The sequence below is a fragment of the Nocardia sp. NPDC005998 genome (assembly GCF_040614395.1).
GTDB lineage: Bacteria > Actinomycetota > Actinomycetes > Mycobacteriales > Mycobacteriaceae > Nocardia.
The window spans coordinates 34,518-149,860 of record NZ_JBEXUI010000010.1; the positions used below are offsets into that span (position 1 = coordinate 34,518).

100 protein-coding genes, 1 tRNA gene and 2 pseudogenes (1 of these 103 only partly in view) are annotated in these 115,343 nt (G+C 65.8%); 54 read left to right on the forward strand and 49 right to left on the reverse strand.

The features are described 5' to 3' along the window. The 3 genes from ABZ293_RS16170 to ABZ293_RS16180 form a co-directional block, all read left to right on the forward strand. Positions 1-242, forward strand: a 242-nt coding sequence (locus tag ABZ293_RS16170; protein ID WP_355181236.1) for a hypothetical protein, incomplete at its 5' end; no start/stop codon positions are given. Between the two features lie 70 nt (positions 243-312). Further along, positions 313-1,497, forward strand: coding sequence for a sensor histidine kinase (locus tag ABZ293_RS16175; protein ID WP_355181238.1), 1,185 nt, complete (start codon positions 313-315; stop codon positions 1,495-1,497). Between the two features lie 24 nt (positions 1,498-1,521). After that, positions 1,522-2,127: a response regulator transcription factor gene (locus ABZ293_RS16180; RefSeq protein WP_355181240.1), complete on the forward strand. Its 606-nt coding sequence runs from the start codon at positions 1,522-1,524 to the stop codon at positions 2,125-2,127. Positions 2,128-2,431: 304 nt separating this feature from the next. Here ABZ293_RS16180 and ABZ293_RS16185 read toward each other — a convergent pair whose 3' ends face one another. Continuing rightward, positions 2,432-3,052, reverse strand: a complete 621-nt coding sequence (locus ABZ293_RS16185) for a TetR/AcrR family transcriptional regulator (RefSeq protein ID WP_355181242.1) — start codon at positions 3,050-3,052, stop codon at positions 2,432-2,434. A gap of 102 nt (positions 3,053-3,154) precedes the next feature. Here ABZ293_RS16185 and ABZ293_RS16190 point away from each other — a divergent pair, with 102 nt between their 5' ends. Then, positions 3,155-4,132, forward strand: coding sequence for a hypothetical protein (locus ABZ293_RS16190; protein ID WP_355181244.1), 978 nt, complete (start codon positions 3,155-3,157; stop codon positions 4,130-4,132). Between the two features lie 268 nt (positions 4,133-4,400). Here ABZ293_RS16190 and ABZ293_RS16195 read toward each other — a convergent pair whose 3' ends face one another. Continuing rightward, the gene (locus tag ABZ293_RS16195; RefSeq protein WP_355181245.1) at positions 4,401-4,835 is read right to left on the reverse strand and encodes a Fur family transcriptional regulator; all 435 of its coding nucleotides are present in this window, start codon (positions 4,833-4,835) and stop codon (positions 4,401-4,403) included. 2 nt (positions 4,836-4,837) lie between these two features. Then, the gene (locus ABZ293_RS16200) at positions 4,838-5,188 is read right to left on the reverse strand and encodes a metalloregulator ArsR/SmtB family transcription factor (RefSeq protein ID WP_354955947.1); all 351 of its coding nucleotides are present in this window, start codon (positions 5,186-5,188) and stop codon (positions 4,838-4,840) included. Positions 5,189-5,467: 279 nt separating this feature from the next. Between ABZ293_RS16200 and ABZ293_RS16205 the strand changes: the two genes are divergently transcribed. Then, positions 5,468-6,859, forward strand: coding sequence for a glycine--tRNA ligase (locus ABZ293_RS16205; protein ID WP_355181247.1), 1,392 nt, complete (start codon positions 5,468-5,470; stop codon positions 6,857-6,859). A gap of 289 nt (positions 6,860-7,148) precedes the next feature. On the opposite strand, the gene ABZ293_RS16210 is transcribed toward ABZ293_RS16205, so the two are convergent. Continuing rightward, positions 7,149-7,550, reverse strand: a complete 402-nt coding sequence (locus ABZ293_RS16210) for a DUF1707 domain-containing protein (protein WP_355181248.1) — start codon at positions 7,548-7,550, stop codon at positions 7,149-7,151. 26 nt (positions 7,551-7,576) lie between these two features. Next, the gene (locus tag ABZ293_RS16215; protein ID WP_355181251.1) at positions 7,577-8,302 is read right to left on the reverse strand and encodes a DUF899 domain-containing protein; all 726 of its coding nucleotides are present in this window, start codon (positions 8,300-8,302) and stop codon (positions 7,577-7,579) included. Positions 8,303-8,458: 156 nt separating this feature from the next. On the opposite strand from ABZ293_RS16215, the gene ABZ293_RS16220 reads away from it, so the two are divergent. Then, complete coding sequence (locus ABZ293_RS16220) at positions 8,459-9,379, forward strand: NADP-dependent oxidoreductase (RefSeq protein ID WP_355181253.1); 921 nt, start codon at positions 8,459-8,461, stop codon at positions 9,377-9,379. Positions 9,380-9,381: 2 nt separating this feature from the next. Here the strand turns inward: ABZ293_RS16220 and ABZ293_RS16225 are convergent, their stop codons facing one another. Beyond that, a complete protein-coding gene (locus ABZ293_RS16225) occupies positions 9,382-10,008 on the reverse strand; it encodes a transcriptional regulator (RefSeq protein WP_355181255.1) in 627 nt (208 codons plus the stop codon). A 72-nt stretch (positions 10,009-10,080) separates the two neighbouring features. Here ABZ293_RS16225 and ABZ293_RS16230 point away from each other — a divergent pair, with 72 nt between their 5' ends. Continuing rightward, on the forward strand, positions 10,081-11,349 hold the full coding sequence (locus ABZ293_RS16230; protein ID WP_355181256.1) for an acyltransferase: 1,269 nt from the start codon (positions 10,081-10,083) through the stop codon (positions 11,347-11,349). 22 nt (positions 11,350-11,371) lie between these two features. Here ABZ293_RS16230 and ABZ293_RS16235 read toward each other — a convergent pair whose 3' ends face one another. Continuing rightward, complete coding sequence (locus ABZ293_RS16235; RefSeq protein ID WP_354955961.1) at positions 11,372-11,767, reverse strand: PPOX class F420-dependent oxidoreductase; 396 nt, start codon at positions 11,765-11,767, stop codon at positions 11,372-11,374. Between the two features lie 48 nt (positions 11,768-11,815). Here ABZ293_RS16235 and ABZ293_RS16240 point away from each other — a divergent pair, with 48 nt between their 5' ends. Both ABZ293_RS16240 and ABZ293_RS16245 read left to right on the forward strand, forming a co-directional pair. After that, entirely contained in the window at positions 11,816-12,238 is a 423-nt protein-coding gene (locus ABZ293_RS16240; RefSeq protein WP_355181258.1) for a MarR family transcriptional regulator, read from the forward strand. Between the two features lie 95 nt (positions 12,239-12,333). After that, positions 12,334-13,785 carry a molybdopterin-dependent oxidoreductase gene (locus tag ABZ293_RS16245; RefSeq protein WP_355181260.1) on the forward strand — a complete coding sequence of 484 codons (1,452 nt, stop codon included), beginning with the start codon at positions 12,334-12,336 and terminating at the stop codon, positions 13,783-13,785. Between the two features lie 468 nt (positions 13,786-14,253). Here the strand turns inward: ABZ293_RS16245 and ABZ293_RS16250 are convergent, their stop codons facing one another. Together ABZ293_RS16250 and ABZ293_RS16255 are read right to left on the reverse strand one after the other, a co-directional pair. After that, positions 14,254-15,072: a MerR family transcriptional regulator gene (locus ABZ293_RS16250; RefSeq protein WP_355181262.1), complete on the reverse strand. Its 819-nt coding sequence runs from the start codon at positions 15,070-15,072 to the stop codon at positions 14,254-14,256. A gap of 44 nt (positions 15,073-15,116) precedes the next feature. Then, a complete protein-coding gene (locus tag ABZ293_RS16255; RefSeq protein ID WP_355181264.1) occupies positions 15,117-17,099 on the reverse strand; it encodes a TPM domain-containing protein in 1,983 nt (660 codons plus the stop codon). A gap of 30 nt (positions 17,100-17,129) precedes the next feature. Here ABZ293_RS16255 and ABZ293_RS16260 point away from each other — a divergent pair, with 30 nt between their 5' ends. Then, positions 17,130-17,804 (forward strand): MBL fold metallo-hydrolase, encoded by a 675-nt coding sequence (locus ABZ293_RS16260; RefSeq protein WP_354955971.1) that lies wholly within the window; start codon positions 17,130-17,132, stop codon positions 17,802-17,804. Positions 17,805-17,816: 12 nt separating this feature from the next. On the opposite strand, the gene ABZ293_RS16265 is transcribed toward ABZ293_RS16260, so the two are convergent. Further along, complete coding sequence (locus ABZ293_RS16265) at positions 17,817-18,764, reverse strand: NAD(P)-binding domain-containing protein (protein WP_355181266.1); 948 nt, start codon at positions 18,762-18,764, stop codon at positions 17,817-17,819. A gap of 219 nt (positions 18,765-18,983) precedes the next feature. Here ABZ293_RS16265 and ABZ293_RS16270 point away from each other — a divergent pair, with 219 nt between their 5' ends. The 3 genes from ABZ293_RS16270 to dnaG all read left to right on the forward strand — a co-directional run bounded on the left by ABZ293_RS16270 (position 18,984) and on the right by dnaG (position 22,874). After that, complete coding sequence (locus ABZ293_RS16270) at positions 18,984-19,562, forward strand: YdcF family protein (protein WP_355181561.1); 579 nt, start codon at positions 18,984-18,986, stop codon at positions 19,560-19,562. A gap of 50 nt (positions 19,563-19,612) precedes the next feature. Then, the gene (locus ABZ293_RS16275; RefSeq protein WP_355181268.1) at positions 19,613-20,881 is read left to right on the forward strand and encodes a deoxyguanosinetriphosphate triphosphohydrolase; all 1,269 of its coding nucleotides are present in this window, start codon (positions 19,613-19,615) and stop codon (positions 20,879-20,881) included. A gap of 67 nt (positions 20,882-20,948) precedes the next feature. Continuing rightward, a complete protein-coding gene (gene dnaG, locus ABZ293_RS16280; RefSeq protein ID WP_355181270.1) occupies positions 20,949-22,874 on the forward strand; it encodes a DNA primase in 1,926 nt (641 codons plus the stop codon). A gap of 249 nt (positions 22,875-23,123) precedes the next feature. On the opposite strand, the gene ABZ293_RS16285 is transcribed toward dnaG, so the two are convergent. Next, on the reverse strand, positions 23,124-23,369 hold the full coding sequence (locus ABZ293_RS16285) for a hypothetical protein (RefSeq protein ID WP_355181272.1): 246 nt from the start codon (positions 23,367-23,369) through the stop codon (positions 23,124-23,126). Between the two features lie 214 nt (positions 23,370-23,583). Between ABZ293_RS16285 and ABZ293_RS16290 the strand changes: the two genes are divergently transcribed. Beyond that, a tRNA-Asn gene (locus ABZ293_RS16290) sits at positions 23,584-23,656 on the forward strand. Between the two features lie 429 nt (positions 23,657-24,085). On the opposite strand, the gene ABZ293_RS16295 is transcribed toward ABZ293_RS16290, so the two are convergent. Then, positions 24,086-24,301, reverse strand: a complete 216-nt coding sequence (locus ABZ293_RS16295; RefSeq protein ID WP_355181563.1) for a transposase — start codon at positions 24,299-24,301, stop codon at positions 24,086-24,088. A 97-nt stretch (positions 24,302-24,398) separates the two neighbouring features. Further along, entirely contained in the window at positions 24,399-25,958 is a 1,560-nt protein-coding gene (locus ABZ293_RS16300) for an AMP-binding protein (protein WP_355181274.1), read from the reverse strand. Positions 25,959-26,500: 542 nt separating this feature from the next. On the opposite strand from ABZ293_RS16300, the gene ABZ293_RS16305 reads away from it, so the two are divergent. Next, the gene (locus ABZ293_RS16305) at positions 26,501-27,556 is read left to right on the forward strand and encodes a GAF domain-containing protein (protein ID WP_355181276.1); all 1,056 of its coding nucleotides are present in this window, start codon (positions 26,501-26,503) and stop codon (positions 27,554-27,556) included. Positions 27,557-28,139: 583 nt separating this feature from the next. Here the strand turns inward: ABZ293_RS16305 and ABZ293_RS16310 are convergent. The 3 genes from ABZ293_RS16310 to ABZ293_RS16320 all read right to left on the reverse strand — a co-directional run bounded on the left by ABZ293_RS16310 (position 28,140) and on the right by ABZ293_RS16320 (position 31,193). Then, on the reverse strand, positions 28,140-28,379 hold the full coding sequence (locus ABZ293_RS16310; RefSeq protein ID WP_355181278.1) for a hypothetical protein: 240 nt from the start codon (positions 28,377-28,379) through the stop codon (positions 28,140-28,142). A 184-nt stretch (positions 28,380-28,563) separates the two neighbouring features. Further along, positions 28,564-29,802, reverse strand: a complete 1,239-nt coding sequence (locus tag ABZ293_RS16315; protein WP_355181280.1) for an FAD-dependent monooxygenase — start codon at positions 29,800-29,802, stop codon at positions 28,564-28,566. Next, entirely contained in the window at positions 29,799-31,193 is a 1,395-nt protein-coding gene (locus ABZ293_RS16320) for an MFS transporter (RefSeq protein ID WP_355181282.1), read from the reverse strand. Before ABZ293_RS16320 ends, ABZ293_RS16315 begins: the two co-directional genes overlap by 4 nt. A gap of 157 nt (positions 31,194-31,350) precedes the next feature. On the opposite strand from ABZ293_RS16320, the gene ABZ293_RS16325 reads away from it, so the two are divergent. Both ABZ293_RS16325 and ABZ293_RS16330 read left to right on the forward strand, forming a co-directional pair. Next, a complete protein-coding gene (locus ABZ293_RS16325; protein WP_354956009.1) occupies positions 31,351-31,974 on the forward strand; it encodes a TetR/AcrR family transcriptional regulator in 624 nt (207 codons plus the stop codon). Between the two features lie 335 nt (positions 31,975-32,309). After that, complete coding sequence (locus ABZ293_RS16330; RefSeq protein WP_355181284.1) at positions 32,310-33,695, forward strand: FAD-dependent oxidoreductase; 1,386 nt, start codon at positions 32,310-32,312, stop codon at positions 33,693-33,695. A 121-nt stretch (positions 33,696-33,816) separates the two neighbouring features. Here ABZ293_RS16330 and ABZ293_RS16335 read toward each other — a convergent pair whose 3' ends face one another. Both ABZ293_RS16335 and ABZ293_RS16340 read right to left on the reverse strand, forming a co-directional pair. Continuing rightward, positions 33,817-34,263 carry a hypothetical protein gene (locus ABZ293_RS16335; protein ID WP_355181286.1) on the reverse strand — a complete coding sequence of 149 codons (447 nt, stop codon included), beginning with the start codon at positions 34,261-34,263 and terminating at the stop codon, positions 33,817-33,819. A 285-nt stretch (positions 34,264-34,548) separates the two neighbouring features. Next, the gene (locus tag ABZ293_RS16340; RefSeq protein ID WP_355181288.1) at positions 34,549-35,520 is read right to left on the reverse strand and encodes a zinc-binding dehydrogenase; all 972 of its coding nucleotides are present in this window, start codon (positions 35,518-35,520) and stop codon (positions 34,549-34,551) included. A 10-nt stretch (positions 35,521-35,530) separates the two neighbouring features. On the opposite strand from ABZ293_RS16340, the gene ABZ293_RS16345 reads away from it, so the two are divergent. After that, positions 35,531-36,262 carry a helix-turn-helix domain-containing protein gene (locus ABZ293_RS16345; protein ID WP_355181290.1) on the forward strand — a complete coding sequence of 244 codons (732 nt, stop codon included), beginning with the start codon at positions 35,531-35,533 and terminating at the stop codon, positions 36,260-36,262. Between the two features lie 78 nt (positions 36,263-36,340). Here ABZ293_RS16345 and ABZ293_RS16350 read toward each other — a convergent pair whose 3' ends face one another. Continuing rightward, positions 36,341-37,768 (reverse strand): serine hydrolase domain-containing protein, encoded by a 1,428-nt coding sequence (locus tag ABZ293_RS16350; RefSeq protein WP_355181292.1) that lies wholly within the window; start codon positions 37,766-37,768, stop codon positions 36,341-36,343. Between the two features lie 193 nt (positions 37,769-37,961). Here ABZ293_RS16350 and ABZ293_RS16355 point away from each other — a divergent pair, with 193 nt between their 5' ends. Next, positions 37,962-38,660 carry an AIM24 family protein gene (locus ABZ293_RS16355; protein WP_354956023.1) on the forward strand — a complete coding sequence of 233 codons (699 nt, stop codon included), beginning with the start codon at positions 37,962-37,964 and terminating at the stop codon, positions 38,658-38,660. A gap of 40 nt (positions 38,661-38,700) precedes the next feature. Here ABZ293_RS16355 and ABZ293_RS16360 read toward each other — a convergent pair whose 3' ends face one another. Beyond that, a complete protein-coding gene (locus ABZ293_RS16360; protein ID WP_355181294.1) occupies positions 38,701-40,047 on the reverse strand; it encodes a family 1 glycosylhydrolase in 1,347 nt (448 codons plus the stop codon). Positions 40,048-40,394: 347 nt separating this feature from the next. After that, positions 40,395-42,752, reverse strand: coding sequence for an arylsulfatase (locus ABZ293_RS16365; protein ID WP_355181295.1), 2,358 nt, complete (start codon positions 42,750-42,752; stop codon positions 40,395-40,397). A gap of 164 nt (positions 42,753-42,916) precedes the next feature. On the opposite strand from ABZ293_RS16365, the gene ABZ293_RS16370 reads away from it, so the two are divergent. After that, positions 42,917-43,549: a glyoxalase gene (locus ABZ293_RS16370; RefSeq protein ID WP_355181297.1), complete on the forward strand. Its 633-nt coding sequence runs from the start codon at positions 42,917-42,919 to the stop codon at positions 43,547-43,549. Positions 43,550-43,579: 30 nt separating this feature from the next. Here the strand turns inward: ABZ293_RS16370 and ABZ293_RS16375 are convergent, their stop codons facing one another. Together ABZ293_RS16375 and ABZ293_RS16380 are read right to left on the reverse strand one after the other, a co-directional pair. Then, entirely contained in the window at positions 43,580-45,319 is a 1,740-nt protein-coding gene (locus tag ABZ293_RS16375; RefSeq protein WP_355181299.1) for a bifunctional 3'-5' exonuclease/DNA polymerase, read from the reverse strand. Continuing rightward, entirely contained in the window at positions 45,316-45,642 is a 327-nt protein-coding gene (locus ABZ293_RS16380) for an SDR family oxidoreductase (RefSeq protein WP_355181301.1), read from the reverse strand. The genes ABZ293_RS16375 and ABZ293_RS16380 overlap by 4 nt, the downstream gene beginning before the upstream one ends. 248 nt (positions 45,643-45,890) lie before the next feature. Here ABZ293_RS16380 and ABZ293_RS16385 point away from each other — a divergent pair, with 248 nt between their 5' ends. Further along, positions 45,891-47,138 (forward strand): cytochrome P450, encoded by a 1,248-nt coding sequence (locus ABZ293_RS16385; RefSeq protein ID WP_355181303.1) that lies wholly within the window; start codon positions 45,891-45,893, stop codon positions 47,136-47,138. On the opposite strand, the gene ABZ293_RS16390 is transcribed toward ABZ293_RS16385, so the two are convergent. Beyond that, positions 47,135-47,596: a hypothetical protein gene (locus ABZ293_RS16390; RefSeq protein WP_355181305.1), complete on the reverse strand. Its 462-nt coding sequence runs from the start codon at positions 47,594-47,596 to the stop codon at positions 47,135-47,137. The genes ABZ293_RS16385 and ABZ293_RS16390 overlap by 4 nt on opposite strands. Positions 47,597-48,003: 407 nt before the next feature. Between ABZ293_RS16390 and ABZ293_RS16395 the strand changes: the two genes are divergently transcribed. The 3 genes from ABZ293_RS16395 (at position 48,004) to ABZ293_RS16405 (ending at position 50,501) form a co-directional block, all read left to right on the forward strand. After that, positions 48,004-48,582 carry a TetR family transcriptional regulator gene (locus tag ABZ293_RS16395; protein ID WP_355181307.1) on the forward strand — a complete coding sequence of 193 codons (579 nt, stop codon included), beginning with the start codon at positions 48,004-48,006 and terminating at the stop codon, positions 48,580-48,582. Between the two features lie 71 nt (positions 48,583-48,653). Next, complete coding sequence (locus ABZ293_RS16400; RefSeq protein ID WP_355181309.1) at positions 48,654-49,586, forward strand: alpha/beta hydrolase; 933 nt, start codon at positions 48,654-48,656, stop codon at positions 49,584-49,586. A gap of 48 nt (positions 49,587-49,634) precedes the next feature. Beyond that, on the forward strand, positions 49,635-50,501 hold the full coding sequence (locus ABZ293_RS16405; RefSeq protein ID WP_355181311.1) for an LLM class F420-dependent oxidoreductase: 867 nt from the start codon (positions 49,635-49,637) through the stop codon (positions 50,499-50,501). A gap of 249 nt (positions 50,502-50,750) precedes the next feature. Here ABZ293_RS16405 and ABZ293_RS16410 read toward each other — a convergent pair whose 3' ends face one another. The 13 genes from ABZ293_RS16410 to ABZ293_RS16470 form a co-directional block, all read right to left on the reverse strand. Continuing rightward, positions 50,751-52,325, reverse strand: a complete 1,575-nt coding sequence (locus ABZ293_RS16410; protein ID WP_355181313.1) for an alpha/beta hydrolase — start codon at positions 52,323-52,325, stop codon at positions 50,751-50,753. 206 nt (positions 52,326-52,531) lie between these two features. Beyond that, a complete protein-coding gene (locus tag ABZ293_RS16415) occupies positions 52,532-52,681 on the reverse strand; it encodes a hypothetical protein (RefSeq protein ID WP_355181315.1) in 150 nt (49 codons plus the stop codon). A gap of 56 nt (positions 52,682-52,737) precedes the next feature. Further along, positions 52,738-53,241, reverse strand: a complete 504-nt coding sequence (locus ABZ293_RS16420) for a DUF4442 domain-containing protein (RefSeq protein ID WP_355181316.1) — start codon at positions 53,239-53,241, stop codon at positions 52,738-52,740. A 31-nt stretch (positions 53,242-53,272) separates the two neighbouring features. After that, positions 53,273-54,757, reverse strand: a complete 1,485-nt coding sequence (locus tag ABZ293_RS16425; protein WP_355181317.1) for a polyketide synthase — start codon at positions 54,755-54,757, stop codon at positions 53,273-53,275. A 16-nt stretch (positions 54,758-54,773) separates the two neighbouring features. Then, a complete protein-coding gene (locus ABZ293_RS16430) occupies positions 54,774-60,977 on the reverse strand; it encodes a type I polyketide synthase (protein ID WP_355181318.1) in 6,204 nt (2,067 codons plus the stop codon). Continuing rightward, positions 60,974-61,867, reverse strand: a complete 894-nt coding sequence (locus tag ABZ293_RS16435) for an alpha/beta fold hydrolase (protein WP_355181320.1) — start codon at positions 61,865-61,867, stop codon at positions 60,974-60,976. Before ABZ293_RS16435 ends, ABZ293_RS16430 begins: the two co-directional genes overlap by 4 nt. 128 nt (positions 61,868-61,995) lie before the next feature. Further along, positions 61,996-63,402 carry an FAD-dependent oxidoreductase gene (locus ABZ293_RS16440; RefSeq protein ID WP_355181322.1) on the reverse strand — a complete coding sequence of 469 codons (1,407 nt, stop codon included), beginning with the start codon at positions 63,400-63,402 and terminating at the stop codon, positions 61,996-61,998. Further along, the gene (locus tag ABZ293_RS16445) at positions 63,399-64,259 is read right to left on the reverse strand and encodes an SAM-dependent methyltransferase (RefSeq protein WP_355181324.1); all 861 of its coding nucleotides are present in this window, start codon (positions 64,257-64,259) and stop codon (positions 63,399-63,401) included. The genes ABZ293_RS16440 and ABZ293_RS16445 overlap by 4 nt, the downstream gene beginning before the upstream one ends. Beyond that, a complete protein-coding gene (locus tag ABZ293_RS16450) occupies positions 64,256-65,776 on the reverse strand; it encodes an NAD(P)/FAD-dependent oxidoreductase (RefSeq protein WP_355181326.1) in 1,521 nt (506 codons plus the stop codon). The genes ABZ293_RS16445 and ABZ293_RS16450 overlap by 4 nt, the downstream gene beginning before the upstream one ends. Next, positions 65,773-66,339 carry a hypothetical protein gene (locus tag ABZ293_RS16455; RefSeq protein ID WP_355181328.1) on the reverse strand — a complete coding sequence of 189 codons (567 nt, stop codon included), beginning with the start codon at positions 66,337-66,339 and terminating at the stop codon, positions 65,773-65,775. The genes ABZ293_RS16450 and ABZ293_RS16455 overlap by 4 nt, the downstream gene beginning before the upstream one ends. Beyond that, on the reverse strand, positions 66,336-66,569 hold the full coding sequence (locus tag ABZ293_RS16460; RefSeq protein ID WP_354959426.1) for a hypothetical protein: 234 nt from the start codon (positions 66,567-66,569) through the stop codon (positions 66,336-66,338). Before ABZ293_RS16460 ends, ABZ293_RS16455 begins: the two co-directional genes overlap by 4 nt. Then, a complete protein-coding gene (locus tag ABZ293_RS16465; protein WP_355181330.1) occupies positions 66,566-67,480 on the reverse strand; it encodes a metallophosphoesterase in 915 nt (304 codons plus the stop codon). The genes ABZ293_RS16460 and ABZ293_RS16465 overlap by 4 nt, the downstream gene beginning before the upstream one ends. Further along, on the reverse strand, positions 67,477-73,995 hold the full coding sequence (locus tag ABZ293_RS16470; RefSeq protein WP_355181565.1) for a type I polyketide synthase: 6,519 nt from the start codon (positions 73,993-73,995) through the stop codon (positions 67,477-67,479). Before ABZ293_RS16470 ends, ABZ293_RS16465 begins: the two co-directional genes overlap by 4 nt. A gap of 226 nt (positions 73,996-74,221) precedes the next feature. Between ABZ293_RS16470 and ABZ293_RS16475 the strand changes: the two genes are divergently transcribed. Genes ABZ293_RS16475 through ABZ293_RS16495 form a run of 5 tightly spaced genes read left to right on the forward strand, consistent with a single transcriptional unit; the run spans position 74,222 to position 79,097 of the window. Continuing rightward, the gene (locus tag ABZ293_RS16475) at positions 74,222-74,662 is read left to right on the forward strand and encodes an SRPBCC family protein (protein WP_355181332.1); all 441 of its coding nucleotides are present in this window, start codon (positions 74,222-74,224) and stop codon (positions 74,660-74,662) included. Then, the gene (locus ABZ293_RS16480) at positions 74,662-75,390 is read left to right on the forward strand and encodes an ABC transporter ATP-binding protein (RefSeq protein ID WP_355181334.1); all 729 of its coding nucleotides are present in this window, start codon (positions 74,662-74,664) and stop codon (positions 75,388-75,390) included. Before ABZ293_RS16475 ends, ABZ293_RS16480 begins: the two co-directional genes overlap by 1 nt. Then, entirely contained in the window at positions 75,387-77,879 is a 2,493-nt protein-coding gene (locus ABZ293_RS16485; RefSeq protein ID WP_355181336.1) for an FtsX-like permease family protein, read from the forward strand. The genes ABZ293_RS16480 and ABZ293_RS16485 overlap by 4 nt, the downstream gene beginning before the upstream one ends. Before the next feature lie 37 nt (positions 77,880-77,916). Beyond that, positions 77,917-78,426 (forward strand): hypothetical protein, encoded by a 510-nt coding sequence (locus tag ABZ293_RS16490; protein WP_355181338.1) that lies wholly within the window; start codon positions 77,917-77,919, stop codon positions 78,424-78,426. A gap of 17 nt (positions 78,427-78,443) precedes the next feature. Beyond that, the gene (locus ABZ293_RS16495) at positions 78,444-79,097 is read left to right on the forward strand and encodes a nuclear transport factor 2 family protein (RefSeq protein ID WP_355181340.1); all 654 of its coding nucleotides are present in this window, start codon (positions 78,444-78,446) and stop codon (positions 79,095-79,097) included. A gap of 268 nt (positions 79,098-79,365) precedes the next feature. Here the strand turns inward: ABZ293_RS16495 and ABZ293_RS16500 are convergent, their stop codons facing one another. Beyond that, the gene (locus tag ABZ293_RS16500; RefSeq protein WP_355181342.1) at positions 79,366-79,638 is read right to left on the reverse strand and encodes a hypothetical protein; all 273 of its coding nucleotides are present in this window, start codon (positions 79,636-79,638) and stop codon (positions 79,366-79,368) included. Here ABZ293_RS16500 and ABZ293_RS16505 point away from each other — a divergent pair. Continuing rightward, on the forward strand, positions 79,613-80,008 hold the full coding sequence (locus ABZ293_RS16505; protein ID WP_355181343.1) for a hypothetical protein: 396 nt from the start codon (positions 79,613-79,615) through the stop codon (positions 80,006-80,008). The genes ABZ293_RS16500 and ABZ293_RS16505 overlap by 26 nt on opposite strands. 325 nt (positions 80,009-80,333) lie before the next feature. Here ABZ293_RS16505 and ABZ293_RS16510 read toward each other — a convergent pair whose 3' ends face one another. Next, a complete protein-coding gene (locus tag ABZ293_RS16510) occupies positions 80,334-81,560 on the reverse strand; it encodes an ROK family protein (protein WP_355181345.1) in 1,227 nt (408 codons plus the stop codon). 147 nt (positions 81,561-81,707) lie between these two features. Between ABZ293_RS16510 and ABZ293_RS16515 the strand changes: the two genes are divergently transcribed. From ABZ293_RS16515 to ABZ293_RS16555, 9 genes are all read left to right on the forward strand, one after another. Next, positions 81,708-82,757, forward strand: a complete 1,050-nt coding sequence (locus tag ABZ293_RS16515) for a substrate-binding domain-containing protein (protein ID WP_355181347.1) — start codon at positions 81,708-81,710, stop codon at positions 82,755-82,757. Then, positions 82,748-84,268, forward strand: coding sequence for a sugar ABC transporter ATP-binding protein (locus tag ABZ293_RS16520; RefSeq protein WP_355181349.1), 1,521 nt, complete (start codon positions 82,748-82,750; stop codon positions 84,266-84,268). The genes ABZ293_RS16515 and ABZ293_RS16520 overlap by 10 nt, the downstream gene beginning before the upstream one ends. After that, positions 84,265-85,323 carry an ABC transporter permease gene (locus ABZ293_RS16525; RefSeq protein ID WP_355181351.1) on the forward strand — a complete coding sequence of 353 codons (1,059 nt, stop codon included), beginning with the start codon at positions 84,265-84,267 and terminating at the stop codon, positions 85,321-85,323. Before ABZ293_RS16520 ends, ABZ293_RS16525 begins: the two co-directional genes overlap by 4 nt. A gap of 36 nt (positions 85,324-85,359) precedes the next feature. Continuing rightward, positions 85,360-86,247, forward strand: a complete 888-nt coding sequence (locus tag ABZ293_RS16530) for an SMP-30/gluconolactonase/LRE family protein (protein WP_355181353.1) — start codon at positions 85,360-85,362, stop codon at positions 86,245-86,247. Continuing rightward, positions 86,244-86,858 (forward strand): bifunctional 4-hydroxy-2-oxoglutarate aldolase/2-dehydro-3-deoxy-phosphogluconate aldolase, encoded by a 615-nt coding sequence (locus ABZ293_RS16535; RefSeq protein WP_355181355.1) that lies wholly within the window; start codon positions 86,244-86,246, stop codon positions 86,856-86,858. The genes ABZ293_RS16530 and ABZ293_RS16535 overlap by 4 nt, the downstream gene beginning before the upstream one ends. A 349-nt stretch (positions 86,859-87,207) precedes the next feature. Then, positions 87,208-88,152: a sugar kinase gene (locus tag ABZ293_RS16540; RefSeq protein ID WP_355181357.1), complete on the forward strand. Its 945-nt coding sequence runs from the start codon at positions 87,208-87,210 to the stop codon at positions 88,150-88,152. Positions 88,153-88,162: 10 nt separating this feature from the next. Then, positions 88,163-88,918 carry an SDR family oxidoreductase gene (locus ABZ293_RS16545; RefSeq protein WP_355181359.1) on the forward strand — a complete coding sequence of 252 codons (756 nt, stop codon included), beginning with the start codon at positions 88,163-88,165 and terminating at the stop codon, positions 88,916-88,918. After that, positions 88,915-90,060 (forward strand): galactonate dehydratase, encoded by a 1,146-nt coding sequence (gene dgoD / locus ABZ293_RS16550; protein WP_355181361.1) that lies wholly within the window; start codon positions 88,915-88,917, stop codon positions 90,058-90,060. The genes ABZ293_RS16545 and dgoD overlap by 4 nt, the downstream gene beginning before the upstream one ends. A gap of 120 nt (positions 90,061-90,180) precedes the next feature. Next, positions 90,181-92,136, forward strand: a complete 1,956-nt coding sequence (locus tag ABZ293_RS16555) for an amino acid transporter (RefSeq protein WP_355181363.1) — start codon at positions 90,181-90,183, stop codon at positions 92,134-92,136. 74 nt (positions 92,137-92,210) lie between these two features. On the opposite strand, the gene ABZ293_RS16560 is transcribed toward ABZ293_RS16555, so the two are convergent. Next, positions 92,211-92,423, reverse strand: coding sequence for a DUF2510 domain-containing protein (locus tag ABZ293_RS16560; protein WP_355181365.1), 213 nt, complete (start codon positions 92,421-92,423; stop codon positions 92,211-92,213). A gap of 317 nt (positions 92,424-92,740) precedes the next feature. On the opposite strand from ABZ293_RS16560, the gene ABZ293_RS16565 reads away from it, so the two are divergent. Further along, on the forward strand, positions 92,741-93,292 hold the full coding sequence (locus ABZ293_RS16565) for a hypothetical protein (RefSeq protein WP_355181367.1): 552 nt from the start codon (positions 92,741-92,743) through the stop codon (positions 93,290-93,292). A 152-nt stretch (positions 93,293-93,444) separates the two neighbouring features. Here ABZ293_RS16565 and ABZ293_RS16570 read toward each other — a convergent pair whose 3' ends face one another. Continuing rightward, complete coding sequence (locus ABZ293_RS16570) at positions 93,445-94,434, reverse strand: alpha/beta hydrolase family protein (protein WP_355181369.1); 990 nt, start codon at positions 94,432-94,434, stop codon at positions 93,445-93,447. 793 nt (positions 94,435-95,227) lie between these two features. Between ABZ293_RS16570 and ABZ293_RS16575 the strand changes: the two genes are divergently transcribed. Next, positions 95,228-96,022, forward strand: coding sequence for an alpha/beta hydrolase (locus ABZ293_RS16575; RefSeq protein ID WP_355181371.1), 795 nt, complete (start codon positions 95,228-95,230; stop codon positions 96,020-96,022). An 85-nt stretch (positions 96,023-96,107) separates the two neighbouring features. Here ABZ293_RS16575 and ABZ293_RS16580 read toward each other — a convergent pair whose 3' ends face one another. Further along, positions 96,108-96,731 carry a TetR/AcrR family transcriptional regulator gene (locus ABZ293_RS16580; RefSeq protein WP_355181373.1) on the reverse strand — a complete coding sequence of 208 codons (624 nt, stop codon included), beginning with the start codon at positions 96,729-96,731 and terminating at the stop codon, positions 96,108-96,110. 121 nt (positions 96,732-96,852) lie between these two features. On the opposite strand from ABZ293_RS16580, the gene ABZ293_RS16585 reads away from it, so the two are divergent. Both ABZ293_RS16585 and ABZ293_RS16590 read left to right on the forward strand, forming a co-directional pair. Further along, the gene (locus ABZ293_RS16585; protein ID WP_355181375.1) at positions 96,853-97,905 is read left to right on the forward strand and encodes an aldo/keto reductase; all 1,053 of its coding nucleotides are present in this window, start codon (positions 96,853-96,855) and stop codon (positions 97,903-97,905) included. Positions 97,906-98,069: 164 nt separating this feature from the next. After that, positions 98,070-99,005 (forward strand): acyl-ACP desaturase, encoded by a 936-nt coding sequence (locus ABZ293_RS16590; protein WP_355181377.1) that lies wholly within the window; start codon positions 98,070-98,072, stop codon positions 99,003-99,005. Between the two features lie 157 nt (positions 99,006-99,162). Here the strand turns inward: ABZ293_RS16590 and ABZ293_RS16595 are convergent, their stop codons facing one another. Further along, on the reverse strand, positions 99,163-99,738 hold the full coding sequence (locus ABZ293_RS16595) for a TetR/AcrR family transcriptional regulator (RefSeq protein ID WP_355181379.1): 576 nt from the start codon (positions 99,736-99,738) through the stop codon (positions 99,163-99,165). 107 nt (positions 99,739-99,845) lie between these two features. Beyond that, positions 99,846-100,973, reverse strand: coding sequence for an agmatine deiminase family protein (locus tag ABZ293_RS16600; RefSeq protein ID WP_355181381.1), 1,128 nt, complete (start codon positions 100,971-100,973; stop codon positions 99,846-99,848). A gap of 222 nt (positions 100,974-101,195) precedes the next feature. Between ABZ293_RS16600 and ABZ293_RS16605 the strand changes: the two are divergent. Then, positions 101,196-101,294, forward strand: a pseudogene (locus ABZ293_RS16605) (alpha/beta hydrolase fold domain-containing protein); the annotation flags it as partial. 146 nt (positions 101,295-101,440) lie between these two features. On the opposite strand, the gene ABZ293_RS16610 reads toward ABZ293_RS16605, so the two are convergent. Beyond that, positions 101,441-102,385: an SDR family oxidoreductase gene (locus ABZ293_RS16610; RefSeq protein ID WP_355181382.1), complete on the reverse strand. Its 945-nt coding sequence runs from the start codon at positions 102,383-102,385 to the stop codon at positions 101,441-101,443. Between the two features lie 137 nt (positions 102,386-102,522). On the opposite strand from ABZ293_RS16610, the pseudogene ABZ293_RS16615 reads away from it, so the two are divergent. Then, positions 102,523-102,675, forward strand: a pseudogene (locus ABZ293_RS16615) (helix-turn-helix domain-containing protein); the annotation flags it as partial. 265 nt (positions 102,676-102,940) lie between these two features. On the opposite strand, the gene ABZ293_RS16620 reads toward ABZ293_RS16615, so the two are convergent. Together ABZ293_RS16620 and ABZ293_RS16625 are read right to left on the reverse strand one after the other, a co-directional pair. After that, entirely contained in the window at positions 102,941-103,285 is a 345-nt protein-coding gene (locus tag ABZ293_RS16620; protein ID WP_355181384.1) for a metalloregulator ArsR/SmtB family transcription factor, read from the reverse strand. Then, positions 103,282-103,734 (reverse strand): SRPBCC domain-containing protein, encoded by a 453-nt coding sequence (locus ABZ293_RS16625; protein ID WP_355181386.1) that lies wholly within the window; start codon positions 103,732-103,734, stop codon positions 103,282-103,284. Before ABZ293_RS16625 ends, ABZ293_RS16620 begins: the two co-directional genes overlap by 4 nt. 243 nt (positions 103,735-103,977) lie before the next feature. Here ABZ293_RS16625 and ABZ293_RS16630 point away from each other — a divergent pair, with 243 nt between their 5' ends. The 4 genes from ABZ293_RS16630 (at position 103,978) to ABZ293_RS16645 (ending at position 107,614) form a co-directional block, all read left to right on the forward strand. Then, positions 103,978-104,439, forward strand: coding sequence for a hypothetical protein (locus tag ABZ293_RS16630; protein ID WP_355181388.1), 462 nt, complete (start codon positions 103,978-103,980; stop codon positions 104,437-104,439). 217 nt (positions 104,440-104,656) lie between these two features. After that, positions 104,657-106,078, forward strand: a complete 1,422-nt coding sequence (locus ABZ293_RS16635; protein WP_355181390.1) for an amidase — start codon at positions 104,657-104,659, stop codon at positions 106,076-106,078. An 18-nt stretch (positions 106,079-106,096) separates the two neighbouring features. Then, complete coding sequence (locus tag ABZ293_RS16640) at positions 106,097-106,264, forward strand: hypothetical protein (protein WP_355181392.1); 168 nt, start codon at positions 106,097-106,099, stop codon at positions 106,262-106,264. A gap of 111 nt (positions 106,265-106,375) precedes the next feature. Then, the gene (locus ABZ293_RS16645; RefSeq protein ID WP_355181394.1) at positions 106,376-107,614 is read left to right on the forward strand and encodes a cytochrome P450; all 1,239 of its coding nucleotides are present in this window, start codon (positions 106,376-106,378) and stop codon (positions 107,612-107,614) included. Between the two features lie 9 nt (positions 107,615-107,623). Here the strand turns inward: ABZ293_RS16645 and ABZ293_RS16650 are convergent, their stop codons facing one another. Beyond that, positions 107,624-108,511 (reverse strand): LysR family transcriptional regulator ArgP, encoded by an 888-nt coding sequence (locus ABZ293_RS16650; protein WP_355181396.1) that lies wholly within the window; start codon positions 108,509-108,511, stop codon positions 107,624-107,626. Positions 108,512-108,576: 65 nt separating this feature from the next. On the opposite strand from ABZ293_RS16650, the gene ABZ293_RS16655 reads away from it, so the two are divergent. From ABZ293_RS16655 to ABZ293_RS16675, 5 genes are all read left to right on the forward strand, one after another. Further along, a complete protein-coding gene (locus ABZ293_RS16655) occupies positions 108,577-109,206 on the forward strand; it encodes a LysE family transporter (protein WP_355181398.1) in 630 nt (209 codons plus the stop codon). 126 nt (positions 109,207-109,332) lie between these two features. Then, a complete protein-coding gene (locus ABZ293_RS16660; RefSeq protein WP_355181400.1) occupies positions 109,333-110,148 on the forward strand; it encodes a hypothetical protein in 816 nt (271 codons plus the stop codon). A 50-nt stretch (positions 110,149-110,198) separates the two neighbouring features. Next, the gene (locus tag ABZ293_RS16665) at positions 110,199-111,014 is read left to right on the forward strand and encodes an N-acetylmuramoyl-L-alanine amidase (protein ID WP_355181402.1); all 816 of its coding nucleotides are present in this window, start codon (positions 110,199-110,201) and stop codon (positions 111,012-111,014) included. A 113-nt stretch (positions 111,015-111,127) separates the two neighbouring features. Continuing rightward, on the forward strand, positions 111,128-113,392 hold the full coding sequence (locus tag ABZ293_RS16670; protein WP_355181404.1) for an MMPL family transporter: 2,265 nt from the start codon (positions 111,128-111,130) through the stop codon (positions 113,390-113,392). Beyond that, positions 113,389-114,069, forward strand: a complete 681-nt coding sequence (locus tag ABZ293_RS16675) for a TetR/AcrR family transcriptional regulator (protein ID WP_355181406.1) — start codon at positions 113,389-113,391, stop codon at positions 114,067-114,069. The genes ABZ293_RS16670 and ABZ293_RS16675 overlap by 4 nt, the downstream gene beginning before the upstream one ends. Before the next feature lie 33 nt (positions 114,070-114,102). On the opposite strand, the gene ABZ293_RS16680 is transcribed toward ABZ293_RS16675, so the two are convergent. Further along, positions 114,103-115,343 carry the 3' portion of a DUF2252 domain-containing protein gene (locus ABZ293_RS16680; protein WP_355181408.1) on the reverse strand. The gene runs 118 nt beyond the window's last position, so 1,241 of the gene's 1,359 nt are visible here — the last part of the coding sequence; its start codon lies off the right edge, out of view; the stop codon is at positions 114,103-114,105.

The window sequence follows — 115,343 nt, forward strand, 5'->3', positions numbered from 1 at the left end:
CTGCATCGTCGGGCGTGGTGGTGGTCGGGGTTGCTGCATCGTCGGGTGTGGTGGTGGTCGGGGTTGCTGCATCGTCGGGCGTGGTGGTGGTCGGGGTTGCTGCATCGTCGGGCGTGGTGGTGGTCGGGGATGGCGCATCGCCGGGTGTGGTGGTGGTCGGGGACGCCGCATCATCGGGCGTGGTGGCGGGCAGGGGCGCTCCGCCAGGCGCGCGATACCGGCGGCATCGGCGAGTTCGGTAGCGTCGGTGCTCATGATCAGCCAATCCGCGTGCGACCGGTATCGGAGTTACGCGTGCGTGGGGGCGTGGCGATGGGGGTGAAGTCCGCGCTCGATGCGCTGCGGGGCGGAGCGGCGTCCGAACTGCTGGACCGGGTGGTCCGGGACGGGGGAGATGCGGTGGAGGGGAAGCCGCGCGGGTGGCTCGGCGGATTCATATCGGTGTCGTGGCTGTTTTATATGGTCGGGCCGATCATCCAGAGTTGGGTGAGCGGGGACCGGTTGACCGCGGTTCTGGCGACCGCGGCACTGCTGGCCTATGCGGCATTGATCGTCGGATCCTTCATCGTTTTCCGGCGGCCCAGTCACAGCGACGCGCTGGTGGACCGTCCGCTCGACCGGCGCATGTGGCCGACGCTCGCGGCCATGACATCGTGCACCGCGGCGCTGATCGCGCTGCTCGGCCCGGTCGCCTTGCCGACCTCGATCTTTGTCGGCGTGATCGCCGTCTTCCATATGCCGCCGCGCGAATCGGGATATGTGTCCTTCGCGGTCATGCTCGCGATGCTGCTTGTGCCGGTAGCGCTGCCGAGCCTGTCCGGTGTGCCGTTCTATGTATCGTTCGTGCCCGTCGTGGTCTGGGTGGCCAGGCAGCTCGGGGTGCGCGGTGAGCGATTGGCCGAGCTGACCCGACGCCAGCGGGCCGAGCTCGCGATCGTCGAGGAACGCAACCGCGTGGCGCGCGACGTGCACGACATCCTCGGCCATTCGCTGACCGTAATCACGGTGAAAACCGAACTCGCGCAACGCCTCATCGATGTGGATCTGACGCGGGCCAAGGCCGAGATGGCCGATGTGGAGCGGTTGGCGCGGGAGGCGCTGGCCGGGGTGCGCGACACCGTCGGTGGTCTGCGCGAGGTATCGCTGCGCGGTGAATTGGCCAATGCGCGAACGGCATTGACGGCCGCCGGTATCGATGCGGCACTTCCGGATGTCGCGCAACTGCCCGATATCCGCGATAGTGAATTGTTCGGCTGGGTACTGCGCGAGGCGGTGACAAATGTGATCCGGCACAGCGCTGCCCGGCACTGCACGGTCATCGTGACCGGTACCAGCATCGACGTGGTCGACGACGGTCGCGGGATCGGCAAACCCGAGTCCGGATCGGGACTGTCCGGCCTGCGCGAACGGGTGCGGGCCGCCGGGGGAACATTGATGCTGTCCTCGCCTGAAGGAGGTGGAGTTCGTGTGCGTGCCACGGTGCCCGCTGTCGAGTGATCCGGAAATCGGCCGGGGTCGCGCATGATCCGACTGCTGCTCGCCGACGACCAGGCGCTGGTCCGCGGCGCCCTCGCCGCGCTGCTCGGCCTCGAAACCGATCTGGAGGTGGTCGCCGAGGTCGGTCGCGGTGACGAGGTCCTCGCCGCCGTGGCCCGCACGACACCCGATGTGGCGCTGCTGGATGTGGAAATGCCGGGCCTGGACGGTATCGCGGTCGCGGCGCAACTGCATGCCGCCCATCCGGAGCTGCGCATTCTGATGGTCACGACCTTCGGCCGTCCCGGCTATCTGCGGCGTGCAATCGACGCTGGCGCAAGCGGATTCGTCGTCAAGGACACTCCGGCCCGCGAACTCGCGGATGCGGTGCGCCGAGTCCAGATGGGCTTGCGTGTGGTCGATCCTGCACTCGCCACCGAAACCTTGACCGTCGGCACCTCGCCACTGACCGCCCGCGAACGCGAAGTCCTCGCCGCCGCGGTCGATGGTGCGACCGCGGGCGCGATCGCCAAACAGCTGCACCTCTCGGAAGGCACTGTCCGCAACCACCTGTCGTCCGCCATCGGCAAAACCGGAACCACCACCCGCGCCGAAGCCGTACGTACCGCCGAACGCCTCGGCTGGCTCTGAGCCGTCGCCCGCGCAGTCCGGGCAGCAGCCGATTGCGCTACCGCATAACCAGCGCCTACCTCGCCAAGTCACTAATTGTGCGAGGTAGCGACTGCGACTGGATATGCGGCGCCTCATCCGAGTAGGTCGCCTCGAGCTCGGGCACGTCATTCGGCACGAAACGCTCGAAAAGGCCCGGTACCGGTTGCCGCGCACAAAATCGGGCGGGTCAGCGGCGGCTGGATGCGACTCCTGCCGCGTCCGGTCTCGTTAGGGCTGATGCGCCATCCGAGGCCTGTGTCGAACGGCCAGAGCGCACGTCGGACTACGTGTCGACCGAGTGGGCAGTGGGCTGGCCGAACGGCAGCAGGGTCTGCACGCCACGAGCCAGGGTTTCCGGATCCACGTCGCCGATGATCAAGTGTTGCAACATGAATCCCGGTACTAGGCCCACGGTCGCCGTCGCTACTGCGCGGATGTCGGTGTCCGGGGGTAACCAGCCGACCTCCACCATGCGCTCGACGTACTCGTGCCACCGGTCCCGCATGGCACGCACGCCATCCTTGACGTATTCGGCCGCCTTCGGGTCGATAAGGGCCAGCGCCCACGCCTGCGGCGCGAGCCGGACCGGACCGTCCGGACCACTCCGCTCGACCACATGTTCGGCGATGACCTGTATGAGTTGAGCCGGGGTCGGTAGCGGATCGGACCGGAGTGCGTTGGTCATCGCGGTCCGCACCTCGACGGTGGCCTCGGTGGCCAGCGCCGCGATGATGTCGTCCTTGCTCTTGAAATAGCGGTAGACCGCCCCGGCCGAGAGCCCTGATTCGCTGAAGATGTCCTGCATCGAGGTCTCGTGGAAGCCTTTGCGGGCGAAGCAGAGCTGGGCGGCGTCGAGGATCTGCTGTCTGCGGCGTTCCAGGTGTTCTTCGCTGACTCGGGGCATATCCTAAAAATAAAACGAATGCTCGTTCTTGACAAGTCCAACGGGGCGTGCGACGGTATCCACATCGAAAGAGAACGATCATTCGATTTTCGGGAGAACGTCATGAATACCACCCAGCGGGCGCTCGCCGTGGGCGTCGGCGCGGCCCTGCTCCAGGCCTTGATGCTGATCGCCTTCGGCTGGCCGGCGGCCCATATCGCGCCGCGCGATCTGCCCATCGCCGTCAGCGGCCCGCAGTCCGCGATGGTCGCCGACAAACTGGCCCAGCACGATCCCGACGCCTTCGATATCACCAATCCGGCCGATGAAGCGGCGGCTCGCGACGCCATCGAGAACCGCGACGTCTACGGTGCCATCATCACCGGCGGCGGCGCGCCGCGCGTCCTGGTTGCCTCCGGTGCGAGTCCCGTTGTGGCGCAACAACTCACCGCGATCGCCCAGCAGCTGTCCGGTGCCCCGGCCGCGGCGGTGGAGGATGTGGTCGCCGCCGATCCCGATGATCCGCGCGGTGCCGCCTTCGGGGCGATGGTATTGCCGCTGGTCATGTCCGGTATCGCGGCCGGTGTGCTGCTCAGCCTGTTGATCCCGACGGTCGGTGGTAAGGCGATCGGCCTGTTCACCTTCGGTATCGCGGGTGGACTGCTGAGCATCGTGATCATCCAGACCTGGATGTCGGTGGTGCCGGGTCCCTACCCGACACTGGCCGCGGTCGCCGGTCTGGTGTCGTTCGCGGTCTCCGGCGCGGTCGTCGGGCTCGCCACCGCGGTCGGCCGCGCGGGCATCGGCATCGCCGCGCTGACCATGCTCCTGGTCGGCAACCCGTTATCGGCCGCGACCTCGGCCCCGGAACTGCTCCCGCAGCCGTGGGGCGCCGTCGGTCAGCTGCTGCCTCCCGGCGCCGCTGCCTCGCTGCTGCGCTCGGTCGCCTTCTTCGACGGTGCCGCCGCCACCAAACCCCTTGTGGTTCTGATCATCTGGGCCGTCGCCGCGATCGCCCTGCTCGGCGTCGGCGCACTGCGTGGCCGCCGTCAATCGGCCGATCCAGCGCCGGTGCCGTCCGGCGAAACGGTCGCCGTCTGACCGAACCTCGCCTCGAAATCGACCGCAGGCCACCGCTACCGGGTGATCCGGTAGCGGTGGCCTGCGGTGTGCTCAGCTGATGGTGAAGGCGAGTGAAGTAGTCGTAGAAGGCGTTCAGTCCGCCATGGTCGATCGGCCGTTCTCGGCCCCCGGTTGTCCTTGGCCGACAGTGCTTTCCGTGGCGGCCGTCGTGGTTGGTACCACTTTGATGTCCCCGTCACGAGCGCGGCGGAGCTGCCGATGAGAACGGCGGCCCATATGAGCGGCATTACATCTCGGCGTGGTTCGCCTTCGCGCATTCGCAGCAGGTGCCGAAGATCTCCATGGTGTGGCTGACCTCGGTGAACCCATATTCGTCCGCAATGGTTTCGGCCCAGGCCTCCACGGTCGGGCCCTCCACCTCCACGGTGCGTCCGCAGTGTCGGCACACCAGATGGTGATGGTGTCCGGTGGAGCACTGTCGATAGACGGACTCTCCGGTATCGGTGCGCAGCACATCGACGAGTCCGGCATCGGCCAGCGACTGCAGGGTGCGATAGACCGTGGTCAATCCGATGCCCTCGCCGCGGCGGCGCAATTCGTCGTGCAACTCCTGCGCGGAGCGGAACTCCTCGATATCGCGCAATAGTGCGGCGATCGCGCTGCGCTGTCGGGTACTGCGGACGCCGACCGGCTTATCCGGCAAGACCGTTTTATCTGGCACGTTCACCCTTCCTCGGCATGCGCCACGGCGTCGACAACTATATGCGCCAAGTGGTCGTCGACGAGTTCGTACAGCACCTCGCGGCCGGAGCGTTCTCCGTGCACGACGCCCGCGGACTTCAGAATCCGCAAATGCTGGCTGACCAGCGGTTGGGTGACGCCGAGGACATCGACCAGCTCGTGCACGCAGCGCGGCGATTCGCGCAGCTGCAGCACAATGGCGATGCGCACCGGGGCGGCAAGGGCGCGTAACAGCTCGCCCGCATCCTCCAGGACGGTCCGCGAGGGCACCGGCGCCGGTGCGGGTGACCGGTACGGGTTGTGCGGATGGGCGGTAGCGGTCTCGGCGGTCATCGAACCAACTCCTTATTGGAAAGCGATCCCATTTTGATATGCATAGTTGCGCATGTCAAACGCGCGCGCTCTGGTCCGCGTGACCAATTCGAGGGGGTGCGTCGAGTGTCGACGACTCCTAATGCCTGTGGCGGTGCAAGATCGCTTGGTTCCGGCCGATACGCTGTAGGCAATCAAGTCCTACAACACATCAAATTCGATACGGCATACAAAAGAGGCATCGGGCACGCCCGGTCCAGCCGATCCGAATCCGACTCGTAGTGGATGGAGAATTCTCGAGTGGCACCCAAGTCGAAGGTGGACACCGTTGCCAACCTCGCCAAGCGCCGGGGTCTGGTGTACCCGTGTGGTGAGATCTACGGAGGCACCAAATCGGCGTGGGACTACGGTCCGCTGGGTGTCGAATTCAAGGAGAACATCAAGAAGCAGTGGTGGCGTTCGATGGTCACCAGCCGCGAGGATGTCGTCGGCCTCGACTCGTCGGTGATCCTGCCGCGTCAGGTGTGGGTCGCCTCGGGCCACGTCGGCGTATTCAACGATCCGCTGGTCGAATGCCTGAACTGTCACCATCGGCACCGGCAGGACCACCTGCAGGAGGCCTACGCGCTCAAGCACAAGATCGACGATCCGGACTCCGTCTCGATGGAGCTGGTGGCGTGCCCCGACTGCGGCACCGTCGGCCGCTGGACCGAGCCCCGCGATTTCAACATGATGCTCAAGACCTACCTCGGCCCGATCGAATCCGAAGAAGGTCTGCACTACCTGCGCCCGGAGACCGCGCAGGGCATCTTCATCAACTTCGCCAATGTGATGACCACCGCGCGCAAGAAGCCGCCGTTCGGTATCGCGCAGATCGGCAAGAGCTTCCGCAACGAGATCACCCCGGGCAACTTCATCTTCCGCACCCGCGAATTCGAGCAGATGGAGATGGAGTACTTCGTCAAGCCGGGCGAGGACGCGGAATGGCACAAGTACTGGATCGACACCCGCTTCTCCTGGTACACCGACCTCGGCATCGATCCGGAGAACCTGCGGCTGTTCGAGCACCCGAAGGACAAGCTGTCGCACTACTCGGCGGGCACCACCGATATCGAGTACCGCTTCGGCTTCCAGGGCAATGAGTGGGGTGAGCTGGAGGGTATCGCCAACCGCACCGACTTCGACCTGAAGACGCATTCGGAGCACTCCGGCACCGATCTGAGCTACTTCGACCAGACCACCAATGAGCGCTACACCCCGTATGTCATCGAACCCGCGGCCGGTCTGACCCGCTCGCTGATGGCATTCCTGGTCGACGCCTACACCGTCGATGAGGCGCCCAATGCCAAGGGTGTGATGGAGGAGCGGATCAGCCTGCGTCTGGATCGTAGGCTCGCGCCGGTGAAGGCGGCCGTGTTGCCGCTGTCGCGCAATGCGGATCTGACGCCGAAGGCGAAGGACCTCGCCGCGCAGCTGCGCAAGAACTGGAATGTCGAATTCGACGATGCGGGCGCCATCGGCCGCCGCTACCGGCGCCAGGACGAGATCGGCACGCCGTTCTGCATCACCGTCGACTTCGACACCCTCGAGGATCAGGCGGTCACCGTCCGCGAGCGCGATTCCATGGCGCAGGAGCGGATCGCGCTGGACAAGGTGGAGGGCTACCTGGCGCAACATCTGATCGGCGCCTGAGTGGGGTAACGACCAACGCCCGGTCGCGCTGCGCACGGCTGACCATCCGAGGGCACCGCGCGCACCCCGTGGAGCGCCCGCTCCGCCATGGCGGACAGCGCGGCCGGGTCGAACACCGTTGGGTGACAGGGTAAGCGCGGATCAGTGCCGCCAGGTCCGCGCCGAGAACGCCGCGATGCTGCGGCGTTCCGGCGCGATGGTTGCTATCTCGAGGAAATCCGCCGGGTGCGGCCGGGCGTCTGCGGTGATCGGCCCGCTGATCGCGGATTACCTTGCGCTGCAGCCGAATTCAGCGACTATCCGGTTTCCGTTGACTCGACTGGACGATCATCCCGATCGCGGTCGGGATCAGCAGTGCGCACCCCCACGGCACCGCCACCCAGAACGGCCAGAAGTATCCCGCGCCGGTCGCCACCCAGATCGTGAGGCACAGCGCGTTCACCGCGGCCCACGGAATCCACATGATGATGACCCACTGTGGCACCCGCTGGGCCACCGTCGCCGGTTTTCGTGACACGGGCAGATCTGACAGCAGCGGACGCAGCTCGCCGTAGGTCTTCGCGGCGTAGACCTGTTTCAGTCGATCGTCGTATTCGTGCAGCGACAACCGGCCGTCGTTCATCGCCACCCGCAATTGTTCGGCGATCTTGTCGCGGTCTGCGTCCGATGCCCGCAGCCTTTCCTCACCCACGGGTGCCAGCTTAGGGCCTGATGTCCTCAGTGGCAGTGTGATTCGGGGCTGTCGTAGCGATCGTGGTGCAGCGCCTCGCCGACATGCTTCTGCCTGCCCAGCGGGGTGAGGTCCAGGAAATTGTGGGTGCCGATGTGGATGTCGCCGCCCCGGCCATAGGACGAATAGGTGTGGAACACCGAACCGTCGTCATCACGCCAGAACACACTGGTGCCGGGCAGCTCGCCGTGGCTGAAGTAGCCCTGGCCCGCCGCCTCGAGTTCGGCCTTGGTGCGGTAGTTGTATTCCACAGGTGCGATGGATTCGTCCTGGGTGACGTGGAAGTCGTAATTGAAGTCGCTGCCGAACGAGGAGTACATCGGGAACGTCCACCCCATGCGCTTCCGGTACCCGTTCAGCCTCTCCCAGGGTCCGCGGGAGATCACCGCGAAACTGGTGTCCTGGGCGTGTAGGTGGGCCAGATGCCCCACGTTGTCGAGGAACAAGGCGCAGCTCGGACAGCCCGTGTCCAGATCCCACAGCCACATCATGTGGTAGACGATCAACTGGCGGCGCTTTTCGAACAGGTCGGACAGCTCGACCTCGCCCGTCGGACCCTCGAATACGTACTTCTTATCGATGGCAACCATCGGCAGCCCGCGGCGCTTTTCGGCCAGCGCGTCCATGCGATGGGTGAGTTCCTTCTCTTCGGCCAGCAGGCTCTTGCGAGCGGTCAACCATTCCGCGCGGGATACAACGGCCGGACGATTCATGATCATCTCCTAGTTTCGGCAAGACCGGTCAACGTAGGTAGACCCGGCGGCCGCGCGGAAATCATCGGTCCGGTGCGAACGGCGTGGAATTATTTCGCGGTGTTGCTCCGTTGACGCTCGATGTGCCGTATGTCACCTACTAGGCGGGAGTCGGATATGGCAAGAGGTGTGAAGTTCGATCGCTATGGCGGAATCGAAGAACTCCAGGTAGTCGAGGTGCCGACGCCGACGGCGGGCCCGGGACGGGTGGCTGTCGAGGTCGTCGCGGCGGGGATCAATCCGGGGGAGGCTTTGATCCGGACGGGTGCGCTGCACGACCGCTGGCCCGCGACCTTTCCGTCCGGCGAGGGCACCGATTTCGCGGGTCGCGTCGTCGATATCGGATCCGGTGTCGGCGGGGTCGCGATCGGCGACGAGGTGCTCGGTTTCACCGACGATCGGGCCAGTCATGCCACCCATGTGGTGGTGCCCGCGGTACAGGTCACACCCAAGCCGGCGGGGCTGGACTGGGATGTCGCGGGCTCGCTCTATGTCGCTGGCACAACGGCTTTCGCCGCGGTGCGGGCGGTGGCCGCGGGACCGGGCGATACGGTCGTGGTCTCCGGGGCCGCGGGCGGTGTCGGCTCGATCGCGGTGCAGCTGCTGCGGGCAAGGGGCGCAACGGTTCTCGGCATCGCGAGCGAGGCCAATCACGGCTGGTTGCGCAAGGTCGGGGTGGTCCCCGTGGCCTATGGCGCCGGGCTGATCGATCGGATCCGAGCGGCCGCCCCCGATGGCGTCGACGCGTTCATCGATACCTTCGGAGCCGATTATGTGGAGCTCGCAATCGAACTCGGCGTGCCGGTCGAACGCATCGACACCATCATCAACTTTGCGGCCGCCGAGAAGTACGGGGTGAAAACCGAGGGCAATGCCGCGGCGGGCACCATCGATGTGCTGGCCGAACTCGCCGGGTTGGCCGCCGCGGGCGCGATCGAGGTGCCCATTGCCGCGGTCTACCCGCTCGACAAGGTCCAAGAGGCCTATCGCGAGCTGGAGCAACGTCACACCCACGGCAAGATCGTGTTGCATCCCTGACGTCAGAGCGGTACGTCCCAGAAGTCGTACTCGTGGTGCATCCCCTGTAGGAAGAGCCGCTCCGCGCGGTCCGGATCACCGCCCGCGTCGTCGAGCATTTGCCCGCAGCGGCGGGTCAGGGCGGTGAATCCGGGATCGGCGTAGGTGTCGACCCAGCGCCGGTACCGGGGCTCCGACGGCGGGTTCTCGGCGAGAATGGCGCCGAGTGTCGAGTACCCCCACATACAGGGGTACAGCGCGGCGAGTCCGTCGGCGTAGGACGCGGCCGACTCCAGCAGGAACGCGGTGTACGCTGCGCACGGCGCACCCTTCGTTGCGCCGTCGAGGTCAGCGCCGAACTCGGCGGCCAGCTCGCGGTGCAGCGACAGTTCCTCGTGGTAGGTGGCGTGTGCGAGGTCCACCAGATCACCGAGGTGTGCCGCGGGCGCCTGCCAGGCCAGCCGGGCGAACACCCGGACATAGTCCAGCAGGAACAGATAGTCCTGTTCGAGCCAGGATCGGAACACCGGCTCCGGCAGCTCGCCGGTGGCGATGCCGACTACCGTCGGGTGCTTCAGCTGGCTTTCCACCAGCGGAAATCCGAGCTCGTGCAGATGTGCCGTAAGACTGATGTGTGCCGCGGGACTCATGTGGGCAGTCTCTCTCAGTCGGAGCGAGTTCTGGTTTGCGCCCCGGTCTGCTGTTGCCGCACGCTGTGCGATGTGTCGTGGGATGAGGAGGATTTGGTGCGGGTGTTGGGTGCCTCGGAACAACGTTTCGTGCGCGCGGGGACCTACACGGGACGGTCCGTCACGGTCGTCGGTGATCTCGATACGACCGTGTTGGGAGCCGCCTTCACCGCGCTACAGCGTGCCTACCCGGTGGTGACCTGCCGGATCGCGGAGGACAGCACGGGCCGGGGGTATCTGCTGCGGCCGGGTGAACAGCCGGTGGTCGGCATGACGGCAAGTCAGGGGGATCCGGATGTGGTCCGGATTCCGGATTCGATCGATCCGGCCGGACAGCTCGCATACCTGGATGTCGTGCTCTCTGCGCGGGGCCGGTCGCGCGTCACGCTGTTCGTCCACCACAGCATCGCCGACGCTGGCCACTGCGTCGAATTGCTCTCCCGACTATGGGACCTCTACACCGATCACCTCGAATTCGGTACGACAACGGTGGTACCGCACGACTACCCGCAATCACTGGAATGGCATGTGGCCGCGCGCGGCATCGCCCGCGGTTCGGTCTCCGGATTCGAGGATGTGACCCGTCCGCTGGAGGTTGCGGTCGTCCCGCCCGCACCCGCGATCGCCGCGCCACCATCGATGGTCCGGCCCCGGCGCATCATGCTGGACGAGCAGGCGACCGCGCGCATCATCGGCCTCGGGCGGGTGCCGGGTGTGACGGTCAACGGCTTGGTCACCGCCGCCCTGTTGCGTGCCTTCGCCTCGGAAAAGTCCGGGGTCACCGGGGATCCGGTTCCGCTCGGCTGCCTGTATCCGGTCGACCTGCGCACCCGCCTCGAGCCGCCCGTCCCGCGCGCCGAGGGCACCAATATGGCGGGCCTGGCGTCCTTCGCCGCCCAGGTCGACCGCTCCGCGGACATCCTCGAACTGGCCGAGCGCATTTCGCATCGGCTACAACGCGACCTGGCCGAGGGCGTCGTCCAGCAGTCGGTCCTGCACTTCCCGAATTACTACGGCCCCACCAGGATCCACTCCCTGGCCGGGCACGTCGCGGTCACCAATACCGGTGCCGTCCCCGCCTTCCGGATCCCGGCGACCATCACACTGACCGATTACGAAATCGTCTACGTCTCGGCGCATCCGCGTCCGTCCGCGGGTGCTGCCGCAGCGGTCACCTTCCTCGTATACACCTTCGAAGGCCGACTCACCGTCGGCGTACTCGGCGGCGGTGATGGCGACCGGCTCGTGACCGCGGTACGCGACGAGTTGACCGCTCTCGCGGAGGAAGCCGTCAACTCCTGAGGGCGCGGCGGCTTTCGCCGCGCTATTGGAAGGTGGCGTGCGTCGGTCGCATCACCATCACGACTCGGCGCTGGTGGTCGGCGACGGGGCGCTCATAGGGCAGGTCGTAGCGGCGGGCGAGCACATCGAAGAATTCGCCGTTCGGATCGGGCTCGATGGCCTCGATGACGCCGCGGACCTCGAGGTAGCGATAGGGCTTGTCCGGGTCGTTGATGCTCACCGCGACGTCGGGATTCTGCTTGGTATTGACGGCCTTACGCCGATCGATTGTGGTGGTGAAGCGCAGCCGCCCGCCGTCCCAGACCTGCCACACCGGAGTCACCTGCGGGGTGCCGTCGGGGTTGAGCGTGGCGAGGTGGGCGAACAGCGGTCGCGATAGTAGATCGGCGTGGCTCTCGGGGATCACGGGATTGTCCATGCCTTTAATAGTATCAAAGCTTTGATAGATGTCCTATCATTGACACTCATGGAAATGCCAGCGCACGAGCGGCTCGGTCTGGACGTCAAGCGTGCCGAGCAGGAGCTGATGGCCGTCAAACATGAGGCGGTCAAACCGCTTACGGTCCCGCAGTACGCAGCACTCTACGCATTGTCGGACAATCCGGGCATCTCTGCGGCCGCGTTGGCGCGCGCGTGTCTGGTTACGCCGCAGGCGATGACGGTCGTGCTCAAGAATCTGCAAGAGCGCGGACTGGTTGAGCGGACGCCGCACCCCTGGCACCGCGGTGTGCTGGAGACCAGGCTGACCCCGGCGGGTCGCAAGGCCTTCGCCAAGGCGGATGCGAAGGCCGCGGCCATCGAACGCCGGGTGGCGGATGCGTTCACCGCCAAGGAGCGCGAACAGTTGCGGAAGTTGTTGACCCGCTTCACCGAGGCACTGCAGCAGTGATGCCGGTCGGCGTGGGAATGCGGGCGCCGAATCGGTAGGTTCGTAGGAAATGCTGCTGGCGCGGCTGGTGATCGATGAAAGCGGGTGTTCGGACGGTGCGGACCAACGGAGACCGGGAACACGGGGGTGGGCTGGCAGCCGCCTCGATCGGGGCAGCTGCGCTGGGAGTCGGCGAGTTGATCGCCGCGACCCGCGGCGATTCGCTGATCGATGCCATCGGCCGGGTGATGACCGATATCGCGCCGGTGCCGGTGGTCGAGACGACGGTCGCGCTGTCCGGCAAGCACGATAAGGTCGCGACGCGGATCGGCGTCGGGGTCGGTGCTATTGCCGCGACGGTCGGGCTCGGGGCGCTGTCCGATCGCGCGCGCACGCCCGCGGTCGCCGCCTTCGGTGCCACCGCGGCCGCACTGGGTTTGCGCCGACCGACCCGATCGCCCGCCACGGTCGCGGGTGCGGCGGCCGCTGCCGGTGTGCTCGGTATCGGGCTGCGCAGGCGGCCCCGTGGGCTGTTCGGCACGCTGGTGTGGGCAGGGGCCGGTGCCGGACTATTGGTGGCGGCGCGGGTGCTGAATCGCGACTACGACCGCAGGCAGCACGAAGCGATCGATCGCGTCGGCCCGATGGGCGGCATCTCGGTGGTGCCGCAGGACGGGTTGGAGGATGAGCCCGGACTGTCATCGCTGATCACCGCCAACCGGAGTTTCTATGTCGCCGACGTCAATCTGAGTCCGCCGCGCATCGATCCGGCCCGCTGGCGGCTGTCGGTCACCGGAAGGGTCGCCCATCCGCTACGGCTGTCCCTGACCGAATTGGCCACGGATGCGGTGGAATTCGACGCCGTCATGGTGTGCGTGCACAACCGTCCCGGCGAACGTCGCGCGGGCAATGGTCGCTGGTACGGGGTGCCACTGGCCAAGGTGCTCGAACACGCGGTCCCGGAAACCGGGGCGACCCGACTGGTCACCAGAGCCGTCGACGGTTACACCATCTCGCTACCGGTCGAACCGCTGCGCTCCGGCGAGTGGCCCGGATATGTGGTGATCGGCGTGAACGGTGCGCCGCTCGCCCCCGAGCACGGGTTCCCGGCTCGCATCTTCGTGCCCGGTCTCTACGGTCAGTACACCGGCGCGAAATGGCTTGCGGAACTCGAACTCACCGATGACAGTCACATCGACTACTGGTGGAAGCGCGGCTGGCCATCGGAGCCGATGTGGGTGACGCCACAGGCGCGCATCGACGTGACCGCACCCGGCCGCGCGGGGGCGGGCACCACCAGCATCGCCGGTGTCGCCTGGGCGCCACCGCACGGCGTCGACGGTGTGGAACTGCGCATCGATGAGGGCGATTGGCGCCGGGTCGATCTCGGCACCGAAACCGCCCCCGCTGCCTGGCGCCGCTGGCGGACCACGCTCGACCTGTCCGCAGGCGAACACACCCTGCAGGCCCGCGCCATCAGCCGCTCGGGCGAGGTGCAAGACGGCACTGCACGCTCACCCTTCCCCTCCGGCCCCTCCGGCTTCCACACCGTCACCATCAAGATCTGACCGGGCGAGGCCGCTCCGCTCGCGTTGCCGCGGCGCCGTGCCACATCGCGCGCCGTGTTGACCGGCGTCTTGTCGAATCGCGCGCGACGTTGGGCCGCCGCACCGTATTGAGCCGAGACCTCGTTGGGCCGCTGTATGCGTTTGCCGCGGGGTGTTGGGCTGCCGGGCCGTCTTGTGCTGCGGAGTCGAATTGGGCTGCCGGGCCATGTTGGGCTGCCGCCACGCGTTGCGCCGCTCCGCGTTGGGGCGCGCCCACTCGTTGGACCGCCGCGGGGTGTTGGGCTGCCGGGTCGTGTCGGGCTGTGCCCTGATGTTGGCTTGCCGCGTCTTGTGGGCTGCCGCGCACAGTGTTGGATCGCCGCACTTCGTTGGATCGCGGACCCGCGCCGTATCGGACGCGGGGTGAACACTCCCGCACCCGTGTCGAGATCTGTGTGGGCGTCCGAAAGGTGCGGGAGTGCGGGGTGGTTATGCGGTGTGGATGGGTTCCTGGAGTTCGGTGACCCAGCCGCTCGGGTCCTCGGTGAACTCGAGGGTTACCTCGCGGCCGGGTCCGGCGGAGCGGTATCCGTTGGCGTCGATCCATTTGCCGAGGGACTGCCATGGTTCCAGGACCTCGTCCATGCTGCCCCGGTGCACCACTGTCGCCGCCTGCGGCACCGCGGGCAGGTCGACGATCGTGAATTCGTAGGCGGCGGCGGGGTCGGCATTGACCGGCATGGCGGCGTGCACGTGTACCGAACCGTCCGGCTGCTCCTCGTAGTAGGCGATCCCCGGACCGACGATATCGATGCTCGCCTGCGTCAACCGGGCGCACAGTTGCTCGAACAATGGCCCGACCACCGGCCCGATCGTCTGCGGCTCGAAATCGCTGGCGACACCGGTCAATTCGGCGACCCGGACGGCCGGAATGGACTTGATGACCACATCATTGGCGGGCATGGCGCCCTCCTTCTCGATAATGCGGAGCCGCGTCTCGACCTGGACGAGCCGGGCGCGGTCGCCGGTGATCCGCTGCTCCAGCTCCGCGCGGCGCAGCGCGAGCATGCCGCGCAGTTCCGCGGTGTCGACCTTGTCGTCGAGGATCCGGCCCACCTGTTCCAGGGTGAAGCCCAGATCCTTCAGCGCGACAATGCGATTGAGCCGAGCGAGCTGGCCGCCCGCGTAATAGCGATAGCCGGTAGCGGCGTCCACCCGATCGGGCCGCAGTAGCCCGATCGCGTCGTAGTGACGCAGCATCCGCACCGATACCCGTCCGTGTCTGGCGAAGTCTCCGATACTGAACATGACGGCTCCTGGTCTATGGCCTCACACGATGTCAGGGTCAAGCCTCAGAACCGACCACCCCGGCTGATCCGGCGGGATCCGCTGGAGCCGCCGTACGACCCCGGGGTATAGCCGCCGCCGGGCCGTTGCCGGGCGGCAGTGCCCGCGCCCCGCAGCAGTCCCTCGATCAGAATTCCGCCGAGTACCGCGCCTGCCTGCGCGGTCCCCGATGGCGGCTGGCGGCTCTCCCAGGCCCGCACGCTGGACTGCGCTTCCCGCAGTGCGCGACCGCCCAGATCCGCAGCGGCCTGCGCGCTGGCCAGGGCCCGGGTCGGATCAGTTGCGGAAAGCTGCTGTGCCGCATCGAGATTGCGCTGCGCCTCGGACAATCGGGTGCGTGCCTGCGCATCGATGCCGCCGCGTCGGGTGGTGATGTAGTCCGATGCCGCGCCGATCCGGGCGCTGGCATCGGCGAGCGCCCGGTCGAGTCTGCGCCGCAGCTCCTCGGCGGCGAGTTTGCGGTCGGTGGCCGCCGCATTGGCGAGGTCGAGTGCGGTGTCGGCGGTGACCGCGGTGTGGAAGGCGTCGAGCGGATCACTGGTGGCGGTGGCCGTGGCGCTGGTCAGGGCCTTCTCCGCCGCAGTGATGGCGGCTTGCAGCTCGGCTCCGCCGTAGCCCGTGAGCGCTTTCGCGCTGACGATATCCGCGCGCAGTTCCGCCAGTGCGGCGGGCAGCCCGTCGGTCGCCTGCTGGATATTCGTCGCCGCATTGTCGACGGCGTCCAACAACGTACGCGCCTGCCCGATCGCGCCTTCCGCGGACCGGATCGCCGCGACCGCACCGCCCTGCTTGCCGACCGGTTGACCAACGGCATCGCGGCCCGCATCGATGTTCTGTTCGGCGAAGGTGATTCGCTCCCGCGCCATGGTCACGTTATCCCGCACGGGTGCGAGCACACTGGCCGGATACGCGGTGGTGAGCCGGGCGAGTTCGGTCTCGGAATTCGGCACGCGACCGGTCAGCTCGACCAGATCTTGTGTCAGCCCATCCAATCGAGTGGCGGCATTGATGAGCAGATTCCGCATTGCATCGAATTCGGCCACCTGGCCGTCGAGTTCTCGATCGGCCCGCCCGACCGTACCGATCAGCTCGACCAGCATGGTGCGCTGCTGATCCGGCGTCTCGGGAATATCGTCATCCAGCTGCTGCCGGATCGAGAATGCCCTGGCGGCAGCGGCTTTCGCATTCGCCAAGGCGGTGCCGAACGGGGTGACCGCGGTCGTGCCGAACTCGCCGGTCGCCAGATCCAACTCCTCGGCACTGATCCGCACCGCATTGTCGATCTCCACCAGCACCTCCTTCGACCTGGCCTGCAGCGCCTCCAGCGATAAGGCCGCCAGGGCGGTGGAATTGTCCGGGTCCAGCTGCCGTGCCGCCGCCAATTCGGCACGTCTGCGGTCGCCGCGCCGCTTGCGCGAATACAGCACCAGCCCACCGACGACGAGCGCGATCACCCCGGCGACGATCAGCAGCGTCCATCGGCTGATGCCGCCGCCGCGCATCGCCGAATCCAACCCATCCGCCATCGCGACCCCGGCGTCCGCCCATCGGCCGTCGCGCAGTGCGGGCTCCACATCGCGCGTCAGCACCGCGTCCAGCTCGGAATCGCTGACACCGCTCGGCAATTCGCCATGGAACGAATACGCCCGATCCTGCGTCGCGACTGCCAGCAACACATCGCGTCCGCCGAATCCGGACAGCGTCGCCGTGCGATCGGCCCACTCCGGCGGCTGCATCCCATTGAAATCGCGCACATAGACAACCCAGAGCCGCAGCTGATGATCGGCGTAGAGGTTATCGACCGCCGCCGACACCCGATCGAGCTGTCCCTGATCGAGTACCTGGGCCGAGTCGACCACATACGGTCCCATCCGCAGCGGCGGATCCGCGCTGACCGGGCCCGCGACCAGCGCGACACACAGGAACCACACGCTTATTACCACCGAGGCGGCCCGGCGGATCGGACGAATCGGCGCTAACAGCGGCATGGGATGAATCTAGCTGGCTAGCATCGATCCGTGATCACGATCGACCTGCCGTACACCGGTCACGTGTCCCCTGGATCGAATCCGCAACAGCGGGACGTCCCCGGTGCCCGCATCATCAAAATGTCCGTCGGCGGGATGGACAACAACTGTTATCTAGTGCAGTGCGGCGCCACCGGGGCCGCACTGCTCATCGACGCCGCCAATGAACCCGACCGCATTATCGAACTCATCAACCAGGAAACGCCGGACCGCGTCGCCCTGGTCGTCACCACCCACCAGCATCCGGACCACTGGTGGGCCCTGGAAAAGGTCACGGCGGCCATCGGTGCACCGACCGCCGCGCATCCGCTCGACGCCGATCCCCTCCCGGTGCGCCCCGACCGACTGCTCGCCGACGGCGATCTGATCGAGATCGGCGAGCTGGCCTTCGAGGTCATCCACTTACGCGGACACACTCCCGGCTCGGTCGCCCTCGCGCTTGTCGACGGCCCGGGCGTGCATCTGTTCACCGGTGACTCCCTGTTCCCCGGCGGAGTCGGCCGCACTACGAATCCGGAGGATTTCACCTCGCTCTACACCGATGTCACGACGAAGATCTTCGACCGCTATCCCGACGGCGCCATCGTGTATCCCGGTCACGGTGACGACACCACGCTCGGCACCGAACGTCCGCACCTCGACGAGTGGCGGGAGCGCGGCTGGTAGGCCGAGGACGGCTCACACCGCCAGGTCGCCGCGCGGATGCAGGCTCTCGAACATCCGCTCGCTGCCCTGTGCGCCGTACCCGTCGGCGACCTGGCGATCGACGAGATTTCTGATTGCGCCGATGACGTCCAGGTCGACGCCCGCATCGCGGCTGGCCGAGACGATGGCGTCCAGGGCGGCCTTGGTGAAATCCAAGGGCTGGAACGGTTTCGAGTAGTCGCCGGAGTCGATGGTGGCTCCGGCCCTCGGCAACGATCCAGTCATCGCGGCCAGCCAACCCGATGCCCGGTGACCGAAGTCCTCGGCCGAAATGCCGATCGAACGAACCATGGCGGCGCCGTGGTAGAAGCCCGCGAACATGGTGTACATCGCGGCGAGCAGGGCGAAGTCGACGAGTGCGGCCTGTCCCGCGTCCGCACCGAAATACTCGGCGCTGCCCAGTGATTCGAGGGTGGCGCGGTGGGTGTCGAAGACCGATTGTGCGCCGCTGTAGAGCAGCGACGAGCCGGGCAGCCCGATCATCGGCGGGGTGGCCATAATGCCGCCATCGAGGAAGTCGATGCCGTGACTCGCGGCCCATTCGGCCAGTTCGCGCGAGCCGCGTGGCTCGGTGCTGGTCAGATTCAGCAGCGCGCGGTCGGCCAGGATGTCGGCAACCGGGTCCAGCACCTCGTGTACGGATCGGTGGTCGAACAGGCAGACCACCACGAGATCGCTCGCGGCCACCGCTTCGGCAACGGTCTGCGCCGACTTCGCCCCTGCTGCAACCAGTTCCGCGTCCCGGCCCGCGCTGCGATTCCAGACCGTTGTCGGATGTCCGGCGCGCACGAAGGCACTCGCAAGCGCCTGTCCCATCGCACCGAGCCCGAGCACGGTCACCGATGTCGTCATATCTCCACTCCTGAACGTTTTCGAAGGTTTTCGAAGGATCTGGCGCCGGAATTCATTCTCGAATTCCACTGTGGGAACGGCAAGTACTTACAAATAAGTCCAGTACTTACCAAAAGGTAAGTATGGACAGTCGGTATCCGTCGGTGACGCACTTATCGCTGATGACCTGGCAAACTTGGTGAGGTGAATTCGGCGTCCCTGGCCTCGGCTCCCGGATCCGCCCCATCGCGCGCTGCCGGGGGCGGACCACTGCGCTGGGCTCGACGGCTGGTCACGGGCGCGATCTTGATGGGTGCGGTGCTGGTCGGCGGCACCGCATTCCGGGTGTGGCAGGTGGCGCGCATCGACGACTACACCAAGGCCGATGCGATCGTGGTACTCGGTGCCGCGCAATACTCCGGCACGCCGTCAACGGTTTTCGAGGCGCGACTCGACCAGGCCTACAAGCTGTTCAAAGCCGGTGTCGCGCCAAAGGTGATCACGGTGGGCGGTAAGCAGCAGGGTGATCTGTACACCGAGGCCGCCTCCGGCAAGAACTATTTGGAGGAGCGAGGGATACCCGCTGACCGAATTCTCGCGGTCGAAACGGGTTCGGACACATTGCGCAGTATCGAGGCGGTCGCGACGGCCATGAGCGCCCGGGAGATGTCATCGGCAGTGCTGGTCAGCGATCCATGGCATTCGCTGCGCACCAGAACCATGGCCCGTGACGCCGGACTGGACGCATGGACTGCGCCCACTCGTACCGGGCCCGCCGTATACACCAGGGAGTCGCAGGCGCACGGAATCGCCAGAGAGACCGGCGCTTTGCTCTGGTATCAACTCACCCACTTCTCGTCGGACTTCAAATACTCAGCGGGGCAGTGAGATTCGATGAGTGCAGCATTGCGTAGCGATTCGATAGGGGCGGTGGTCGGGTGACGGGTAGGCATCGCTATACCGAGCACGATCGCGAGCGCATGGTGGTCGAGGGCGCCAAGACCGCCGGACTCGGCCCGCCGCGCAGTGAATTCGAAACCGGTCACCGCACCGAATTCGCCCGCGACCGCGCCCGGGTGCTGCATTCCGCGGCGCTGCGCAGGCTCGCCGACAAAACCCAGGTCATGGGGCCACGTGAGGGTGACACCCCACGCACCCGCCTGACCCATTCGATCGAAGTGGCGCAGATCGGGCGCAGTATCGCCGACGGTCTCGGCTGTGATCCAGATCTGGTCGATCTGGCCGGACTGGCGCACGATATCGGCCACCCGCCCTACGGCCACAATGGTGAGACTGCTCTCGACAGTTTCGCCGACGCGTTCGGCGGATTCGAGGGCAATGCGCAGAATCTGCGCATCCTCACCCGGCTGGAACCGAAGGTTCTCGATGCGGACGGGACCAGCGCGGGTTTGAATCTGACCCGCGCCGCTCTCGACGCGGCCATCAAATACCCTTGGGGCAGAACAGGTTCGGGCACCAAATTCGGTGCGTACGATATCGACATGGACCGCCTGGAATGGGTGCGCAAGGATGCGCCGGACGGTCGTAAGAGCCTCGAATGTCAGATCATGGACTGGTCCGATGATGTCGCGTACTCGGTGCACGATGTCGAGGACGGCGTGATCGCGGGGCGCATCGAATTGCGGGCCCTCGCCGATCCCGCGGAACAGGCCGCCCTCGCCGAACTCGGGCACGGTCAGCACCGGTCGCTTTCGGTGGACGACCTCGTCGGCGCCGCCCAGCGGCTCTCCGAACTGCCGGTGGTATCCCGAGCTGCGTCCTATGACGGAACCCTCGCCAGTTCGGTTGCCTTGAAGCACCTCACGAGTGAACTGGTCGGCCGCTTCGCCACTGCCGCGATCATGGCCACCCGGGCGGTGGCCGGGGCACGTGCGCTATCCCGATATGCCGCCGACCTGGAGATTCCGCCGATCGTCGCCGCCGAGGTGGCAATGCTCAAGACTGTCGCACTCCGCTATGTCATGTCCGATCTGGATCACAAACAGCGCCAAGCCGTGCAGCGCGAGCGGATTCTGATGGTCGCGAACCGACTGCTGGCGACGGCACCGCACGGTTTGGATCCGCTGCTGCTGCCGTGGTGGCATGCCGCGACCGACGACACCGCGCGGGTCCGGGTAATCGTCGACCAGATCGCGTCGTATACCGAGAGTCGGCTCGAGCGCGTATCGCGGTCGCTGGCCGAATAGCCCGCTGGTTCAGACGCGTGACCAGCCGCTGGGCGTGTCGAGGCCGGACTAGCCTAGACTGACCGCCGTGGCCGGACGACTCCCTGATCGCGATATTGCGGCAATACGCGAACGCGTCCGGATCGAAGATGTGGTGGGGGAGTACGTCGCTCTGAAGCGAGCGGGTGCGGACTCCATGAGGGGCCTGTGCCCCTTCCACGACGAGAAGTCGCCGTCGTTCCACGTGCGGCCCAACCACGGCCTGTACCACTGCTTCGGCTGCGGTGAGGGCGGCGATGTCTTCGCCTTCCTGCAGAAGGTCGAGCACATCGGCTTCGTCGAGGCCGTCGAGCAGCTGGCCGACCGGATCGGCTATCAGATCAACTACGAGGGCGGCGGCACCTCGGTGCAGCGCGATCGCGGCACCCGGGCCAGGCTGGTCGCCGCCAACGCCGCCGCGCACGAGTTCTACATGGCCAAACTGCGCGAGCCCGAGGCCGAGATGGCCCGCAAGTATCTGACCGACCGCAACTTCGACGGCAATGCCGCCCAGCAGTTCGGCTGCGGCTACGCCCCCGCGGGCTGGGACACGCTCACCAAACATCTGCTGCGCAAGGGTTTCGACGTCAAGGAGTTGGAGGCGGCCGGGCTGTCGAGGCAGGGCCAGCGCGGCCCGATCGACCGGTTTCACCGGCGGCTGCTGTGGCCGATCCGCAATCTCGGCGGCGACGTCATCGGCTTCGGCGCACGTAAACTCTTCGACGACGACACCATGCCCGGCAAGTACATCAATACGCCGGAAACGTTGCTGTACAAGAAGTCTCAGGTGCTCTTCGGCCTGGACCACGCCAAGCGTGAGATCGCCAAGGGCCACCAGGCGGTGGTGGTCGAGGGCTACACCGACGTGATGGCCATGCACCTGGCCGGGGTGAAGACCGCCGTCGCCTCCTGCGGCACCGCCTTCGGCGACGAACACCTCGCGCTGCTGCGTCGCCTGCTCATGGACGACAACTTCTGGCGCGGCGAAATCATCTACACCTTCGACGGTGACGCGGCCGGACAGGCGGCGGCGCTGAAAGCCTTTGCGGGCGACCAGAAGCTGGCCGGACAGACCTACATTGCCATCGCCCCCGACGGTCAGGATCCGTGCGAGCTGCGCCAGCGCTCCGGCGACGGCGCGGTGCGCGATCTGGTGGCCCGGCGAACTCCGTTGTACGAGTTCGTGATCCGCGGCCTGCTCGCCGACCACAACCTGGATACCGCCGAGGGGCAGGTGGAGGCGCTGCGCCGGGCGGTACCGGTGGTCGCCCAGATCAAGGACAACGCGCTGCGCAAGGCGTACGCGACGAAACTGGCCGGATGGGTCGGTTGGGACGACATCCAAACCGTGGTGCGCCGGGTCGGCGAGGAAGCCAAACGCCACCGCAACGGTGGCCGTCCGGGCGGTCGTGGCTCGGTTGCCAGCGCGGCGCAACCCAGTGCGGTCGTCGCCGAACACCCCGCTGCCCGTCCCAACCCGAACGACCCGACGCTGCTGCCGCAACGGCAGGCGCTGGGCGCGGCACTGCAGTACCCGGCAATGGCGGGTGCGGTCTTCGACTCGATCGAAACCGAGGCTTTCACCCATCCGGCCTATGCGGCCGTTCGGGCATTGATCGCCGAGGCGGGCGGCACGGTGTCCGGGCTCGGGGGCGCCGAGTGGGTCAATGCCGTTTCCGACGGCACCGATGACCTGACCATGCGCGCGCTGGTCTCCGAACTGTCCGGTGAACAGATGCCGGTGAAATCCGCCAACGACATTCCCCGCTTCGTCACCGGCGTCCTTGCGCGTGTCCAGGAGGCCTGGGTCGGCCGCCAGATTGCCGAACTGAAATCGAAGCTGCAGCGCGTGTCCTCAACTGAACAAGCCGAGGCCTATATGGCGCTGTTCGGCGATCTCGTCGCGCTGGAGCAGTACCGCAAGAGTCTGCTCACCCAGGCGATGGGCAATCACGACGACTTCGCCGCGGGCTGAGTACTACTGCTGTTTCGGTGACTTCATCGTTGACCGGTGGTGATTCCGGCGGGCTCGGTTAGTGGCGAGTACCCAGTGGCGTGGCTGCGACTTAGTAGCGCGGCAGGGACCGGGCGGTGTGGCGAGGATGCAGTGGCGTGGCACGGACCGGCTACGTGGCAGGACTTAGAGGCATACCAGCGACCTCCATGCCGAACGTCCACGGCAACCGACTGCTGATCGCAGGTGTTCCGGTCCGACTTCGCGAACTCAGCGACGCAACTGATCCTGCGGCACCAGCAGCGTGGTGCGCTCATCCAACGGCACCATCGGCTCCAGCTTCGCCCGGGTGCTGAGCTTGTCCGACAGCTTCTGCCGGCCCACGAGCACCATCTTGCGAGTCACCGGACTTTCGGTCACGGCACGGGTCGCAGCACTGATCTGCTCATAACGACCCCGCCCTGCCTTCGTCCCGAGCACATAACCGGCCGCAATGCCGATGATCAACCGCAGCATCTCGTAGAGCTCCTCCCAAAGTACCTGTGCGCGCGGCTACCATCCTGCCCGACGCCCGGTACGCCTGTCGATCCGGATCCATCCCACCGCGCGCCACCCCCGGACACGCCGACACCCCCACATGTCTCCAGGTAGAGACGCGATTTGGGAACCCGCCAACCGATACGCTAAAGTTTCACCTCGGCCCGCCCAGTACGGACGAGCCGCAGGATAGTCCCCTATAGCTCAATTGGCAGAGCAGCCGACTGTTAATCGGCAGGTTTCTGGTTCGAGTCCAGATGGGGGAGCTTTGACCAGGGCGAACGTATCAGTTCGACCCTGGTTTTGTCCGTTTCAGGGGTCGGACGACACGCTTTCAGCCCGCGAGGCGTCCCAAGGCTGCGGTGAAGTCGGGCGCTTCGCTGGGATGGTCGATGTAATGGCGTTTGGGAACCGAGTCGTTCGATGGCCGAGGTGCTGGGCTGTGTACTGATCGGCGACCAGGGAGGCCACAGCTTGCGGAAGGTCTTCGGAGTGACCCACGCGAACTTCTGGCCCCGAGCTTGGCGCCACAGCCGGTTGAAGTTGTGTGGATCCCAGATGTCGCCGTCGCGATTGAGCCACCGGCAGCCGCCGATATGTGGCACGGTGCAGCCCAACCACCTTGCAGGCGAACCGCTCCGACAAGCCCTTCACCTGTTTGAGCATGTCCACGGCCCGCCGCTTCGTGGCTGGGCTCAGAATTTCCCTTCGCGATCTCCCGCAGCGCGTCTTCTCAGCTCGGCATCGGCCAGCAACCACTTCAACCGAGCATTCTGGTCCCGCAGCTCCCTGAGCTCCTTGGCCGCATCAGTGTCCATGCCGCCGTACTGGCGGCGCCAGTTGTATAGCGTGGCCGCCGTGACTTCGAGCTCGGCGGCGATCTCCTCTCCTTCGACGAAATCGTGACCCAGAAGTCAACCGAACCGACTCTGGGAAACCCGGGCAACATCAGGTCGCGACGGGCGGTGATGGCGCTGAGTTGCCCAGAGTGCCTGTCGTCGGGCTTGGTCATCTCTGGTATTGGGCTTGCAGTTGCCGTTTGTAGATCTTGCCCGAGTCGTCACGCGGCAGCATGCTGACGATGCGGATATCGGCCGGAATTTTGTAGTTGGCGATCTGTCCTGCCAGGCTCGCCCGGATGTGTTCTTCGGTGAGCTGGGTGCCGGGTTGTGGGACGATATGGGCGGCAACGGATTCGCCGAGGTCTCCGTGGTGGGGGATGGCGAAGACAGCGACGTCCTCGACACCGTTGATCGCGGCGATGGCTGCTTCGATTTCGGCGGGGTAGATGTTGATGCCACCGGAGATAATGATCTCGCTCGAGCGGCCGGTGAGATACAGGTAGCCGTCGTGGTCGAGGTATCCAGTGTCGCCGACGGTGATGAATCCGGGGACCGAGCCCGCGGGTGCGGTGTCCTGGTTGAGGTAGGTGAAACTCGGCCAGTAGTCGGCTCCTCGGACGAATACTTGCCCGATTTCTCCTGGGGGACAGGGGGTTCGGTCGTCATTGACGACCACGGCGGTTGAGCCGTCGGCGCCGCGGCCGACACTGCCGGGGTGTGCGAGCCATTCGGAGGCGGTGATCCAGGTGATGGTGCCCGCTTCGGTGCAGCCGTAGAACTCGATGAGTGCATCGCCGAACCATTCGATCGCGGCGCGTTTGACCGTCGGCGGGCAGGGGGCGGCGGAGTGGATCACATGCGTGAGGCTGGAAACGTCATAGCGGCTACGGATTTCGGGAGGAAGCGACAGGAGCCTGGAGAGCATCGTTGGGACGACTTTGGCCTGGGTGATGCGGCGTTCGTCGACGAGTTGGAGAAATCGCTCGCTGTCCCAACGCGGCATGATTGTGATGTTGGTGCCCATCCGCAGCGCGAGTACCGCGACCGCGTTCGGGCTGGTGTGATACAGGGGACCGGCCACGAGCATCTGCCCGCCGGGTGTGAGTCCCATGCGGTTGGCGGTGCCGCCCGCGATGGATAGCAGTTGATGCGGTGTCATGCGTTCGCGGAGAACGCCTTTGGGTGTGCCGGTGGTTCCGGAGGTGTAGATCAGTCCCATTGAATCCGCGATGGCTCCCTCGAGGTAGCCCAGAGGTTCGAGGTGATCGCTGATCCGCTCCTCGAGGGTGCAGTGGCGGTGCGTCGGCTGCGCGAGCGCCCGGTCGAGGCCGGCCTCGTCAAGGAGTTCGACCGGCATGGCGACTTCGATGATGTGTGCGTCGACGCCGGATCGGGCGATTGCTCGTTCGATTGTGTCGATGAATTCGGTGTGGGCGATGATGACTCGCGCGCGGCTGTCGGTAAGGACGTGGGCGACCTCTGGTCCCTGCCACCGGGTGTTGATCGGGACGGGATTTGCTCCGCATGCGGCGATCGCGAGAGAAGTCTCCAGGAACTCGATGTCGTTGCGCAGCATGACCGCGACGCGGTCGCCGCGGTTGGTACCTTCGGCGACGAGGGCGGCGGCGAGTCGGCCCGCTCGATTGTGGGCGTCGTGCTGATTGTGGGTCCGCGTTCCGCAGGCGATGGTGGGGTTCGTCGGGTCCTTGGGCGAGACGTCATCCATGAGCCGCAGTGTGCCACTACCGGCGGCAAGTTGCGGCTTGCACTGCTGCCGATTCAGCCGGGAGTGAGGTCGAAGAAGTCAGCGATCGCGCTTTGCGCGCCCCGTTCCATTCCCGCTGAACAGCGTCGGGGTAGGCCACGATTGCGCCACCCGACTCCACGAGAGAGTTGAAGGCTCCGGCAGCAAACTCGCGGATGGAATCACCGGTTTGGAGGGTGCCGTGCAGAACCATCACCAGTGCGGCGTCGGCACGTAGGTGCCGGGATCGAACGAGGGTATAGGTACGCCGTCGTTGCGAATGGGTCAGCGTGTGGTGGCTAACGATAACGCCTGGCATGTTCTGCGTTCGAGTCCCCACAACTGATGAGTGTGACCCACAGCGCGACCCATGACCAGCCAACACCGTAGCGCTGAGCGGACCAACGCGATTCAACCGGAAACAAATTTGCTGGTAGTAGACTCCGAATTCGACTTCCGCGGACAACCAGCCGGATAGTTGCGAGGTGTGACCACAGCAGGCGACGAAGGACCGCCACAGTCGAATGAACGGGGAAGAGCGAAGCGTGTGGTATCTGATCGATGCCGCGACACCGGGGATGGTCATTCGTTACGTGCCGGAGGAAGGCATGCCCCGCGAGCGGACCCTGCATCGCGCGATCCGTCCCAACTCCTTGGCTGGTATTGCCTCTTCGGCCATCACGGACGCCATCGCATCGAACCAGATGTGCGCCCGCGAAATCCGGATCCGCGGCGAGGGATACAAGGTCTTCGCGCTACCGGTGCCGGGACCCGACGGAGGGCCTCTGGCGGTTCAGATGTGGGTCGGTCAACAGGCCGATACCCCTGTGGACCCGCCCGCGATCGATGTCCTGGTGTGGGACGGCAAACAATGGACCGTGCGCAACAATGGGCGGGGTGGGGCGGTGCTGCCCGAGGGGTTTCCACTGCTGCACGGGGCGTGGTTTCTGTCGCGGATCATCGAGTGCGAAGAACGCGACCGGCTGATCACCGCAGCACTAGACGCGCAACCAGGAACGCACTGGCAGGGACCGATGCGGGTCCTGACCGCCAATGACGAGAAGACAACTCGTGTCTACGGACTCTTCCGCTACCACTCACCGCATTCACTGCGCGGGCTGCTGCTCCAAGTGGAGCAGGATCGCCAACCCGGCATCGTGCTACCGACCTATCACGGCGACGCGGCCGTCGGGCTGCTCGGCGGAACCATCGCATTGATCGACACCGAAACCCTCCAGATTGTCGAGTGGCTGACGCCGCCGCTGCCCAGCATCGCCTGGCGGCATCACCCGGCATCCCGTGGCACCGACCCGTCGGCGGATCGCAAAGAATTCAACTTGACCACAACGCATCTCATCCACCCCGACGATCTTGGGTACTACCTCACACCGCTCTTGGACCTAGTGAAAGACCGCATCAAATCGGCCCGATCGGTCGTTCGGCTGCTCACCCTTGAACATGATTGGCAACTCGTTGAGCTTTACTGCATACGACTACCCCACGGGCTACCCAGGTTCCTGACATGCCTGATCCGACCAGTGGGAGACGACATGCGGCCAGGGCTCGTTTCCGAAAACTGACCCCACCGAGACGCCGCCGAGATCGACCTCCTGGTCGCGACGCAGGCCACCAATGAATGCGCGGGTAGTACGGTGACGTTAGCGAAGTGAATTCGCTTGATAGCTCGGCTGGCACGCGATCGGTCCGTCCTGACAGGCACCAGCTGGTTTCGCGCTGTCGGGCGACTGATTCGATGTGCATGGTTCCACCTTCGGCTGGACGGTATCCATGACACACAAACGGCCAGGATTTCGCCGGACACAGGGTGATGTTGCCAACCGTGGCGTCCCGGCTAGATCCCCGCGGCGACGCGCGCCGTACCTCGGTTGAAGATTCAGCGCGGGCGGTTGGCGCGCGGTGGGCGATCGGCGCCGCACAGCGACGCCAGGCCGAGAGTCTGCTCGGGTTCGCGCACTGGGTCGGCGCCAGCCTGTAGCGTCCCGGCCGACGGATCGACTCCCGTACTTTCGCCGGATAAACGCGCCCGGATTCTCCCGGTTTCTCTCGGATGGTTTCTGCGCTGGTTGTCTCGAAAGTTGTTGCAAAACTGGACAATTGCGGACGAATCGGGATTGCCGAGGCACTCGGTAGGTGCCCTAAAATTCACCGGTAGGAGGCGCACGCTGATCGGTCTGGCTCCCACACGAGGTAGTTGATCCGTCCGGCGCCTACGGCGGTGAGGTATTTATCTCGCGTCAGGGCCGCGCCGATCGGGGTGATGAGCTGAAAGTCGGCAGCGTGGTGAGTGATCGCGGTGTCGATGTCGACGTCGATGAGGGCGGCGAGTCTGGAGCGTTCGGTCGCGCGGATGAGTTCTTCGGTCGCGGACATGTTGTCGGGCACTGAGCTTCCCTGCTTTGGCGTGAACGTGGGGGGATTGACAGCGCAGACCTGATCAGGGTTGCGATGCCGCGGTCGATCAGTGATCGGGTCGGATTCTCTGAGCCACGGGTCGTGGGTACCAACCCAGCACCTCACGTCACCCCACCGCCAGATCATATGAGTGCTCGCCACATCTTCTTTGGTCTCAGGGGCAACGTCCAGGTGTCGGTCTGGGCATGAATTCGGGCAGGGTGAGGGCCGAGTGGGCCGGTCGTCCCTCTGTGGCGGGCATGGTGCTGAGATTGCGCAGCATGTTGTTGCGCTGTTCCAGGGCCTGAGGGGTGGTGGGGAAGAGTGTGGCGCCGCCCTCGCCGATCTGGTCCTGGTTCACGGTCACAAACTCACGGGTGTTGTGTTCGTAGGCGGCGAAGCCCGCGGCGGCATCCCGGTCGGCCAGGGAACCGGCGAGCATGTACGCACCGACGAGCGCGAGGCTGGAGCCTTGTCCGGTAAGGAATGAGGGTGCGTACGCGGAGTCGCCCACCAGCGCGACTCTGCCGCTGGACCAGCGAGGCATGCGGATCTGGCTGACCATGTCGATGAACAGATCATCCGCGTCGCGCATGGCGGCGATCATGCCCGGGACTTCCCATCCCGCGTCGGCGAAGATCGCGGCGACCAGGTCCCGTTGGGCTTCTGGGGTACCGAACGCGTCGAATGGTGGTTCCGGGTGGGCGAAGTTCAGGAAGGCGTGAACTTCGTCGCTGTCTCCTACGGCGTAGAGAGCCGCGGCTCTGCCCGGGGTGTTCCACATCATGATCTCGTGGGAGAGGCCGAAGGTATTGCGCATGGTGAACCCGGCGAAGCAGTACCCGAGGTATCGGTGGAACTGCTCCTCGGGGCCGAACAGGAGCTCCCGGGTATGTGAGTGCAGACCGTCCGCACCGAACACCATGTCGAACGTATGTCTGCTGCCCCCGCGGAAGGTGACGTCGACCCCGTGGTCGGACTGGTCGAGGGTGTGGATGGAGTCGTTGAACAAGAACTCCACGTCGTCACGGACCGCCGTGTAAAGAGCGTCGGTCAGGTCCCCGCGCCGGACCTCGAGGTCCCGTCCCGCGACACTGCCGTCGACGGTATGCGGGTTGACCGAGGCCACCACGCTGGCGTCCCCGTCGAGGAAGGTGAACCGACGTGAGTCGATTTGTGCATCCTGCAGTTGTGGCAAGATCCCCATCCTCCGGACGACCTCCAGTGCGGTGCCGCGTACGTCGATGGGGTAACCACCGCTACGAAGTGTGCCCGCCTTCTCCACCACCGTGACTGCGTATCCGTAGCGGTTCAGCCAGAACGCGAGGGCGGGACCCGCGATGCTGGCCCCGGATATCAGGACCTTGCGCCTCGGCGTGGTGCGGATATCCGTCAACAGATCGGTGCGGGTCATTGCTCGATTCCTTTGCGCATGGTGCGGACGACAAGCAGGGACAGCGCTGTGACGGCGCCTGCGATGATGAAGCCGGTGATGAAGGCCGACTCGGCCGGGTCTTCCATCCCGGGGTGGGTCCCGGCGGTGAGGATGGCACCGCTGACCTGTGCGCCTACGGCGAAGCCGATCACGCGGGTCACCAGGACCAGGCTGGTGGCGATGCCGGTGTTGCCGTGATCGACAGAGGTGGCGGTCTTGACGACCATCGCCGTGATGCAGACACCACTGGCCAGGGCGATCAGCGCCTTGCCGATGATGAGGTGCCAGACCTCGGTGTGCAGGAACGCCAGGGCGACCAACGTGGCCGCCATGACGCCGATTCCGGCAGCGACCACGGCACTCGAGCCGAAACGTCGCGCCGCGACCCCGCCGAGCGGCCCGCTGATCGCCGCCGCGACGGCGCCGGGCAAAAGGTACCGCCCGATGTCGGTGGAGCTGGCCCCGAAGCCGTACCCGCCGGCGGACACCGCGAACAGTTGCGGAACGAGATACATCGACACCGAGGTACCTACACAGACGGCGAATGTGATCGCATAGGAGCTCCACATCGCAGGCTGCGCCAGCAGGTGCAGATCGACCATCGGCGAGGGTGACCGGCGTTCGACAAAGATCCATCCGGTCACGAGCAGGGCCAAGAGTACGACGAGGGCGCCGAGCGCGAGTGGCTGGCTGCCGGCGCTGGGCGCCATCGAGAGCCCGAACATGAGCGTCAGCAGAACGCCGCTCAGGAGAACCAGGCCGGGCCAGTCCATCCTGGCATCCGATCGGGCTGGCGGATCGTTCGGCATCAGCTGGTGGACGAATAGGGTCGCCACGACGATCGCGATCGTCGGTATCGCGAACATCCAGTGCCGGGACAGCCCTTCCGCGATGGGCCCGGCCATCAGGGTCCCCAGCATGCCGCCGCCCACGAACAGCCCGCTGACCACCCCGATGGCCACCTGGGACTCTCCCGTTGGGAGGTGCTTGCGTACCAGGATGAACGAGAGCGGCATTGCGCCGACCATCGCGCCCTCCAGTACCTGACCGAGCAGCAGCACCGGCAGGTTCGGTGCCAGCGCGGACACCAGACCACCGGCCGAGACCACCGCCATCAGCCGGAGCATGACCCATTTCGCGCCGTAGCGGTCACCGAGGTTGCCCGCGACGGGCGTGACGAGAGCGCCGGTGATGAGCATTGTGATGCTGAGTAGGGCCCCGCGAGCAGGACTTATCGATAATTCGCGTTGCAACAGCGGGAGCGTCGGTGTCACTACCGACTCCAGGGCCCCGGTGGCTGTTGCCAGCATGCCGAGGGCCCCGACAGCGGCTTTCCCGATGCGGACCGGGGGAGCCAGGGTTGTGGTCATGAACGTCCTTTTCCTCGCGGACATAGCGGCCATTGGTGAACCCGGGGAAGCGGTACCCGAGGTGGCTCCGCCGGGACGGAGCAGGTGTGCATGTGCGAACGGGTCTGTCCCGGAGACTACACTACACCGTGCAGTGTAGTCGAGCTAAGATATGGCCATGCCGACCACGAAGACACTGCGCGAGGGGTCCACGCAGAAGCGGGCCGCCATCCTCTCCGCGGCCCGAGAACTGTTTCTGGCCGACGGATTCGACCGGTCCAGCCTCGACGCGGTCGCCGCTCGGGCCGAGGTGTCCAAGCGGACGGTCTACGACTACTTCGGCGACAAGCAGACGCTGCTGCAAGCAGTCGTCGATGCCGTCGGCCAGTCACTGATCACCACGGTCCGGCGCATCCTCGACGACACCCTCACCGACCACACCGACGCCGCCGACCTCGAGGACGTTCTGGTCACATTCTCGATGCGCATTGCGGACGACATGCTCGGCTCGGCGGAGTACGCAACGTTGCAACGACTGGTCCGGGCGGAACCCGGCCGCCAAGGCGAAAACCCCATGGCCGACACCCCTGACGAGGCGCTTGCCGAGCGGTTTGCCGCCTTCGCTACGGCCGGGCTGCTCGACGTCACCGACGCCAGACTTGCGGCTGACCAGTTCATCGCGCTGACCTTCGGAGTCGCGATCAACAGGTTCGGTTCCGCGAATGCCGTGGAGGACTCCCGCGTTCGGCCACTCATCGTCGAGGGAGTGCGGACCTTTCTCCGGGCGTACCGGGCCAAGTAGGGCGCGCGTGGATGTTCCACGCCCCAGGGCGTGATGAGCGCGTGACCGGCGGCGCGGTATGCAGATCGTTCGGATATTGCCTCGAATGCTCGCTACCTGTGCATCACCGACCACCAACCCGGAGCGCCTAGAGCCCGGTATGCGGCAATGACAGGGGTGTTCGCGCATCGCCGATGTTCTAGTAGAGCTGGGGCGCCGCCGTGATTGCTATAGAATTGCTGGATAATTCGAGCCTGATCGAAGGCGATTTTGCACCCGTTGTATCGGGGGTGCGGTAAGCAGTGCGCGGCTGCGCGGCGGCCTTGCGCGGAACTTCAACACGAGGGCGGGGTTCCATGACAGACGTCGACTATTGCGTAGTTGGTGGGGGATTTGCCGGATTGACGGCCGCGCTGCGGCTGAAACAGGCGGGGCGATCGGTGGCGCTGCTGGAGGCCCGCGACCGGCTCGGTGGGCGCACGTTCACCGAAGTGCGCGCGGACGGGTCCTGGATCGATCGGGGTGGCGCCTGGATCGGGCCGGGGCAGGACCGGATCTATGCATTGATGAACGAGTTCGGGGTATCGAGTTACCAGCAGTACACCGACGGCGAGGCCATGATGATGGTCGACGGTAAGCAACATCGCTATACGGGCACGATCCCGTGGACGATGAGCCCTTGGGCGGCAACGAACCTCGGTGCGGTGCTGCTCGAGCTGGGACATATGTGCAAGTCGATTCCCCTGGAAGCTCCGTGGTCGGCGAAGAATGCCGACAAGTGGGATCGGGTCAGTTTGGCGCAGTGGCTGGATAGCAACACGCTGTCCGGGCCCGCCCATGAGCTCCTCGATACCGCGATCGCTGGCTGTTATACCTCCGACGCGTCGGAGGTGTCGTTGCTGTTCGTGCTGTACCAGATGGCGTCGGGCGGCGGGCCCGGCTTCGTCTTGGGGGTCAAGGACAGCGGCCAGGATGCTCGACCGGTTGGGGGGATGGGTGCCATCTCCGGGCCGATGGCGGCTGAGATCGGCGATTCGATCCACGTGTTGCAGCCGGTCCGGCACATCCAGCAGGATGCCGACGGAGTGACGGTGCGCTCCGACGAGTTGACCGTGCGGGCACGCCGGGTGATCGTGGCGGTTCCCCTGGCGATTGCCAGCCAGATTATTTACGAGCCGATGCTGCCGGTCGATCGATCGTTCTTGCATCAGCGGATGCCGAGCGGCTCGATCGTCAAGATTGCTGCCGTGTATGACGAACCGTTCTGGCGTAGTGACGGGTTGTCGGGACAGTCGGCTGCCCCGGGGTCGCCGGCAACGATCACCATCGATGCCTGCACAGACACCGGGCGACCCGGGATCATGTGTGTGATCACCGAGGGGCCCATCGCGCGGCAGATCGGACAACTCGATGAGGCCGAGCGGAAGACGGCAATACTCGGTGCACTCGTCGAGCGGTTCGGCGACAAGGCCGGTTCACCCGTCGACTACATCGAGCAGAACTGGAGTGTGGAGCGCTACTCCGGTGGCGGGATGCTCAGTCACGCACCGACCGGTGTGCTGACGCAGTTCGGTCATGCCCTGCGCAAACCTTGTGGCCGCGTCCATTGGGCCGGAACGGAGAGTTCTGCGGTCATGTGTGGTTGGGTCGATGGGGCCATTCGCTCGGGTGAGCGGGCAGCGAGCGAAGTAATGGAACACGAAACCGTGACCGTGGCCGGAGGAAGGTCAACTGATCGTTGAAAGCCCTTGTGCTACAGGACCGTTCGGTCCGTTCTGTCGGCACGCGCTCGCGGTCCGATTCAAGACCTGCACGCACTCGGGGACGCTTCCATGAGCCTTCCCAGACTGAGCCTCCTGCGCTCTAGGTGATTTTCGTGTAGGTCAGGTCGAAGTCCGTCTTCCAGTTCCTTCGGTCCTCGGCTAGCTCCCAGCGCCCCTGGATCGTGGTCCCGTCGTCGGAAAATCTGCCGGTGAATCGCTGTGCGAACGGCTCGCCGTCGCGCTGCAGCATCCAGATGTCGTCGGTCAGGGTCATCGCGTAGATTCGCTGAACGTCCCGGTCGTCGGTGTAGAGCTGGTAGTAGGTGTCGCTCATTCCATCGCAACCGATGACGGCGACGCCGTCGGGAGCCTCGGGCAGGTCGATATGCCAGCGTTGGACCAACAGCGGTGTGCCCGTGAGCCATTCAAAGGTGACGCGGCCCGCACCCGGCCACGGCGGCCCGCCGGCAGGTCCGGCCTGCATTCTCCATTCCCCGACGAGGACCTGCAGGCGTTTGCGTGCCGATTCGTTGGTGGACTGATTCATCGTGCTCTCCTCTCCGGTGGATTACTGATATCGACGCCGCGAGATGATCGGACTCATCGGTACCCGAGCCCGAGACCAGACGGAGGTCAGTGGCCAGGAGGTAGGGATTCGGGTTCGGGGAGCCGGTCGGGTTCGCCGCCTGCGAGCCATCTTGGACGGTCTGCCCGGGAGCGCAGTCGAGCAGGTACGCCGATGCCGTCGACGACGACGGCATCTTCCGTCGCTTTTAGGAGTGGAAGGCGGTGGGGTCTGGCGGATCTGTGCGGCGGCGAGATGCGGTGTCGGCTATCGCGCCGATGGTATGAGCACGATTCTGCCGAACACCTCGCCAGCTTCCATTTTCTGGTGGGCCACAACAGCCTGATCCAGGGAAAGCACCTCGTGCACAACTGCTTCCAGCTCGCCACGACCGGCGGCAGCGAACAGTTCGGCGGTCGCGGCCGATCGCTCGGGTGTGGGCACGGTGTCGGCACTGAAGGTCGCGAACGACATCGACTTCCGGAACGCCGCGACCATCTCCATACCGAAGTCCGCTGGTGGCATGCCTGCCATCGCGCCGACGGCCACCATGCGACCGTTCGGCTCGAGCTTGGCGAAGAACGAAGGCAGATCCGACCCGCCAACGATGTCGATGATGAGGTCGTAGCCCGCGGGAGCGTCCTGTGCACCCCGGCCGGCGCGGTCGAGCACGTGGGTCGCGCCCAGCTTGCGCAGGCGAGCGCCACGCTCGGCCGACGAGGTCGTGACCGCCACGGCGCCGGCGCCGCCACGAGCCGCGAGCTGGACCGCCATGACCCCGATACCACCGGCCGCACCGCGCACCAGCACCGACTCACCGCGAGCGAAGTGGGCATGGCGCAGGGCGAAGTGGGCCACCATTGCCGAGCTGCCGAGCGTCACTGCGTCGACGGCCGACAGGTCCGCCGGGAGAGGGACGAGCGTCTCGGCCGATGCGACGGCCTGTTCGGCATAGCCGCCGCTTTCATCCGTGAGCGCCCATACGCGCCGGCCGACCCACGCGGTGTCGACGCCCTCGCCGACCTCGGTCACGGTCCCCGCGACCTCGCTGCCGAGGACGCGACCGGGTATGGCGCCGTACGCGGCCAGCGCGCCGCTTCGGATCAGGGCGTCGAGACCACCCACGCCGATCGCCTCGGTCGTGATCGACACCTGCCCGGCGGCCGGATGCGGGTCGGGGAGGTCGACCACTGCGAGCACTTCGGGACCTCCGAACGCTGGGACCATCACTGCTTTCACCGGTTTCTCCATGTTCTTCTCGATCGGAACCAACCAGCGGACCGTAACGGACGGCCCCGTCCGTTTAGCTAAAGTGAGAGCGGTGACTGCTCATTTGCCTCACACACAGCGTTCGGACGCGCGTGACAATCGCGAACGCATCCTCGAGGCAGCTCGCACGGTATTTGTCAGCGCCGGCCTGGATGTGCCGATGCGGGAGATCGCCCGGCGGGCCGGGGTCGGACCCGCGACCCTCTACCGCCATTTCCCGACCAAGGAGATGCTGGTCGCCGAGGCGCTCACCGATCAGATGCTGGCCTGCCGGTCCATCGTGGACGAGGGGCTCGCCGACCCGGATCCCTGGCACGGCTTCTGCCTCGCGATCGAGAAGCTCTGCGAGCTGCTGGCACGCGACCACGGCTTCACCGCGGCCTTCATGTCCGCCTACCCGCACGCGCTGGATTTCGCTGCGATCCGCACGTCCTCGCTGACCGGTGCCGCCGCATTGATCCGCCGCGCCAAGGACACCGGGCGCCTGCGCCCCGACATAGTGCTGGACGACCTCATCCTCATGATCATGGCCAACAACGGCATCCACGCGAGCACGCCGGCAGCACGCATCGCGGCCTCCCGACGCTTCGCCGCCCTCATGATCCAAGCGTTCCGGGCTTCCCCCGCATCCTCACCACTGCCGCCGATACCACGATTGATGCCCGCGGACTCGATACCCCGACACCAGACCAACAGACCAGACGCAGGGTGACCAGGCAGCGCCTCAACGCCATGTCATCGGCATTATCGAGCGGTCGCAGGAGTTGTAGGCGGCGTCGCCGCGGTCGGCTCATTCCGAATGGTTCCGCCGGGTCAGGCGACCGCCGCCATTGCGGAAGCGCGCTCGGCCGTCGCGGATGTCGTGGTAGGAGACGAGCAACAGGCGCAGGTATCCGTCGAACGTCTCCAGTGGGTATCCGGCGGGTGCGAAGAGGCCGGGGCGGATCGGCACGTAGCGCCGTGCGGCGGCGGTCGTACCGCCAGCGAATTCGGTGAAGATGTGCGCCTGCGATTCGTCCGCGGGTTCGTAGGTCATCCGTTCCTCGAGCTGGCCGTCGACAATGCTCACGTCGATGCGGAGCTGGTTGGAGCGGTAGGTGCCCACATAGGGGGTGAGGTCGATGTCGGGCTCCGATTCGGTTATCAGAGTGGGGATCTGGATGCCGAGGTGTTCGCGCAGCAGCCACTGCAGGATCTGGTCGTGCAGCATGATCGCCCCGGAGGTATTGCCGAAGGCGGTGAAGACCAGGTCGTGTTCGGGTACGACACACAGGATGGACACACCGCCCGGCGATGCGCCCGACATGGCGAGGACAGTGGTGTCGCCGAACGGATACCGCACCCAGCCCAGGCCCATCGGGGGGACGTTCGGGGTGGCCATATCGTGGGAGACCTGTTGCATCAGTGTGGTCGACTCGCTCGACAGGACCCGCGTGCCGGATGGCGAAACGCCGCCCGCGAGGTGGGTGCGCCCGAAGGCGAGCAGGTCGGCGACGGTGCCGATCGGTGTGCCACCCGCTGGCCCCCAGGTGTCGGGCAGCATGAACATGCGAGTTGGCCTGGCCGCCATGGTTTCCGGGTCCGGGAAGTGGCCGATTGCGGTGCTGCGCAGGATGGCCTGCTCGGCCGAGGTGCTGGAGTTCTGCATGCCGACGGGTGTGTAGATATCGCGCTCCAGCAGGTCGGGGAAGGACAGGCCGGTCACCACTTCGAGCAGCCGGCCCGCAACGATCATGCCGCCATTGGAGTAGCTGAGCTGCTCTCCGGGTTCGAACAGGGTGCCGCAGCTGCTCGCGAGTCCGTTGACGTAAGTACGCAGTGCGTCGCGGCCCTTGGCATCGGGGAAGAACAGATCCGCATCGATGCCATTGGTGTGCGAGATCAGGTGCCGCACCAGGATCTTGTCCGTCGCGCCCGGCACGGTCAGGGCGAATTCGGGCAGGTACGTCACTACTGGAGTGTCGAGGTCCAACAGTCCACGCTCGACTTGCCGGAGGACCAATGTGGTGGTCAGGACCTTGGTCACCGAGCCGAACAGGAATCCGGTGTCCATGTGCATCGGTGCGCCGGTGGCAAGGTTCGCGGTGCCGTGCGCGACGATGATCTGCCGGTCGGCGTGGTAGACGCCAGCGACGAATCCGGGGACGTTATTGGACTCGCAGTAGGCGGCGGCCTGCTCGCGGATCCGGGTTTCGACGAGATGCAGTGCGTCGTTCATGCGAACCATCGTCGAAGCTTGCCCCAGGGGCAAGGTCAAGCCCATTCCGTCTATTCATCTGATACGGCGCCTCGCCGCGATCGGTAGCCGGGTGTCCGGGCACGGGCCGGCACGGTGGACGTCGAGCGCCTACCCTGGTGGATGTCGTTGTAGTCCAAGGCATCACGATGCCTCGCCGGAACCGGAGTACCGGATGGACGCAAGAATTATCGGCACCGTGATGCCGGTCCTCGAGGTTTTGCTCACCCCGGGTGAGGGCCTGGTCGCCGAGGCCGGGCAGTTGTCCTGGATGACCGACTCGATCCGGCTGCACACCTCATCTCGGCTGTCGAGTTCGGGCGGACTGCTGGGGGCGGTCAAACGCGCCGCCGCCGGGGCGGGCTGGTACATGACCGAATACACCGCGTCCAAATATCCGGGCCGGGTCGCATTCGCGGCCAAGCTGCCCGGCCAGATCCTGCCCATCGGACTGGAGCCCGGCCGCGAGTACTTGGTGCATCGACACGGATTCCTGTGCGGCACCAGCGATGTGCGCGTCACGCTGAGCTTTCAACGCCGCCTCGGCGCTGGCATCTTCGGCGGTGCCGGATTCACCCTGCAGCGCTTGAGCGGCGCCGGGCAGGCCTGGGTCGAGTTGTCCGGCGAAGTTGTGCAATACACCCTCGCACCCGGTGAAACGCTGCGCGTGCATCCCGGCCACGTCGGAATGTTCGACGCCACTGTCGGATTCGACATCACGCTGCTGCGCGGCATCCGCAATATTCTCTTCGGCGGCGACGGCCTGTTCCTGGCCGCGCTGACCGGCCCTGGACGCGTCTGGCTGCAATCACTGACCATCAGCAACCTCGCGCACGCACTGACCCCATATCTCCCACAGCCCAACGCGAACTGACCCGCTACTGGACTCTGACCTGCCCTCGGCGGCGTGCGCGTTACGGGTTTGCGGCCGGGGTCAGGCAGCTGGCCGGGGGGTCGACGAACACGCAGATCGCTGGGCTGCGGGTGGGGCGAAAGTCCGCGGGGAGACCGCCTGCGGCGATGATCTGGGTGTAGGTGCCGACCGCATCGGTCGGGCGGCGGGTGAGGGTCGGGTCGGTGCGCACGTCGACGGTATAGAGGCCGAATCGTGGTGTGTAGCTGCCCCATTCGTAGTTGTCGGTGAGGCTCCAATAGTTGTAGCCGATGACGTTCATGCCGTCGGCCTTCGCGCGCTGGATCCAGTAGATGGTGTCGCGAAGGTGATCGCCGCGGGTGTAGCCGTCGGCTCGGGGCATACCGTTTTCGGTGGCTATACCGTTCTCGACGATGTAGAGCGGTTTGTTCGGAAAACGGCGCGAATAGTATTGCAGCGCATAGTAGATGCCCTCGGTGCGCACCGGCAGCTCCCAGATGCGCTGTCCGGGCAGTTCCGGCATCGCCGATCCGATGGCCCGGGTGATGGAGCTCAGCAGCGGCTGCACCGGGTCGTAGGCGGAGTAGTAATCGACGCCCACGTAGTCGAGCCGGTCCGCAATGCGATCGATGAACTCGCCGTTGACCTGGGCCTCCGAGCCTGCCACATAGCCGACATTGCTGGTCACCTGGGCATCGGGCTGGATCCGGTGGATGTAGTCGTAGATGGCGTTGTGGGCCTGCGCGACCCGGTCGAGCATCTCGTCCGCATTCGCGGCGCCCCGGCGGGTCTCTTGCACGATGTAGGCGACCGGCTCGTTCACGGTGACCCACAGTGGATTTCGGGATGCATAGCGGTCGACGACCGTGCGCATATTGGCCAGCCAATCCCCGACCATGCCCGGGTTGCGCCAGCCGCCGCGGTCGGCGGCCCAGCCGGGATAGACCCAGTGGTCCAGCGTGATCATCGGTCGCATCCCGGCCTGCACGATCTTTGCGATCACCGCGTCGTAGAAACCGAACGCGGCGCCATCCCACGCGCCCGGCGCGGGCTGCACACGAGCCCATTCGATCCCGAGGCGGAACACCTTCACACCCAGCGCGGCCGCCATGTCGATGTCGGCGGCGTATCGGTCGTAGAAGTCGACCGAATCGTGCAGTTCGTCGTCGCCGGAGTTCGCGATGTACCGCGTCCAGTTGCTATCTGGCGCATGGCCTTCGGACTGGAATCCGGAGGCCGCGACACCCCAGAGGAAATCCGGGTCCAGCACCGGTAGGGCGGTGTTCGACCGGATCGGCGGGACGGCCGAGGATTGCGTGCACAGTAGCAATGTCGACGCGGCGGCGGCGAGCGCGGCCAGAACGTATCGATGGAGCCGGGATCGCATCGACTCAGGGTAACGCGATCGCGGTCGGCGATGGATGAATCAGGAATGTTGGGCGGCAAACTGTTTCGCGTTCCGTCCGGGTCGGTTCCGCGGTACCATCACGCCGATCTCGACCCGGTGCCAGCGATAGCCGCGTGGGCCGAACCGCTACTGGTTTCGGCTGATCGAAAGGTGTTGGGCGGCACCTGAGAATCCGGTGCGGCCATACGTTCGCCGTTCGGGCAGTTCGGTTTTCGTCTTGACGCCTTCGACTGGGCCGTTGTCCTGGTTTCGGACGGCGTTGGATCTGGCCGAGCGCTCCGTGACCGTCACCCGGTATGGCGGACCGGGTGACGGGGGCGATGGTGTTATTCGCGGGAGAGCATGGCGGCGGCTTCGCGTTCGAGGTCGACGTACGGTTCGCCGCTGACGTCGACGGCCACCCGGCGCAGGGTGCCGCCGGTGAATGCCCAGGGCGCGGTGCCGGGGTAGTCGTCGGTGACAGGTTCCCCGCTGTCGCGGCCAGCGGTGAGACCCTCGCCCGCGAGGGTGAACTTGCCGGGCTGGGTTCGGATCCGGCCCTCGCCGACCTTCAGATCCCCGTAGAACAGGCTCGAGGTGCCGCGGGCGGTGCCGGGCGGGTCCTCACCGTCCTTGTCGAAAGAGGCTGCCAGGATTACATTTTCGCCGGTCGGCAGGTCCTCGGTGGCGACGATTCGCTGTTCCTCGCTGCCGAGGAAGTTGTACACGTAGTGCAGCCGGTTGTCCTTGACGTACAGCGAATGGCCACCGAACCGGCCGCCGTGCGCGAACAGCACCCCGACCGCACCCGGTCCGGGAATGTCGACGAGTGCACCGATCGAATAGGAGCGGTTGCGGATATTGACCGCCACCGACTCGGGCACCTCGGCCCCACCCGGCCGGTAGACGTACCGGTTGCGCGGCGCCGCGAGCTGCGGACGCGGGGTGGCCAGCACCTCGACGGCGGACCGGTCATCGAGCGGGAACGCCTGATTGGCACCGGCCTCGTGGAACCACAGCCCGACCAGTTCGGTGAGCCTCCCGGGCTGCTCGGCGGCGAGGTCGTGCAACTCCGACCGGTCGACCTGGGCGTGGTAGAGCTCCCAGGTGTCCTCCGGGAAGTGGCCCCAGCCGCTGACGGCGGGGTGGGTGGTGACGGCCTTCCAGCCGTCGTGCCAGATGCCGCGGGTGCCGAGCATCGAATAGAACTGGGTGTGCTTGGCCGTCGGGATGGTGGCCGCGTCGAAGCTGTACCGCATGCTCACGCCCTGCAGCGGGCGCTGGGTGTACCCCTTGACCGTGGCCGGGAGTTCGATCCCGAGGCAGTCCAGCACGGTCGGGACCAGGTCCACGGCATGGTGGTACTGGTCGCGGGTCTCGCCGCGGGCGGCGATCCCGGTAGGCCACGAGATGATGCACGGGTCGCAGGTGCCGCCGTTGAACGAATACCGCTTCCACATCTTGAACGGGGTGTTGAACGCCATCGCCCACCCGTTCGGGTAGTGGTTGTAGGTCCTGATGCCGCCGAGTTCGTCGAGCATCCGCAGATTCTCGGCCATATCGTCGGCGATGCCGTTGAAGAACTTGTTCTCGTTGACCGAGCCGTTGGGGCCGCCTTCGCCGCTGGCACCGTTATCGGAAACCAGCATGATGATCGTGTTGTCGAGTTGTTCGATGTCCTCGAGGTAGTTCAGTAGCCGGCCGATCTGATCGTCACAGTGCGACAGGAACCCCGCGTACACCTCCGCCATGCGGGCGAAGAGTCGCTTCTCGTCGCCGGAGAGGGTGTTCCAGGGGCGCGTGTAGTCCAGCGGTGGGAAGGGCTGGCCGTCGGGTCCGGTACGCGTGTCGGGGGTGCCGATCGGATTCAGCGGGGGCAGTTCGGTGTCGTGGGGGACAAGGCCGAGGTCTTTCTGCCGTGCCAGGGTCTGCTGACGCATGGCCTCGTAGCCGTCGTCGAACCGGCCTCGGTAGCGGTCGGCCCATTCGCGGGGCACCTGGTGTGGTGCGTGTGCGCAGCCCGGCGCGTAGTAGAGGAAGACCGGTCGCTCGGGGAGGATTGCTTTGACGTCGTCGATGTACTGGATGGCTTTGTCGGTGATGTCGACACTGAAGTGGTAACCCTGCTCCGGAGTGGCTGTTTGCTGGGTGGGGTGGTTGTCGTGGACGAGGTCGGGATACCACTGATTGGTCTCGGCACCCAGGAAGCCGTAGAAGCGTTCGAAGCCGCGGCCGACGGGCCAATTGTGTTTGGTGGAGGCCAGATTCATCTCGTCCTCGGGGCACAGGTGCCACTTGCCGACCATCGCTGTGCGGAAACCGTGCTCGACCAGAACCTCGGCGAGGGTGGCGCATTCGGGCGGGATGTGCCCGTTCGCACCCGGGAATCCGACCGCCGCTTCGCTGATGCAGGCCATCCCGTTGGTGGTGTGGTTACGCCCGGTCAGCAGGCAGGAGCGGGTCGGTGAGCAGAGGGCAGTGGTGTGCCACTGGCTGTAGCGCAGACCGTTCGCGGCGATCTTGTCGATGTTCGGAGTATCGATCGGCCCGCCGTAACAGCTGAGAGCGCCGAATCCGACGTCGTCGAGGACGATGTACACCACATTCGGAGAGCCGGGCGGCGCTTTTGGTTGCTCGTACGGACCCCAGTCCGGGACGGAGTCGCGAATGTCGAGGTTGACTACACCCCTGAACGGTTTGGTCATGGTATGTCTCCTCTGTGATTCTCCCCTTTCTCAGCCAAGCACTGGCCGTCGGTGGTTGCCAAGGGGTCGCTACGGGGGATCCGAACAGTGCCGTCGAGGGACATGGAAAAAGCGATCAGGAATCGAGAAGCGTTGGTTACCGGGCGGAAAATAGCGTTACTGCCATGAACATCACCATTGATCAGGCAGCTATCGAATCCGTTATCCTCGAGGTGCCCGACGCCGCGGCCGCCGCGGCTTTCTACACCGCCGCGTTCGGTCTCGGCGACCAGGTGCATGTGCGCGCTTCCGAGACGCCGACCAGCGGCTTTCGCGGCTTCATCCTGTCGCTCGTGGTGTCGCAGCCGAGTACCGTCGACAGCCTCATCGGTACCGCTGTCGAGGCGGGTGCGACGACACTGAAGCAGGCCAAGAAGAGCTTCTGGGGCTATGGCGGCGTCGTGCAGGCTCCGGATGGGGCGATTTGGAAGATCGCGACGTCGGCGAAGAAGGACACCGGTCCGGCCACCCGCGAGATCGACGATTTCGTGGTCCTGCTCGGGGTCGACAATGTCAAGGCGACCAAGCAGTTCTACGTCGATCGCGGATTGACCGTTGCGAAGAGTTTCGGCAGCAAGTACGTCGAGTTCGATGCGGCGCCGTCTTCGGTGAAGTTGGCGCTGTACGGGCGGCGTGCCGCTGCCAAGGATGCGGGCGTTCCTGCGGAGGGCACCGGGTCGCATCGGATCGTCATCGGCGGCGGTATCGGGCCCTGCACCGACCCGGACGGGTTCGCCTGGGAGGTCGCACCGGCCTGAGCCGGTCGGGGAAGGATCTCGCGCGCTTCCTCACTTGGCATCCCAATAGCACTCCACCACCGCTGTTGTGAACGGGAACCGCACCGGTGTCGGCCCGAAGGCGATGCGGCCTGCGTTCTGCGCCGCGGTTGCGATCATTTCGGCGACCGCCGTGGCTTCCTCGGCTGGGCAGTGCACGATTACCTCGTCGTGTTGGAAGAAGACCAGTTCGGCGCGGAGCCCGGCGCGAGCCATCGCATGACGCACACCCGCCAGTAGCAGCAGGGCCCAGTCGGCGGCGCTGCCCTGCACCACGAAATTACGGGTGAAGCGGCCGCGAGCGCGCGTTGCGGAGGTGTTGCCGTACTCGCCGAACTGCTCCTGCTCGTGGGATGGGTCGGGCGATGCGACGGAGACCGGCGGGCAGGTGCGCCCCAGCCAGGTGCGCACCAGGCGGCCTTCCGCACCGGCGCGAGCCGCATCGTCGACGTACGCCACTGCGGCCGGAAAACGTCGTCGGAGTTCGGCCATATGGGTGCGGGCATCGCCGGAGGTCTGGCCGTAAATGGCGCCGAGTAGGGCGATTTTGGCCTGGGCACGGTCGCCGCCGAAGACACTTTCCGCCAGCGCCGCGTACAGGTCTTCGTCGCGACCGGCCACCGCCATCAATCCCGGGTCGCGGGAGATTGCGGCAAGTACTCGCGGTTCCATTTGGTCGGCGTCGGCGACTACCAGACGCCATCCCGGGTCCGCGCGAATCGCCTGGCGGATCACTTTGGGAATCTGCAGGGCGCCGCCACCGTTGGTGGTCCAGCGGCCGGAAACCGTTCCGCCGGGCAGGTATTCGGGACGAAAGCGACCACCGTGTACCCACTGCTCGAGCCAGGACCAGCCGTGGGCGGTGTACAAGCGGTACAGCGATTTGTAGGCGAGCAATGGCGCTACCGCGGGGTGATCGATCTGCTGGAGCTCCCATTTTCGGGTGGAGGACAACGAGATTCCGGTGCGGGCGAAGGCACGGATGATGTCGTTGGGCAGGTCCGGCCGGACCCGCACACCCGCCCCGAAGGCGCGCGACACTTCGTCGGCCAACTCCGCCATCCGGCGCGGCTCCAGCCCACCGGGAAAGCGTTCACCCAGTAGCTTGTCCAGCAGTTCGCGATGGACGTCGGCGCGCCAGGGTATTCCGGCGCGGGACATCTCCGTGGCAACCAGCATGCCCGCCGATTCGGCGGCGAGCAGCAGCCGCATGCGTTCCGGATTTTCGGTCTTCGCCGTACGGGCCAGCTGGTCGGCGTAGACCTCGAGGAGGGCGTCGAATTCGTCCGTGCCGGGTGGCAGTGGTACCGGGCCGGAATCGAAGAGCGACGGCTGGGTCTCTGCGGCACGTGCGGGCGCGTCCGGCGGGACGGGCAGGTTGTGCAGTCGCGCCCACGCGGCCGCCAGCGAGTGGGCCTGGCCAGACTGGCCCTGCTCATGGCCGATCAGCAGGGCCTCCGCGGCCTGCACGTCGTAGCAGCGCTCGACCCGCACGCCGACCGCCAGCAGCGGTCGGTAGATCTCGGCTGTGGATCGCCAGACCCATCGCTCGACCTCGGGGCGTGCGCGCACCGCCTCGGCGAGCGAGGGCTCGTGTAGCACCGGTCCGGCGGGCCGACCGTACTGATCGAGTGGGCACAGCCGGGCACCTCCGTCGCCCGTTTCCGCCACCGCCCACCGCACGTTGTCGAGTCTTGCACCAGGGCGACGGCCTTCGACACCCACCTCGGTAGCGGCCTCGAAGGGACTCACCAAACTTTGGCCACCGTGAACAGCGGTACCCGATGCGAGCCGATCCGAAGGCTGGACGGACTGCGTGATGAGTCGGCCGCTCCCGCATCGTCGGAGGGGAGCTGGGTCCAGCCGGTGATTCCGCCGTCGAGCGCGATGATGGTGCCGGTGCGGAAGCAGCCAGCGCGCGAGGCCAGGAAGGTAACCAGTCCGGCGATATCGTCGGGCCTGCCGATGCGGCCGAGCGGGACCGTCTGCGCGATGTGCGTGCGGGCGGCGTCGGGTCTTGCTCTCGAAAGGCCGGGGCGATGGCGTTGACGGTAATCGCTTTGGCGACAAGGCATTTGGCGAGGCGGAGGGTGAGCATGTGGACGGCGGCCTTGCTGCAATTGTCCAGCTCGGACGGGCGGATGCCGTCCACCGAGCCGATATTGACAACGCGGGCGGGATCGTCCGGTTCGGCGGCAGCACGCAGCAGGAGGCCTTGCGGATGAGCCACGCGGGCCGAGGTTTCGATGTTCCGGGTGCGCGCGCAGTGCCGGGTGCTTAGGCTCACGGGGCCAATTCTTCGAAACGCCTGGAGTTTTTCTCGATGACGATGCCATCGCCAGCACACAGTCGCGCTCCGCTCACCTCGCCGATCGACACCGATGGCCCCCGGGTGTCGTTGTACACCCCGGAGTTCGCGGCGGATCCGCACGCGGTGTATCGGGAGATGCGGCGGCGATACGGGGCGCTGGTGCCGGTGGATCTGGCGCCGGGGGTGCCCGCGACATTGGTGGTCGGCTACTACACGGCGTTGCGGATTTTCAATGATCCGGACCACTTTCCGGCGGATCCGCGCGCATGGCAGAAGAATGTGCCCGCGGACTGCCCGGTATTGCCGATGATGCAGTGGCGGCCGAATGCTTTGCGCAATGCCGGTGACGCGCATGCCAGATACCGGCAGGCCAATCTCGCTGGTCTGGAGAAGGTCGATCAGTACGGCCTGCACGATACGGTGGCCAAGCTCGCGGTGCCGCTGATCAATGAGTTCTGTGCCAATGGGTCCGCGGATATGGTGCGCCAGTACGCATTTCCGCTCGCCTTCGCGGTGCTGAATGCCATGCTCGGATGTCCGGCCGAGATCGCGCAGCAGGCGGCGACCGGGATGGCGGCGATCTTCGAGGGTGTCGACGCCGAGCGTGGCAACCAGTTGCTCGCCGGTGCGATGTTGGAGTTGGCCCAGCTCAAGCGGGTCGAGCCGGGCGACGATATCACCACGCGGATGCTGCGGCATCCGGCCGGGCTGAGCGATAACGAGATGGTGCACCAGTTGGGCACGCTGTACGGCGCGGGCATCGAGCCGCAGCAGAACCTGATCGTCAATACGCTGCTGTTGATCCTGACCGATGAGCGCTTCGGCGGCAGTGTGCTGGGCGGGACCCTATCCACCCGGGACGCACTCGACGAGGTGTTGTTCAACGATCCGCCGATGGCGAATTTCTGTTTCACATTCCCGCGCCAGCCGATCCTGATCGATGATGTCTGGCTGCCCGCGAATCAGCCGGTCGTCATCAGTATTGCCGCCTGCAATACCGATCCGACGATTGCCGCGAACCAATACGCGGGCAATCGATCCCATTTGGCCTTTGGCGCTGGACCGCATGTGTGTCCCGCGAATTCCCTGGCATATCTGATCGCTCAGGAAGCCATCGACCAACTGCTCGACGCATTGCCCGAGATCCGCCTCGCGGTGTCGCCCGGCGAACTGACCTGGCGGCCGGGTCCGTTCCACCGGGCGCTGACCGCGCTGCCGGTCGCTTTCCCGCAATCGCCGCCATTACCGCAGCAGTCCTAGCGCACTACATACTCCGCACTGCACTCACCGTTGGTGTAGTTCTGGCCGGTTCCGTGGTTGAAAGTCTTGAGCACCAAAGCAATCCGCCCCGGTTCGGTCTTCACATCTGGTATGGACAACACGTTGTCGTGGCCTTGCACTCGGGCAGTGACGTCTGACTGCCCACTGCGACCAGTGTCCAGGTTCGCCCAGGTAACCGAGAACTTCTGTTCATATCCGGTCTGCGACTGAGAGTCGGTACGCAGTGTCAGATCGAACGACCCGTGGTCGGATACCGCGGACGCCTCGCTGGATGCTCGGACGGAGAAGTCGTCCGGCGTCGGGTAGGTCATCGTGCACAGCGCGTCCGACGGCGTGCTCGGATCGGCAAAAGCAGCGGGCGCACCGCCAACTATCGCCGCGGAGACGCAAGAGATGGCAGTGATTCCCACCGAACCCGACCAGGCACGTGATTTCACCAAAATTCTCCTATCAACCTCGAAGTACCAGATAGACCTGGGCGACCCCCTACTGGCTGGGTTCGGAAGCGGTTTCCGTTCAACGAATGTCGCCTCCTCCCGGGGATAACCGGCCCTCAGTTCAACCACGGCACCGTCGGCTTCTGTTGTGGCAGTGGTTGATTCGACGATCTACCCCGGTCGACCCTGCAGCCATCAGCAGCGCCCACACAGCGGCGCCAGCTGACGCAGGAGACGGTCACCGAACCGATATCGGCGAAGTCGTCGAGCGCGGGATCACCAGGGGCCACGGTACATCTCGGGACCACTGCAGATACCGAGCACGAGCTTCGCGATGGTGAAGTAGAAGATCAGGCCGAATGGCGTCGAATCTTGAACGTTCAGTCAAGATAATGTACTTTCGGAGTATGGGCAGGGTGCGAGAATTCGATCCGGATGCGGCGTTGCGGACGGCGATGGAGTTGTTCTGGCGCAGGGGATATGAGGCCACCTCGATGCAGGATCTGGTCGACGGACTCGGCCTGGGGCGCGGCAGCATCTACGGCACGTTCGGCAGTAAGCGCGAGCTGTACCTGAAGGCGCTCGAGCGCTATGTCGACGATGCGCGAGATGGACTGCTCGACCAGACGACGGGTCCGGGTTCCCCGCTGGAGGCGGTGCGCGGACTGATTCGCCACTACGCGGAAATCTCACTCGCGGATCATGATCGCAAGGGATGTCTGGTCACCAATACCGCGGTAGAGCTACCGGGAGACGACGGCGCGAGCCGCCTGGTGACCTCCGGGCTGGAAGTCATGGAGACCGTACTCGCCAGCACGCTGCTGCGCGCCCGTGCGCAGGGTGAGCTCGCGCCCGATCGCGACCCCGTGGCTCTCGCGCGATTCCTGGTGACGCTGCTGCAAGGGATCCGGGTAATAGGGAAAACCCCTGTCCGGCAACGCTTTCTGGACGACACCGTCGAACAGGCCGTCGCCATGCTCGGCTGAATCGGGTAGCTACTTCCGTGACATTCTTCTGCCCATTTTATTGAACGGCCATTCAAGAAAAGGATTGTATCTTGAACTCTACGCACACCGTCCCGACCGATACCGAGCTGGCTGCGTCGCTGGACGGAGATTTCATCAGCGCGCACGCCGAGGTCAACGGTATACGGCTGCACCATGTCACGGGCGGCACCGGTGAGCCGTTGATCCTGCTCGGCGGCTGGCCGCAAACCTGGTGGCAGTTCCGCAAAGTCATGCCGGAACTCGCCCGGCACTACCTGGTGACCGCGGTCGACATGCGCGGTATGGGCAGTTCGTCCAAACCCGAATCCGGATACGACAAGAAGACCATGGCGCGTGACATCCACGAGCTCATCCGGCATCTCGGATATGAATCCGCGTATGTGGTCGGCCACGATATCGGCGCGTCGGTCGCCTACCATCTGGCGGCCACCTTCTCCGATTCAGTGCGGCGGGTGGTCACGGTGGATCTTGGTGTGCCCGACGCGTCGTGGCTCGAAATCCCGATGCTGCCTGCCTCGGACGAGCAGGCCACTGCTCTGGAGAAGGGGCGCGGGGGATATCCGTGGTGGTTCGCGCTCAACCAACTCCGCGAACTCCCGGAACAATTGCTCACCGGCCGCTTCCGGTTGGTCATCGATTGGCTCTATGGCCATATGCTCGCCGACCAGTCCTCGGTGGAGGAGGAGGCCCGCCGCATATACGCGGCCGCCTACGACACCCCAGAGGCCATCCGCGCGGGCAACCGCTGGTACCAGACCATGCGTCAGGATATCGCCGATCTCGCCACCTACCCGGTCGTCACGCTGCCCATCCTCACCCTCGCCGCAGAGCAATCGTATTCCGCACTGCGCGAACAGATGTCGCCGGAGAAGGGTACGGATATCCGGGTGGTCCGCATCGACGGCAGCGGCCATTATGTCCCTGAAGAACAACCGGCACAGATGATCCGCGAATTACTGGCTTTCTTCGGCGACCAGTCCTAGGACCGACGGAGCCTCCCCGGCGCGCGCTGTTCCTGCCACGCTCGGCCTATGCGACTGAGTATTTCCCTCGCCGACTTCACCTGGCCGGATTCGCCGGATGCGATCGGCCCGCGGGTCGATCGGATCGTGCGCGCCGCCGATCAGGTCGGTCTCGACTCGGTATTCGTCATGGATCACCTGTTCCAGATCGGTCCGAACGGCCCGGCCGAACACGACATGCTCGAGGCCTATGCCGCACTCGGCTATATCGCGGCTCGGACCGAACGAATTCGGTTCGGCGCCTTGGTCACCGCCGTCAGCTACCGGGATCCGGGGCTGCTGGTCAAGAGCGTCACGACCCTTGATGTGCTCTCCGGCGGCCGCGCCTGGCTCGGCATCGGCGCGGCGTGGAATGCCGAGGAAGCCGCGGGGCTCGGCCTGTTCTTTCCGCCGCGATCCGAGCGGTACGAACGACTGGAGGAGACGCTGCGGATCGCGAAGCAGATGTGGGAGGGTTCGGAAAAGCCGTTCCATGGCAGGCATTACACGCTCGAACGACCGCTGAACGTGCCCAATGTGCTGACCCGCCCGCATCCGCCCATCATGATCGGCGGCCAGGGCGAGCGTAAAACGCTGCGCTTGGTCGCGCAGTACGCCGACGCGTGCAATCTCTTCGGTGGATCCGTCGACGCCGTCACGGCCAAACTCGCCGTTCTGCGCGGACATTGCGAGGCGGTCGGCCGACCATACGAGGACATCGAGAAGACCATGGTCGCGTACTACTACCCGGATAAACCGATTGCGGAGCAGGCGGATTCGTTCGCCCAGTTCGCCGAGGTCGGCATCCAGCACGCGGTACTCGGCCGCCAGGGCCCGTTCATGGACGAGGACTTCGAGAAGATCTTCGAATTGACCCTCGCGGTCAGTGATCTCTGACGGCACCGCATAGCGCATCCGCGATTGCCGCCGCGGGCGGTTCACCCGGCGGTTCATGATCCGGCGCAGCACCTTTCGCGACGGGCGGATAGCCGTAGTCGCTCTCAACGTACTCACTGTGCGGGATGCCCAGCTCCCCTACACCGTCCACCTGCAGAGACGCCCCGCCACACTGGCGGCCGAAGACCAGCTTTGCGGTCGGCTCCAGCGCGGTCTTCGGCGCGGCGGGGCGGATTCGTCGGAATCGGTCTAGGTGAACGGTGGGGTGTCCTGTAGACATACTGTGCCGCGCGGGGGCAGCACGCCGCGCACGACGTAGTTGCTTTCGTGGGCATTCGCGCAACTGCTCGGGTTGGATAGTGTGGTGTGTCCGTATCCGGCGACGGTGAGCAGTCGAGCGTTGCCGAGATGGGCGGTCATGGACTGGGCAGCCTGATACGGGGTGGCGGGATCGAAGACGGTGTTGACTGTGAGGATCGGTGTCCTGGACCGGTTCCACGGGCCGGTGTAGCGATGGGCCGCCTTGCCCGGCCAGGTGGAACACGCCTCGGTCACCCACGCCCAGAAGGGCCCGACCGTCCCGGCCCGCAGGGTGGCGAATTTGGCCAGGGGGCCGTAGAGGTGCGGATCGCGCGGGTTGGGACTCTCGCTGCATATCAGCGCATAGACCTGCTCGATGCCTGAGTAGCTCTGGTCTTGGTCGGAGGCAGCCAGCGACAAGTCACCCGTAGAGGATGCAAGGACCTCGGTCGGCATCGTCGGGACCGAGACCATCGATGCGATGCTCTGGGGCGTCTGGCCCAGCCAGAGGTCCTGCAGCAGGTCGGCCAGCGTCGACCAGTTCGGGGCAGCGTCCACGGGATGGACCAGTTGCAGGGCCGTGCGAACGGTGGAGGCGGTGACGGCGAAGGTGAACATGCCCTCCGGGTGGATGCGCAGGCGGTCCATCAGTCGCTCGTACTTGACTCGGGTCGCCCAGGGAGTGTCGGCCGCGAAGGGGCAGCCGCTGGGGCCTGCTCGGCTGCACAGGTCGAGGAACTGCGTTAGTGTCTGGGCCGTCCCCAGGTCGGAGTGTTCGCGCAGGAACGTCGGCAGCGCTGGGTCGTCGTCGTACCAGGCCGTGGGATCGACATTGCCGTCCAGCACCATCGCCCGCACTCGGTCGGGGAACAGGTTGGCGTAAGTGGCGCCCAGCAGCGTCCCGTAGGAGGCCCCCAGGTAGGTCAACCGCTGGTCGCCCAGGACTGCGCGCAGCAGATCCAAGTCCTGTGCCGAGTCTGTGGTCGAGACGAACCGCAGCAAGACCGGGTCACGCTGTTCACAACGCCGACCCAGTTCGATGTTGCCTTCGATCCACTGCCGCTCTTCCTCATGGCCGACGGGAAACCCTTTGGGCATCTGCGCGAACCAGGCTGCGTACTCCGCGGCAGTGGCGAAACATTGGACGGCGGTTGAGCGACCGAACCCGCGCGGGTCCCAGCTGACGATGTCGAACCGTTCCCGCATCTCCTGGGGAAAGAACGGATACTCGATGATGAACAGGTCGATAGCCGGTGCGGGCCCACCGGGGTTGAACAGCAGGCTGCCGATCCGATGGGCCGGGTCGGTTGCTGGGTGCCGGATGACCGCCAGCTCGATCGTGCGCGCTTGCGGATGCTGATAATCCAACGGTGCGGTCACGGTGGCGCATTCGAAACCGGCGGCGTTGGGGCACGGGGTCCAGACCGGCGTGGGCGTCGCCATGGGTGTCGGGTCCGGTGGCTCGGCAGCGGCGGGCGCAGCACCGCAGGCCAGGACTGCGGCCATCATTATGGAAGTCACCACACGTCGAGGGAAATGCGGGCGGTTCGACACGGATCCTCGCTATCGTCACGGGAAAGTGCGTGGCTGTGCTGCAAGGAAATTTCGCTAACCGTAGCCAACCATCGAGCAAATGTCGGGTTACGTCGACCATCGGCGTGGCTGCTCGACACCCGGCGGGAAACGCCGCCACTTATCGCAGCGGGTCACATGCCTTTGACGACGAATAGCTATCCGGCCTCGGCGGCCAGTGCGGCCAGCTGCTCGAGGACATCCGCTTCGGGTCTGACGGTCTCGGTGGGCGTCGTCTCGATCGCGGTGGCCACCAAGGTTGTACCGAGCAGATCGATTCGGCTGGAGAACGATCGATTCGACCGCATCCATCATGCCGTCACGGAGCTGCATATAGTTGGTGCCCGGCATGGTGGATGCGGGACTAGCTCCGAACCGGGCGCACCGAGAGGTCTTGGGATGCTCGCGCCACCAAATTGCCATCCGCTGTGCGAATCTCGGTGGTGTGCGTGGTCACTGAATGACCAGCTGTACAGATCTGATCGCGGATCTTGTCGACCTGGTCGGCGCGTAGTTCCATTGTCGCGCTGACAGTTCCGCGTCCGGGCGCGAGGAATTCGATGCCGCCGACGATGTTCCAGATGCGGTAGCCGCTGCCCAGCTGACCAGCCGCCATGACCGCATAGAAAGGGTCGGTCATGGCGAACAGGGTGCCGCCGAAGGCCGAGCGGTTGACATTGCAATTCCACGGACGAACCCGGTGGCTGACCCGGATTCTGGTCCAGTCTTCGGCGACGCTTTCCACTCGCACGCCCGAGAAGAACAACGGCGGATACAGGCTCATCAGCAGCCGGAACCGCGAGGGGTCCGCCGGCAGTGAGCGGGGTGCGCGCGGATGACCAGCAGCCGTGGAGTCCAGTGGTTTCATGAACGAACCTTCCTCACCTGATGATGTGGGGTCATCGCACTGTGGCGTATGCAGGTGGAGCCGCACCGAGGAACCCCGGCACGTAGGGCACCCGGGTCCACTGGGGTTGCCCGGTTTCGACCGACGGTCGGTCACCCCGTATGGTTTCCGCCGAGTCGGCCGGGCCGACGATTACGTGAGCATTTGTTCCGATGATGCCGAATGAGCTCACACCGGCCAGCGGGCCGCTTTGCGTCGCTGTCCACGGTTCAGCCTGGTTGCATACCCGAATGTCGGTGCCGTTCAGATCAATTCGCGGATTGAGGGTATCGAAGTGCAGGAGCGGCGGGATCACACGTTCTCGAACGCACATGAGGGCCTTGATGAGGCCCGCGGCCCCCGACGCTGCCTCGAGATGCCCGAAGTTCGTCTTCAGAGATCCGACATGCAATGGCCTACCGCCGTTTCGAGCGGCCAGCGCCGCAACGATAGCGCTCATCTCTATCGGATCACCCAAAGCGGTTCCAGTGCCGTGCGCTTCGATGAAGCCGAGATCCGCTGGGCTGCATCTGGCATCGGCCAGCGCGGCCTCGATCAACCGACGCTGGGCGTCGGCATTGGGCGCGGTGAATCCGGAGGATCGGCCATCCTGGTTGAGCGCGACTCCGTGAATGACACCGAGGATTGGGTCATTGTCGCGCCGGGCATCGGTGAGGCGCTTCAGCACGATCAGCGCGCAGCCCTCACCGCGTACGAAGCCGTTGGCCCGCGCATCGAAGGCCTTGCACAGGCCATCGGGCGCCAGTGAGCCTGTTCGGCTGATCGCCCGGGTGGAGCCCGGCGCGAGGATCAGATTGACGCCGCCGGCCACCGCGATCTCCGTTTCGCCGCGCCGCAATGACTGCACCGCGTGGGTGATCGCGACCAGTGCGGAGGAGCACGCGGTATCGAAGGCAACGGCGGGCCCGGTGAACCCGAACGTGTAAGCGATTCGGCCGGCCGCGAAGCTGTGCCCGTTGCCGAGCGCCCAGTGCGCGTCGCCGTGCTGCCCGGCCCAGTCGGCGTAGTCCTGACGACCGCTGATCCCGATGAACGTGCCTACCGCTTGCCCGCGCAGCCGATCCGGGTCAGTGCCGCTGTGCTGCAAAGCTTCCCAGGCGACCTCCAGCAGCATCCGATGTTGCGGATCGATGGCCTGCGCGGCGCGCGGGCTGATCCCGAAGAAGTCCGGATCGAAATCGAGTGCGTCGTAGATGAAGCTGCCCCGGGTCGGCAGTTGCGCCCATTCATCTTCGAATGGCCAGCGCCGGTGCATCGGCATATCGCCGATCAGATCCCGGCCTTCCAGCAGTGCCGCCCAGTATCCGTCGAGGTCGCTGATCCCGCCGGCGAGGCGCAACCCGACGCCGATGATCGCGATAGGGCCGACCTCGGATCGTTGATCCAGCTGTGCGCGTAGCTTTTTGATGGTCTCGGTGGCGCGGCGCAGGGCGATGTTGTCCGGTGCGCCCGCACTCGCGGTAGCTATTTCATCCATCCTGTATCTCCTGATGTCACGTTGTTCGCGCGGGTTCGCTGGGCGCGGTGACCAGTTCGCCGTGGAGTGCGATGGCCAGTGCCTCGGCGGTGCCGTGGGTCCATAGCAGCGTCGGCGAGATCCGCAGGGCGAATACGGATTCGAGCCTGTTGCGCATCTCCAGACTCATGAGCGAATCGAGCCCCATGGCGCGCAATGGTGTTCGCACGTCGACGCCATCCGCGGCCATCCGGAGCACGCCTGCGGCCACTTCGACGATCTTGTCCAGCACGAGCCGGGGCCCTTCGGCGTCCGTCGCATCGGACAAGACGGAGCGGAACTCGCTCATAGCGAGCCCCGACGCAGCAGCGGTATCGGTGCTGTGCCGCAATGCTTTCCAGCTCGGCTGTGCGGCACAGTCGGGATACGCGTCGAACCACCGGCGCGAATCGAAGGACAGATACCCGATGATCTGGCGGTCCTCGGCAAGGAATTCGCCGAGCGCCGTCCACGCGTCGGTCTCGGTGATGCCGGCCATGCCATGCGCGGCCAGCCGCTCACCTCGATTCTGTTGCGCCGCAGCCAAACCGATGTCCGCGAAAGGTCCCCACTGGATGCTCAGTCCGGGTCGTCCGTCGAAGCGGCGCGCCACCGCAAGCGCATCGAGATAGGAGTTCGCCGCGGCGTATGCGGACTGGCCCGGGTTGCCGACGAGTGCGGCGGCGGAGGAGAACAGCACGAACAAATCCAGTGGATCCTGCGCGGTCAGTGCATCCAGATGGCGCGCGCCGTCGACCTTCGGTCGTAATACGCGTTCGACCTGTTCGGCGGAGAGTCCGAGCACGGTGGCGTCGTCGAGCACTCCGGCGGCATGGAACACCCCGCGCAGCGGCGGAAGCTCCGTCCGGATCGAATCCAGTGCGGCAGCGAGAGCTTCGTGATCAGAGACGTCGGCACGATAGCTGTGCACCGTTGCGCCGGAGCTCGTTCCATTCTCGAATTCGCCGATCGGCAGCGTTCCCCCGGGTGCGTTGCGCCCGAGCAACGCGACCGCTCCGGCTCCGTGCGCGAGCAGCCAGCTGGCGAGGCTGCGACCGAGCGCACCGTGGCCGCCGGTGATCAGATATGTGCCGTCCGCCCGGAATCGGCCGTCCGGCATGGGCTCCGGGGCGATCTCGCGCACCGTTTCGGGGCGATTGAGCACGAATTTGCCGATGTGTTCGCCGCGGGCCATGTCCCGCAGCACATCCGCGACATCGGCGAGCATGTGGGTGGTGGTCGGTACCGGTGCGAGGTGACCGTCGAGAACCAACTGCCACGACTCATGCAATGCGGCCGCGAAGCGCTCGGGTCGACGGGTCATCATTCCGGCCAGGTCGACGGCGAGGAACCCGATGCCTTTGGCGAACGCCCGCAAGCCGAGTCGGCGATCGGCGTAGATGTCCTTCTTCCCGACCTCGATTAAACGGCCGTCCTCGGCGAGCACGTCGAGACCGTGATCAATGGCCGCGCCGGATAGCGAATTGAGCACGACATCCACTCCGCGCCCACCGGTCCCGGCCTTCACCTCGTCTGCCCAGGTCAGCGCGCGCGAGTCGAAGACATGCTCGATACCGTGCGCATTTTGCAGGAACGCGCGGCGCGCTGCGGACCCGGCAGTAGCGAACACCTGCGCGCCGAGATAGCGGGCCACGCTGATGGCCGCCAGGCCCAATCCACCCGCACCGGAATGAATCAGCACAGTATCGCCTGGTCCCACGCGCCCGAGTACGGCCAGCGCATACCAGGCGGTAGTCGTCACGATGGGCAGCGCCGCAGCGGTCTCGGCGGTCATGCCGGAGGGGATCGGCGCGGTGTGATCGGCCCGAACAGTGATGTGCGAGGCGAATGTCCCCAGTCCGCAGGCCACCACCCGATCGCCGACGGCTCGACCGGTCACGCCCGGCCCGATCCGGCGGATCACACCGGCACATTCAACACCGAAATCCCCGGCTCCCGGTGAGGCGTCCGGATAGGTTCCAGCCGCCTTCATCACATCGATGAAATTCACTGCGGCCGACTCGATTTCGACCAGCACCTCACCGTCGCCCGGTGCGCGGGGGGCGAGCGGAACGTAGCGCAGCCCGTCCCAGAATCGGTCCGGAGCCGACCGCAGCCGGAAGGGCTGCGGGAGTAGGTGCCACGGGCGCACTACGGTCTCGCTCGGACGCTCACCGCCTTCGAGTCGGCCGATGTAGCGCCGCCCGGCACGAAGCACCACCTGGTCTTCTCCGGTCGCCGCCAGGAGTTCGTCTGCGCAGTCGTCGATCCCGTCGGGCAGGGCGATATCGATGATCTCGGCGGACAGTTCGGGATGCTCACGTCGCAGGACCCGGACGAATCCCCAGAACATGGCGGCACCTGGATCTGGTCGATCTGCAAACTCGGCGGCGCAGGCGTTTGCGGTCACCACGACAAGCCGCCGCGGCACGGTTGCGGAACCGACGTGGGCGCGTGCCAGCTCGGCGAGCTGCACAAGTCCTCGACGCTGCGAATCGAGGTCGGCGGTGGGCGCAAGATAGACCACCGTGGTGGTCTGGTCGATGCGGTTGTGCTCAGCGGTGCGCACGGACAGGCCGCGTCGACGAAGGGCTTCCCGCAATGCCTCTTGATGCGTTGCCGCACCGTTCAGGACGAACTGGGTATCCGCCGAGCCGTGCGCAACGACATCCGCCGAGTCCTGCTCAGCGGTGTCGTCGCGCCGCAACACGAAGTGGAATTCTCGATCGAATCGCCGGGCAGCGGTCCGTTCGCCGTCGATGGCGATCAGCTCGAGTCCGCGGATGGCGGCCAACGGCGTCCGCTGCGCATCGAAGAGATGGATGTCCGCTGAATTCGCCGACCGCCGAACGGCGTACACACAGGCCGTGTCGATGTAATCGGCTGGTTCGGCGTACAGCCTGAGCTCTTCGATCGCCGCTGGAACGACAGTTCGCTCCTCGTCGAACAGCACCAGGGCGACCTGCATTGCGCTGTCGAGCAATGCCGCGTGCAACTCACCTCGGTGCAGCTGTGCCCGTCCCTGTGCACCGAGTGCGATCCGGGCGAGCGCGGTGTCGCGCGAAATCCGGATCTCGCGCACACCTTGGAATTCGGGGCCGTAGTTCAGTCCTCGCCGTCGGCACAGCTCGTAGAAGTCCGCGGAGCCCATGGGATCGTCGCCCGGTGATTCGGCCGGGAAGTTCGGAGCATCTGTGAGCTCCACCACGTGCATCACCCGGCCTCGAGCATGCGGCGTCCACGTCTGCGCTCCGTCGTCGAGCGACCTGATCTCGACGCTCGCACCCGCCGTGACGTCTTCGCGCAGCATCACATCGAGGCGGGTCGGGGTGTCGTTGAGCGTCAAGGCACGGGTGAACCGCAAGTCCCGCAACGCCGCTGGTGCGTGCCCATATCTGGTACGGCAGACCGCGACCGCCATGGCCATCATCATGGCCGCGGGCAGCACCACGGCGTCGCCGACGCGATGGTCGGCCAGCCACGCCATGGCGTCGAGGGTGATGGGAAGGGTGGCGTGCCATGCCCCGGATTCGACGACACTGGGGTACGCGGGAACTCGCAGCGTAGCTACCGCCGATACACCCGCTGCGCGCGCCGGAAGCCAGAAGGACTGTCGCCGCATCGGATACGGAGGCAGCGGTGTGGCAGCCGGGGCGGCGATATCGGCGAATGGATGCAGGCCCGAGATGTACGCCTGGGCGCGACTGCGACACATCTCGGTGCGGGGATCGCGGTCCCGGTACAGCGACGAAAGCGCTATGGGTGGGTGCGGCCGCGTGGCGGCCAGCTGCTCGATGACCGGTGTCAGCACCGGATGCGGGCTGATCTCGATCACGTGGGTGACGCCCGAGTCGAACAGCGCTGTCATTGTTTCGGCGAATAGTACTGGGCGACAGAGGTTCTCGATCCAATAGTCACCGCCGAGATCGTCGGGCCCGACGAGGCACCCAGTGACGGTGGAATGCATCTCGACACTGCCCGCACGCCCTGACACCGCGGTGAGCGCCGCCGACAGTTCGGGCCGGAGCTGGTTCATCTGCGGGCTGTGCGAGGCATAGTCCACCTTGACCATCCGGCAGAACACGCCTTCGGCCGTGAGAATCTCGTGCAGCGCTTCGATCGAGTCGGTATCACCGGACAGCACACAGGATCTCGGACCGTTGTCGACTGCCAGCCCAACGGAATTCTCGAAACCCGCTATGACCGAGGGGATCTCATCCTTGGAAAGTTCGACCGCAAGCATTCGGCCGGAGCCCGCCAGCGCTCGGAGCGCCGCGCTGCGCCGGGCCACGACGAGCGCACCGTCCTCCAGGCTGATCCCGCCGGCTAGCGTGGCCGCCGCGATTTCACCCTGACTGTGGCCGACGACCACATCGGGAGCGATGCCCATGTGCCGCCACATGGCGGCGATACCCAGCGACAGCGCCCACAGCACCGGTTGCACCTGATCGACGCGCTCGAGCCAACCTGGTCCTGCCGCACCGGATATCACCGGTAGCGGGCGCCAGTCCACATGCGGCTCGAGCGCGGCTGCGCACGCCTCGACGGCGGTGGTGAACGCCTGGTCATTCCCGTAGAGCGCCGCGCCGACACCGTGCCACTGCGCGCCCTGACCCGGAAAGACGAAGGCCACCCGACCGACGTCGCGAGCGCGGCCGGACAGCACCTCGGGTTGCTCGGCAGCCGGGTCCGCGGCATAACGACGCAGCGCCGCCGACACGTTATCCGGCGCGAAGCCCAGCACGGCGGCGCGCCATGACATCGACGGCGCACGGTGGGCGAGCGTGGCCGCCACTGGATGCAGCTGCTCCGGATCAGCAGTCAGCAGGTCCGCGATGTCATTGCAGCGCTGACGTAGCGTTTCGTCGGAGTGCGCCGAGACCGGCACGAAACCGATTCGCGATGAGTACGAATCACTCTCGCTGTCTGCGGATTCCGCGCGCTCGAGGACGGCATGCGCATTGGTGCCACCCCACCCGAAGGAGTTGACGCCGACATAGACCGGCGCATCGGCCGGCAGCTCGACGCGATCACGCGCGACGTGCACATTCAGGTCGTCGAAGGCGATCTCGGGATTGAGCTCACCGGAGTGCAGGCTCGGCGGCACGTTCCCGCGCTCCAGGCACAGCACGCACTTGATCAGACCCGCGAGGCCGGCCGCCGCCTCCAGATGCCCGATATTGGTTTTGATCGAACCGATCAGCAGCGGACCGCGCTCGGAATTCCTGGGTATTCCGAGGACCTCGCCCAGAGCCCGGGCTTCGATGGGGTCGCCTCTACCGGTGCCGGTTCCGTGCGCTTCGACGTAGGCCAGTCGGTCGAGGTCCAGTCCGCGCTCTCGGTAGGCCAGGTGCAAAAGCTCTCGCTGGCCGTCGATGCTCGGCGTGACCAGGCTTTCGCCGCCGCCGTCATTGTTCACGACGGTGTTGACGATGATCGCTCGCACCCGGTCGCCGTCGCGTCGTGCGGCCTTCAGCGGCTTGAGATATACCGCCGCCACGCCCTCGCCGCGAACGAATCCGTCCGCACCGGCACCGAATGCCGCACACCGTCCGGCATCGGACAGCGCCCCGAAATGTGTAAGTCCGATCGAGATATCCGGCGCCAGAATAAGATTCACGCCGCCGACGAGAGCGGATTCGATATCGCCGGTGCGGATCGCGCGAACCGCCAGATCGAGCGCCACCAGTGCCGAGGAACATCCGGTCTCGACCACGAGGCTGGGTCCGGCCAGGCCGAAAACGTACGACACGCGCGAAGCGATCACATCGAGCGCGGTGCCGACCAGGCTGTGCTGGGTGGCTGCGAGACCCCGCTGTGTGCGAAGCGTCTCATAGTCGTGCCAGGAGGCGCCGACGTACACCCCGGTCCGGGTGCCGCGCAGAGTGTGTGCGGGCACACCCGCGTCTTCCAGTGCACGCCAGGCGGTTTCGAGCATGAGTCGCTGCTGCGGGTCGATATCGGCGGCCTCGCGCGGCGAGATGCCGAACAGTGCCGCGTCGAAGCCGTCGATACCATCGAGAAAGCCGCCGACCGACTGCACCCGTTTGGATCCGTCCAGTGGAGCGGCGGCGTCCCAGCGGTCGGCGGGGACCGTTCTGATCGCGTCACCGCGCGAGATCAGCAGATCCCAGAGCGCGTCGAGATCGTCGGCCCCGGGAAATCGTCCGGCCATGCCGACGATCGCGATGGGCTCGTTCATGGCGTTCCTTCCGGCTGCGGCGAGAATCCGCCGACGATCGCGTCCGCGACCTGCTGTGCATCGGTGATGGGGGCCCAGTGGCCCGAATCGATTTCGGTGAAGGTCAGGTGGTCTGCCGCGCCTTCGATCGCCCGCGTCATGACCGGAATTCCGACATACAGGTCGTGCACCGCGACGATGACGTGCACGTCACGCACGATGAGGCGGCTGTAGGTCGGATCGGCGAGGCGCTGAAACACATTGGCCCGGTACCGGTTCAGCGCCGCTATCCCGTCGGCGGGCGGGACATGTGGCGCCGGAGCGCCCTCCCATTGTATGAACGCGTCGAGCGTGGCTCCCGTGATGCCGGTGTTCCACATGGCCTCGGCGACGATAGGTATGTTCCAGAGCGGGATGTACACCGAACGCGCCGCCTGGTCGAGCACTGCCGGAAGGTCCGCTGGATTCTGCGCGGTGCGCGCCAGCCATCGCCCCCACAGATCGAGGTTCGGCCCGGACAGAGCGGTGAAGTCGAGGAGCTCGGCGGCGACCGCCGGGGTCGCGGCAGCCTCCCAGCCCTCGCCGGCACCCCAATCCCAGCCCACCAGATGCACTCGGCGGCCGCCGGCGGTAGCGTCGATGACCGCGCCGATATCGGCGGCCAGCACGGGGAGCGCGTAGTTCTCCTGCCGTGCGGGATGATCGCTCTCGCCATTGCCGCGGGTGTCGTAGGTGACCACGTGATAGTTCGGTGCCAGTCGCGCGACAACCTGATCCCAGGCGCGCGAGGTGGACAGATAACCGTGCACGAGGACAACGGTCGATGCCGAATCGGCAGGCGGTCCGTACTCGTGCACGCGCAGCCGAACGTCGCCGGAACTCAGCACCCAACTGTCCGTCGAGGCAGGCATCGGGAGTTCCGCTGCGCCCGCCGGTTGCGTTGTATCTGCCAGTGCTACAGCGGATTTCGGGAGTATGACAATAGCCATCGCGAGCAGTGCGAGCGCTGCCGGCGCCACGCCTCGCGGCATGCTCCGGATCATCCGAGACGTCTCCCGGCGATGAATCCGCGTTCCCAGCCGGTCAGCGGCGGCTCGGTCAGCGGCGGCTTCCGTGGGCCCAGGACGGCTCCGGCCAGCACCGCCGGATGCCCCATGGCCAGGGCCGGGCGGGCCAGGAACATCACATCCGACGCCACGGTGGCCACCGCGGGCCGGGACTCCGCAGCGCGGAACACCCGCGCGCCGTAGCGAAGCATCCAGCGATCCAGCACGGCCGGTCCGGGGCCTTCGGTATTGCGGAACGCGAGATCCTGGCTGGTCGCCATCTGCCACGGATCAGCAGCCGCCCGGATGATCGAGCGTTGCAGGCGAGATGCCGAACCGGCACCGACGCCGCTGCGCGCAAATTCCGCACCGAGCGCGCCGGCGCAGCGTGTCGCAACCGAAAGTCCCTGGCCGTATACCGGATTCAATGCCGTTGCGGCATCGCCAACGACCACGAATCCGGTGGGCCAGGTTCGGATGCGGTCGAACCGATAGCGCCGATTACCGGTGCTGCGCGAGCGCATCGTCCCGGTCAACGGCTCGGCTGCCGCGAGGATCTCGGCGATCAGCGGATCGGATACGCCGTGCCGGGCGAAGTCGATGAAATGGTCGTCCTCGGTGGGCAGCTTGCTGCCTCGGGTGCCTCCGACAGCCGCGATCCACCGACCACCTTCGATCGGCAATAACGTGGCATTGCCACCGGGCGCACCGGAGCGGGATTCGGCTTGGATGAGCACTGCGGGAAAATCCGATTCGGCGCCCGATACCGCGCGGAAGACCCGGGTGGCATAGGTATGCCCCGAGTCGACGATTTCCGGGGGAGGCACAACGACCCCCAACGCGTCCAGCCACCGGCCGGCCTGCGATCCGCGGCCGGTGGCATCGACCACCAGGTCGGCGTCGAACTGCTCTGTTGTGCTGACCGCTGTGTCCCGCAACCGCACACCGCGGACTGCGGTCGCAGAGCCCAGCAGCCCCATCGGCTCGCACTCCTGCCGAACGGTGACGCCATCCTGCTCGATGACCATCGCACGAACGACATGGTCGAGCAGCTGTCTGCTGCAGGTGATCCCGAATCGGCCCGTATAGTTGCGGGCCATCCAGCCGCCCACGTTGGGGCGGAAAAGCAAGTCGGTATTGACGCGGATGCGATGCGCGCCGGCCGCGAGCAGCCGGTCGGCGATCCCGGGCAGTAGCCGCTCGAGTCCGAGCACACCGCCGGGCGCGAGAAAGTGCGGATGTCGGGCCTGTGGCAGCCCACGGCGTGACTCCGGTCGCTCCGGGTATCGGTCTCGCTCGATTACGGTGACCGCAGCGGCGTGCCGGGCCGCCGCCGAGGCGGCCAGCAAGCCGGCGAAGCCGCCGCCGAGCACAACCACCTGCGGCCTTGCCGCGTTCATCCTCTTCCCTCCCGGTCACGGCTGGTCAGACGCACTGCGCCGCACCACAGTCGGGAGCGGTCGAGCTTCGCTCCCGGTTCGGTGTCCGGCAGCAGCGCCCACCCGCGCAGCACCCGAGGGGAACGCTGCCATCGGGCCGCGGCCCGGAATATCGAGTGCGCGGTCTCGACCGACCAGTCCTGATAGAAGTTGAGGCTGGACGCGAAAGTCCAACGCGCCGAGCCGAGTTCGCGCCCCATCGTGAGATTGACCATCCGCAGCATGGCGGGTGACCAGTGATCCTGCGCCCACCAGCGGATTTCCGGTCGAAGCAGGGCGTTGCTCAGCATCCGGACCTGCGCCGCCTCGAGATACGGCAGTAGCCCCTCGGTGATGACGAGGACAGCGCGTGCACCGTCGCACGCCTCGGCGAGGAACTCCGCGGTCGCGGCCTGGTCGGTGACGTCGACGGTCCGGGTGACCCGCTCGCAGCGTGCCCGCCGGCCGGCAAGTCGCGCGTCTTTGTAGGCGATCAGTTCCGGCAGATCCGCTTCGTACCAGATCGTTTCGGCTGGAATGTCGAGCCGATAGGGACGCGTGTCCAGACCTGCGGCCAGATTGATCACCCGGTCGCATCCCCGTTGCAGGGAGTCGATGACGAGATCGTCGACCAGCCTGGTGCGCACCACCGTCGGCCAGTGGTTGCGCGCGCCGCGCGGCAGCATGCCCGATGCACCGAGCGTCACGCCCTGCGCACCGGCCAGCATCGATGCAAGCTCGTCGTGGAACAGCGCATCGGGTCGGGCCGATTCCAGCGCCCGGTAGACCGCCACCCAGCGCGCGGTATCGGAAACGTGGCCGATCGACGGTGAAGTCATGACGCCTCCTGATGTTCGGCGGTCCGCTCCTCGCACGCTGTGAACGCGTAGTCCGCGAGTGGGAATCTCCGCATCCGCCACCAGGCTTCGACACTTGTCGACGGCCGGAACAGCGGTACATCGCCGAACTGGTCGAAGTAGAAACTGCGGGCCTGCTCGCAGTTCGAGTTGTAGAAGATGGACCCGGCCTGACGCGCGATCATCTCCTCGATGAAGCGTGCATAGGCTTCCGGCTTCACCTCCACCCGGGTGGCGCCGCGCCGCCGCGCCTCGGAGATGCACCGAATCGCATGCGCCACCGCATTTTCGATGGTCATGAAGAAGGATCCGGTCATCGAGTAGGGACCGTGGATGATGAAGGCGTTGGGGCAGGGCGGGAGCGTGACGCCCTCATAGGCGGCGTTGCGATTCCGATCCAGATAGTCGCCCAGATCTACGCCGCCGCTGCCGGTGATGGGGAACCGAGGCAGGCTGGTGCGTTCGAACACCTCGAAACCTGTTGCCAGGATCAGCGTGTCGATGTGGTGATGGCGACCGTCGCTGGTGGTGACACCGGTGGCCGTGATCGCCGCGATGTCCGCATAGACCAGGTCGACATTGTCGCGCGCGAAAGTTTTGTAGTACCTGTTCGACAGAGTCAGGAATTTGCAGCCGAAGCGATACTGCGGCGTAAGCCGCTCGCGGACAGAGCGATCGGGCACCTGCGCTCGCAGGGCGAGCCGGGCCATCCACTCCAGCGCGGTCACCGCACTGGGCGCTTTGAACCGGAAGATGCCGTTGTACAGCAGTTCCAGCCACACCAGCACGATCCAGCGCGGCAGTCTCAGCAGTCCGGGCATGAGGCGGAACACCCAGCGCAGGAACAGCGGAATGGGGAAATCCGGCTTGGGAATCACCCAGATGGGTGTGCGCTGGAATACCGCGAGCCGTTCCGCGCGCTCGGCGGCCTCGGGGATGATCTGGACCGCCGACGACCCGGTGCCGATCACCCCGACCCGGCCTGCGAGCGACACCGTGTGATCCCAGCGCGCACTGTGGATCACCGCTCCGGCGAAGGTGTCCAGACCCGCGATGTCGGGAAACTTCGGCCGCCCCAGCGCACCGTAGGCGTTGATCACGAATCGAGCGCGCAGCGGACCCCGGCTGGTCTGCACGTCCCAGTGGTGAAGTTCGTCGTCGAATCGGATGCCGGTCACCTCGGTGCCGAGGCGCAGATGCGGGCGCACGCCGTATTTGTCGACGCATCGGTCCGCATAGGACTTCAGCTCGTCGCCCTTGGCATAGGCGTATCGCCAGTCCGGATTCGGCTCGAAGGAGTAGCAGTATCCCCAGATCGGAATGTCCACGGCCACATCGGGATAGGTATTGTCGCGCCAGATGCCGCCGACGTCGTCGGCCTTGTCCACCATGATGAAGTCGTGGATTCCGGCCTGCCGCAATCGGATCGCGGCGCAGATGCCGGAGAAGCCGGCGCCCACCACCACGACTTCGAATTCGCGCTCGCCCGCCGGTGTCACCGCTTCCTCCGCAGTCTCCGGAGTAGGCCCCGACGTGGCCGTCGCGCCTCCGAATCGCCGGCCGGTTCCGCCGCGGCCATGAAGAACTCGGTCACGTAATCGACGAACAGGTCCGCGGTGTCGAAATCCTCGCGCGCCATCAGTTCTGCGATCACACCGCTGATCAGTTCCGGTGCGGCGATCTCCGCCAGCCGGCCCACCACCGCAGGGTTCATATAGGGCGCGGCGTCCGCGACGACCACGGGATCGATATTCGACAGTATGGCCAGAGACTTGTCGGTGCGCCCGTCGAGCAGTTCGCTGCCGATCGAGCGGCCCAGCAGCCGGGGCGGCAGCACCCGGGTGGCGAACGGCACCGCCAGCCGCAGCGGCACGCGCCGTCCCAGCGCCGAATAACGCTGGTACTCAGTGGGATAACGCGATCGCAGGTTGCTCACGACCTGCTCCTGCAGCGCCGCGAGATGTTCGCCACCGAGCACGCCCAGGTACTCGATGCGCTCGATGGGCACGTGCAGCGCGTGGGCCAGCTTTGTCAAATGCATGCTCGTCACACGATCGGTCACCGCCGCCGCCTCCCCAGCAGTGCCGCACGCACAATGGATCTGGTTCCCCATGGCAGGCGGGCTATATTGTCCGCCAACGCGGTCTCAGCAAGGGCGCGGTCACGTCCGGGCGCTTCGTTCAGCAGCGTGAGCAGGTCCGCGCACTGGTCTTCGGACAACAGGTAGAGCGCGGTCAGGCCCTCGCCGAGCTCACTCTCGAGTTTTCTTCTCGCGCCGATTCTCTCGGTCATCGTGGCAACATTCCTTTTCGAGCCATTCGCCAGGCATGACCGGCGGCGCGCCGGCTCAGCGCGCCGACCGATCGCGACGAATCGTCCGGACCTGGCAGGATTTCCCGCAGCAGCGGTTCGGGGAGCCCCCGGCGCCGCCATTCCCGCGGGTAGCCGATGGACACCTCCTCGAACCGCACTCCGTCGAAGTGGTCGGTCTTGCGAATGTGCAGGTGCCCGTACACCACGCACCGCACGTTGTAGCGGCGATGCCAATCCGCGGTCAGCTCGGTGCCGCACCACATGGCGAACTCCGACCGGAGCAGCCGCTCGGTCGGCCGCCGGAGCAGCGGAAAGTGGTTGATCAGCACCAGTGGCACCGCCGGATCCAGTTCGTCGAGCCGGGCGCGGGTGTACTCCACCCGCTGCCGGCACCACTCTTCCCGGGAGACGTACGGGTCGTAGGCGAGCAACTGCTCGTCGGTGGCGACCGATCCGGTGGCCTCCGCGCGCGCCAGACCCTCCTGCTTCGTTCGCACGCCGTGCGGCAGGAAGCTGTAGTCGTACAGTAGGAACAGCGGAGCCAACACCGCGGGACCGCCCGCACCCTCCCAGGTCGGGTACGGATCCTCCGGTGTGATCACATCGAGCTCCCGGCACGAGTCGATCAGATGCCGGTACCGCCCCTCGCCGCGGCGGCGTCGCGGATCCCTTGCAGTGGTCCACATCTCGTGGTTGCCCGGCACCCAGATCACCTTCGCGAAGCGCTCGCGCAGCAGTCCCAGCGCCCAGCGGATCGCATCGGTCTTCTCCGCCACGTCACCCGCGACGATCAGCCAGTCGTCCGGGGAATCGGGCCGAATCTGTTCGACCACTTCCCGATTCCCCGGATGGCTGATATGTAGGTCGCTCACCGCGAGCAACCGACTCACGAAACCGCCTCGGTGGCAACGGAACCACCCAGCCTGCGCACCGCCCCGGAGAGCCGGGTGACCAGTTCGTCGGGCACATCGCCGTCCGTGTGAATCGCCGTCAGCCGCTCCAGCAGCATCTCCACCTCGGCGACGATCGGATCGGCGAGCTCCGCATCCTGCGGAGTCACCTGGTCGAGCACATGCCGGGCCAGCAGGTTCACCGTCGGATACTGGAAGATGACCGAGTTCGCCAGCTTCACACCGGTGAGTGCCCGCAGGTGCGCACCGAGCTCGATAGAGCTGAGCGAATCGATACCCATCTCGGTGAACTCCCGATCCGCTTGGACCGCATCGGGAGACGAGTAGCCCAAGACCATCGAGATCGGCGTCTTGAGCAGATCTACGACCACCTCGTGCTGTTCGGACGGGCCGAGTCCGCCCAGCCGCTTGGCCAGCTGAGAGGGATCGCCCATCTGCTGCGTGGCACGCGGCCGGGTGTGCAGCAGCGCACGGAAGAACGGCGGCAATTCGGTCACCTGAGCGGCCACCCGCAGCAGCGACAGATCCATACCGACCGGCAGCACATGTGGCCGCCCGGTACGCAACGCCGCGTCGAACAGTTCCAACGCCTCCTGCGTCGGGATCGGCGTCACGCCCATGCGGGTCAGACGAGAACGATCCTTCTCGTCCATGCCACCGGTATTGGAGGTGTCCTCCGCCCACCAGCCCCACGCCATCGCGGTGGCGGGCAACCCACGGTGGTAACGGTGCACGGCCAAACTGTCGAGGAAGACATTCGCCGCGCCGTAGTTGGCCTGACCGGCGCTACCGAATGTGCCTGCCGCCGAAGAGAACAGCACGAACATCGACAGATCCAGGTGCTGGGTCAGCTCGTGCAGATGCCAGGCGCCGTGCGCCTTGGCGGGCAGCACCGCGTCCAGATGTTCGGCCGTCAGCCCGGCGAAAGTCGAGTCCGCCAATGCGGCCGCAAGATGGACCACGCCTCCGAGCGGATGCTGCGCGGGCAGCGAGTCGAGCACCGCCGCCAGCGCGTCCCGATCACCGGCATCACACGCGGCGACCGTCACGCTGGCGCCCATGGCATCCAATTCCCCGACCAGAGTGGCGATTCCGTCGGCCTGCATACCACTGCGACTGGTCAGCAGCAGGTGCTTGGCGCCGTAGCTGGAGACCAGATGCCGGGCGATGATCCCACCGATCGTGCCGGTGCCGCCGGTGATCAGCACCGTTGATTCCGGATCGAAGGCGGTCGGCCAGGTGAGCACCACCTTGCCGAGGTGCCGCGCCTCGGACATCAGACGCAGCGCCGCAGCGGCGTGCCGCACATCGAAACGGGTCAATGGCAGCGGGGCCAGGACACCATTCGCGAACAGCTCAGCCAACTCGGCGAGGAGTCCGCCCACCAGGTCCGGAGCCAGCGCACCCAACTCGAACGAGGAGTAGGTGACATCGTGGGTGCGACGTACCTCCGCCGGATCGCGCACCACGTCCCTGGCGATCTCCACGAACCGGCCGCCGGATGCGAGCAGTCCCAGTGAGTCGTTGGTGAAGGTATCCGGCAGCAGGTTCAGCACGATCTGGATGTCGTGGTTCGCGAACCGGGCGGCGAAGTCCGAGGAACGGGAATCCGCCAGATGATCTTCGGCGAAACCCAGGCCGCGCAAGTCATCCCACTTGGTGCGACCTGCGGTCGCCAAAACCTCCAGGCCGAGATGCCGGGACAGGTTCACCGCAGCCGTGCCGACGCCACCGGTGGCGGCGTGCACGAGCACTCGCTCCCCCGCTCGGGCCTCGGCGACCTCGCGGAGGCCGTATAGCGCGGTCAGATAGGCGACCGGTGCGGCGGCAGCCTGAGCGAACGACCATCCCGCCGGAACCGCGGCAAGCAGCCGGTGATCGGCCACCGAGGTCGCGGCGATCTCGTCGAACAAGCCGAACACCCGATCACCCGGCGCGAGACCCGTCACATCCGAAGCGATCGCGACGACAACACCGGCCGCCTCGTGCACCAGTCGCGACGGCGTCCCGGACGACGCGGCCAATCCGGTGAGCGCGACCGGAAAGGACAGACCGGCAGCACGCAGCGCGACCGAGACCGTGCCGGGTGGCAGCGTGTCCGCGGCGGAGTCGTCGTCGGCTTCGGACAGCGTGACGTCGTCGAGGTTGCCGGACGCGGGGATCGCCAGCCGCCACGTGCCGCCCAGCCGCCCCCCGACGGTGGCCGCGGCTTCCAGGCCCGAGCGCAGTCGGCGGCCGAAGAATTCGCCGGCGCGCATTACCAGCTCGGGTTCGTCGGTCTGCAAGACCGCGCTGAGCTGATCGAGGGTGATATCAGCCTCATCGAGATCGATCTGCTGGATCCGGTCCTGGAACTCCGACTGAGCGCTTCGCACCAGCGCCCACACCGTCGAGCCGGCCAGGTCGGAAACCTCTTCGGCGATGTCGAGCGCCTGCACCCGCCTGGTGAGCACGACCAGCTTCGTCTCGGCGAATCGTTCATCGGCGAACCAGGTTTGCAGCTGGGTCAGCGTCCGCAGCAGTTCGTCGCGCACGGTGACCGTCAGGTGCGCGCCCGGCTCGGCGCCCGCGGATCTCGCAAGCCGCGGAAGCAGCACAACCTTCGGAGCCTCTGCACCGGAGTCGGTTGCCGCGCGCAACGCGTCGATATCCGCATAGCTCGTCAGTTCGCTGTCGTCGGACACCCCGAACGGTTCGCCGCCGACGACGACCCATTCACCCCGCCGTGCCGAATACCGGGCGCGCTGAGCGGGAAGGGCCAGCCAGTCCACGCCGAACAGCGATTCCTGGCGTCCCGACAAGCCACCGGTCGCGAGTTTGCCCATGGAGATGGACCGCACCTGTAGGTCGCCGACGGCGACAACGCGGCCGGTATTGTCTGCCAGTACCCAGCGCAGTCGGTCGTTTCCGACCGGAGTCAGCTTGACACGCAGCGCTTTTGCGCCCACCGCACGCAGTTCTACCCGTTCCCAGGCAAAGGGGAGCCGAATCGCGCCCGCCTCCGAAGGCAGCAACGCCGCAGCGGCGGCAGCGGATTGCATAGCGGCGTCCAGCAGAGCCGGGTGCAGGCCGTACTTGTCGGCGTCGCCCACCGTCTCCGGTAGCGCGACCTCAGCGAAGACATCCTCGCCGCGCTTCCACACGGCCTTCATCCCCTGGAAGACTGGACCGTACTGGTAGCCCAGCGCGGCCAGGGTCCGGTACGCGGTCTCGGGATCCATGCCCTGCTCCGCGCCCACCGGTGGCCACAGTTCGAGGCTCTGCCCGTCGGTTTCATCGGTTTTGGCCGCAGGGGTCAGCAATCCGTCGGCGTGCAGGCTCCACTGGCTGGCACCGGGCAGCTCGTCCTTCACTTCCGGACGCGAATAGATCGCTACTTTGCGCCGCCCGCCCTTCTCCGGCTCGCCCACCACCAATTGCAGGTGGATGGCGCCTTCCGTAGGCAAGGTGACCGGGGTGTACATACTCAGCTTCTCCACCCGCGGGCAGCCGAGCGAGTCGCCGGCGTGCAGTGCGAGTTCCAGCAGCATGGCGCCGGGCACCAGCACATTGCCGTGCAGGGCGTGGTCTGCCAGCCACGGATGGCTGGTCACCGACAGGCGGGTGCTGAACTGGAATCGATCGGCACCGGGCAGCTCGGACACCGCACCGAGCAGGGGGTGGCCCGCGGCGACCAGGCCCAAGCCGCTCGGCTTCCCGCCACCGGTGTTGGCAACACTCGCCAGCCAGTAATTCTGACGCTGGAAAGCGTAGGTGGGCAACGTAACCGGCCGAGCGGTACCGACCGGATAGATCTTCGACCAGTCAGGTGAGACGCCCTGGACGTGCGCCTCGGCCACCGAGGTCAGGAACCGGCGAATACCGGCGTCTTCACGCTTGAGCGAGCCGACGATGAGGCAGGAATCCGCAAAAGATCCAGCGTGGTCCAGGGATTCGTGCATCGCGGAGGTGAGCACCGGGTGCACGCTCATCTCTATGAACGCGTCGAATCCAGACTGGAACGCCGCTTGGAAGCCCCGCTCGAATTCGACCGGCTCGCGCAGATTTCGGAACCAGTAGTCGGGGCCCAACTGCTCGGCCGGCAATACGTCGCCGGTCACGGTGGAGAAGAACACCACATCGGTGCCCGTCGGCACGATCGGCGCAACAGCCGCCTGCAACTGCTCCCGCAGTGGGTCCACATGCGGAGTGTGTGCGGCATAGTCCACCGGAATGCGCTTGGCACGCACTCCACTTGCTTCGGCGAGCTCGACGATTCGGGTCACCGCCGCCGCACCACCGGCGACGACGGTGGTGGTCGGGGAATTGATCGCGGCGAGGTAAAGGTCGTCGAGGCCGTCCATGAGTTCTCGAACCCGGTCGGCCGGAGCGTTGATGGAGGCCATGCCGCCGGAACCGGGGAGGCTGCGCAGCGGCTTGCTGCGCATGGTCACGATCCGGGCGGCGTCGGACAGCGACAGCGCGCCCGCCACGTAGGCTGCCGCGACCTCGCCCTGCGAATGCCCGACTACGGCGGCTGGCTCGATACCATACGAACGCCACAGCGCCGCAAGGGAAACCATGGTTGCGAACAAGGCGGGCTGCACTACATCGACGCGTTCGATCGACGGCGCGCCGTCCGCTTCGCGCAGAACATCGGTCAGCGACCAATCCACGAATTCGGCGAACGCGTCCTCACATGCGCGGATCTGCTCCGAGAAGAAGGGCGATTCCGCCATCAATTGCGCTGCCATGCCGGCGAATTGCGCGCCTTGACCAGGAAAGACGAAGACCACCCGACGATCCGGATGCGCCTGGCCCCGAATCGGCCCGACCGGCTTGCACTCCGCTACCTCGGCTAGACCGGCGAGCAGATCGACTCGGTTGGTGCCGAGCAGCACGGCACGATGCTCGAATGTCGCCCGCGTGGTCGCCAAGGCGCAACCCACATCACGCAGGGCGAATTCCGGGTGTCCCTTGACATGATCCGCCAGTCGGGCCGCCTGGTCGGCCAGCGCCTCTGGCGTCTTGCCGGAGATCGGCCACATCGCAACGGGCACAACCGATTCCGATGACGAGGCAGACGGCTGCTCAGCAACCGGCGGGGCTTCCTCGAGGACGACGTGCGCATTGGTTCCGGCGATGCCGAACGACGAGACCCCAGCTCGACGCGGATGGCCATTGTCCGGCCACGGACCGACCTGCGTCACCAATTCCACCGCGCCGTGCGACCAATCCACCGCTTGGGTGGGTTCGCTGACGTTGACAGTGGGCGGCAGCACGCCGTACCGCATCGCCTGGACCATCTTGATGACTCCGGCCGCACCCGCCGCCGCTTGAGTGTGGCCGAAGTTGCCCTTGATGGATCCCAATTTCAGCGGCTGCCCCGCGGCGCGATCCTGACCGTAGGTGTCGAACAGCGCCCGCAGTTCGATGGGATCGCCGACCGGAGTACCGGTTCCATGTCCCTCGACGACATCGACGTCGGCGGCCGCCAGTCCGGCGTTGGCCAACGCCGCACTGATCAGCTTCTGCTGCGCCGGCGTGCTCGGCACAGTCAAGCCCTTGGTGGCGCCGTCCTGGTTGACGGCCGCGCCACGCATGACGGCCAGCACCCGATGACCGTTGCGGCGGGCGTCGGAAAGCCGTTCCAATACCAGCATTGCCACGCCCTCTGACATGCAGAAGCCGTCGGCATCGGCCGAAAAGGGTCTGCTGCGACCCTCCTTGGAGATAGCGCCGTGCTGGCCCAGTGCGAAGAAGCCGGTGAGGGTGGACATGATCGAGACGCCACCGACCAGCGCCAGTGAGCATTCCTCGGCCTGCAGCGCCTGACCACCCAGGTGCATCGCCACCAGCGAGGACGAGCAGGCGGTGTCGATGCTCATCGTGGGACCTTGCAACCCCAGGACGTAGGACACGCGCCCGGACAGCACACTCTGGCTGACGCCCAATGAGACATATCCGGGGTCGAGGTCCTTCTGACCGGGGATCAAATAGGCGTAGTCACCGCCCATCGCACCGACATAGACACCGGTGTCGGTGTCGCGCAACGTGGTCGGGTCGATGCCCGCGTCCTCGAGCGCCTGCCAGGTGGCCTCGAGCACCATCCGTTGCTGCGGATCCATCGCTCTGGCCTCGCGGGGGCTGATCCCGAAGAACTCCGGGTCGAATTGCCCGGGCTCGTCGATGAATCCACCCATCGGCGCCATGGCCGCCGCCACTTCGGGCGAGGCCATATCTGCCAGCTCCGTCATGGATCGGTCCGACGGAAATTTGCTGGATATGTGCTTACCTTCAACCAAGAAGCGCCATAACGACTCCGGTGAGTCGATTCCCCCGGGGAAGCGGCACGCCATTCCGACGATAGCGACAGCATTCGACGAGATTTCTTCATTCGCCATGAGGTCCCCTTTTCCTCGGCATGCAGGCAAAGCCTGCGGATAGAACACGTTCTCATGATTGGTTGACCGTGAGTGGTCAGAGAAGTCGAGTCCGCGCCGAGCGCTCGGCATCGGTGCGGCGAAAGTCACCGTAACCCAGGCCAGTTCCGACTGCAACACATTTCAGAATGAAGTTGATGTGACAGTGGGTAACTTGCAAATTCCCGGCGAATCATGAACGCTCGCAGTCAAGTTCAAACCAGTGGGGCTCGTATGGGGTGGGGAAAATCCTCTCGTTCAGCAATCAAAGCGCTTCGCGCCCATGAGTTTGCTAGTTAATTACAGAGAAGGGTGAAGCATGGCCGAGTTCGAAGTCACCAGCGCATTGGCGGTTAGCCCGGCGCAGCTGTATGCACTCATCGCCGACACCTCGACGTGGGGGGACTGGTTCCTGCTGCACGGCGGGTTCGCCGAGCAGCCGCCGGAGCGCATCGGCGTGAACACGAAGCTGGTGCAGAACATTCGCATGCTCGGCACGACCCAGCGGCTGGAACTGACCATCGCAGCGTTCAAACCGCCCATGCAATTGACCCTTTCGGGCAGCAGTCCTGCTGGCGTCACCTGTGAGTTCAGCTTCAGCATCGAACGCAGCCCGGGTGGTTGCCGGCTCACCATCGCAGGCGACTTCGCCGGTCCGATTCTGACGGGGCAGTTGGCCAAGGTGATCGAGGGCGATGCGCAGGCGCAGCTGACCAAATCCATGGCCAGGCTGTGCAAGATCACCGGATCCGATGCCTGATGATGCTCGAACTCAGCAAGGTGGTCCGGATCTACCGAATCGGTGGACAATCCGTGCGCGCACTGGATGGCATCGATCTCCGCATCGACGCAGGGCAATTCGTTTCAGTGGTCGGCCCGTCCGGTGCCGGCAAAAGCACCCTGCTGCATCTACTCGGTGCGCTGGATCTGCCCGACAGCGGATCGATCCGATTCCGCGACCGCGAGATCGGGCATCTCGACGACGATCAGCAGTCCGAATTCCGCCGACACCATGTGGGATTCGTGTTCCAGTTCTTCAACCTGCTGCCGACGCTGTCCGCGTGGGAGAATGTCGCGGTCCCGAAGCTGTTGGACGGCACCGGGCTTCGCGCCACCAAGACTCGCGCCCACGAGCTGCTCGAGTTGGTCGGATTGGGCGAGCGTGCCGAACATCGACCATCGGAACTGTCCGGTGGGCAGATGCAGCGAGTCGCGTTGGCTCGCGCCCTGGTGATGGATCCCCCACTCATCCTCGCTGACGAACCGACAGGGAACCTCGATTCCAAGACCGGCGCCGACATCATGGCATTGCTGGCCCGGATCGCCCACGACGATCAGCGAGAACGCGCCGTCGTCATGGTCACCCACAATACCGAGGCCGCGAACACCACGGACCGGATACTCACCTTGGCCGACGGCCGCCTGGTTGGCGACGAATCCTCCTGCGATGCAGTGGTTCTCGACGACCCGGTCGCGGAGGTTCGATGACCGCGTTGATCGATCGCTGGCGGCTGTTCAGCCTGCGCGAATTCACGATCCACCGCGGACGGACCATTGCCTCGGTAACGGTGATGGCGGTGTCCGCCGCATTCCTGGTATCGGTCTTCGGCATCTTCGGCTCACTGACCGGGTCGGTGGACCGGCTGGTCGGAGGCCTCGCCGGTGACGCCGCGCTCGAGGTCACCGGAGTCACCGATTCCGGATTTCCCGCGTCGATCCGCGACGACATCGCCACCACCCCCGGGGTCGCGGCAGCGGTCCCAATGGTGCGGACCCAGATCGACTCCGATGGCGGCCCATTGCTACTGCTGGGCGCCGACGCGACCGCGACCGCGCTGGGCAGCGATCTCCAGCAGGCGGTCGAGCAACAGTTCGCGGCGCTCGTGTCCACGGTGAACGGGGTCCTGGTCGGTCCGGGTGTCGACGCGACAGCCGGCGACACCATTCGGCTGGGATCGCATCAGGTCACGGTCGCCGCCGTGATCCAGGGCGGCACAGCGGCACGGCTCAACGAAGGCCACTACGTCCTGACGTCCCTCGCTATCGCGCAACAGGTGACCGGGCACGCGGGACGGCTGGATTCGGTGATGATCGTCGCCGCACCGCATACGGATTCGAAGGCACTTCGTGTGGCTGTCGACCGTGCGGTGAACGGCCGGGCCCTGGTGGCCGAACCCAGCGTTCGGGCCGTGCAGACCGGCAACGGCGTGCGAATACTGCAGTACATGACGCTGATGGGTGCCGCGCTGGCGTTCATCGTCGCGGCATTCTTGATCTACACCACCATGACGATGGCAATAGCCCAACGGCGGCCGACGATTTCGATGCTGCGCGCCGTCGGTGGGCGTCGTCGCACCATCGTCGCCGATCTGCTCACCGAGGCCGCGGTGATCGGGCTGATCGGTGGTGCGATCGGCTCCGTGATCGGAATCGCCTTCGGCCGCACCGCCATCGGGACCCTGCCCGTTGCCCTGATGCAGTCGGTCGAGGCGCGAACGGTGTATTCCCTTCCCCTCTATGCGATTCCGCTCGCCATCGGTGCCGCGGTGTGCACCAGTGTCGCCGCATCGGCGGTAGCCGCACACCAGGTGTACAAGGTGTCGCCGATCGAAGCGCTCGCCCCGGTCGGAGCGTCGGTTGCCGATCAGGTGCGCCCCTGGCTGCGCCTGGCCGCGATCTGCGTGACGGTCGGCGGGTTGACGGTTTCCATTGTCCTGGTGGTCCTTCGGCTGGGTAACTTCCTCTGGTCCGGGGTCGCATTGTCGATGTTCTTCGGCGCGGGTATCGCCCTGTGCTTCGCGAGCATCGGGGGTCTGGTCCGCGCGGCCGCATGGGTGTCCCGGCGTTTCGGCCGGTCGGGCGAGCTCGCCGCAGCGACGCTCGAGCGCGCCCCGCGGCGAGTCTGGGCGACCATGATGACGGTCTTCATGGCCGTGACGGTGACCATCACCATCACGGGCGCGAACAATGACCTGCTGAATTCGGTGCGCAGCTCACTGGGAGCGGTCGGAGATGTCGACGTCTGGGTGGCATCGCATCCACCGGAACAGTTTCCGACCAGTGCATTGCCAGCCAACCTACCCGCCGAAGTCGCAGCGCTGCCCGGCGTCGCGCACGTCACCGAGGGACAGCTTGCCTATGCCACCCTCGGCGATGAGAAGGTCATTCTCTACGGACTGGATCAAGGCAGCGTCAGCCCGATGTACCAGGACTTGGACCCGCAGGTCCGCGCCGATGTGGTCGCCGGGCACGGCATGGTGCTTTCCCGAGACCTCAGTCGCACCCTGGGCGTCGGAGTCGGCGACGAACTGCCGATTCGAACTCCGCGCGGACTCCAACGGATCCGGGTGCTGGGAGTGGTCTCATACTTCTCGGCGCTGACGGGTACCGCCGGGATCGGCCTGAATCAGATGCGTGACTGGTTCGACCGCCCGGGGGCCACACTGCTGCAGGTCGACGGCGCACCGGGTCTCGACAAGGCGCAGCTGCTGACATCGATCCGACAGGTGAGCCCTGCCGAGGTGCACGTCTACTCCGGGGCGGAGTCGCTGGCAGGTGTCGAGAGCGCAATCCGGCAAGGCATGGCCGTGGCGAACGCCGTCTGGGTGATCGTCGTGCTGATCGCGGCAATAGCACTGCTGAATACCCTCACGCTCTCGGTATTGGAGCGGCGACGAGAGATCGGGGTCCTGCGGGCCATGGGCGCGAGCCGTCGCGTCATGCTGCGCATGGTGCTCGCCGAAGCCGCCGGCATCGGCGTCGTCGGCGGCGGACTCGGGCTGCTGTTCGGCATGGCCAGCCAGTACTTCTTCGACAGTGTCACCCCGGACATCATGAACATCGATGTCGCATATGCACCGAGCTCGATGGTTCTCGTCTTCGCCGCGGCGGCAATAGGACTCAGTCTGCTCGGCTCGATTCCACCTGCTGTCCGAGCATCGCGACTGAACATCATCGAGGCAGTGAGCATCGAATGATCGAGCAGCAGAGACTACAGATCAGGAGAGACCACAGATGAAGGGGCACAAGGCCACTCGCGGCCGGCTGGCCGCGATCATGCTCGCCGTAGTTGTGGCCGCCACCACGGCCGCATGCGGTGGTTCCGACGACCACAGCGCGAAACCTGTTGCACAACACAGCACGACAAAGCCTGTCGGTGACCAACCACCGCTGCCGCTGCCCGGCCCGGGTGACCTCAATGCCGGCCTGTTGTTGGCGCTGGACCCCAATACGCCGCGGGAGCAGAAGATCGGCGCCGTGCAGGGCGCGGATGCCGATCCGGATCTGATCGACAAGATGACCCAGGCCGGAGCGGCCAACAACGTGACCATGACCGTCACGAAGGTGGACTACGTCGGTGACGGCGTAATGCAAGCGAGCGCGACGCTCACGCTCAACGGCAAGCCGGTGGATGGCCAAGCGCAGATCCCCTTCATAGCCGAGGGGGGTCGCTGGAAGCTGCAGAAGGCGTGGGCCTGTCAGATGCTCGCCAATGCGCAGCTCGTCTCGTCAGCCTGCAAGTAGCCGGAGGGATGGACGCCATGAGCATCGAGATCGCGGGTCTCGAGCCCACACTCGTCGAAGGCATGACCTCCGATGAACTCGCTGCGGCGATGCCGGAATTGGTGACGACATTCGTCGGGCGAGCCACCGATCGAGCGATCATGTGGCGTGACTGGTCGGTGCGGTGGCTCGACGCGTGGAGCGAGCACGACCTCGAGGGGGTGCTGGCGCTCGTCACCGACGATGTCGTCTACGAGGACCCTTCGCTGTTCGGCGAGCGGCTCGCCGGCAAAGCCGCCCTCCGGGAAGTCGTGGCGATGACGTGGCGTGCGTTCCCCGATGTGCGATTCGAGCTCGCGGGAACTCCCTACCTGGCCGTGCTCGGCACCGGCATGGCAGTGCCTTGGCGAATGCGCGCCACATTCGCAGGGGATATGGGCGGTGGCCCGTCGCCATTGGGAATCGCGCCGACGGGTCGGCAATTCGACACCCACGGAGTCGACATCTACGAACTGAGCGACGGATTGCTCTGCCGCTGGTCGACCACAACCGATCTGTTCGATCTCGCCCAACAGGTCGGCATGCTCCCAGGTCCGCGAACCAGACTGTTCCAGTTGGGGATTCGCATGCAACGCCTGGGCGCACCGCTACTGCGCATGATCCACCGATACGGAGAACGTGCACAGCGGTAGTCACGGGCCCGATCCATTAGCTCAACCGCACGTGGTCCCGCAGTATCTTGCCGCGTTCGGCCCGCAACGCGGTGGTCGTGCCGTGAACCGTTGCGGGGGTGGGTAATCCGATTCGGGAGTGCCGGTGATCCAGACCATAAACGCCCTCGGCGGCGAGTGAATTTCTCGCACTCGTGACCGGGGCCGTTGTCGTGTCCCAGCGGTTTTGGGGGCAAGCCCCAGAGCGGAGCGACTGTACTGTGGCAGGGTGTGAACGGGGGTGAACGGTTCATATCCCCGGCAACAGCACGGTACGAGTATCGGCTGCCTTGCAGCCACGAATCATGTAGGAGGACATCATCAATACTTCTTCGCGTTTCGGCACCGCGCTCGGCTTCGCGGCGGTGGTCTCGGCTCTTGTCAGTTGGTCGGGTGCCGGCTCGGCCGCCGCTCTGCCGGTCACGGGATCGGCCGGCGGCATCGATGTGGCCATCACGGCACAAACCCCGACCACCGTCAAGCCGGGCGGATCGCCGATGCGCTTCAACGTCACATTGGTCAACACCGACACTACCGACGATGCTCAGGTGGGCTTGGTGGTGTCGCTGGGGCACTGCACATGCAATTCGGGCCCTCTCAAGATGATGCCCACCGGGTCGATGCGCATGCTCGACGCCGCCACCAACACGTGGCAGACGGTGCCCTACGTGGCGGAAGGTGGTGGCACGGATTTCCTTACCAAAACCCTTGTTGCGCCATTTGAGCTCGATCACGGGCAGACCACCACCTACGAACTGGAGCTGGCGCTCCCCACCGACCTGCCCGTCAACGCCGGTGAGTCCGCCATCCACGTAACAATGACCGACGTCTCCACCAACAAGCCGATCGGCGCGACCCCCACGGCATCCTTGCCCATCACCGTTGAACCGTAGCCCAGCAAGCCCTTTCACCGCGGCCGCCCGTTCCGGAGCCCCTTCCACCCCGGGCCAACCGGGTGCTCGGGCTGGCCGCGGCTAGACCGCCGATCGGATACCGGCTGTACCGAATAGCCGGTAGCAACCCGCTAGCTGGTCAATTCCCATCGCCGACCAGCCCTGCCGAGTTCTTGATTCCAGACACTCCAGCTGAGGCGGTCCGGTCCCCGATCCTGGTTCCGCGCCGAGCGCCCCCGGGGTCTGTCGAATGGTGGTCGCCCAGGCCATTTCGACCGCCGTCCGACTACGCTCGGCGAGCAGTCGAGCTATCTGGACGGGGCACTCAGGTCGTGGATGTGCGGATGGCGCGGCGGGCGGCGATCGAGCCGAAGGTTTCGCGGTCGGCGAGGAACCCTTCCAGGGCGAAGGTTGCGGCGCCGAGGCTGGAGGGGTTGTGGGGGAGGGTGCAGAGTTGGAGGGTGACGGCGGCGTAGGGGTCGGTCATTGCGTGATGGGCGGCCACGCGGCGGGTTACTTCTAATAGGCGTTCGCCCAGCACATTTGCGACCAGGTCGCCGAAGACCATGGTGCGGGGGTTGAACAGGTTCACCAGGTTGGCTACGGCGACACCGAGGTAGGTGCCGGTCTTTTCGATGACCTCGCGGGCGATAGGGTCATCGTCGGCGGCGGCTATGGCCGTGATGGTGGCGGCGTCGTCGGCCGCGAGTAGTGGGCTGGTCGGGGCGAGTTCGCGCAGGGTCTGCACGATGCCGCGTGCGCTCACATAGGCCTCGACGCAGCCGTGGCGTCCACATCGGCATTCGCGTCCGTCGAGGACGAGGTTGGTGTGGCCCCATTCGCCCGCGCTATTGGTGACGCCGCGGTAGAGCGTGCCGTCGATGACGACACCGATGCCGACACCGGCGCGCAGCGTCACGACGATCAGATCGTCCACATCGCGTCCGGCCCCGAACCAGAGATGCGCCGCCGTACTGGCTTTCAGCGGATTGTCCAGGTACAGCGGGTGCGGCAGCCGCGGTGCCAGCAGTGACTTGAGCGAAACGTCGTGCCAGTGCCAGTACGGCGAGAACACCGAGACCCCGCCCTCGGGCTCGACCAGACCGGGCACGCTCAATCCGACGCCGAGCACCTTGTCGGCCTCGTCGGCGGTCAGTTCGCGAATGCCGCGGATAATGAGTTCGGCGACATCGTCGGGCCGGGTGGCCTCGGGATCGACGGGTATCTCGACCGAACGCAGCACCGTCATGGCCAGGTCGAAAAGGTCGAAATGGATGCTGGTTTCGGCGATATCGACGCCGACGAGCATGCCGCGCTCCGGATTGATCGCGAGCTGGGCGCGCGGCCTGCCGACCCCCGGCGCGTCATAGCCGAGCTCGGCGAGCACCCCGACATCCAGTAGCTCGGCGATCATATTGCCCACCGTGGCGAACGAAAGCCCGGTGGCGCGGGCGATCTCCTGACGGCTGGTGTGGCCCTCGGCGGCATAGACCGCCTGCAGCACATAGAACCGATTCCGCCGTCGGATATCGCGCGCGGTCAGCTGGTACACGGTCGGGCCATCTCCTTCCGATTGATATTCGCAGACGTTACCCGAGCACTTCGGCCAACAGTATTTACAACCGTTAGCGGAAGTCCTACTGTAACCCAGGTCACCACCAGACGCCGAGTGCGCGGCAGATAACACAAGGAGCACCCCATGTCCTGGACCCACCAAAGCCGTTGGACCAGAGCCGTTTTCTGCGGGGTATCGCTCGCACTAGCCGTGTCGGCCTGCTCATCCGGCAAGGACGACGACTCGAAGGCGACCGGGCCGCAACACACCAGCGGCTCGATCAGCCTGGTCTACGCCCAGAAGCAGGGCGATCAGGAGTACTTCATCGGTGAGGCCGAGGGCGCCAAGGCCAAGGCCAAGGAGTTGGGCATCGATCTGAAGGTGGTCAATCTCGCCAGTGACGCGAACAGGGCGGTCACCGAGGTACAGAACGCGGTCAACCAGAAGGCCAGTGGCGTGATCGTGGTGGTGCCCGATCCGTCTGTCGGCCCGCAGGTCGCACAGCTGGCCAAGGCCGGTGGCGTCGCGCTGCTGACCTCCGATGACCAGGTCTGTACCAACGGTCCGGATCCGTCGTCCTGTGCCAAGGACAATCTCGTGCCCCGGGTCGGCTTCAGCGGCACCCAGATGGGCACCGAGGTCGGCACCCGCGCCGGCCAGGACTTCAAGAAGGCGGGATGGAAGCCGGAGGAGACCGCGATCATCGACGCCTGGAAGCAGGACGTGACCGTCTGCACCGATCGGGTCAAGGCCAATCAGAAGGCATTCCGGGAGGCCGCCGGTGTGGATGTCAAGGTGATCGAGGTCGGCACCGATAACACCCCATCGGATGCGCAGAACAAGATCTCGGCAACAGTGTCGGGCAACCGGTCGGTGAAGAACTGGATTGTCATGGGCTGCAATGACGAGAACGTCAGCGGCGGTGTCGCGGCGATCCAGAACGCCGGATACTCCGCCGACAATGTGCTCGGCGTCGGTCTCGGCGCCTATCTGGCCTGCAAGGAATGGCGCGGCGGCAAGCCGACCGGATTCAAGGCCGCACTGTTCATCAATGGCAAAGACGTTGGCGCGCTGTCGGTTCAGACGATGTACGACTACCTGAAGAACGGCAAGCAGATGCCGCCCGAGGCGTACGCGCCGACCAAGATGGTCGACTCGACCAACTGGCAGCAGGCGGGCGTCACATGCAGCTGACCGGACTGCGGGTGTCCGGGCTGAGCAAGAGCTTCGCCGGGGTGCCGGCCCTGCGCGAAGTGAGCCTGGACTTTCCCGCTGGTGCGGTGACCGCGCTGATGGGTGAGAACGGGGCGGGTAAATCCACCCTGATCCGCATCCTCGGTGGCGATCACCGCCCGGACAGTGGCCACCTCGAGTTGGATGGTGTGCGACTCGAGGTGGCCACCCCGGCCGCCGCGCGGGCGGCCGGGATCCGGGTGATCGGCCAGGAGCCCGAGATCGTTCCGCATGTTTCGGTCGCCGAGAATGTCTACCTCGGTACGCTGCCGCGGCGCGCGGGTCGTCTGCTCGACCGGGCGGCACTGCGCGAGCGCATGCGTGCCGACCTCGCCCGACTGGGTTTCGACCGTGATCTCGATCCGGACACCCTCGGTTCGAAACTCACTGCCGCACAACGGCAGTTGGTGGAGATCATGCGGGCGCTGACCACCGACGCCAAGGTGATCGCATTCGACGAGCCGACCTCATCGCTATCGGACCATGAGACCGAATCGCTGTTCGCGCTGATCGGCCGGTTGCGGGAGCAGGGCCTCGCGGTCATCTATGTATCGCACCGGATGCGGGAGATCTTCCGGCTGGCCGACCGGGTTGCGGTGCTGCGCGATGGCGCGCTCGTCGGCGAGCGGGCAACCGATGAGACCACCGATCGCGAGATCGTCCGGATGATGGTCGGCCGGGATCTGTCGACGCTGTTCGCGCGCAAGCACAGCACGCCGGGGCGGGTCGTCCTCGACGCTGATGCGGTCACGACCGACGATGTGCGGGAGGTGAGCCTGCAGGTGCGCGCCGGTGAGGTGGTCGCGCTGGCCGGACTGGTCGGCGCGGGTCGCTCGGAGCTGGCCGGTGCGCTCGCCGGTGACCTGCCGATCCGCTCGGGGGAGGTGCGGGTGGACGGTAAGAAGCTGCGACTGCGGCAGCCGCGCGATGCGGTGCGGGCCGGGTTGGGGTATGCGCCGGAAGAGCGCAAGGCGCAGGCGCTGCTGCTGCATCGCGGTGTGCGCGACAATATTTCGCTCGCGATGCTCGACCGGTTGCGGCGGCTGCGCTTCATCCGGCGCGGCGCGGAACGGCAGCTGGCTCGGCAGTACGTCGAATCACTCAGGGTGCGAACACCTTCGATCGAGCAGGAGGTGCGCAAGCTCTCCGGTGGCAATCAGCAGAAGGTGGTGCTGGCCCGCTGGCTGGCCCGCAAACCCAAGGTGCTGATCCTGGATGAGCCGACCCGCGGCGTCGATGTCGGGGCGAAGGTCGAGATCTACCACGTCATCGAGGAACTGGCCGAATCCGGTGTCGCGGTGCTGGTGATCTCCTCCGAACTTCCCGAAGTGCTCGGCCTGGCCGACCGGATCGTCGTCATGCAGCACGGCCGGGTCACCGGCGAGCTGGAGCGGAGCGAGGCCAGCGAGGAAGCGATTCTCGCGCTGGCCATGGCCGAAGACCTGTCGCATACATCTCGAGGAAACCCATGACAGACCAACAACTCTCACTCCCGGTGGAGACCGCCGCGGCCTCGCCGCCCTCGGTGCTGGCGCGCGGTGCGGCCTCGCTCACCCCGCGGCGTCTGGTGCAGGCGATCGGTACCGGCAATCTCAGTCTGATCGGCGCGCTCGCGGTGGTCGTCGCGATCTTCGCCTGGCTCAACGACGGCTATCTCGATCCGGCGAATCTGGCCGGAATCGGCGAAGCTGTTACGGTTTTCGGCCTGCTTGCCGTGGTGCAGACCGTGGTGATCATCTGTGGCGCACTCGACATTTCGGTCGGCTCGCAGGCCGGTGTCGCGTCGGTGATCAGTGCGATGGCGTTCACCGCGACCACCGACAATGCCTTGCTCGGCATTTTGGCCGCGATCGGTGTCGGGTTGGTGCTCGGGTCGATCAATGGGCTGATCATCGTCTACGGTCGCGTCAATCCGGTCATCGCGACGCTGGCCACACTGGCCGCATTCAAGGGTGTCGCGCAGTTGATATCCGGCGGCAAGGCACAGGGTTTCGTGCTGGGCAATGATGTGTTCATCTTCATCGCCCGCGGCAAGATTCTCGGTCTGCCGGTGCCGGTGGTCATCCTCGCAGTGGTCGCGACGGGCATGCATGTATTGCTCAAGTACACCGATATCGGCCGCAATATCTACGCCATCGGCGGAAATGACACGGCCGCACGGCTTTCCGGAATCAATATCAACAAGTACCTCATCGCGGTATTCGTGCTGGCCGGTGCCGTGGCGGCGATCGCAGGAATCATCCTGACCGCGCGGACCGGCTCCGGACAGCCGGTTTCGGGTAGTGAAGGGCTCGAGCTCAAGGCGATCACCGCGGCGGCACTCGGCGGCTGTGCGTTGAAGGGCGGCAAGGGCACCATCGGCGGCACGCTGCTGGCGGTCGTGCTGCTCGGTGCCTTGGACAACGGGCTCAACGTGGTCGGGGTGAATACGTTCTGGCAGAACGTTGCTCAGGGTTCACTGCTGGTCGCCGCGGTCGTTATTCAGCAGCGGCGCAGCGGGGAGCGCGCGGTCGGGCTACCGACGTAGCCCGTCGCCGTTGCCGACTCATACCAGGAGCAAACGATGATCGAACTGAAAGCCGACCGGTGCTCGCCTCGGCCGGGCAGGCTGTGTGAAGGACCGGTTTGGGATGAGCGCACCAATGAGCTGCTGTGGGTGGACATTCCGGCCGGGCGCATCCATCGTGCCGCGCTGCACGACGGCGACCTCGAACGCCGGTCCACCGTTGCGGTGGGCAGGCGGGTCAGCGCGGTGGTGCCGTGCGCATCGGGCGGGCTGATCGCGACCGCCGTCGATACCTTCCTGCACATCACCGATGACGGGACGATCACCGAGGTCGCGGCACTTTCCCTGCCCGAGGACGGGGTGCGCCGGCGGATGAACGACGCCAAGGCCGACCCGCACGGTCGGCTGTTTGCCGGCACCATGTCCGAGGACGAAATCGCTGGCACTGCCGCGCTGTATCGACTCGATCCCGATGCGACGGTGCGCGTCGTGCGCGAGCAGGTGACGATCTCCAACGGTCTCGGCTGGAGCCCGGACGGCGCCACGCTGTACTACGCCGACAGCCCGACGCATCGGGTCGATGCCTTCGACTACGACATGGCCACCGGCACTTTCAGCGGTGGCCGGACCTTCGCGGAATTCCCGGACGGTCTCCCCGATGGATTGACCGTGGACGCCCGGGGTTTCGTCTGGGTCGCGGTCTGGGGCGCGGGACAGGTGCGCGCATTCGACCCCGCGGGCCGACCGCATGCGGTCATCGATATCGGCCCGGCACAGGTCTCCAGTTGCGCCTTCGCCGGACCGGATCTGGATGTCCTGGTGATCACCACCGCCGCCGAAGGTGCCGCGGCACCGGGTGCCGGCTCGCTGTTCACCTGCAGGCCCGGTGCGACCGGCCTTCCGACGAATACGTACTCCGACGCGAGGTTGGTGAGCAACCCATGACCACCGATAACGGCCTGCCCCTGGATCTGCCGGTGATCGCGATCCTGCGCGCCCCCTCGGCCGCCCGGTTCGCCGAGGTGACCGCCACCCTGCACGAGGCGGGCATTACCGCGGTGGAGTTCACGCTCAATACCCCCGGCGCACTCGACGCATTGCGCGACAGCTCCGGATTCGCCCACCCGGTCGGCGCGGGCACGGTACTCACCGCCCTCGATGCCGCACGAGCCGTGGACGCTGGTGCGGCGTACCTGATCACGCCGACCGTATGTCCCGAGGTGATCGCCGAGGGCCGCCGCTTGGGTGTCCCGGTGATCTGCGGCGCGTTCACACCCACCGAGATCCACAGCGCCTGGGCCGCGGGCGCCACCATGGTCAAGGTGTTCCCGGCCGCGGTCGGCGGTCCCGGATATCTGAAGGCGATTCGGGGTCCGCTGCCGCAGATCCCGCTGGTGCCGACGGGCGGAATCGGTCTCGCCGACGCTCGCGCGTATCTGGACGCGGGTGCCACCGCGCTCGGGATGGGCTCACCGCTGGTCGGTGACGCGTGTATCAGCGGCGATCTAGATGCGCTGCGTGAGCGGGCGGTCGCCGTGCGAAAGACACTGCTGTGAGTGAGTGCGTGTCAGCGACAGCATGTCGTCGCGGTGCGAAGGGCACTGCTGTGAGTGAGTGCGTGTCAGCGACAGCACGCCGTCGCGGTGCGAAAGGCACTGCTTTGAGTGAGTGTGTGTCTGCGACAGCATGCGGTCGCGGTGCGAAAGGCACTGCTTTGAGTGAGTGTGTGTCTGCGACAGCATGCGGTCGCGGTGCGAAAGGCACTGCTGTGAGTGAGTGCGTGTCAGCGACAGCACACCGTCGCGGTGCGAAAGGACCTGCTGTGAGCGGCAATTCGGAGACTGCAGGCGAATCCGCCTTGGTGCCTCGGGCTGAGCGCGTACTAATTGCGTGGAAGCAACTGCCATGACCGGTGGCTTGGTAACACTGGGCGAGGCACTGGGGGTTGTCGCCGCGACCGAACCCGGTCCGCTCGCTCCCGGTGCCGCACTCCGCATGGATTTCGCGGGCGCGGAAGCGACGGTGGCCATCGGCGTCCGCAGGCTCGGCCACGACAGCGCATGGGTGGGTAGCGTCGGTGCCGATGCCATTGGCACCATGGTGCTCGACCGGCTGCGCGCCGAACGCGTCGACATCTCGCGGTGCCGGATCGATCCGGAACTGCCGAGCGGTCTGATGCTGCGCGAGCGCCGCACCGCCGACCACATCCGAGTCATCTACTACCGCAAGGGTTTCGCGGGTTCGCGACTGTCGGCAGCCGATATCGACACCACCCAGATCGCCGCCGCGCGCATACTGCACCTCACCGGAATCACCCCCGCCCTGAGCCCATCCGCCCGCGACGCCGTCCACGCCGCACTCGATGCCGCCGTCGACGCCGGAGTGACCGTCTCGCTGGATATCAACTATCGCCGTGCACTGTGGTCGGAAGCCGATGCCGCGGTGGAGCTTTCGAAGCTGGTCTCCCGTGCCGATATCGTCTTCGGCGGGCTCGAGGAAGCGGCCCTGCTCGTCCCGGCCGCGAGCCCGGACGCCATGGCGCAATCCCTTGCCGCACTCGGCCCTTCGCAAGTCGTGGTCAAACTCGGAGCCGAGGGCGCACTCGCACTGCACGGCGGCGAGCTGATCCGACAGCCCGCGGTGGCGGTCCGCAGTGTCGACCCGGTCGGGGCGGGCGACGCATTCGTCGCGGGCTACCTCGCCGGAGTACTCGACAACGGGTCCGCGCGCCACCGCCTGCGATTGGCCGCCACCTGCGGCGCATTCGCCGTATCCGTACCCGGTGACTGGGCGGGACTGCCGTCGCGGCACGAACTCGGCCTGATCACCGGCGCCGACATCAACCGATGAAGGGAAGAGCATGAGTCGTCTGGCAGACCGGGTCGCGGTCGTCACCGGGGCCGCCTCCGGCATCGGTGCGGCCACCGCCCACCGGCTCGCTGCCGATGGCGCCCTGGTCGTCATCGCCGATATTGCCGAAACGGCGGGACGCGAGGTCGCCTCGAAGATCCGGGCGGCGGGCCATCGGGCCGAATTCGTCAGCTGCGATGTGTCCTCGGAAGAGTCCTGGATCGAACTCCGGCTTCGGGTCAACGAGCTGTTCGGACCGCTGGACTTCTTGTGTAGCAACGCATCCCAACAGGCCACCATCCCGGCACACGAGCTGACCCGCCGGGCTTGGGACGACGGCCTCGCGGTCAATCTGACCCCGCTGTTCCTCGGCCTGCGCACCTTCATCGACGATCTGCGCGACCGCGGCGGCAATGTGGTCGCGATCTCCAGCGTGCACGCACATTTCGGCTTGCCCGGCTATCCGGTCTATGCCGCCGCCAAGGGCGGGCTGACCGCATTGGTCCGACAGTTGGCCGTGGAGTATGGAAGCGCCCGCGTCCGGGTCAATGCCGTACTGCCCGGCCCGATCCTCACCCCGGTATGGGACGACGTCGACGAGACCGGTCGGCGGCTGTCCGCCGCGGCCACCGCGCTGGACCGGATGGGCGCACCCGAGGAGGTCGCCGCCGCCGTCGCCTTCCTCGCCTCCGACGACGCCTCCTTCATCACCGGCGCCAACCTGGTCGTCGACGGCGGCTGGAGCGTGCGAAAGGAGTCCCGGTGAAAATCACCGCACTCACCACCTACCTGGTCGCGCCGCGCTGGTGCTTCCTGAAGATCGAAACCGACGAGGGCATCACCGGCTGGGGCGAGCCGGTAATCGAGGGCCGCGCGCACACCGTCGCCGCCGCCGTCGACGAATTGGCCGACTATCTCATCGGCAAGGATCCGATGAGTATCGAGGCGCACTGGCAGGTCCTCACCAAGGGCGGTTTCTATCGGGGCGGGCCGATTCTGTCGAGTGCGGTCGCTGGCATCGACCAGGCGCTGTGGGATATCACCGGAAAGGCGCTCGGCGTGCCGGTGTGGCAGTTGCTCGGCGGCGCGGTCCGCGATCGGATCCGGGTGTACAGCTGGATCGGCGGTGACCGTCCCGATGATGTCGCCGAGGCCGCGCTGGAGCGAAAAGCGCAGGGTTTCACCGCGATCAAGATGAACGGCTCGGCCGAACTGGAGCCGATCGATACACCACGCGCGACCCGGGAGATCGTCGACCGGGTGGCCGCGGTGCGCGCGGCGACCGGTGACGAGTTCGATATCGCCGTCGATTTCCATGGCCGCCTGTCGATTCCGATGGCGCGGCGGGTGCTGCCCTTGCTAGAGCCGTATCTGCCGTTCTTCGTAGAGGAACCGCTGGTCCCGGAATGCAGTGCGCAGATCGGCGAGATCACCCGCGCGACGAGCATTCCCATCGCGACCGGCGAAAGACTGTATTCACGTTGGGATTTCAACGCTGTCCTCGATCAGGGCATTGCCGTCGTACAGCCCGATCTATCGCACGCGGGCGGCATCTCCGAGGTCCGCCGCATCGCCGCACTGGCCGAAGGCCGCGATGTCGCCCTGGCCCCGCACTGCCCGCTCGGCCCGATCGCCCTCGCCGCGAGCCTGCAGGTCGGCTTCGCCACCCCGAATCTGCTCATCCAGGAACAAAGTCTCGGCATCCACTACAACACCGGCTCCGATCTGCTCGACTACCTACTCGACCCGGCCGTCTTCGCCTACCGCGACGGTTACGTCGAGCTGCTGCGAGCCCCCGGCCTCGGCATCGAAATCGATGAGCAAGCGGTGGCGCGTGCCGCCGTGCAGGGCCATCGATGGCGCAACCCGATCTGGTATCGAAAGGACGGGTCCTTCGCCGAATGGTGATGTGCCCCTTGCGCGGCGTGGTATCGCACCGGGCTTCGTTCTCCGTCGGAGAGTTCCCGTAGATTTGCGCGGGGTCGGAGATCATCCGGCGTAACCGGACGAATCTCGCAGGGGAATGTCATGACCACAACCCAGGAGCGGACGCGCTCGCCCTTCTCATCCTGGCTATTGCAGGGCGCGACCGACGAGCGGTATTCCCAGCATGCGGGTCCGATGCGCAAACCGGGTGATGCCGAACACGAGCGGTCCTGGTGGCAGGTGATGTGTTTGACCGGTGTCGACTACTTCTCGACCCTGGGCTATCAGCCCGGTATCGCGGCGGTCGCGGCCGGTGTGCTCTCACCGCTGGCCACGCTGGTGCTGGTCGCGCTGACGCTGTTGGGCGCGCTGCCGGTGTATCGGCGGGTGGCGCAGGAGAGTCCGCACGGCGGCGGCTCCCTGGCCATGTTCACGCAGCACCTGCCGCGCTGGACCGGCAAGATCTTTATCCTGGTGCTGCTCGGCTTCGCGGCCACCGACTTCGTCATCACCATGACGCTCTCAGCCGCCGACGGTGCCGCGCATATCGTCGAAAACCCTTATGTCCCTTCGGCTCTGCACGACCGCAATCTGCTGATCACACTGGTCCTGCTGGCATTGCTCGCGGCGATCTTCCTGAAGGGCTTCGCGGAGGCCATCAAGATCGCGGTGACACTGGTCGCGGCATATCTATCGCTGAATGTTGTTGTCGCCGTTGTCGGTTTGTATCAGGTGCTCACCGCGAGTGATCTGGTCGTGGACTGGACGCATGCGCTGACCGCCGAACACGGCAATATCGCGGCCATGATCGGCATCTCGCTCCTGGTGTTCCCGAAGCTGGCGCTCGGGTTGTCCGGATTCGAGACCGGCGTCGCGGTAATGCCGCAGATCAAGGGCGCGCCAGGCGATTCCGAGGACGATCCGGTCGCTCGCATCGCCGGTGCGCGCAAGCTGCTGACAACCTCCGCCCTGATCATGAGCACCTTCCTCATGGTGACCAGCTTCATTACGGTCGTGCTGATTCCGGAGCAGGAGTTCGAAACCGGCGGATCCGCGAACGGTCGGGCCTTGGCCTTCCTGGCGCACAAATATCTCGGCGATGTCTTCGGTACCGCCTACGACATCAGTACCATCGGGATCCTGTGGTTCGCGGGTGCGTCGGCCATGGCCGGACTGCTGAATTTGGTGCCGCGCTACCTACCCCGGTACGGCATGGCGCCGGAATGGGCGCGCGCGGTGCGGCCCCTGGTGCTGGTATTCGCGGTCATCGCCTTCGGTATCACGTGGTACTTCGACGCCGATGTCGACGCGCAGGGTGGTGCGTACGCGACCGGTGTGCTCGTGCTCATCACCTCCGCCGCGGTCGCGGTGACGCTGTCCGCAGCGCGAAAAGGCCAGCGCAACAAGGTGATCGGCTTCGGTGCGATATCGGCGGTCTTCGTCTATACGACCATCACGAATATCTTCGAACGCCCCGAGGGCGTGCAGCTGGCCTCGCTGTTCATCGTCACGATCATCGTGGTGTCCTTCGTCTCGCGCGCCCGGCGCTCCTTCGAATTGCGGGCCATCGAGGTGACTTTCGACGAAACCGCCGCCGCGATGATCGATCGGGCCGCGGCCGAGGGCATGATCCGCATCGTCACCCACGATATCGACCAGCGTCGACCCGAGGAGTACCGGGAGAAAGAGGCAGATCAGCGTCTGGAGAGCCACATTCCCGCGGACGCCCCCATCCTGTTCCTGGAGGTCATCGTCCGTGACGCCTCCGAATTCAGCACCGACCTGCGAGTGACGGGACTCGAATTGGCGGGCTATCGAATCCTCAGCGTCGAAGCCACCGCCGTCCCCAATTCCATCGCCGCGATCCTGCTCGCCATCCGCGACCGCACCGGCCTGGAACCGCATGTGTATTTCGAATGGACAGAGGGCAATCCGCTGGTCAACCTGCTCAAATTCCTCTTCGTCGGCGAGGGTGAGGTCGCACCGGTGACCCGGGAGATCATCCGCCGCGCCGTGCCGAATCCGGCCGAACGCCCGCACGTCCACGTCGACAGCTAGTCCATCATTCGACCCGCGCAGACAGGGGAGCGCCTTCGCGGAGTTGGGTGAAATATTCGTTCACCCAACCGCTTTCAGTGGCGAGGGTGCGTCTGGTTGGTCCACTGGTATCCGTCGAACCAGCGCAGCAGCGCGGGATTCGCGTGATCGGGATACCAGCCGGGGGCCAGCGATGCGGAAGCCGGGGGGCGTCGTCCCGAACTCGACCTGACGATCAACGCGATGGGCAACACGATTACCCCGAGGACCACGAGAAGGATGAGTAGTAATAGCCACACAGCTCCCATGCGGTCAGTATGTAGGACCGCGCACCCCGCGGCTACCTGGCCCGTGGCACCATTCCGCCTCAGGCCCGCTCGCCGCCGTGATGGTAACGCGTGAACATCGGCGTCCGGGTAGCGTTGCGCGTCGATTTCGCATCCGTTTTCAGCGACACGCGCGGAACACGGGGAATTCGGTCAAATTCCCAGGAAGAAAACCGACTGGAATTCGGAAATTCGGTATCCCATCGACATTCGTCAATTGGGCGGCGCATGCTTGTACTTGTCTCGGTGTCGTTTGTCGGGGGGGAACATCAAAGGAACCGGCAACGATTGGAAGGCAAATGGTCATCAAGAAATTGCTCGCGACCGCGTTTATGGCCGTCGCGGCGACCAGCATGGCCACGGTCACCGCACATGGCGAGGCCGGGCTGGCAGATGTCAGCTTCACCGCTTCGGACGGCCCGATCGCCTACACGACGAGTCTCGCGGCGGATCACACCAGCGCACTGGTGACCCTCGCCTCCGGCAGATTCGACCTCGCGCCGGATGCCGTCAATGTGCTCGCGGACGACGGTGCGATAGTCGGCACTATCCCGACGACACTGCGCACCGAGGCGGGGCAGGCGCTTGCGGTGACGCCGGCGCTGGACGGCACCGGCACGCAACTGAGCCTGACACCGGTCGGCGGGCCGTCCGATGAGGTCATCGCGTCGCAGAATATGCCCGGTGTGCATCAGGCATGGGGACCGATGTCCATTGCCATCGGTGCGACCTTCGGCTGCATGGTGGGCGTTGCGATCGGGATCTGGTTCTTCCTGGTCGGAGCCATCATCGGATGTGCAATCGGCGCAGCCTGGGGCGCCATGATGGGCCTCTACATGCCGTCCATGTGATCGATGGATCAGTGGCGGTGATCGAACACAATGACCTGCGGGCCGGGCGACCATTGGCCGCCCGGCCCGCCGCTGTCTACGCCCGCCCGGGAAACGGCACGAGCAGGTCGTTGCGCGACCGCAGGTTTCGGATCGGCACTCTTCGGTGCGCGTTATACGCCGAGCGCATCGAGAATCATCGGCCGCGCCGTCGCGAGCGCTTGCTGCCAGTAGGGCCAGGTGTGTGTTCCGTTGACGATGTCGATTCGAGCGGCAATTCCCAACGCCGCCACTCGATCACGGAACATTTCGGCGGAGATCTCCGTTATCGACTCCAGGCCCATCGCATTCACCGTATTGCCCACCCCTTGTGGCAGGTCGAGCGGACCGGGCGTGCCATTGCCCGTCCAGAGGTATATCGGCAGTCCGCGCAGCAATTCGGCCTGCTCGGTGGCGTCATTGCGGTTCCATGCCGGATCCCCGGCCGGACCCCACATATCGTCGAGATTGAAGTTGCCCTCGTCCCACAGGGCGGCGCGCATCGCTTCGTTCCAGAGCGGAAATGTCGGGTGCACGAATCCCGAAAAGGATCCGGCGAATTTGAACTGATCGCGATGGTAGCCGGCCAACGTCAGTGCAGCACTTCCGCCCATCGATGCGCCGACAATGGCGTTGTTGGTACGTGACACGCCGAACCCCGCCAGGAAGGCAGGCAATTCCTGGGTGAGGAAGGTTTCCCACTTGTACGTGGTCGCCTGATTGTTGGTACTACTCGGTCGATACCAGTCGGTGTAGAAACTCGACCGACCGCCGACCGGAAACACCAACGTGATGTTGTCGCCCGCGAACTGGCGCAGCGCATCGGTATCCGTCGTCCACTGACTGTGGTCGTTCGGCGCGCGGAGACCGTCGAGCACGTAGAGTGCCGCGCTCCCGCCGCGCGCTGCCCACTGCACCTGGACTTTGATCGGCCCCATACTGGACGGCACGAAAAGTTCCTCGAAACCGCCTGCCGGCGTGCGCAGTATCTGTGCGTGCGGCGGCGCGGCAATAACCACCGCCCCGCCGATCCATGACACCAGCACAGCTGTCGCCATGACAATGCCGACCTTGCTCAGCCAACCACGAACAAATCCCCACCCGTCCCCTGTTCGCTCTGCCACGTCTACTCACACCTCCTGCTCGTTTTCTGACAAGTTGCCGAACGGACCCGAATTCCGCCGCCATCCAGGCCGGGTTGTTCGTACACGCCTGCACTCCCGCGCGCCCGGAATCGGGAAAACCATCATAGATTGTGCCGCATTTGCTCTCGAGCCTGGGAAATCCGCATCAGATCACCTGGATCAGCGGCGCATTCGTTACAATCCGGCCGCTGGTCGCGGACGGGATGCGGCATATACCTGCACGTCGAATTGGTCGGCAGGAAATGGTTGGGTGGGATGAGGTTCGGGCTGTTGGTGCGCCGGAGACCGTGAATCGCGCAAGGAGGTGAGACCCATGAGCGCTGTATCCATATGGGTGCTCCCTTGTTCGTCGCGGTCGGGCGATTGACGTAGGTGTCGCCGGGAGCGCCTGAAACAAGGCAATCCCGAAAGGCAACAACTTATGCATTCTGTGCATTTCACCGCGCAGACATCGTCGAACGGCGTCGTCGAACGCGACTTCACCGTGGGGGAGTTCCCGGCGTGCTCTCCTCGCCGGAATCCGGCCCCGAGCGCGCGCCCTTGGTGCTGATGGCACACGGTGGCGGCCAGCAAGCCGAGCGCATAATGGCCGCCGGAGACCGTCACGTCTTTGCGGACACGGTGCCGTTTGTGTCGAAGCCGCCAACATGCGGCCCTGACCAGTGAGAATGATCGCGATAGCCCAGCGAATACGTGCCGTGTTGGGCTCGGCCGAATGCCACGGATCCGACAAACAGCTCGCGCTGACGGCGATCTGAATAGACTTGGGCCCGTGCGGAAAACGGCGAAGGTCAACGATGACCAACTGGTGAGCTTTATCGATCACGGCGGCACCGGGCCCGCGGTGTTATTGCTGCACAGCTATCTGATGGACGCCGATATGTTCGCCCCACAGGTGCAGGCGCTCGGCGGGGCGTTCCGGCTCATCGCGATGGACGAGCGTGGCCACGGTGATACTCCGGCCGAGAACCCGTTCACCTATTGGGATGTGGCTCGCGACGCGCTCGGCCTCCTCGATGAGCTCGAGGTGGCCCGGTGCGCGGTAATCGGTACGAGCCAGGGCGGGTTCATCGCCCTGCGCATGGCACTGCTGGCGCCGCAGCGGGTGGCCGCACTCGCGCTGCTCGGCACCTCGGGCAGTGCGGAGGATCCGGAGGTAGCCGCCGGGTACCGCCAAGCGGCCGCCGCCTGGCGCGAAAACGGTCCGACCAAGGAACTGCTCGATCTCAATGCCGCGATCTGCCTGGGCCAGCACGACGCGGCGGAGTGGCAGGCCAAGTGGCGTCGGCTGTCCGGGGACCATATCGACCGCGTGCTCACCCCACTGGTCGAGCGGGACAGCGTGCTCGACCGCGCGCCCGAAATCGGCTGCCCAGCACTGGTTCTGCACGGTTCCGCCGACGCCGCCTACGCCGTCGACCGCGCCCGCGAGCTGGCAGCGGCCCTGCCGAACGCCGAACCTCCGGTGATCATCGACGGCGGCGCGCACTTCCTGAGCCTCACCGACGCCGAAGCCGTCAACCCACACCTGCGGGCGTTCCTCGACCGGTCACTGGACGTCGAATAGGACGGCCCTACGGTCCGCACCTCGCCTCGTCGTCGGTCGACTTCGCCAGCGCGAAAAAGCAGTCGCCGTCATCGGGGTGGCTGCGTCAGGTCGCGCGACCGCCAGGGGCGCCGTACCGCAGCCCGTCGATGAGCAGATCGACCATGCGCTGGGCATGGTCACTATCGGCGGGTAGGCACAGGTTGGCCACCGCTTGCAGCAGCTCGTAGGGCGCTATATCGGCGCGGATCGCACCTGTGGCCGCCGCCGATTCGAGCAGAGATCCGAGAGCGGGCACCAGGTGCTGCTGGAAGTAGGCGGGTAGGGGCTCGAAGGCAGGGTCTCCCGAGTGCAGCGCCGCGGCGAGTCCGCGTTTGGTTGCGATGAAGCCGGTGTACCGACGCAGCCAGCGCGCCAGTGCCGCATCGGGCTCATACTCGGCCGCCAGGACGGGGGCCGCGTCTGCGCAGGCGTCGACTTCCTGTTGAAAAACGGCCACGACCAGGTCGGAGCGCTGCGGGAAGTGGCGGTAGATGGTGCCGAGGCCAACGCCCGCCCTGGCGGCGATCTCCCGCACTGGGGCGTCCACACCCGATACGGCGAAAACCGCCTTGGCCGCGTCCAGCACCGCCGTGATATTGCGCTGCGCATCGGCGCGTACCCGACGTCCGGACGCGCTGCGCCCCGTACCGGGTGCGCCCGGGGTGTCGCCGTGCTCGATCTCGCCCACTCCCGCTCCTCCTCTTGCCTTACCGGAACAATGTTCCGTATAGTTTCGGAACGTTGTTCCGATTGGTTGATGGTAGGGCACGCATACGGTGCCGACCACCGACCCCGCCCTGAGGAGAGCCATGAACTACCGCACGCTCGGCCGAACCGGCATAAAGGTCAGCCCGTACTGCCTGGGCGCCATGATGTTCGGCGCCGTGGGCAACCCCGACCACGACGACTCGATTCGGATCATCCACAAGGCCCTGGACGCGGGAATCAACTTCATCGACACCGCCGATTTCTACTCCCGCGGCGAGTCCGAGACGATCGTCGGCAAGGCCATCAAGGACCGCAGGGACAATGTCGTGCTCGCCACCAAGGCACACCTCCCCATGGGGGAAGATCCCAATCAGCAAGGCAATTCGCGGCGCTGGCTGGTACGCGCACTCGACGATTCGCTGCGCCGACTGCAGACCGACCATGTCGATCTGTTCCAGGTCCATCGTCCGGATCCGTCGGTCGATGTCGAAGAAACGCTCTCGGCGCTGTCGGACCTGGTCCGCAGCGGCAAGGTCCGGGCCATCGGTACTTCCACCTTTCCCGCATCGGACATTGTCGAGGCGCAGTGGGTCGCCGAGCGTCGAGGTCTGGAGCGCTTTCGCACCGAGCAGCCGCCGTACTCGATCCTCAATCGCGGCATCGAGCGCGAGGTGCTGCCGGTCTGTCAGCGCTACGGAATGGGCACGCTGGTCTGGAGTCCGCTGGCGGGCGGCCTGCTCACCGGCCGCTACCGCAAGGGCCAGCAGCCCAATAGCCATCGGGCCAGCTTCGGCTTCCGGCATCTGCGCGACGAGCGTCGGCTCGACGCTGTCGAGCAACTCATCCCCGTCGCCGAAGAGGCCGGGATGTCGTTGACGCACCTGGCTCTCGCGTTCGTGATCACCCACCCGGGCGTGACCTCGGCGATCATCGGTCCGCGCACCATGGACCAGCTCGACGACGCGCTCGCCGGTGCGGAGACGATCCTGAGCGACGAAGTGCTCGACCGGATCGACGCCATCGCGCCGCCCGGTACCGATATCGGAATGCTCGACATGGCCTACAACCCACCCGCCATCGAACAGGCCCGCCTGCGCCGCCGCCCGACCGACGACCGCGCCGTCAGCGCGGACATCGTCCTCAGCTACCAATGATCCTGCACTTCCCTTCGCTCGGCGACTCGGTCAATCGACCGGGTGGCTGCGCACCAAATTCGATCGCGCTCGACTAAGGTGTATGCGAGCTCGCACAGTCAAAAAATGCGTGAACAGCGGTACGTTCCGTGGTTTTTCCACCGAATCGAAAGGCGCTGTAGGCAATGGATTTGACACAAGTCGAGTTACTCACCGAGCTGGAACCAGTGGTCGCGGCCAATGTCGACCGGCATTTGGCCACCGCCAAGGACTGGTGTCCGCACGATTATGTGCCCTGGGACGAGGGCCGCAACTTCGCGGCAATGGGTGGCCAGGATTGGGATCCCGAGCAGTCACGGCTCTCGGAGGTCGCCAAGGTCGCGATGGTCACGAATCTGCTGACCGAGGACAACCTGCCCTCCTACCACCGTGTGATCTCGGAGAACTTCTCGCAGACCGGTGCCTGGGGCACGTGGATCGGCCGCTGGACGGCGGAGGAAAACCGCCACGCCATCGCCATGCGCGACTACCTGGTATGCACGCGCGCCGTCGATCCGGTCGCCTTGGAGAACGACCGGATGGTGCATCTGACTCGCGGTGTGCACGCCCCGGAGGGCTTCGGCGGTGTGCTCGATCAGGTCGCGTATGTGACGTTCCAGGAGTTGGCCACCCGGGTCAGCCATCGCACCACGGGACGTGTCTGCGACGACCCGATCGCCGACCGGATGCTGCAGCGCATCGCGGCCGACGAGAACCTGCACATGATGTTCTATCGCAACATCACCGGCGCTGCGTTCGATATCGCTCCCGACCAGACGATGGAGGCCGTGACCCACGTCGCGAAGACTTTCGCGATGCCGGGTACCGGCATGCCGAACTGGCGCCGCAATGGCGTGTTGATGGTCAAGCACGGAATCTACGATTTGCGTCAGCACTTGGACGAGGTGCTGTTGCCGGTCCTGCGAACATGGAATGTCTTCAAGCGCACCGACTTCACCGCGCGCGGCGAGCGCAGCCGCGAAGAACTCGCCGAGTACCTCGACAAACTCGGTCGCGATGTCATCCGCTTCGAAGAACAGCGCGCCCGCATCCTCGCCCGCGAGGCGGCGCGAGTCGGGTAGCGCACCCTGGAAGTCACGGTCATCCGCGACCGTGACATCGTGCCCGGCGCCGAATCCCGTGTTCACTCCCGCGAGCGATCTCGACGCGGGTAGTTCGAGCGCGCCCGAATTCTACTGCGCGGCAGTCGAGTTCGGATGTTGTGCACTACCCGCGGGCTCAGGTGACGTCGCGCAATTCGCGACTGATGGCATGGGCGAGGACTTCCCTGGCTCGGTCGCGGGTGATCGAGCCGCTGTGCCAGCGTTCGCTGAGTCCTTCGACCAGGGCGGTGAGGTGTTCCGCCGCTGCAGCCGCGTTGATATCGGAGGAGACGGCACCGGCCTGCCGGGCTTGGGCGATAAGCGTTTCGACATCGTTGTTCCATGCCCGCGTGGTGGTGTCGAGAGGTTCGCGCAGGTCGGGATTGAACACAGCGCTGGCGCGCAGCTCACCCCAGGCGATGCTGTTCACCCGCACCTCGTCGTCATCTTGGAGTTCGAGCATCAGCATCTGTTCGAGCTGAGCGCAAGGATCGGCCTCGATGAAGGCGCGGTCGGTGTAGTCCTTGGCTCGGTGGTTGATGTGTTCGAGCGTGGCGTGCAGGACTCCGGAGCGGTCTTTGAAGTGGTAGTAGATCAGTGCCGTGGACACGCCCGCTTCCGCGGCGAGTTTCTCGATCCGCAGCCCGCGCACTCCGTCTTGGGCGATGACACGGACGGCGGCTTCCAGGATCTGCGTTTGACGCTGCGACACAAGTCCTCACAGTAGGGGCAGGGTGCGGCCGAGCCGGAAATGCGGGGTTGTCGGCCCGGCCGCGTCGGCTGGCGAATTTTGCCGGAGTTCACCGGTCGCCGACGAGGTTAGTCGGCGGGTTCCTGCTGGGTGGTGCAGTGGATACCGCCACCACCGGCGGCGATGCCGTCGATATTGATCTGCACGACCTCCCGGCCGGGGAACAGGCGCTCCAGGGTGGTTTTGGTGGCCGGATCGGTGTCCGGATCACCGAATTCGGGGGCGATCACCGCGCCGTTGCAGACGTAGAAGTTGATGTATCCGGCGGCGAAGTCGTCGTCGGCGAACGTCTCCCGCACCGTCGACGGGCCCTCGAGGACCTCGACCCGAAGGGGGCGACCATGGACATCGGTGGCCGAGTGCAGGATATCGAGGTGGCGGCGAGTGACGTCGTAGTCGAAGGAGTCCGGGTCGTTGTCCAGTCCGGCGACCACCACGCCCGGGCCGGCGAAGCGGGCGTAGAAGTCGGTATGGCCGTCGGTGATGTCCTCGCCCGCGATGCCGGGCAGCCAGATCACCTTCTCGATGCCCAGCAGGTAGGCCAGCTCCTCCTCGACGTCGCGCTTCTGCCAGCCGGGGTTGCGGTTGTTGTTGAGCACACAGCTTTCGGTGATGATCGCGGTGCCCTCCCCGTCGACTTCGATGCCGCCGCCCTCGAGCACCAGATCTGTGTGCCGGGTCTCGACTCCGGCGCGGCCGGTGACGAACCCCGCGACCGCGGCGTCACGGCGGTGCTCTTGTTTCTTGCCCCAGCCGTTGAAGTTGAAGTCCACCCCGGCCTTGGTGTTGCCGCTGTTGACGAACACCGGCCCGGTGTCACGCATCCACAGATCATCGATCTCGGCGGCGATCAATTCGACGTTCGCACCACCCATGAGGCTCTGTGCCAGCCCCATCTCGCCCGGCCGCACCAGCATCGATACCGGTTCGAAGCGGGCGATGGCGGTCGCGATGGTCGCTAGGTTGCGTTGCACCTCCGGTAGCAGCCTGCCACCCCAGATCCGTTCGCTGGCACCGAAGGCCATCCAGGTCCGTCTGTGCGGCTGCCCTTCCTCGGGCATCATCCACTTTCTCCCATCGTCATGTGTATTGCTGGTGCGATCGCCGCGCATCGGCGACGACGAATCGTCGCAACCCGCCAGCAGCAGGCTGCCCATGGTGGCCAAACCTGTCTGCACGAATGTGCGCCGTCGCATCCTTCACTCCCTGTCGTCTCTGGGCGTCCGCGCGGCGGATGTCCGCATCGGTCGCCAGTAAGCCCATTCGCGCCGCGACCGCGCCCGAAGTGCGAGCGAGCGCGTGGCAATCCAGGACACTAGATCCTGACTAAAAATTTAGTCAAATTCGGAGTTGTGTGTAGACCCGGTACTGCGCGGTGGTCAGTCATCGAACAGCCGCCATGTGGTGAGGGCGAGCCCCCCGAAAACCTGTTCCCCGCCGCTCATGACGATATCTACGCGGTGCTGACCTGGACGGCTGAGCACGCGGCCGAACTCGGCATCGATCCAGCGCGGATCGGCGGCCGGGCGCGGGACACCTCTATGGATCGCGGGCGATTCTGTCCGCGGAGGTGTCCCAGCGGCAGAATTGCGAACCGGCCACCGCCCTGGCCGCGTGACCAACCACTTCGCGCGGACTTCGGCGGACACCGGCGGCTGATTCGTCAGATGTGCGCCGAGTGCGCGGTGAAGTAGTTGCCCTCGTCGAAGTCGGCGAGGAGGCCGGGGTGGGTCGGTTCCCAGCCGAGGACGCGCCGGGTGGTGCGGCTGGACGTCGGGAGGTCGCGAGTGATCACCATCGTGAGGAATTCGCCGAAGTACGCTCGCAGCCGGTCTGCCGGGATGCTTTCGGTGGGCACGCCGAGGTGGTCGCCGATGCTCTGCGCGATATCGCGCAGCGGTATGCCGTTGTCGCCGACCGCGTGCCATCGAGTGCCCGCCGGTGCCTGCTCCAGCGTCAGGCGGAAGAGGTGCGCGGCGTCGAGCGTGTGCACGGCGGGCCACCGGTTCGCGCCATCCCCGGGGAATCCGGCGAAGCCGTTCTCCTGCGCGGTGGCGATCAGCATCCTGGCGAAGCCGCTACGGTCCAGCGTGCTGTGCGTGATGGGCGGGATCCGTACGACCGAGGAACGCACGTCCCGCTGTGCGAAGCCGACCACGGCGATCTCCGAGTCGATACGGCTGTGGGGTGTGCCCGCGGCCGCCTCCCCGCTGGGTGTGCCCGCGTCCTCCTCCGTCAATGGTCGCCCGAGCTCTCCGAGCGTGCCCGTGCCCGACGCCGTGACCAGCGGTTTCCCGGTTCCCGCGAGTGCATCGCCGAGTGCCTGCACGGTGGCGAGCTCCGTGGCGACGGCGGCGGCGACGTGGCCGGAGAGCATCTGGTCGTGCTTGAACGCGAGGTGGATGACGCCGTCGGAGTCCGCGGCCGCCGCTTTGAGCCCGTCGAGATCGTCGAGGTCGCCCCGGCGCACGGCCGCACCGAGCGCGGTCACGGTCGCCGCGGCCGCATCCGATCGCGCGAGGCCGATGACCTCGTGCCCGGCGGCAATGAGTTCGGAGACGACGGCCGAGCCGATATGGCCGGACGCGCCGGTGACAAAAACACGCATGGGTGACTCCTGAGTGCGATGAATGCAGGCCGAGTCGGTGACGAGACTCAGTCCCATCACCTTAGCAAGTGATGCGACTTGGTGTCATCATTTAGGGTGGCGCCATGGGTTGATGGGAGCCGAATGCGCGGGAACGCCTGGAACGCGCCGCGCTGAACCTGTTCGTCGAGCGCGGGTGCGACGCCACCACGGTTGCCGAGATCGCGGACCGCGCCGGTTCGACCAAGAGCACGTTCTTCCGTCACTTCGCCGAGCGTGAGGTGCTGTTCGGTGGACGGGACCAGATGGCTGATCGCTTCTTCGAAGCGATTCGGCCCGCCGAGCCCGAGGTGACGACCGTCGGGTGTGTCGCCGCGGTCATACACCGAGATCGCGCATTCGGCACTGCGTGACTTGCAAACCCGCGCAACAACTCTCGGCGTCGAAGGCGACCTAATTACGTGAGAAGTCCTGTTGGGCAACGGATATCCGAGCAGGTTGCCCGCTGCGACCCCTGCCGCGACGGAAGTCGTTGCGGCAGGGGCAGGCAGCGTCAGTTTCAGTCTTCGTGTGAATTCACTGCTGTGCGTCTTTGCTGCGCTGAATGGTCTCGGCAATCCGCTTGATGCGCCGGAGCCTGGTATCCCACGCCGCCCCCACCGAGGACAGTTGCGCGACCGCGCGGGCAAGTTGCGCCTCGTCCACCCGGTACCTCCGTTCTCGCCCGGCGGGCGTGGCGTGCACCAAGCCGACACGGTCGAGCACGCCGAGGTGTTTCGCGATGGCCTGTCGTGTCACGGGCAGCTGCCCGCTGAGGCTGGTGGCCGTGCCGCCGCCATCCGCCAGGAGCAGATCGAGCATCCGCCGACGGGTCGGATCCCCGACCGCGGACCACAGGTCGTCGTCGACGGCGGTGGTCATGGGGTCGACACCAGCCGCGCGAGGTAGTCCCCGAGCTGGGGAATGAAGGTGTTCCAACCACTGCTGTGGTCCCGGTACACCTCCTCCAATTTCGCTGCCTCCCAGCCCATTTCGCGGAATCCGGTCTCGGTCATCCGAATTCTGGTGCCCGCGCCCGATGGGATGAGCTCGAAGGTAACCAGCAGCGTGTCGGCGGAGTTGTCGACCTTGTCGCCGGGATAGCACCAGCGGAATGAGAACAGTCGAGGCGGCTCGGCGTCGACCACGGTGATCGGAACGACCTGCGCCCTGTTGTCCCAGACGAGCTCGCCGACCGCGCCGGGCGTGGCCTCGACCGAGGCATCGTCGCTCCACCATTCCGAGATGTGCTCGGGGCTGCTGACGACCTCGAAGACCACCTCGGGCGAGGCGTCGACGTGGATCTCTCGTTCGATGCTTCCGTACTCCATACTCTTCCTCCATGTGCAATGTTTGGTTGCGCATGACGGTAGTCGACGTCCCGCGCATGCGCAACTATTGGTTGCGCATTTGCTGGGATCGAGGCAGCGCACCGGCGTTGATTGCATCGGAGACCGTTGGGTGCGGGCGTTAAACTGCTGATCGAGTCGGCAGTGCCTCGTCTCGCGAGTCCGGCAACATCGAGCGTGCCCGGCTACTTCGGTTTGCTGTCCCCGTCGCAGGGAGGTGGTGCCGTGTCCATTCGTCGAAGTGTGCTGGTGGCGGCCGTTCTGTGTGCGTTGCCGGTGCTGGGCGCGCCGCAGGGGCATGCCTACCCGTCCGGTGCGGGCAATGGGGGCTGTCGGCAAGGCAGTGTGATGACCGGCCGGTTGGTCCCCGGCACCGGTAGCGCGGGTCAGAACATTCGGCGTGCTGCCACCCTGCGGGAGTGCGTCAGTTCGCTGCTTCCGGGTATCGAGGCTGGACAGTTCAGTGTGACGATTCCGTGGAACGCACCCGGTGCGACCAGTGCGGCCACATTCGCATGGTCGGATGGCAGCGTCAGCGCAGCGACCGGGTTCGGCAATGGCCTGTGGTTGATCACCGACGGCCCCGCGAGTGGCCACGGCATCCAGGTGGATGTCGCCGACAGTTGGAACGGCTGGTACTACAGCTATGCCGACGTCGCCGTCACCTCGGCGACCTTCCTCTCCTGAACCTGGCCGCACGCGTAGGCCTTTGAGCTACGGTTCGGGGTAGCAGTCGACGGTGGCGGCAGTGGCGATTCGGGACGTAACCGCGGTAAATGTCCGCAGCCCATGAGCGCATCGGGGCACGCAGGTGTGTCGGGAACTGTGAAGAATGTGTATTCCGAATTCGCCCGCCGGGCGCCGCAGCGTGGCAGGATCGGCGTGGATGACGGATGGGGATGTGATGGCTGAAACTGATTCGACGGCAACGGTATTCACAACGATCGCGGAGGCGGCGGCCCGGCTGCGGCGGGGCGAGGTGAGTGCGGCGGATCTGGTGGAGGGCGCGCTGGCCGCCGCGGATGCGCATGACGAGACATTCGGAGTGTTCCTGACCCGGTTCGAGGAGCGGGCTCGGGCGCGCGCCGCCGAGGTGGACCGGAAGATCGCGGCGGGGGAGCGGCTGGCGCCCTTGGACGGGATTCCGTTGGGGGTCAAGGATATCTTCGCGCATTCGGCGGGGCCGACCACGGCACAAAGCCTGGTCTTGGACCCGGAGTGGGGGAAGTCGGCCGGGGATGCCGCGGTGGTGCGGCGGCTAGAGCAGGCAGGGGGGATCGTGGTCGGAAAGACCACCACCATGGAGTTCGCGGTCGGGGTCCCCGATCCGGAGAAGCCATTTCCGATACCGCGGAATCCGTGGGATGTGCAGCGCTGGGCGGGTGGGTCCAGTTCGGGTTCTGCCAGCGGCCTGTTGACCGGGGCATTTCTGGGTGCGGTCGGCACCGATACCAGCGGCAGCCTCCGAATTCCCGCCGCCTTCTGCGGAATCACCGGATTCAAGCCGACATTTGGCCGGGTGCCGAAATCCGGTGTGGTGCCGCTGGCCTACACCCTCGACCACGCGGGGCCATTGGCTCGCACGGCCGCCGACTGCGCCTTGTTGCTGGAGGTATTGGCCGGTCACGATGCCGAAGATCCGTACAGCTCGTATGAACCGGTTGCCGACTATACGGCCGCGCTCACCGGCGATCTGCGCGGCATCACCATCGGCGTGGACGATCTCGATCGCTTTGTCGGCGACGGACGGGATCCGGCACAGCCGCAACGGTTCTCGGCGGCCATCGATGCCCTGCGCGAAGCGGGCGCGACCATCGTCCCGATCGAGATCCCCATGTACGTGGAGACGACGGCGACCGCCCTGGTCGTGCTGGCCGCCGAATCGGCCGCCTACCACCGGCCGAGCCTGCGCTCGCGCTACCAGGACTACGCGCGGGGCAGTCGCGTCGTCTTTGCTGCGGGCAATTCCGTCAGCGGGGCGGATTATGTTCAGGCCCAACGGGTTCGGCATGTCGCGCAGCGTCGGATGGCGGAGCTGTTCACCGCGGTGGATCTGGTGGTCACCCCGACCGGCCATCTCGGCGCCCCGCGCATCGACGCCATGGAGCAGTTGAACCCGGTGAGCGTGCTCGCGGGATTGCATACGCCGTACTGGAATTCGCTCGGCAATCCCACCATCGCGGTGCCGATCGGACTCACCGCCGATGGCGTGCCCCTGTCCATCTCGATCAGCGGCAAACACTTCGACGAGGCGACGGTGCTGCGCGCGGGCGATGCCTTCCAGCGGCGCACCGATCACCACCGCCTGACACCCATGCTGTCCTGAAGTTCGAAAGGTATTGCCATGAGCACCGATTCGACGTGGCCCTGCTCCGACGAGGAGAACGCGGCCATCACCATGCTGGAGCAGATCCTGCAGGGGATGGCGGGTCTGCTGCACTCGGTCGAGGACGCCCGGTATATCGACCCCAGCGGCGGCTATGTGCCGTACCGGGGAGTGCCGCCGAGCTGATTCGGCAGCCATACGCCGCAGGGGTGGGGCGGTGAATTCGGCTCTACCTCCGCGGTATTCGACGTAAGCGGCATGCGCGTCGAATTTGTTCCACCGTTTGGAGTTAGTTTCGTGACCACCCCGCAGTCTCCGTCCTGTCCCGTTCCGCACGGCTCTCCGATTGCTACCGACGGTGAACGCGCTTCGCTCTATACCCCGGAGTTCGCCGCCGATCCGCACCGCGCCTATCGGGAGATGCGCAGGAAGTACGGTTCGCTGGTGCCGGTGGATCTGGCTCCCGGCATTCCCGCGACCTTGGTGGTCGGCTATCGCACCGCAGTGCGCATCCTGCATGATCCCGGGCGCTTTCCGCGTGATCCGCGCACCTGGCAGCGCGATGTTCCATCGGACTGCCCCGTCTTGCCCATGATGGATTGGCGCCCAACCCTTTTGCACAGCAATGGCGAGGTGCACGCCAGATACCGGGAAGTGGTGAATGCGGCCATCGAGGGTGTCGATCTGCATGCGTTGCACACCACCGTGGCAGAGATCGCCGTCCCGCTGATCAATGCGTTCTGCCAGACCGGGTCGGCGGATTTGATCGCCCAGTACGCACTTCCGCTGGCCTTCACCGCGATCAATGCCGTCCTCGGCTGCCCGCCCGAAATCGGCGGGCGTACCGCGCTCGGTTTGGCGGCGATGTTGGATACGGTCAATGCCGCCAAGGGAAATGAACTCGTGCACGAGGCATTGACCGAGCTGATCGCGCTCAAGAAGGACGAACCCGGCGACGACATCACCACTCGACTGCTACAGCATCCCGTCGGCCTCGACGATTCGGAAGTACTCGAACATGTGATGCTGCTTTACGGCGCTGGCATCGAACCGGCACAGAATCTGATCGCCAATTCGCTGTTGCTGATGCTCACCGATGACCGCGTCGCCGACAATATGCTCGGCGGCAGCCTGTCCACCCGCGACGCCCTGGACGAGGTGTTGTTCACCGATCCGCCGCTGGCGAACTACTGCATCACCTATCCGCGCCAGCCCATTCTGATCGACGAAATATGGCTGCCCGCACACCAACCCGTCCTCATCAGCATGGCCGCGTGCAATAACGACCCCGAAATCGGTGGGGAGCACACCGGGAACCGCTCGCATCTGGCATGGAGTGCGGGCCCGCATGCCTGCACCGCAAAGTCCATGGCGTACTTGATAGCTCAGGACGCCATCGACCAATTGCTCGACGCAATACCGGAATTGCGACTTGCGACTCGGGCGGACAAGCTCACCTGGCGTCCCGGTCCGTTCCACCGGGCGCTGACCGCACTCCCGGTGACATTCCCCAAAACGCCAGCGTGGAGCGTCTGAGCAGACAATTCACCGCAGCGCATCGGCCGCGGCTGCGGCGATCGCGCCGGCGACCGCACCGAGCGCAGGGGAATCGACCTTCCACTGTTGCCAGTACAGCGGAACATCAATATAGGAATCCCCATCGATGGGTGCGAGGTCGCGCCCGGCCCGGCCGCCGCGGGTCTGCAGATCCGGCAACATCCCCCAGCCGAGCCCGATCCGAATCGCCTCGGCGAACCCCGCAGATGACGGCACATAGTGGCGTGGTGGATCGACCGGCTGCTTGCACCGACGTCGCAAATGCCGGTCCTGCAGATCGTCCTTGCGATCGAAGAGCACCACCGGCGCGGCGGCATACGCCTCGGCAGTCGGCCCATCCGCGAACCAGGTCCGCGCGAACCGCGGATTCGCCATGGGCCGATACCGCATCGCGCCGAGCTTCTCGACCCGGCAGCCCTGCACCGCCGCCGCCGTGGCGGTAATCGCCGCCATTACCGTCCCATCGCGCAGCAGCCGCGTCGTGTGCTCCTCGTCCTCGCGGTGTATCTCGAAACACACACCGGCCGGTGCGTGCCGTAGCGCGGGCATCACCCACGTTTCCAGTGAGTCGGCATTGACCGCGATCGGCACCCGGATCGGCCGATCCGCGGGTCGATCGGCATCACCGAGTTCACGTGCGGTGTCACCGGAGAGCAGTTCGATCTGCCGGGCCAGCCGCAGCACCGCGAGTCCGGATTCGGTGGGGCGCACCGGTTTTGTGCGCTGCAGCAGAATACGACCGGCCGCATCCTCCAGTGCCTTGATGCGCTGACTGACCGCCGACGGCGTCACGCGCAGACTGCGCGCGGCCGCGTCGAAGGTGCCCTCGGTGACCGCCGCGTTGAGTGCGCGGAGCTGATCCAGCTGCAGATCCATTAAGAAATCGTAAAGGTACTTCAGAATCTTTAGCTGGTCTGGTGCACTGTGCGGATCTAGCGTCGATGTATGTGACGGCATCATCGGCGGCCCTGGCGGCCATCTCGGGACTCGGCTTCGGACTTTCCCTGATCGTGGCGATCGGCGCGCAGAACGCCTTCGTCCTGCGGCAGGGTCTGCGTGGGCAGCATGTGCTGGCGGTGGTCGCGGTCTGCGCGGTGTCCGACGTGGTGCTGATCGCCGCCGGTGTTGGCGGGTTGGGGGTTGTCGTCCAGTCCGCCCCGGTGGCGCTGACGGTCATCCGTTACGCCGGTGCGGCCTTCCTGATGGGCTACGGGGTGCTCGCGGCGCGGCGCGCCTTCGCCGCGGCATCGCTGACCACCGAATCCACCGGCGCAACCGTCGCACTCGGCGCGACCGTGCTCACCTGCCTGGCGCTGACCTGGCTCAACCCGCACGTCTATCTGGATACGGTGCTACTGCTCGGCTCCTTCGCCAACACCTATGCCAGCCCCGACCGCTGGTTCCTCGGGGCGGGCGCGATGCTCGCCAGCGTGCTCTGGTTCACCGCACTCGGCTATGGCGCCCGCAAGCTCGGCCCGCTGTTCGCCCGCCCGAGTGCCTGGCGGGTCCTGGATTCGGTGATCGCGGCCGTGATGTTCACCCTTGCGCTGGGCCTATTGCTGACCAGCTAGGCCCGCTGTGCAGGGCTGAGCTTGCGGAAACGCTGCAACGCCGCAGGACCGGATCGCGATCAGTACGTGACTGGTTCGGTAGTGCAGGGTGGGGATGGCCGCCCCGGCGTGAGAGGTGGGCAGGCAGTGAGTTATCCGTACGGCTATGGGGAGCAGCCGCCACGGCAGGATCCGGCGCCCTGGGGGCAGCCGGTGGGCTATCCGGAGCAAACGGGCTGGGATCAGACCGGCTATCCAACGGGATATCCCGGTGCGCCCGCGCCGGGCCAGCCGCCGCGGCCCCCGAAGTCCAGCGCCGGGGTCCTCGTGGCGCTCGGGCTGGTCGCGGTGCTCGCCGTGGTCAGCGTCGTCCTGGTTGTCTTCGTCGGCCACGATAAGGGCCGACCGCAGGCAGCCGATTCCGCCGTCACCGTCGTCCCGGCGACGAGTGTGCCGGGCTCGATCACCCAGCGACCGACCGCGACGACACCACGCCCCGGTCAGCCGTCCTCGGGCAAGCTCACCTACAACGACTTCGCCAAGGACTGGAATTTCAAATTCGACAATGTGGAACTGCACGCCGACTGGGTCGAGGGCCGCGATCACGCCAGCTGCCGGGATTTCGAGGTGGACGGCAAGCTCACCGGATTGGGCTGCCAGTACGCCGCTGAACTGGTGTATCGGGCCGAGGGCGGCGGACTGAAGATCACCCAGTTCCTTATCGCCATGTCGGATGAGGGACAGGCCGCCGCCGCGCTCGGCAAGTTCAGCGATGCGGATCTGCACCTGCGCTCGGGCACCTATATCGATCATTTCGTCACGGGCAAATGGCGCGATGGGAATGAGAAGCAGTTCGTCGTGGTCACCGTGGCCACGGCGAACGGAGCCGTCGATGTGGAGACGGTCAAGAAGTATCTGCAGTACCGGCACGCCGATACGCTCGGCGCACTGGCGTTCCGCTAGCGATCGCGGGGCTGATGAAGCGTTCGCAAGCCTGTGGCAGTGTCGAAGTCATGCGACTCCGAAGCTGGAATACGACGGCCGCGATCTGCGCGTGGGGCCTGCTGCTCGGCGGATGCGGACACGGCGCACCCACGCCGACCAAGGCATCGGATACGACGTCTTCAGGCGCGATGCCGCGGACGGAGGCCGGACCGATATCGACGCCAGCACGCTTTATCGCCGATGATCGCGTGGTCGTCATCGATCCCGGACACAACGGTGGCAATGCCGCAAACCCCGGGGAGATCAACCAGCAGGTGCCCGACGGTCGCGGAAAGACCAAGGCGTGCAACACCACCGGCACCTCGGCCAGCGACGGATACACCGAACACGAATTCAACTGGGACGTCGCCGATCGGGTTCGGGACACATTGGCCGCCCGCGGTATTCGCGTCGTCATGACCCGCGACGACGATACGAGTGTCGGCCCGTGTGTCGATGAACGCGCCGACATCGGAAACCGCAGTGGCGCAGCGGCTGTCGTCTCGATCCATGCCGACGGCGCCCCTGCGGGTGCACACGGCTTCCACATCGCCTACTCGTCGCCACCGCTGAATTCCGCACAGGAAGAGCCGTCTCAGCGACTGGCGACAACGTTGCGCGACACCATGATTCGTTCCGGTTTCACCCCATCCACCTATGTCGGGTCGGACGGTATGAATCCGCGCGCCGATCTGGCCGGTCTGAATCTCTCGGAACGCCCTGTCGCGCTGGTCGAATGCGGAAATATGCGCGACCCCGGTGATGCCGCGCTGATCGAATCTCCCGACGGCCGGGCCCGCTACGCGGACGCCATCGCGAGCGCCATCGCCGCCTTCCTCGGGTAGGTGACTTTCGTGATCGGGATCACCAACTGCGTGCGGGGCGGCCCTATACCTCCTGAGATAGCGGCGTTACGCTAACGCTGTTACCTCGAGCGCAGTCGAACAGGGAGTCGCTCATGCTTGTACGGATCGCCCATCTGGCCACCCGGCATCCACGCACGATCCTGCTCGCCGCGGCACTGTTGGCCGTGCTCTGCGGTGCATTCGGCGCATCGGTGACCGCACATATGAAGACCGGCGGCTTCACCTCGAGCGATGCCGAATCGTCACGTGCCGCCGAGCTCATCGCCGACAACTTCGGCGGCGCCGAACCCAACCTGATCCTGCTCGTCCGCGACAATGCGGGCGCGGACAGCCCGGCCGCCAAGGCCGCGGGCACGAAGGTGGTCGATACGCTGCGCTCCCGCGGTGACGTGATCGGCATCCAGTCCTACTGGAGCACCCCGCAGCCGCTGTCCACCGCATTGCGCAGCAAGGACGGCAAGAGCGCGCTGGTGATCGGCTACATCACGGGAGGCGAGACCACGGCGCAAAAGGTCGCCGGTGAGATCGCCGAACAAGTGGTCGGAAGCAATGACGGCGTCAGCATCGCGCAAGGTGGACTCAGCTCGATCTACCACGACGTGAACGGACAGATCACCCACGATCTCGCGGTCGCCGAGGGCGTGGCCATCCCGCTGTCGTTCATCGTGCTGATCCTGGTCTTCGGCAGCCTTGTCGCGGCCTTCCTGCCGCTGGCCGTCGGAATCTTCGCGATCCTCACTACGTTGGCGATCCTGCGCACCCTCACGGTGTTCACCGATGTCTCGATCTTCGCGCTGAATATGACCACGGCACTCGGTCTCGCCCTCGCGATCGACTACAGCCTGTTCATCGTCAGTCGCTACCGCGAGGAACTCGGCAACGGCCTCGATGTCGAGGCGGCCGTGGTGCGCGCGGTGCAGACCGCCGGACGCACCGTCCTCTACTCGGCGCTGACCGTCGCGCTGTCGGTGGCGGCGCTGGGCGTGTTCAACCTGTACTTCCTGAAATCCTTTGCCTACGCGGGCGTTGCGGTCGTCGTCGCTGCGGCTGCCGCCTCGATCCTGATCCTGCCCGCGGTCCTGATGCTGCTCGGACACCGCGTGAACGCCGGTGATCTGCGAAAGCCATTGGGGCGCCTACTCGGTCGGACACCGCGCGGGGATCTCGCACCCGAGCAGACCTTCTGGTACCGCACGGTGCAGCGGGTAATGCGCAGCGCCGCCCCGGTCGCCATTGTGATCATCGTGCTGCTGCTCGCGGTCGGATCCCCGTTCCTCGGCGTGAAATTCGGCTATCCCGACGATCGGGTGCTCAATACCGGCGCGTCCGCTACCAGTCGCACGGTCGGCGACGCACTGCGCAGCGACTTCCAAGCCAATACCGCCACCAATGTCACCGTGGTGCTCGACGATTATCACGGAAACCCGGCCGCCATCGGTGATTACGCCGCTGAACTGTCCAAGGTGCCCGGTGTGGCCGGAGTGCTGTCCGGCGTCGGGGTGTACTCGGGCGGGTCCAAGGTATCCGCCGGACCGCCGCAGATGACCAACGACACCGGCGCATTCCTCACTGTCGCGACCACAGTCGATCCGTTCACCGCCGCGGGTAAGACGCAATTGGCCCAACTGCGCGACGTGCCCAGTCCGGGGCCCGCGCTCTTCGGCGGCGCGGCCGCGGTCAACGTCGACGCCCTGGACGCACTCGGTGCGCGACTGCCCTTGGCCGGTGCGCTGATCGTGCTCGCCACCTTCATCGTGCTGTTCTTGTTCACCGGAAGCTTATTGCTGCCGGTGAAAGCCCTTGTGCTCAACACGCTTTCGCTGACGGCGGCGTTCGGTGCGATGGTCTGGATCTTCCAGGAGGGGCATCTGTCCGCTGTGCTCGGCAGCGACGCGACGGGATATCTGGTCCCGACCATGCCGATCCTGATGTTCTGCCTCGCTTTCGGCATGTCCATGGACTACGAGGTGTTCCTGCTGTCGCGCATCCGCGAGGAGTGGTTGGCCTCTGGCCGCACGGCGGCGGACAGTAACCGTGCTGTTGCGCTCGGCGTCGCCCGTACCGGCAAGATCTTCACCGCCGCCGCACTGTTGATGGCCATCGTGATGGCCGCCATGGTCACCTCGAAGGTATCGTTCATCCAGATGATGGGCCTCGGACTGACCTTGACGGTGCTCGCGGACGCCACGCTGATACGCGGCCTCTTGGCGCCCGCCCTCATGCGAATGTTGGGCACCGCGAACTGGTGGGCGCCCGCGCCACTTGCCAGGCTGCACGCCAAGATCGGGTTGCGCGAGGACGAATCCATAGCCGGCGCACCCGAATCCGGCAAACCCGAACTGGCTCGGCGGACGTGAACTTCACCCGTCGGCAGCGGTCCGCACGCGGCACAGGTGAGGGGCTGCGCGCCGAAATCATAGATGCCACAAAGGGTTTGCTGGCTCGCACCGGTCAGGTGGAGGCGGTCTCCATTCGCGCGATCGCCAAGATCGTCGGCGTGACCCCGCCGTCGATCTACCGCCATTTCGCGGATAAGGATCAGTTGATCGATGCGGTGGTAGCCCAGGTATTCGAGGATCTGGACGCGGTGATGTCGGCTGCGAGCGATCCGAACGAGTCGCCGATGGAGCGGCTGCGCCAGCAGGGACTGGCCTATGTGCGCTTCGCCAGAGCGCATCCCGAGCACTACCGGCTGGCCACCATGCCCGGTGCGACCGCTGGCGCGGTCGATCAGGTGTTGACCAGCAGTGCCTTCGGGCATTTCGCAGCGACCGTTACCGAGTGCATGAACCTCGGCATGATCACTCCCGGCGATCCGGTGCCGGTGGCGCTGGAACTGTGGTCGAGCGCGCACGGGATCGCCTCGCTGCTGATCGCGAAACCCTATCTGCCGTGGGGAGATCTCGACGCATTCACCGATCGGGTACTGCGCTCGGTATGTGTCGGTCGGGTCGTCATCGACAATGTCCTCGGTGCGGAGGTAACCCCCGATGAGGTCGCACAGTGGCTCGAGGCGAACCGACGGCAGCCCTGATCCCTTGGGCGGCACGGTGATAGGAGCCAGTCCTCAGCCCGCCGTGGCCTCGATCCGCCCCGATGCGATCGCCGCGAGCAGCGCGTCATGGTCGGCATTCGTCTGATCCGCGTATGCGATGGCGAACTCGCCCATCGCCCGCTCGAAGGCATCGCCGGTACCGAGATATGCGGCGATCGCGGCACGGTCACCGGAACGTGCGTGCGCCCGAGCCAACGTATGCCCACAGAGCGTGGCGTAGTCGCGGAGCACGGTACGGTTCATATCCTCGATGACCGCCGAACCCTTCATATCCCGCAGCTGGCGCACGTAATAGCTGCGCTGATCCGACCCAGTGGCCCAGCCGAGAAAGATATCGCTCGCCGCCTGAATCAGCCGCTGCCCGTTGACAACCCGGTGGCCGTGATGTCGAAATTTGCTGGGCTTCAAATGCGGCGCGAGCACCGACTCCTCGGCCTCCTTCACCTGCAGAAATAGCGGACTGCCGGTGTTCTGCCCGGCGAGCAGCACAATGAAGCATCGCGTCCCGACACTGCCGACGCCGACGACCTTGCGCGCGATATCGACTATCCGATGCCGTTGCAGCAGTACCTGCCGGTCCTCGCTCAGCGTTTTGTGATAGTCGGCGACGACTCGGTCGATAACCGCCGCGTCCAGCTCTTCGATCGGCACCAGTAGCGGCGGCCGCCTCCGAATATGCGGCGTGCCATCCGGACCCGGCTCGGTGAGCTTGCCGAGCGCCTGCAAACTGGTGTTGGCCCGAGCCTTGTTGATCGCCTTCTCAACATCCTTGCGCTGCTTGGGTTCTCGCACCAAGACCGCCGCCTGCTCGGCATCGACCCGCTCGTACCACACGCTCATCTCATCGAGTCCGGCCAGTCGAATCATGGACTCCCGGTACCTTCGAGCCGCCGCGAGCACCGCCGCCTGCGCATCGCCATCACTGAACCCATTCGCCCGCGCCGCCACCGCGACACTCGCGACCAGCCGCTTCACATCCCATTCGAATGGCCCCGGCAGGGTCTCATCGAAGTCGTTCAGGTCGAACACCAACGCGCGCTCCGGCGAGGCGTACAACCCGAAATTCGACAAATGCGCATCCCCGCACAACTGCACTGTCAACCCGGTATCGGGCCCGGCGGCCAAATCGGCCGCCATGATCGCGGGCGCACCCCGCAAAAACGCGAATTGCCCCGCCGCCATCCGCCCATACCGAATCGGCACCAACTCCGGCACCCGACTGGCCGCCTGACGCTCGAGCACCCCAACCGGAT

What these genes read in the sequence shown, in the direction of transcription:
- ABZ293_RS16175 (WP_355181238.1), top strand. Translation starts at nt 313, where the DNA reads ATGGGGGTGAAGTCCGCGCTCGATGCGCTGCGGGGCGGAGCGGCGTCC.
- ABZ293_RS16180 (WP_355181240.1), top strand. Translation starts at nt 1,522, where the DNA reads ATGATCCGACTGCTGCTCGCCGACGACCAGGCGCTGGTCCGCGGCGCC.
- ABZ293_RS16185 (WP_355181242.1), bottom strand. Translation starts at nt 3,052, where the DNA reads ATGCCCCGAGTCAGCGAAGAACACCTGGAACGCCGCAGACAGCAGATC.
- ABZ293_RS16190 (WP_355181244.1), top strand. Translation starts at nt 3,155, where the DNA reads ATGAATACCACCCAGCGGGCGCTCGCCGTGGGCGTCGGCGCGGCCCTG.
- ABZ293_RS16200 (WP_354955947.1), bottom strand. Translation starts at nt 5,188, where the DNA reads ATGACCGCCGAGACCGCTACCGCCCATCCGCACAACCCGTACCGGTCA.
- ABZ293_RS16215 (WP_355181251.1), bottom strand. Translation starts at nt 8,302, where the DNA reads ATGAATCGTCCGGCCGTTGTATCCCGCGCGGAATGGTTGACCGCTCGC.
- ABZ293_RS16220 (WP_355181253.1), top strand. Translation starts at nt 8,459, where the DNA reads ATGGCAAGAGGTGTGAAGTTCGATCGCTATGGCGGAATCGAAGAACTC.
- ABZ293_RS16225 (WP_355181255.1), bottom strand. Translation starts at nt 10,008, where the DNA reads ATGAGTCCCGCGGCACACATCAGTCTTACGGCACATCTGCACGAGCTC.
- ABZ293_RS16235 (WP_354955961.1), bottom strand. Translation starts at nt 11,767, where the DNA reads ATGGACAATCCCGTGATCCCCGAGAGCCACGCCGATCTACTATCGCGA.
- ABZ293_RS16240 (WP_355181258.1), top strand. Translation starts at nt 11,816, where the DNA reads ATGGAAATGCCAGCGCACGAGCGGCTCGGTCTGGACGTCAAGCGTGCC.
- ABZ293_RS16250 (WP_355181262.1), bottom strand. Translation starts at nt 15,072, where the DNA reads ATGTTCAGTATCGGAGACTTCGCCAGACACGGACGGGTATCGGTGCGG.
- ABZ293_RS16255 (WP_355181264.1), bottom strand. Translation starts at nt 17,099, where the DNA reads ATGCCGCTGTTAGCGCCGATTCGTCCGATCCGCCGGGCCGCCTCGGTG.
- ABZ293_RS16270 (WP_355181561.1), top strand. Translation starts at nt 18,984, where the DNA reads ATGGGTGCGGTGCTGGTCGGCGGCACCGCATTCCGGGTGTGGCAGGTG.
- ABZ293_RS16285 (WP_355181272.1), bottom strand. Translation starts at nt 23,369, where the DNA reads ATGCTGCGGTTGATCATCGGCATTGCGGCCGGTTATGTGCTCGGGACG.
- ABZ293_RS16300 (WP_355181274.1), bottom strand. Translation starts at nt 25,958, where the DNA reads ATGGATGACGTCTCGCCCAAGGACCCGACGAACCCCACCATCGCCTGC.
- ABZ293_RS16305 (WP_355181276.1), top strand. Translation starts at nt 26,501, where the DNA reads ATGAACGGGGAAGAGCGAAGCGTGTGGTATCTGATCGATGCCGCGACA.
- ABZ293_RS16315 (WP_355181280.1), bottom strand. Translation starts at nt 29,802, where the DNA reads ATGACCCGCACCGATCTGTTGACGGATATCCGCACCACGCCGAGGCGC.
- ABZ293_RS16320 (WP_355181282.1), bottom strand. Translation starts at nt 31,193, where the DNA reads ATGACCACAACCCTGGCTCCCCCGGTCCGCATCGGGAAAGCCGCTGTC.
- ABZ293_RS16325 (WP_354956009.1), top strand. Translation starts at nt 31,351, where the DNA reads ATGCCGACCACGAAGACACTGCGCGAGGGGTCCACGCAGAAGCGGGCC.
- ABZ293_RS16330 (WP_355181284.1), top strand. Translation starts at nt 32,310, where the DNA reads ATGACAGACGTCGACTATTGCGTAGTTGGTGGGGGATTTGCCGGATTG.
- ABZ293_RS16335 (WP_355181286.1), bottom strand. Translation starts at nt 34,263, where the DNA reads ATGAATCAGTCCACCAACGAATCGGCACGCAAACGCCTGCAGGTCCTC.
- ABZ293_RS16345 (WP_355181290.1), top strand. Translation starts at nt 35,531, where the DNA reads ATGTTCTTCTCGATCGGAACCAACCAGCGGACCGTAACGGACGGCCCC.
- ABZ293_RS16350 (WP_355181292.1), bottom strand. Translation starts at nt 37,768, where the DNA reads ATGAACGACGCACTGCATCTCGTCGAAACCCGGATCCGCGAGCAGGCC.
- ABZ293_RS16355 (WP_354956023.1), top strand. Translation starts at nt 37,962, where the DNA reads ATGGACGCAAGAATTATCGGCACCGTGATGCCGGTCCTCGAGGTTTTG.
- ABZ293_RS16360 (WP_355181294.1), bottom strand. Translation starts at nt 40,047, where the DNA reads ATGCGATCCCGGCTCCATCGATACGTTCTGGCCGCGCTCGCCGCCGCC.
- ABZ293_RS16365 (WP_355181295.1), bottom strand. Translation starts at nt 42,752, where the DNA reads ATGACCAAACCGTTCAGGGGTGTAGTCAACCTCGACATTCGCGACTCC.
- ABZ293_RS16370 (WP_355181297.1), top strand. Translation starts at nt 42,917, where the DNA reads ATGAACATCACCATTGATCAGGCAGCTATCGAATCCGTTATCCTCGAG.
- ABZ293_RS16380 (WP_355181301.1), bottom strand. Translation starts at nt 45,642, where the DNA reads ATGCCTTGTCGCCAAAGCGATTACCGTCAACGCCATCGCCCCGGCCTT.
- ABZ293_RS16385 (WP_355181303.1), top strand. Translation starts at nt 45,891, where the DNA reads ATGACGATGCCATCGCCAGCACACAGTCGCGCTCCGCTCACCTCGCCG.
- ABZ293_RS16395 (WP_355181307.1), top strand. Translation starts at nt 48,004, where the DNA reads ATGGGCAGGGTGCGAGAATTCGATCCGGATGCGGCGTTGCGGACGGCG.
- ABZ293_RS16405 (WP_355181311.1), top strand. Translation starts at nt 49,635, where the DNA reads ATGCGACTGAGTATTTCCCTCGCCGACTTCACCTGGCCGGATTCGCCG.
- ABZ293_RS16415 (WP_355181315.1), bottom strand. Translation starts at nt 52,681, where the DNA reads ATGCGGTCGAATCGATCGTTCTCCAGCCGAATCGATCTGCTCGGTACA.
- ABZ293_RS16420 (WP_355181316.1), bottom strand. Translation starts at nt 53,241, where the DNA reads ATGAAACCACTGGACTCCACGGCTGCTGGTCATCCGCGCGCACCCCGC.
- ABZ293_RS16425 (WP_355181317.1), bottom strand. Translation starts at nt 54,757, where the DNA reads ATGGATGAAATAGCTACCGCGAGTGCGGGCGCACCGGACAACATCGCC.
- ABZ293_RS16430 (WP_355181318.1), bottom strand. Translation starts at nt 60,977, where the DNA reads ATGAACGAGCCCATCGCGATCGTCGGCATGGCCGGACGATTTCCCGGG.
- ABZ293_RS16435 (WP_355181320.1), bottom strand. Translation starts at nt 61,867, where the DNA reads ATGCCTGCCTCGACGGACAGTTGGGTGCTGAGTTCCGGCGACGTTCGG.
- ABZ293_RS16440 (WP_355181322.1), bottom strand. Translation starts at nt 63,402, where the DNA reads ATGAACGCGGCAAGGCCGCAGGTGGTTGTGCTCGGCGGCGGCTTCGCC.
- ABZ293_RS16445 (WP_355181324.1), bottom strand. Translation starts at nt 64,259, where the DNA reads ATGACTTCACCGTCGATCGGCCACGTTTCCGATACCGCGCGCTGGGTG.
- ABZ293_RS16460 (WP_354959426.1), bottom strand. Translation starts at nt 66,569, where the DNA reads ATGACCGAGAGAATCGGCGCGAGAAGAAAACTCGAGAGTGAGCTCGGC.
- ABZ293_RS16470 (WP_355181565.1), bottom strand. Translation starts at nt 73,995, where the DNA reads ATGCCGAGCGCTCGGCGCGGACTCGACTTCTCTGACCACTCACGGTCA.
- ABZ293_RS16475 (WP_355181332.1), top strand. Translation starts at nt 74,222, where the DNA reads ATGGCCGAGTTCGAAGTCACCAGCGCATTGGCGGTTAGCCCGGCGCAG.
- ABZ293_RS16480 (WP_355181334.1), top strand. Translation starts at nt 74,662, where the DNA reads ATGATGCTCGAACTCAGCAAGGTGGTCCGGATCTACCGAATCGGTGGA.
- ABZ293_RS16485 (WP_355181336.1), top strand. Translation starts at nt 75,387, where the DNA reads ATGACCGCGTTGATCGATCGCTGGCGGCTGTTCAGCCTGCGCGAATTC.
- ABZ293_RS16490 (WP_355181338.1), top strand. Translation starts at nt 77,917, where the DNA reads ATGAAGGGGCACAAGGCCACTCGCGGCCGGCTGGCCGCGATCATGCTC.
- ABZ293_RS16495 (WP_355181340.1), top strand. Translation starts at nt 78,444, where the DNA reads ATGAGCATCGAGATCGCGGGTCTCGAGCCCACACTCGTCGAAGGCATG.
- ABZ293_RS16505 (WP_355181343.1), top strand. Translation starts at nt 79,613, where the DNA reads ATGCGCTTCAACGTCACATTGGTCAACACCGACACTACCGACGATGCT.
- ABZ293_RS16515 (WP_355181347.1), top strand. Translation starts at nt 81,708, where the DNA reads ATGTCCTGGACCCACCAAAGCCGTTGGACCAGAGCCGTTTTCTGCGGG.
- ABZ293_RS16520 (WP_355181349.1), top strand. Translation starts at nt 82,748, where the DNA reads ATGCAGCTGACCGGACTGCGGGTGTCCGGGCTGAGCAAGAGCTTCGCC.
- ABZ293_RS16525 (WP_355181351.1), top strand. Translation starts at nt 84,265, where the DNA reads ATGACAGACCAACAACTCTCACTCCCGGTGGAGACCGCCGCGGCCTCG.
- ABZ293_RS16530 (WP_355181353.1), top strand. Translation starts at nt 85,360, where the DNA reads ATGATCGAACTGAAAGCCGACCGGTGCTCGCCTCGGCCGGGCAGGCTG.
- ABZ293_RS16535 (WP_355181355.1), top strand. Translation starts at nt 86,244, where the DNA reads ATGACCACCGATAACGGCCTGCCCCTGGATCTGCCGGTGATCGCGATC.
- ABZ293_RS16540 (WP_355181357.1), top strand. Translation starts at nt 87,208, where the DNA reads ATGACCGGTGGCTTGGTAACACTGGGCGAGGCACTGGGGGTTGTCGCC.
- ABZ293_RS16545 (WP_355181359.1), top strand. Translation starts at nt 88,163, where the DNA reads ATGAGTCGTCTGGCAGACCGGGTCGCGGTCGTCACCGGGGCCGCCTCC.
- ABZ293_RS16555 (WP_355181363.1), top strand. Translation starts at nt 90,181, where the DNA reads ATGACCACAACCCAGGAGCGGACGCGCTCGCCCTTCTCATCCTGGCTA.
- ABZ293_RS16560 (WP_355181365.1), bottom strand. Translation starts at nt 92,423, where the DNA reads ATGGGAGCTGTGTGGCTATTACTACTCATCCTTCTCGTGGTCCTCGGG.
- ABZ293_RS16565 (WP_355181367.1), top strand. Translation starts at nt 92,741, where the DNA reads ATGGTCATCAAGAAATTGCTCGCGACCGCGTTTATGGCCGTCGCGGCG.
- ABZ293_RS16585 (WP_355181375.1), top strand. Translation starts at nt 96,853, where the DNA reads ATGAACTACCGCACGCTCGGCCGAACCGGCATAAAGGTCAGCCCGTAC.
- ABZ293_RS16590 (WP_355181377.1), top strand. Translation starts at nt 98,070, where the DNA reads ATGGATTTGACACAAGTCGAGTTACTCACCGAGCTGGAACCAGTGGTC.
- ABZ293_RS16600 (WP_355181381.1), bottom strand. Translation starts at nt 100,973, where the DNA reads ATGCGACGGCGCACATTCGTGCAGACAGGTTTGGCCACCATGGGCAGC.
- ABZ293_RS16610 (WP_355181382.1), bottom strand. Translation starts at nt 102,385, where the DNA reads ATGCGTGTTTTTGTCACCGGCGCGTCCGGCCATATCGGCTCGGCCGTC.
- ABZ293_RS16620 (WP_355181384.1), bottom strand. Translation starts at nt 103,285, where the DNA reads ATGACCACCGCCGTCGACGACGACCTGTGGTCCGCGGTCGGGGATCCG.
- ABZ293_RS16625 (WP_355181386.1), bottom strand. Translation starts at nt 103,734, where the DNA reads ATGGAGTACGGAAGCATCGAACGAGAGATCCACGTCGACGCCTCGCCC.
- ABZ293_RS16635 (WP_355181390.1), top strand. Translation starts at nt 104,657, where the DNA reads ATGGCTGAAACTGATTCGACGGCAACGGTATTCACAACGATCGCGGAG.
- ABZ293_RS16640 (WP_355181392.1), top strand. Translation starts at nt 106,097, where the DNA reads ATGAGCACCGATTCGACGTGGCCCTGCTCCGACGAGGAGAACGCGGCC.
- ABZ293_RS16650 (WP_355181396.1), bottom strand. Translation starts at nt 108,511, where the DNA reads ATGGATCTGCAGCTGGATCAGCTCCGCGCACTCAACGCGGCGGTCACC.
- ABZ293_RS16655 (WP_355181398.1), top strand. Translation starts at nt 108,577, where the DNA reads ATGTATGTGACGGCATCATCGGCGGCCCTGGCGGCCATCTCGGGACTC.
- ABZ293_RS16665 (WP_355181402.1), top strand. Translation starts at nt 110,199, where the DNA reads ATGCGACTCCGAAGCTGGAATACGACGGCCGCGATCTGCGCGTGGGGC.
- ABZ293_RS16670 (WP_355181404.1), top strand. Translation starts at nt 111,128, where the DNA reads ATGCTTGTACGGATCGCCCATCTGGCCACCCGGCATCCACGCACGATC.